Origin of the sequence: Pseudomonas entomophila L48 (assembly GCF_000026105.1) — a bacterium.
Classification (GTDB): Bacteria; Pseudomonadota; Gammaproteobacteria; order Pseudomonadales; family Pseudomonadaceae; genus Aquipseudomonas; species Aquipseudomonas entomophila.
Map to the genome: position 1 here is coordinate 403,421 of NC_008027.1, position 84,080 is coordinate 487,500.

Annotated in this window: 77 protein-coding genes and 1 tRNA gene (2 of these 78 running past the window's edge); 32 read left to right on the forward strand and 46 right to left on the reverse strand. The window is 63.2% G+C overall.

What is annotated here, in order from left to right:
- Positions 1-1,064 carry the 5' portion of a 2,3-bisphosphoglycerate-independent phosphoglycerate mutase gene (gene gpmI / locus PSEEN_RS01755; RefSeq protein ID WP_011531800.1) on the reverse strand. Its footprint begins 472 nt before the window's first position, so only the first 1,064 of its 1,536 coding nucleotides appear in the window; the start codon lies at positions 1,062-1,064; its stop codon lies off the left edge, out of view.
- A 206-nt stretch (positions 1,065-1,270) separates the two neighbouring features.
- Here gpmI and PSEEN_RS01760 point away from each other — a divergent pair, with 206 nt between their 5' ends.
- The 3 genes from PSEEN_RS01760 to secB are packed head-to-tail and all read left to right on the forward strand — an operon-like array spanning position 1,271 to position 2,462.
- Complete coding sequence (locus tag PSEEN_RS01760; protein ID WP_011531801.1) at positions 1,271-1,684, forward strand: rhodanese-like domain-containing protein; 414 nt, start codon at positions 1,271-1,273, stop codon at positions 1,682-1,684.
- Between the two features lies 1 nt (position 1,685).
- Positions 1,686-1,940, forward strand: a complete 255-nt coding sequence (gene grxC / locus PSEEN_RS01765) for a glutaredoxin 3 (protein ID WP_003249204.1) — start codon at positions 1,686-1,688, stop codon at positions 1,938-1,940.
- A 39-nt stretch (positions 1,941-1,979) separates the two neighbouring features.
- Complete coding sequence (gene secB / locus PSEEN_RS01770; RefSeq protein WP_011531802.1) at positions 1,980-2,462, forward strand: protein-export chaperone SecB; 483 nt, start codon at positions 1,980-1,982, stop codon at positions 2,460-2,462.
- Positions 2,463-2,578: 116 nt separating this feature from the next.
- On the opposite strand, the gene trmL is transcribed toward secB, so the two are convergent.
- Entirely contained in the window at positions 2,579-3,040 is a 462-nt protein-coding gene (trmL, locus tag PSEEN_RS01775; protein WP_011531803.1) for a tRNA (uridine(34)/cytosine(34)/5-carboxymethylaminomethyluridine(34)-2'-O)-methyltransferase TrmL, read from the reverse strand.
- On the opposite strand from trmL, the gene PSEEN_RS01780 reads away from it, so the two are divergent.
- Positions 3,039-3,476, forward strand: a complete 438-nt coding sequence (locus PSEEN_RS01780) for a hypothetical protein (RefSeq protein WP_011531804.1) — start codon at positions 3,039-3,041, stop codon at positions 3,474-3,476. The genes trmL and PSEEN_RS01780 overlap by 2 nt on opposite strands.
- A 377-nt stretch (positions 3,477-3,853) precedes the next feature.
- Here the strand turns inward: PSEEN_RS01780 and ntrC are convergent, their stop codons facing one another.
- The 4 genes from ntrC to glnA form a co-directional block, all read right to left on the reverse strand.
- Positions 3,854-5,290 carry a nitrogen regulation protein NR(I) gene (gene ntrC / locus PSEEN_RS01785; RefSeq protein WP_011531805.1) on the reverse strand — a complete coding sequence of 479 codons (1,437 nt, stop codon included), beginning with the start codon at positions 5,288-5,290 and terminating at the stop codon, positions 3,854-3,856.
- Positions 5,287-6,372, reverse strand: coding sequence for a nitrogen regulation protein NR(II) (gene glnL / locus PSEEN_RS01790; protein ID WP_011531806.1), 1,086 nt, complete (start codon positions 6,370-6,372; stop codon positions 5,287-5,289). Before glnL ends, ntrC begins: the two co-directional genes overlap by 4 nt.
- Positions 6,373-6,625: 253 nt before the next feature.
- Positions 6,626-7,165, reverse strand: coding sequence for a gamma subclass chorismate mutase AroQ (gene aroQ, locus PSEEN_RS01795; protein WP_011531807.1), 540 nt, complete (start codon positions 7,163-7,165; stop codon positions 6,626-6,628).
- Between the two features lie 152 nt (positions 7,166-7,317).
- Entirely contained in the window at positions 7,318-8,724 is a 1,407-nt protein-coding gene (gene glnA, locus PSEEN_RS01800) for a glutamate--ammonia ligase (protein ID WP_011531808.1), read from the reverse strand.
- Between the two features lie 516 nt (positions 8,725-9,240).
- Here glnA and thiI point away from each other — a divergent pair.
- Both thiI and typA read left to right on the forward strand, forming a co-directional pair.
- Positions 9,241-10,695, forward strand: coding sequence for a tRNA uracil 4-sulfurtransferase ThiI (gene thiI / locus PSEEN_RS01805; RefSeq protein WP_011531809.1), 1,455 nt, complete (start codon positions 9,241-9,243; stop codon positions 10,693-10,695).
- Between the two features lie 128 nt (positions 10,696-10,823).
- On the forward strand, positions 10,824-12,644 hold the full coding sequence (gene typA, locus PSEEN_RS01810; RefSeq protein WP_011531810.1) for a translational GTPase TypA: 1,821 nt from the start codon (positions 10,824-10,826) through the stop codon (positions 12,642-12,644).
- Positions 12,645-12,889: 245 nt separating this feature from the next.
- Here typA and PSEEN_RS01815 read toward each other — a convergent pair whose 3' ends face one another.
- The 10 genes from PSEEN_RS01815 to PSEEN_RS01855 all read right to left on the reverse strand — a co-directional run bounded on the left by PSEEN_RS01815 (position 12,890) and on the right by PSEEN_RS01855 (position 23,533).
- The gene (locus PSEEN_RS01815) at positions 12,890-14,698 is read right to left on the reverse strand and encodes a S9 family peptidase (RefSeq protein ID WP_011531811.1); all 1,809 of its coding nucleotides are present in this window, start codon (positions 14,696-14,698) and stop codon (positions 12,890-12,892) included.
- A complete protein-coding gene (gene pqqE, locus PSEEN_RS01820) occupies positions 14,679-15,827 on the reverse strand; it encodes a pyrroloquinoline quinone biosynthesis protein PqqE (RefSeq protein WP_044487562.1) in 1,149 nt (382 codons plus the stop codon). Before pqqE ends, PSEEN_RS01815 begins: the two co-directional genes overlap by 20 nt.
- The gene (pqqD, locus tag PSEEN_RS01825; RefSeq protein ID WP_011531813.1) at positions 15,799-16,074 is read right to left on the reverse strand and encodes a pyrroloquinoline quinone biosynthesis peptide chaperone PqqD; all 276 of its coding nucleotides are present in this window, start codon (positions 16,072-16,074) and stop codon (positions 15,799-15,801) included. The genes pqqE and pqqD overlap by 29 nt, the downstream gene beginning before the upstream one ends.
- Complete coding sequence (pqqC, locus tag PSEEN_RS01830) at positions 16,071-16,826, reverse strand: pyrroloquinoline-quinone synthase PqqC (protein ID WP_011531814.1); 756 nt, start codon at positions 16,824-16,826, stop codon at positions 16,071-16,073. The genes pqqD and pqqC overlap by 4 nt, the downstream gene beginning before the upstream one ends.
- A gap of 24 nt (positions 16,827-16,850) precedes the next feature.
- Positions 16,851-17,762 (reverse strand): pyrroloquinoline quinone biosynthesis protein PqqB, encoded by a 912-nt coding sequence (gene pqqB, locus PSEEN_RS01835; RefSeq protein ID WP_011531815.1) that lies wholly within the window; start codon positions 17,760-17,762, stop codon positions 16,851-16,853.
- 73 nt (positions 17,763-17,835) lie between these two features.
- Positions 17,836-17,907, reverse strand: coding sequence for a pyrroloquinoline quinone precursor peptide PqqA (pqqA, locus tag PSEEN_RS25905; protein ID WP_003243383.1), 72 nt, complete (start codon positions 17,905-17,907; stop codon positions 17,836-17,838).
- A 146-nt stretch (positions 17,908-18,053) separates the two neighbouring features.
- On the reverse strand, positions 18,054-20,390 hold the full coding sequence (pqqF, locus tag PSEEN_RS01840; RefSeq protein WP_011531816.1) for a pyrroloquinoline quinone biosynthesis protein PqqF: 2,337 nt from the start codon (positions 20,388-20,390) through the stop codon (positions 18,054-18,056).
- Positions 20,391-20,562: 172 nt separating this feature from the next.
- Positions 20,563-21,357 carry a carbon-nitrogen hydrolase family protein gene (locus tag PSEEN_RS01845; protein ID WP_011531817.1) on the reverse strand — a complete coding sequence of 265 codons (795 nt, stop codon included), beginning with the start codon at positions 21,355-21,357 and terminating at the stop codon, positions 20,563-20,565.
- 16 nt (positions 21,358-21,373) lie between these two features.
- Positions 21,374-23,056 (reverse strand): flavin monoamine oxidase family protein, encoded by a 1,683-nt coding sequence (locus PSEEN_RS01850; RefSeq protein WP_011531818.1) that lies wholly within the window; start codon positions 23,054-23,056, stop codon positions 21,374-21,376.
- A 162-nt stretch (positions 23,057-23,218) separates the two neighbouring features.
- On the reverse strand, positions 23,219-23,533 hold the full coding sequence (locus PSEEN_RS01855; RefSeq protein WP_011531819.1) for a helix-turn-helix domain-containing protein: 315 nt from the start codon (positions 23,531-23,533) through the stop codon (positions 23,219-23,221).
- 542 nt (positions 23,534-24,075) lie between these two features.
- On the opposite strand from PSEEN_RS01855, the gene PSEEN_RS01860 reads away from it, so the two are divergent.
- Positions 24,076-24,366, forward strand: a complete 291-nt coding sequence (locus PSEEN_RS01860) for a DUF3077 domain-containing protein (RefSeq protein WP_011531820.1) — start codon at positions 24,076-24,078, stop codon at positions 24,364-24,366.
- An 18-nt stretch (positions 24,367-24,384) separates the two neighbouring features.
- Here PSEEN_RS01860 and PSEEN_RS01865 read toward each other — a convergent pair whose 3' ends face one another.
- Positions 24,385-24,846: an Lrp/AsnC family transcriptional regulator gene (locus tag PSEEN_RS01865; protein WP_011531821.1), complete on the reverse strand. Its 462-nt coding sequence runs from the start codon at positions 24,844-24,846 to the stop codon at positions 24,385-24,387.
- Between the two features lie 207 nt (positions 24,847-25,053).
- On the opposite strand from PSEEN_RS01865, the gene PSEEN_RS01870 reads away from it, so the two are divergent.
- The 3 genes from PSEEN_RS01870 (at position 25,054) to prfH (ending at position 28,010) form a co-directional block, all read left to right on the forward strand.
- Entirely contained in the window at positions 25,054-25,701 is a 648-nt protein-coding gene (locus PSEEN_RS01870; RefSeq protein WP_044487563.1) for a glycosyltransferase family 25 protein, read from the forward strand.
- Positions 25,702-26,253: 552 nt separating this feature from the next.
- A complete protein-coding gene (locus PSEEN_RS01875) occupies positions 26,254-27,390 on the forward strand; it encodes an RNA ligase RtcB family protein (protein WP_011531823.1) in 1,137 nt (378 codons plus the stop codon).
- Complete coding sequence (gene prfH / locus PSEEN_RS01880) at positions 27,390-28,010, forward strand: peptide chain release factor H (RefSeq protein ID WP_011531824.1); 621 nt, start codon at positions 27,390-27,392, stop codon at positions 28,008-28,010. Before PSEEN_RS01875 ends, prfH begins: the two co-directional genes overlap by 1 nt.
- Before the next feature lie 182 nt (positions 28,011-28,192).
- On the opposite strand, the gene PSEEN_RS01885 is transcribed toward prfH, so the two are convergent.
- The 5 genes from PSEEN_RS01885 to rpsU all read right to left on the reverse strand — a co-directional run bounded on the left by PSEEN_RS01885 (position 28,193) and on the right by rpsU (position 36,545).
- Positions 28,193-28,269: transfer RNA gene (locus PSEEN_RS01885), tRNA-Ile, on the reverse strand.
- A gap of 17 nt (positions 28,270-28,286) precedes the next feature.
- Complete coding sequence (locus PSEEN_RS01890) at positions 28,287-32,030, reverse strand: bifunctional diguanylate cyclase/phosphodiesterase (protein ID WP_011531825.1); 3,744 nt, start codon at positions 32,028-32,030, stop codon at positions 28,287-28,289.
- Between the two features lie 119 nt (positions 32,031-32,149).
- Positions 32,150-34,000 carry an RNA polymerase sigma factor RpoD gene (gene rpoD / locus PSEEN_RS01895; RefSeq protein ID WP_011531826.1) on the reverse strand — a complete coding sequence of 617 codons (1,851 nt, stop codon included), beginning with the start codon at positions 33,998-34,000 and terminating at the stop codon, positions 32,150-32,152.
- Positions 34,001-34,067: 67 nt separating this feature from the next.
- Positions 34,068-36,050, reverse strand: coding sequence for a DNA primase (gene dnaG, locus PSEEN_RS01900; protein ID WP_011531827.1), 1,983 nt, complete (start codon positions 36,048-36,050; stop codon positions 34,068-34,070).
- 279 nt (positions 36,051-36,329) lie between these two features.
- Complete coding sequence (gene rpsU / locus PSEEN_RS01905) at positions 36,330-36,545, reverse strand: 30S ribosomal protein S21 (protein ID WP_003255575.1); 216 nt, start codon at positions 36,543-36,545, stop codon at positions 36,330-36,332.
- Positions 36,546-36,750: 205 nt separating this feature from the next.
- On the opposite strand from rpsU, the gene tsaD reads away from it, so the two are divergent.
- Complete coding sequence (gene tsaD, locus PSEEN_RS01910; RefSeq protein WP_011531828.1) at positions 36,751-37,776, forward strand: tRNA (adenosine(37)-N6)-threonylcarbamoyltransferase complex transferase subunit TsaD; 1,026 nt, start codon at positions 36,751-36,753, stop codon at positions 37,774-37,776.
- A gap of 20 nt (positions 37,777-37,796) precedes the next feature.
- Here tsaD and plsY read toward each other — a convergent pair whose 3' ends face one another.
- The gene (plsY, locus tag PSEEN_RS01915) at positions 37,797-38,366 is read right to left on the reverse strand and encodes a glycerol-3-phosphate 1-O-acyltransferase PlsY (RefSeq protein WP_011531829.1); all 570 of its coding nucleotides are present in this window, start codon (positions 38,364-38,366) and stop codon (positions 37,797-37,799) included.
- A 74-nt stretch (positions 38,367-38,440) separates the two neighbouring features.
- Here plsY and folB point away from each other — a divergent pair, with 74 nt between their 5' ends.
- Together folB and folK are read left to right on the forward strand one after the other, a co-directional pair.
- A complete protein-coding gene (gene folB / locus PSEEN_RS01920) occupies positions 38,441-38,797 on the forward strand; it encodes a dihydroneopterin aldolase (RefSeq protein ID WP_011531830.1) in 357 nt (118 codons plus the stop codon).
- A complete protein-coding gene (folK, locus tag PSEEN_RS01925; protein ID WP_011531831.1) occupies positions 38,788-39,297 on the forward strand; it encodes a 2-amino-4-hydroxy-6-hydroxymethyldihydropteridine diphosphokinase in 510 nt (169 codons plus the stop codon). The genes folB and folK overlap by 10 nt, the downstream gene beginning before the upstream one ends.
- Before the next feature lie 68 nt (positions 39,298-39,365).
- On the opposite strand, the gene PSEEN_RS01930 is transcribed toward folK, so the two are convergent.
- The 11 genes from PSEEN_RS01930 to PSEEN_RS01980 form a co-directional block, all read right to left on the reverse strand.
- Complete coding sequence (locus PSEEN_RS01930) at positions 39,366-40,493, reverse strand: multifunctional CCA addition/repair protein (RefSeq protein WP_011531832.1); 1,128 nt, start codon at positions 40,491-40,493, stop codon at positions 39,366-39,368.
- 54 nt (positions 40,494-40,547) lie between these two features.
- Positions 40,548-42,116 carry a SpoVR family protein gene (locus PSEEN_RS01935; RefSeq protein WP_011531833.1) on the reverse strand — a complete coding sequence of 523 codons (1,569 nt, stop codon included), beginning with the start codon at positions 42,114-42,116 and terminating at the stop codon, positions 40,548-40,550.
- On the reverse strand, positions 42,113-43,384 hold the full coding sequence (locus PSEEN_RS01940; RefSeq protein ID WP_011531834.1) for a YeaH/YhbH family protein: 1,272 nt from the start codon (positions 43,382-43,384) through the stop codon (positions 42,113-42,115). The genes PSEEN_RS01935 and PSEEN_RS01940 overlap by 4 nt, the downstream gene beginning before the upstream one ends.
- Before the next feature lie 119 nt (positions 43,385-43,503).
- Positions 43,504-45,426, reverse strand: a complete 1,923-nt coding sequence (locus PSEEN_RS01945) for a PrkA family serine protein kinase (protein ID WP_011531835.1) — start codon at positions 45,424-45,426, stop codon at positions 43,504-43,506.
- A gap of 285 nt (positions 45,427-45,711) precedes the next feature.
- Positions 45,712-46,041 carry a thiosulfate sulfurtransferase GlpE gene (glpE, locus tag PSEEN_RS01950; protein WP_011531836.1) on the reverse strand — a complete coding sequence of 110 codons (330 nt, stop codon included), beginning with the start codon at positions 46,039-46,041 and terminating at the stop codon, positions 45,712-45,714.
- 13 nt (positions 46,042-46,054) lie between these two features.
- On the reverse strand, positions 46,055-46,912 hold the full coding sequence (locus tag PSEEN_RS01955) for a symmetrical bis(5'-nucleosyl)-tetraphosphatase (protein ID WP_011531837.1): 858 nt from the start codon (positions 46,910-46,912) through the stop codon (positions 46,055-46,057).
- Positions 46,912-47,292: a Co2+/Mg2+ efflux protein ApaG gene (gene apaG, locus PSEEN_RS01960; protein ID WP_011531838.1), complete on the reverse strand. Its 381-nt coding sequence runs from the start codon at positions 47,290-47,292 to the stop codon at positions 46,912-46,914. The genes PSEEN_RS01955 and apaG overlap by 1 nt, the downstream gene beginning before the upstream one ends.
- Before the next feature lie 138 nt (positions 47,293-47,430).
- Positions 47,431-48,231, reverse strand: a complete 801-nt coding sequence (rsmA, locus tag PSEEN_RS01965) for a 16S rRNA (adenine(1518)-N(6)/adenine(1519)-N(6))-dimethyltransferase RsmA (protein WP_011531839.1) — start codon at positions 48,229-48,231, stop codon at positions 47,431-47,433.
- Positions 48,228-49,238 carry a 4-hydroxythreonine-4-phosphate dehydrogenase PdxA gene (gene pdxA, locus PSEEN_RS01970; protein WP_011531840.1) on the reverse strand — a complete coding sequence of 337 codons (1,011 nt, stop codon included), beginning with the start codon at positions 49,236-49,238 and terminating at the stop codon, positions 48,228-48,230. The genes rsmA and pdxA overlap by 4 nt, the downstream gene beginning before the upstream one ends.
- The gene (surA, locus tag PSEEN_RS01975; protein ID WP_011531841.1) at positions 49,235-50,554 is read right to left on the reverse strand and encodes a peptidylprolyl isomerase SurA; all 1,320 of its coding nucleotides are present in this window, start codon (positions 50,552-50,554) and stop codon (positions 49,235-49,237) included. Before surA ends, pdxA begins: the two co-directional genes overlap by 4 nt.
- Entirely contained in the window at positions 50,535-53,369 is a 2,835-nt protein-coding gene (locus PSEEN_RS01980) for an LPS-assembly protein LptD (RefSeq protein ID WP_011531842.1), read from the reverse strand. The genes surA and PSEEN_RS01980 overlap by 20 nt, the downstream gene beginning before the upstream one ends.
- A 132-nt stretch (positions 53,370-53,501) precedes the next feature.
- Between PSEEN_RS01980 and PSEEN_RS01985 the strand changes: the two genes are divergently transcribed.
- The 3 genes from PSEEN_RS01985 to PSEEN_RS01995 are packed head-to-tail and all read left to right on the forward strand — an operon-like array spanning position 53,502 to position 55,955.
- The gene (locus PSEEN_RS01985; protein ID WP_011531843.1) at positions 53,502-54,521 is read left to right on the forward strand and encodes an aminoglycoside phosphotransferase family protein; all 1,020 of its coding nucleotides are present in this window, start codon (positions 53,502-53,504) and stop codon (positions 54,519-54,521) included.
- The gene (murU, locus tag PSEEN_RS01990) at positions 54,518-55,189 is read left to right on the forward strand and encodes an N-acetylmuramate alpha-1-phosphate uridylyltransferase MurU (RefSeq protein ID WP_011531844.1); all 672 of its coding nucleotides are present in this window, start codon (positions 54,518-54,520) and stop codon (positions 55,187-55,189) included. The genes PSEEN_RS01985 and murU overlap by 4 nt, the downstream gene beginning before the upstream one ends.
- Before the next feature lies 1 nt (position 55,190).
- On the forward strand, positions 55,191-55,955 hold the full coding sequence (locus tag PSEEN_RS01995; protein ID WP_011531845.1) for a TerB family tellurite resistance protein: 765 nt from the start codon (positions 55,191-55,193) through the stop codon (positions 55,953-55,955).
- Positions 55,956-56,139: 184 nt separating this feature from the next.
- Here the strand turns inward: PSEEN_RS01995 and PSEEN_RS02000 are convergent, their stop codons facing one another.
- Complete coding sequence (locus PSEEN_RS02000) at positions 56,140-57,138, reverse strand: alpha/beta hydrolase family protein (RefSeq protein WP_011531846.1); 999 nt, start codon at positions 57,136-57,138, stop codon at positions 56,140-56,142.
- A 95-nt stretch (positions 57,139-57,233) separates the two neighbouring features.
- Between PSEEN_RS02000 and PSEEN_RS02005 the strand changes: the two genes are divergently transcribed.
- From PSEEN_RS02005 to trpE, 9 genes are all read left to right on the forward strand, one after another.
- Positions 57,234-59,621, forward strand: coding sequence for a PAS domain-containing sensor histidine kinase (locus tag PSEEN_RS02005; RefSeq protein WP_011531847.1), 2,388 nt, complete (start codon positions 57,234-57,236; stop codon positions 59,619-59,621).
- 9 nt (positions 59,622-59,630) lie between these two features.
- Positions 59,631-60,263 (forward strand): response regulator, encoded by a 633-nt coding sequence (locus PSEEN_RS02010; RefSeq protein ID WP_193383919.1) that lies wholly within the window; start codon positions 59,631-59,633, stop codon positions 60,261-60,263.
- Between the two features lie 280 nt (positions 60,264-60,543).
- The gene (locus PSEEN_RS02015) at positions 60,544-61,665 is read left to right on the forward strand and encodes an ABC transporter ATP-binding protein (RefSeq protein ID WP_011531849.1); all 1,122 of its coding nucleotides are present in this window, start codon (positions 60,544-60,546) and stop codon (positions 61,663-61,665) included.
- A 40-nt stretch (positions 61,666-61,705) separates the two neighbouring features.
- Positions 61,706-62,740 carry an ABC transporter substrate-binding protein gene (locus tag PSEEN_RS02020; RefSeq protein ID WP_011531850.1) on the forward strand — a complete coding sequence of 345 codons (1,035 nt, stop codon included), beginning with the start codon at positions 61,706-61,708 and terminating at the stop codon, positions 62,738-62,740.
- 94 nt (positions 62,741-62,834) lie between these two features.
- Entirely contained in the window at positions 62,835-64,082 is a 1,248-nt protein-coding gene (locus PSEEN_RS02025; RefSeq protein ID WP_011531851.1) for an ABC transporter permease, read from the forward strand.
- An 11-nt stretch (positions 64,083-64,093) separates the two neighbouring features.
- Positions 64,094-64,921: an ABC transporter permease gene (locus PSEEN_RS02030; RefSeq protein ID WP_011531852.1), complete on the forward strand. Its 828-nt coding sequence runs from the start codon at positions 64,094-64,096 to the stop codon at positions 64,919-64,921.
- 190 nt (positions 64,922-65,111) lie between these two features.
- Positions 65,112-65,786 carry a ribulose-phosphate 3-epimerase gene (gene rpe, locus PSEEN_RS02035; RefSeq protein WP_011531853.1) on the forward strand — a complete coding sequence of 225 codons (675 nt, stop codon included), beginning with the start codon at positions 65,112-65,114 and terminating at the stop codon, positions 65,784-65,786.
- A complete protein-coding gene (locus PSEEN_RS02040; protein ID WP_011531854.1) occupies positions 65,783-66,601 on the forward strand; it encodes a phosphoglycolate phosphatase in 819 nt (272 codons plus the stop codon). The genes rpe and PSEEN_RS02040 overlap by 4 nt, the downstream gene beginning before the upstream one ends.
- A gap of 70 nt (positions 66,602-66,671) precedes the next feature.
- The gene (gene trpE / locus PSEEN_RS02045) at positions 66,672-68,150 is read left to right on the forward strand and encodes an anthranilate synthase component I (RefSeq protein ID WP_011531855.1); all 1,479 of its coding nucleotides are present in this window, start codon (positions 66,672-66,674) and stop codon (positions 68,148-68,150) included.
- 183 nt (positions 68,151-68,333) lie between these two features.
- Here the strand turns inward: trpE and estP are convergent, their stop codons facing one another.
- On the reverse strand, positions 68,334-70,235 hold the full coding sequence (gene estP, locus PSEEN_RS02050) for an esterase EstP (RefSeq protein WP_011531856.1): 1,902 nt from the start codon (positions 70,233-70,235) through the stop codon (positions 68,334-68,336).
- 377 nt (positions 70,236-70,612) lie between these two features.
- Between estP and PSEEN_RS02055 the strand changes: the two genes are divergently transcribed.
- The 4 genes from PSEEN_RS02055 (at position 70,613) to PSEEN_RS02070 (ending at position 73,968) form a co-directional block, all read left to right on the forward strand.
- Positions 70,613-71,206 (forward strand): aminodeoxychorismate/anthranilate synthase component II, encoded by a 594-nt coding sequence (locus PSEEN_RS02055; RefSeq protein ID WP_011531858.1) that lies wholly within the window; start codon positions 70,613-70,615, stop codon positions 71,204-71,206.
- A 9-nt stretch (positions 71,207-71,215) separates the two neighbouring features.
- A complete protein-coding gene (gene trpD, locus PSEEN_RS02060; RefSeq protein ID WP_011531859.1) occupies positions 71,216-72,265 on the forward strand; it encodes an anthranilate phosphoribosyltransferase in 1,050 nt (349 codons plus the stop codon).
- Positions 72,262-73,098: an indole-3-glycerol phosphate synthase TrpC gene (trpC, locus tag PSEEN_RS02065; RefSeq protein WP_011531860.1), complete on the forward strand. Its 837-nt coding sequence runs from the start codon at positions 72,262-72,264 to the stop codon at positions 73,096-73,098. The genes trpD and trpC overlap by 4 nt, the downstream gene beginning before the upstream one ends.
- Before the next feature lie 165 nt (positions 73,099-73,263).
- Positions 73,264-73,968, forward strand: coding sequence for a lipoate--protein ligase family protein (locus tag PSEEN_RS02070; protein ID WP_011531861.1), 705 nt, complete (start codon positions 73,264-73,266; stop codon positions 73,966-73,968).
- On the opposite strand, the gene crp is transcribed toward PSEEN_RS02070, so the two are convergent.
- Positions 73,965-74,609: a cAMP-activated global transcriptional regulator CRP gene (crp, locus tag PSEEN_RS02075; RefSeq protein ID WP_011531862.1), complete on the reverse strand. Its 645-nt coding sequence runs from the start codon at positions 74,607-74,609 to the stop codon at positions 73,965-73,967. The genes PSEEN_RS02070 and crp overlap by 4 nt on opposite strands.
- A 189-nt stretch (positions 74,610-74,798) precedes the next feature.
- Between crp and PSEEN_RS02080 the strand changes: the two genes are divergently transcribed.
- Positions 74,799-75,221: an OsmC family protein gene (locus PSEEN_RS02080; protein WP_011531863.1), complete on the forward strand. Its 423-nt coding sequence runs from the start codon at positions 74,799-74,801 to the stop codon at positions 75,219-75,221.
- 20 nt (positions 75,222-75,241) lie between these two features.
- On the opposite strand, the gene PSEEN_RS02085 is transcribed toward PSEEN_RS02080, so the two are convergent.
- From PSEEN_RS02085 to hemJ, 7 genes are all read right to left on the reverse strand, one after another.
- Entirely contained in the window at positions 75,242-75,661 is a 420-nt protein-coding gene (locus PSEEN_RS02085) for a hypothetical protein (RefSeq protein ID WP_011531864.1), read from the reverse strand.
- Between the two features lie 8 nt (positions 75,662-75,669).
- A complete protein-coding gene (locus PSEEN_RS02090) occupies positions 75,670-76,707 on the reverse strand; it encodes a hypothetical protein (protein WP_011531865.1) in 1,038 nt (345 codons plus the stop codon).
- A 10-nt stretch (positions 76,708-76,717) separates the two neighbouring features.
- Positions 76,718-77,365, reverse strand: a complete 648-nt coding sequence (gene coq7, locus PSEEN_RS02095; RefSeq protein ID WP_011531866.1) for a 2-polyprenyl-3-methyl-6-methoxy-1,4-benzoquinone monooxygenase — start codon at positions 77,363-77,365, stop codon at positions 76,718-76,720.
- 65 nt (positions 77,366-77,430) lie between these two features.
- Positions 77,431-77,769, reverse strand: a complete 339-nt coding sequence (locus PSEEN_RS02100; protein ID WP_011531867.1) for a histidine triad nucleotide-binding protein — start codon at positions 77,767-77,769, stop codon at positions 77,431-77,433.
- A gap of 64 nt (positions 77,770-77,833) precedes the next feature.
- On the reverse strand, positions 77,834-78,607 hold the full coding sequence (locus tag PSEEN_RS02105; RefSeq protein WP_011531868.1) for an SDR family NAD(P)-dependent oxidoreductase: 774 nt from the start codon (positions 78,605-78,607) through the stop codon (positions 77,834-77,836).
- A 51-nt stretch (positions 78,608-78,658) separates the two neighbouring features.
- Complete coding sequence (locus PSEEN_RS02110; protein WP_011531869.1) at positions 78,659-79,615, reverse strand: NAD(P)H-dependent flavin oxidoreductase; 957 nt, start codon at positions 79,613-79,615, stop codon at positions 78,659-78,661.
- A gap of 30 nt (positions 79,616-79,645) precedes the next feature.
- The gene (hemJ, locus tag PSEEN_RS02115; protein ID WP_044487566.1) at positions 79,646-80,071 is read right to left on the reverse strand and encodes a protoporphyrinogen oxidase HemJ; all 426 of its coding nucleotides are present in this window, start codon (positions 80,069-80,071) and stop codon (positions 79,646-79,648) included.
- Between the two features lie 140 nt (positions 80,072-80,211).
- Between hemJ and argC the strand changes: the two genes are divergently transcribed.
- The gene (gene argC / locus PSEEN_RS02120) at positions 80,212-81,246 is read left to right on the forward strand and encodes an N-acetyl-gamma-glutamyl-phosphate reductase (RefSeq protein WP_011531871.1); all 1,035 of its coding nucleotides are present in this window, start codon (positions 80,212-80,214) and stop codon (positions 81,244-81,246) included.
- Between the two features lie 145 nt (positions 81,247-81,391).
- Positions 81,392-81,742: an iron-sulfur cluster insertion protein ErpA gene (erpA, locus tag PSEEN_RS02125; protein WP_011531872.1), complete on the forward strand. Its 351-nt coding sequence runs from the start codon at positions 81,392-81,394 to the stop codon at positions 81,740-81,742.
- A gap of 60 nt (positions 81,743-81,802) precedes the next feature.
- On the opposite strand, the gene PSEEN_RS02130 is transcribed toward erpA, so the two are convergent.
- Positions 81,803-82,894, reverse strand: coding sequence for an anhydro-N-acetylmuramic acid kinase (locus PSEEN_RS02130; RefSeq protein WP_011531873.1), 1,092 nt, complete (start codon positions 82,892-82,894; stop codon positions 81,803-81,805).
- A gap of 4 nt (positions 82,895-82,898) precedes the next feature.
- On the reverse strand, positions 82,899-84,080 hold the 3' portion of the coding sequence (locus PSEEN_RS02135) for a peptidoglycan DD-metalloendopeptidase family protein (protein ID WP_044487569.1). The gene runs 234 nt beyond the window's last position; 1,182 of the gene's 1,416 nt are visible here — the last part of the coding sequence; its start codon lies off the right edge, out of view; it ends in the stop codon at positions 82,899-82,901.

The following is an 84,080-nucleotide window of genomic DNA, read 5'->3' on the forward strand; positions in this document are numbered from 1 at the left end:
ATGCGCTCTTCGCCTTCGAACGGTTCTTCGCGGCCACCGGAGAAGAAGAATGTGACATGCGCGTACTTTTCGGTTTCGGCGATGCGCAGCTGGGTCTTGCCGTTCTTCGCCAGGTATTCGCCCAGGACGTTGTCCAGGCTGGACGGGGCAAACGCGGCGGGTGCCGGAATTTTCGCCGAGTACTGGGTCAGGCCGATGTACGCCGCCAGCTTGGGCAGGCGTGCGCGTGGGAATTCGTTGAAGTCCGGCTCGACGAATGCGCGCGACAGCTCGCGGGCGCGGTCGGCGCGGAAGTTCATGAAGATGACCGCGTCGCCATCCTCGACCTTGACCGCTTCGCCAATGCGCGTGGCCTTGACGAACTCGTCGTTCTCCTCGCGGGCGTAGGCCGCTTGCAGGCCGGCAAGGGCGCTGTCGGCGGTGTATTCGGCGGCGCTGTCGACGATCAGGTTGTAGGCGGCGCTGACGCGGTCCCAGCGGTTGTCGCGGTCCATGGCGTAGTAGCGGCCGATCAGGCTGGCGATGCGGCCCTTGCCCAGCTTGGCGAAGGTGGCGTCGAGCAGTTCGATGGACGACTGCGCGCTGCGTGGCGGGGTGTCGCGGCCGTCGAGGAAGGCGTGCAGGTAGATCTTCTCGGCGCCGCGCTGCGCGGCCAGCTCGGCCATGGCGATCAGGTGGTCCTGGTGGCTGTGCACGCCGCCGTCGGAGAGCAGGCCAAGGATGTGCACGGCCTTGCCGGCGCTGGCCGCCTTGTCCACCGCGCCGGTGAGTACCGGGTTTTCAAAGAACTCGCCGTCGCGGATCGCCTTGGTCACCCGGGTGAAGTCCTGGTACACCACGCGGCCGGCGCCGAGGTTCATGTGACCGACTTCGGAGTTGCCCATCTGCCCGTCGGGCAGGCCCACGTCCATGCCGGAACCGGAGATCAAACCGTGCGGCTGGGTGGCGCGCAGGCGGTCGTAGACCGGTGTGTTGGCGGCGAAGATGGCGTTGTATTCGGGGCTTTCGCTGTGACCGAAGCCATCCAGGATGATCAGGACCAGGGGTTTAGGCGTACTCGTCATCAATCAAACTCACGGTTGTTCAAAGATGATAAAGACACGCATTTTAGGGCAAATCCGCCAGCGGCGGCGAATATTCCTCCCCTTGCCCGACCAGCGCGGTCGGATATGCAACATGAAGGCGCTTTTCCGGCCGGCCCGGTGGGCTTTGGCGGTCATGGGGGGCTGTGTATACTGGCCGCCATTTTCAATCGCCTGGAACACCGCTGATGGTTGCTCACCTGATTCAATTCGCGACAGATCACTTCATCCTGGTGGCGATCTTCGTCGTCCTGCTGATCCTGCTGCTGATCAACGAAGTCCGCCGTGGCGGCCAGAGCCTGAGCAACGGCCAGCTGACCGCCCTGGTCAATGCCGAAAAGGCCGTGGTGATCGATATCCGCCCAGCCAAGGAGTACTCGGCCGGGCATATCGTCGGTGCGCTGAGCATTCCGCAGGACAAAGTGGCCGGCCGCATGAGCGAGCTGGAAAAGCACAAAGACAAGACCCTGATCGTCGTCGACGCGATGGGCCAGCAGTCCGGCACCCTGTGCCGCGAGCTGCTCAAGGCTGGTTTCACCGCCGCCAAGCTCAGCGGTGGCGTTTCCAGCTGGAAAGCCGATAACCTGCCCCTGGTGAAGTGATATGAAGCCCGTCATCGTCTATTCCAGCGACTACTGCCCCTACTGCATGCGCGCCAAGTACCTGCTCGAGAGCAAGGGCGTGGCGTTCGAGGAGATCAAGGTCGACGGCAAACCCCAGGTTCGCGCCGAAATGAGCCAGAAGGCCGGGCGCACCTCGGTGCCGCAGATCTGGATCGGCAGCACGCACGTCGGTGGATGCGATGACCTCTATGCCCTGGAGCGCGCCGGCAAGCTCGACGCGCTGCTGGCGGCCTGATTCGCACTGCATTCAAGAACATTAGGAAAAGGATCTGCCATGACCGAGCAACAGACCAACGGCGCCACTGACGCCAACGCCCCACAATTCTCCCTGCAGCGCATCTACGTGCGCGATCTGTCGTTCGAGGCCCCGAAAAGCCCGCAGATCTTCCGCCAGCAGTGGGAACCGAGCGTTTCGCTGGACCTGAACACCCGCCAGAAAGCCCTGGAAGGCGACTTCCACGAAGTGGTGCTGACCCTGTCGGTAACCGTCAAGAACGGTGACGAAGTGGCCTTCATCGCCGAAGTGCAGCAGGCCGGCATCTTCCTGATCGCCAACCTCGACGCCGCTTCCATGAGCCACACCCTCGGCGCCTTCTGCCCGAACATCCTGTTCCCGTACGCCCGTGAAACCCTGGACAGCCTGGTGACCCGCGGTTCGTTCCCGGCACTGATGCTGTCGCCGGTCAACTTCGACGCCCTGTACGCGCAAGAGATGCAGCGCATGCAGGAAGCCGGTGAAGTGCCGACCGTGCAGTAAGGCTGCAAGCCATGAAAAAGCGCCTCGAGGGGCGCTTTTTTCTTGCCTGTCGGGACTGTTCGCCGGCAAGCCGGCTCCTACAGGTGACGTAGGAGCCGGCTTGCCGGCGAACCCGCTCAGCTCCCGGCAAAGCCCTGCTGGCGCCACGCCTCGTAAACCGTCACCGCCACGGTGTTGGACAGGTTCAGGCTGCGGCAGCCAGGCCGCATCGGCAGGCGCAGGCGCTGCTCCGCCGGCAGGCTGTCCAGCACCTCCGCCGGCAGGCCACGGCTCTCAGGGCCGAACAGGAAGGCGTCACCAGGCTGGTAGGCGACCTCGTGGAAGGGGTGCGAACCCTTGGTGGTAAAGGCGAACAGCCGCGGGTTGCCTAGGCTTTCCAGGCATCCGGCCAGGCTCTCGTGGCGCTTGAGCGTGGCATACTCGTGGTAATCCAGCCCTGCCCGGCGCAGGCGCTTGTCGTCCAGTTCGAAGCTGATGGGCTCGATCAGGTGCAGGGCGCAACCGCTGTTGGCGCAGAGGCGGATGATGTTGCCGGTGTTCGGCGGAATTTCTGGTTGAAAAAGGATGACGTGAAACATGCACGGCTCCAGGCGTGAAGATGACGAGCATTCTACCCTCGAACCGGACCTGCGTTCGAAGGCCTTCCCGCGGGTGATCCTGTCCCTGGCGATTGTCGGGCTGATGGTCGGCCTGATGATCGGCCGCCTGACCACGCCCGAGGAGCGTGTGCTGGAGCAGGTAACGGTGGTGCAGGACGGCCTCGACCTGTGGTTCAACGAGGAGCCCAAGCTGCACGGTGAGAATGTCGAAGGCACCGTGGCGGTGGTGTTCGAGGCCCAGGGCAAGGCCCAGCGTGGCCAGTTGACGATGCAGGGCAAGCCGGTGGGCTGGCGCCTGCAGAAAAGCGAAGAAGGGCTGGTGCTGAGCGTGGTGGCCGCCCGTCCCCTGCACGGTGAGTGGTCCGGTGCAGAGGACGATGGGCGCTGGCGGGTGCAGGTGAGGCTGCACGAATAAAAGAGGGGATGTCCCGGCCTGCCTGTACCAGGGTCCCCGAAACTTGCGCGATGGCGAAGTAAAGAGGGGGTATCCCGGCCTGCCTGTACCGAGGCCCCCGAAACTGGAGATACAGTGTCTATTGCAGGGGGCGTGCCAGGTTTTCCTTGCCCGTAAATGCTGGCGTTGAGGGCTGTTTAGCCAGGTTTTGATGGGATTTGTGCCTTCACACGGTGCAAGGGGCACAGGATCGGTGCATGGGGCCTGGAAACGACTGGGGCCGCCTTGCGGCCCTTCGCCGGCAAGCCGGCTCCTACAAGAATGGCGTCACACCTGTAGGAGCCGGCTTGCCGGCGAAGGGCTGCGCAGCAGCCCCAGGCTGAATACTTCCGCTCAACTCAGTGATCTTCACCCTCGTCATCATCCCCACCATCGACCTTCATCCCCAACTCCTTGATCTTGCGCGTCAGGGTATTGCGCCCCCAGCCCAGCAGCACCGCCGCGTCACGGCGGCGCCCTGCGGTGTGCTTGAGCGCGGTCTCGATCATGATCCGCTCGAAGCTGGGCACGGCGCTGTCGAGCAGGCTCGACTGGCCACGGGCCAGGGCCTGGTCGGCCCACTGGCGCAGAGCCTGCTCCCAGTTGGTCACCGGCGCGGCGTCCTGGGGCAGGTTGAGCAGTTCCGGGGGCAGGTCGCCGACCAGCACTTCGCGGCTGGACGCCATCACGGTGATCCAGCGGCAGGTGTTCTCCAGCTGGCGCACGTTGCCCGGCCACGGCAGGTTGCGGATGAATTCCTCGGTTTCCGGCTTGAGCAGCTTGGGCTCGACCGCCAGCTCCTGGGCGGCGCGGCCGAGGAAGTGACGGGCCAAGGCCGGGATGTCTTCGCGCCGGTCAGCCAGGCGTGGGATATGGATGCGGATCACATTGAGGCGGTGGAACAGGTCTTCCCGGAACTTGCCGGCCTGCACCAGCGACTCGAGGTTCTGGTGGGTGGCGGCGATGATGCGCACGTCCACCTTCACCGGCACATGGCCGCCGACCCGGTAGAACTCGCCATCGGCCAGCACCCGCAGCAGGCGGGTCTGGGTGTCGGCGGGCATGTCGCCGATCTCGTCGAGGAACAGCGTGCCGCCGTCGGCCTGCTCGAAGCGGCCACGGCGCAGGTTGGCGGCGCCGGTGAAGGCGCCTTTCTCATGGCCGAACAGCTCGGATTCCATCAGGTCCTTGGGGATCGCCGCCATGTTCAGGGCGATGAACGGCGACGCCGCACGCGGGCTGTGGCGGTGCAGGGCGTGGGCCACCAGTTCTTTACCGGTACCGGATTCGCCATTGATCAGCACGGTGATGTTGGAGTGGCTGAGGCGCCCGATGGCGCGGAACACCTCCTGCATCGCCGGCGCCTCGCCAATGATCTCGGGGGTGCGGGCCAGGGCTTGCGGCACGTCCAGCGCCTGTTGCTCCTGGGCGTGCTGGTTGGCGCGCTTGACCAGCGACACCGCCTCGTCGACGTCGAACGGCTTGGGCAGATACTCGAAGGCGCCACCCTGGTACGACGCCACGGCGCTGTCCAGGTCGGAGTGGGCGGTCATGATGATCACCGGCAGGCGCGGGTGCTGCTCGCGGATCTGCGCCAGCAAATCAAGGCCGCTGGCCCCCGGCATGCGGATATCGGAAATGATCACGTCCGGTTGCTGGCGGGCCAGGCGGCCCATGACACCGTCGGCACTGTCGAAGCTCTGGGTGGTCATGCCCTCCTGCTGCAGGGCCTTTTCCAGGACCCAGCGGATGGAGCGATCATCATCGACGATCCAGACGGTTTCACTTCGGCTCATGGGGCGGTGGCTCCTTGTTCCAGGGGCAGGTAGATCGAGAACGCGGTATGGCCGGGGTGGCTTTCACACTCGATCAGGCCCTGGTGCTGGCTGATGATGTTCTGGGTGATGGCCAGGCCCAGCCCGGTACCGTCCGGGCGGCCGCTGACCATGGGGTAGAAGAGGGTGTCCTGCAGCTCCGGGGGAATGCCCGGGCCGTTGTCGACGATCTCGACCCGGGCCACCAGGCGGTGGCGCACATGGCCGATGGTGAACTGGCGCACCGCGCGGCTGCGCAGCGCAATACGCCCCAGGCGCAGCTCGTTCTGGCTGCCGATGGCCTGCATGGCGTTGCGCACGATGTTGAGTACGGCCTGGATCATCTGTTCACGGTCGATCAGCACGTCAGGAAGGCTCGGGTCGTAGTCGCGCACCAACGTGATGCAACCCTGGCTTTCGGCTTCGACCAGGCTGCACACCCGCTCCAGCACTTCGTGGATATTGGTCATGGCCAGCGACGGCAGCTTGTTCGAACCGAGCATGCGGTCGACCAGGTTCCGCAGGCGGTCGGCTTCCTCGATGATCACGTTGGTGTAGTCGCGCAGGCCGTCCTCGGGCAGTTCCCGGGCCAGCAACTGTGCCGCGCCGCGGATGCCGCCCAGCGGGTTCTTGATCTCGTGGGCCAGGCCGCGCACCAGCATCTTGGTGGTTTCCTGCTTGCTCAGCTGGGCTTCTTCCTTGGTGATGCGCAGCAGGCGATCACGTGGGTGCACTTCGAGCAGCAGCAGGGTCTGGCCCTGGTGCAGGATGGGGGTGACGGCATAGTCGACGGTGATGGTCTGGCCAGTCAGCGAGGTCAGCTGGGCTTCGCGCTTGGTGAACGGGTGCGCCTGCTCGACCGCCTGGCGCAGCGAGTTGAGCGCCTCGGTCGATTCGGTGAACAGCTCGCTGATGAACTGCCCATGGCTGCGTTGGCCGCTGACGGCTAGGAGCATTTCCGCGGCCGGGTTCATGTACTCAAGGCGCAGCTCGGCGTTGAGCAGGAGCGTGGCCGTGGTCAGGTTGTCCAGGAGCAGACGGTGCTGTGCATCACTGATGGTCATAAGGCGTCGTTGACCTCTTTTGGCACATGGGCGCCCCGAGGCTGGCCAGGGGCGCGCACGGATAACGTGCTGGATGCTGTGAAAATGCAAGAACCAAACCAAGGCTCCGAAAAGAAGCGGAATATCCGGATAAAGCCCTGGTTATGCGCAAATACAGACCAGAAAGCCCTGGTTTATCGATTCTTGTGACCCATATTGGGGTGCATGATGGGGCGCTCGATCTGTTTGTGCACCAATATGGAGCATAGAGCGGTCACGGCGTTTTGCACAGCTGGCCGCTGGCGCGGACCAAGGCAAGGTGGCGAGCCGGGTTGTGCGTGCGCTGTTGCAGGGCGTCGGCCAGCTGAGTGGCGCAATCGCCTGGCATCGCCTGGTCGAAGCGGGCAAGGGCGGCGAGCAGTTGCTCTTGCAGCCGGTCCAGTTCGGGGCGCACCTCCTTGCCAAGGTCCCGTTGGGCGAGGCTGGGCGCTTTCCGTGCGAGGTGCCAGCTGTCGAGCAACTGATACTGCAGCAGTTTATTGGCCTCCATCTGGTCGGCGAAGAACGCTGCAGCGCGCGCCGGATCAAGCTGATGGGCAGGTGCAGCCTGGCGTGCACTGGCCAGCACTTGTTCTTCGCGGGCGCTGGCTTGAACCGCCTGGCGCTGGTCCCACTTGTGCAGGGCGACTGTCTCGGCGAGGTCCAGGCGCCGATCGATGGTGTCGAGCAGGTGGCCAAGTGCAGGGGAGGGAGGTGGTGGGGTGGCGCAGCCGGACAAGGCAATGCAGCAGGTCAGGGCAAGGGGGATACGCATGGCGGTCTCCTGAGATAGATGGAGACTGAAGTCTCTGTATAGGTTCGAAGGCGGCAATAGGTTTAGTCCTGTCTTGCCGTTGTGCAAATAGAAACGGCCTCCCGAGGGAGGCCGTTTCAGATCGATGTCGGCGACGCCAGGCGTCGGCTACATCAAACGCTGTAGTACAGGTCGTATTCCAGCGGGTGAACGAAGGTACGGACCTTGATCTCTTCTTCCGACTTCAGCTCGATGTAGGCATCGATGAAGTCGTCGGAGAACACGCCGCCCTTGGTCAGGAACGCACGGCCCTTGTCCAGCTCTTCCAGGGCTTCTTTCAGGCTGCCGCAAACCTGTGGGATCTCTTTGGCCTCTTCAGGCGGCAGGTCGTACAGGTTCTTGTCGGCGGCATCGCCTGGGTGGATCTTGTTCTGGATACCGTCCAGGCCGGCCATCAGCAGGGCGGCGAAGCACAGGTACGGGTTGGCGGCCGGGTCCGGGAAGCGCGCCTCGATGCGGCGGGCTTTCGGGCTGGAAACGTACGGGATACGGATCGAGGCCGAACGGTTGCGGGCCGAGTAGGCCAGCATCACCGGAGCTTCGAAGCCAGGTACCAGGCGCTTGTACGAGTTGGTGGCCGGGTTGGTGAAGCCGTTCAGGGCCTTACCGTGCTTGATGATACCGCCGATGAAGTACAGGGCGGTGTCGGACAGGCCGGCATAGCCTTCGCCCGAGAAGGTGTTCTTGCCATCCTTGGAGATCGACATGTGCACGTGCATGCCCGAACCGTTGTCGCCGTACAGCGGCTTCGGCATGAAGGTGGCGGTCTTGCCGTAGGCGTCGGCCACGTTGTGCACGCAGTACTTCAGGGTCTGGACTTCGTCAGCCTTGGTGACCAGGGTGTTGAACTTCACACCGATCTCGTTCTGGCCGGCAGTCGCCACTTCGTGGTGGTGAACTTCGATGACCAGGCCCATCTCTTCCATGGCGTTGCACATGGCGGTACGAATTTCGTGGTCGTGGTCGCACGGCGGAACCGGGAAGTAGCCACCTTTGACGGCTGGGCGGTGGCCCTTGTTGCCGCCCTCGACGTCCTGGTCGGTCATCCAGGAGCCTTGCTCGGAGTAGATCTTGAACATCGAGCCGGAGATGTCCGACTTGAACTTGACCTGGTCGAAGATGAAGAACTCGGGCTCCGGGCCGACGAAGACGGTGTCACCGATACCGGTGGTCTTCAGGTACTCTTCGGCACGCTTGGCGATGGCGCGTGGGTCGCGGTCGTAGCCTTGCATGGTGGACGGCTCGATCACGTCGCAGACCAGGATCAGGGTCGGCTCTTCGGTGAACGGGTCCAGCACGGCGGAGGCGTCATCCGGCAGCAGGATCATGTCGGAGGCTTCGATGCCTTTCCAGCCTTCGATCGACGAGCCGTCGAACATCTTGCCGATTTCGAAGAAGTCGTCTTCCAGCGCATCGCGAGCCGGCATGGTGACGTGGTGCTGCTTGCCTTTGGTGTCCGTGAAACGCAGATCAATCCACTTGACGTCATGATCTTTGATGAGTTGAACCGACTTCGACATGTTGTCCTCCGGATGGTCTAGGGCGCGGTTGGCCGCTGCCCTGGAAAAAGGGTGTCGCTGGGCGCGGATAGTCGGCCAAGCTTACCTGCCTCACAAGGGAGCAAATTGCATGCCAGTGCCCAAAAATGGCGAGGCCGGGATAAAACCCGGCGTTGACGGGCACTTAGCGTAGCTGCAGGAAGGAATCGTGCACGCATTAAGGGCGCAAGCAGGATCGTATGCACCATATTGGTGCGGTGCGGGTTTGACGACGACTTCCCCCTGTAGGAGCCGGCTTTGCCGGCGAAAGCGGCCGCATGGGCAGCCCAAGACCTAACGCCCCACATCGATCCTGGCAATCGCCCTGTAGCGCCTGGGCCGGCCTATTCGCCGGCAAAGCCGGCTCCTACAGGTGTGGCGCTTGGCTTGAGCTTGGTAAATCCAACCTTCTGTACAAAAGTTGCTCAAACCTTGAGCAATTTCCGCTATAATTCGCGCCCCTCATTTTCGGCAGGCCCTGCGCGCGCTGTTAAACCAATGAAACTTATCGTCAAAGTCTTCCCAGAGATCACCATCAAGAGCCGGCCGGTGCGCAAGCGCTTCATCCGCCAGCTCGCCAAGAACATCCGCAACGTGCTTAAGGACCTGGATCCCGAGCTCGCGGTTGATGGTGTCTGGGACAACCTCGAGGTGGTCACCCGCGTCGAGGACGAGAAAGTCCAGCGCGAAATGATCGAGCGCCTCACCTGCACCCCGGGTATCACCCACTTCCTGCAGGTCGAGGAGTACCCGTTGGGCGACTTCGACGACATCGTCGCCAAGTGCAAGCACCACTTCGGCCACCAACTGGCCGGCAAGCACTTCGCCGTGCGCTGCAAGCGCGGTGGCCACCACGACTTCACCTCGATGGACGTCGACCGCTACGTCGGCAGCCAGCTGCGCCAGCAGTGCGGCGCCGCCGGTATCGAGCTGAAGAAGCCCGAAGTGCTGGTGCGCATCGAGATCCGCGACCAGCGCCTGTACGTGATCCACAACCAGCACAACGGCATCGGCGGCTACCCGCTGGGCGCCCTTGAGCAAACGCTGGTGCTGATGTCCGGTGGCTTCGACTCCACCGTGGCGGCCTACCAGATGATGCGCCGCGGCCTGATGACCCACTTCTGCTTCTTCAACCTCGGTGGCCGTGCCCACGAACTGGGCGTGATGGAAGTGGCCCACTTCCTGTGGAAGAAGTACGGCAGCAGCCAGCGCGTGCTGTTCATCAGCGTGCCGTTCGAGGAAGTGGTCGGCGAGATTCTCAACAAGGTCGACAACAGCTACATGGGCGTCACGCTCAAGCGCATGATGCTGCGCGCCGCCGCGCGCATGGCCGACCGCCTGGAGATCGATGCCCTGGTCACCGGCGAGGCGATCTCTCAGGTCTCCAGCCAGACCCTGCCCAACCTGTCGATCATCGACTCGGCCACCGAGAAACTGGTGCTGCGCCCGCTTTTGGCCAGCCACAAGCAGGACATCATCGACCAGGCCACCGAAATCGGCACCGCCGACTTCGCCAAGCACATGCCTGAGTACTGCGGCGTGATCTCGGTGAACCCGACCACCCATGCCAAGCGTCACCGCATGGAGCATGAAGAAAAGCAATTCGACATGGCCGTGCTCGAGCGCGCCCTGGAGCGCGCCAAGTTCATCTCCATCGACCACGTGATCGACGAGCTGGGCAAGGACATCGAGATCGAGGAAGTGACTGAGGCACTGCCCGGCCAGATCGTCATCGACATTCGTCACCCCGATGCCCAGGAAGACGAACCCCTGGTGCTCGAAGGCGTCGAAGTCCAGGCACTGCCGTTCTACGCGATCAACAGCAAGTTCAAGCATCTCGATGAGACCCGCCAGTACCTGCTGTATTGCGACAAGGGTGTGATGAGCCGTCTGCACGCACACCACCTGCTCAGTGAGGGACATGCCAATGTGCGTGTTTATCGTCCGACATAAGACGCCAGGGCTGTATGGCGGCAGCATCCGCCATCGCCCTCCCGACCACCGGGCCCGCTGAGCCTCAAACCGTACATATTGGCCACCTACACTGGGTGGCAACCGAATCCTCTGATCGAGATACAGTTGTGATCGAAAATCTGCGTAACATCGCCATCATCGCCCACGTTGACCATGGTAAAACCACCCTGGTCGACAAACTCCTGCGCCAGTCCGGCACCCTGGAGCGTAACGAGCTCAACGACGAGCGCGTCATGGACTCCAACGACCAGGAAAAAGAGCGCGGCATTACCATCCTGGCGAAAAACACCGCCATCAACTGGAACGGCTACCACATCAACATCGTCGACACCCCCGGCCACGCCGACTTCGGTGGCGAGGTTGAGCGTGTAATGTCGATGGTCGACTCCGTGCTGCTGCTGGTCGACGCCCAGGACGGCCCGATGCCGCAAACCCGCTTCGTTACTAAGAAAGCCTTCGAAGCTGGCCTGAAGCCGATCGTCGTGATCAACAAGGTCGACCGTCCGGGCGCGCGTCCTGACTGGGTTCTGGACCAGATCTTCGACCTGTTCGACAACCTCGGCGCCACCGACGACCAGCTGGACTTCCAGGTTGTCTACGCCTCGGCCCTGAACGGCATCGCCGGTCTTGACCACACCGCCATGGCCGAAGACATGACCCCGCTGTACCAGTCGATCGTCGACAACGTGCCAGCGCCAAGCGTTGACGTCGATGGCCCGTTCCAGATGCAGATCTCCGCACTGGACTACAACAGCTTCCTCGGTGTTATCGGTGTTGGCCGCATCGCCCGTGGTCGTATCAAGCCGAACACTCCGGTTGTCGCCATCGATGTCGACGGCAAGAAGCGTAACGGCCGTATCCTGAAGCTGATGGGCCACCACGGCCTGCACCGCATCGACGTCGAAGAAGCCCAGGCTGGCGACATCGTCTGCATCAGCGGTTTCGACGAGCTGTTCATTTCCGACACCCTGTGCGACATGAACAACGTCGAGGCGATGAAGCCCCTGACCGTCGACGAGCCGACCGTTTCGATGACCTTCCAGGTCAACGACTCGCCGTTCTGCGGCAAGGAAGGCAAGTTCGTGACCTCCCGTAACATCAAGGAGCGTCTGGACAAAGAGCTGCTGTACAACGTTGCACTGCGCGTTGAAGAAGGCGACTCGGCTGACAAGTTCAAGGTTTCCGGCCGTGGTGAGCTGCACCTGTCGGTACTGATCGAAACCATGCGTCGCGAAGGCTTCGAGATGGCCGTGGGCCGTCCTGAAGTGATCATCCGTGAAGTGAACGGCGTCAAGCAGGAGCCGTTCGAGAACGTCACCATCGACATCCCTGAAGAATCCCAGGGCAAGGTCATGGAAGAGATGGGCCTGCGTAAGGGCGACCTGACCAACATGGCGCCGGATGGCAAGGGCCGTGTGCGTCTGGAGTACAACGTACCGGCTCGCGGTCTGATCGGTTTCCGTAACCAGTTCCTGACCCTGACCAACGGTGCTGGCATCCTGACCTCGATCTTCGATCGCTACGACACCATGAAGCCAGGCACCATGTCCGGCCGCCTGAACGGCGTTCTGGTTTCGATCGAGACCGGCAAGGCGCTGACCTACTCGCTGGAAACCCTGCAGGCGCGCGGCAAGCTGTTCATCGAGCACGGCCAGGACATCTACAACGGTCAGATCATCGGCCTGAACAGCCGTGACAACGACCTGGGCGTGAACCCGACCAAAGGCAAGAAGCTCGACAACATGCGTGCTTCGGGCAAGGACGAAGTCATCGCCCTGGTCCCGCCGGTTCGCCACACCCTCGAGCAGGCCCTGGAATTCATCCAGGACGACGAGCTGTGCGAAGTCACGCCTAAGTCGATCCGTCTGCGCAAGAAGATCCTCGACGAAGGCGAGCGTACCCGCGCTGCCAAGAAAGCCAAGAACTGATTAGTTTCAGGCTGAAATGAAAACGCCCCCGGTCGAAAGGCCGGGGGCGTTTTTGTTTGCCTGCCGCCCAGACGAACTCCCGTAGGAGCCGGCAAGCCGGCGAACACCGGCAAGGCCGGTGCCATGCATCGCGTCGCCTGGTTCGCCGGCAAGCCGGCTCCTACAGGTGCGCGAACGCTTCTGCAGCAAACGCATTCCGTAGGAGCCAGCCTTGCTGGCGATGCCCGGCAAAGCCGGGCTGGTGTTTACCGACCAAGTACCCGGCAATAGAACTTCCACTCTTCTTCCAGCGCATGCGCCAGGTTCTCTGCCTGACGGAACCCATGCCGCTCACCCGCATAGAAATGCCCCTCGGCCTCGATGCCATTGGCCTTCAGCGCTTCCAGCATGCTGCGCGTCTGCTCCGGCACCACCACCGCATCCAGTTCGCCCTGGAAGAAGATCACCGGCACTTGAATCCGTTCGGCATGCAGCAATGGCGTGCGCCGGCGATAGCGTTCGGCATCCCGCTCCGGGTCGCCGATCAGCCAGTCAAGGTAGTCACCCTCGAACTTGTGGGTCGCCCGCCCCAGCGCCAGCGGGTCACTCACGCCATACAGGCTGGCACCCGCGCGGAACACATCATGGAAAGCCAGGGCGCACAGCGTGGTGTAGCCACCGGCGCTGCCGCCACGAATGAACGCCTGGCCGGGGTCGACCAGCCCCTGCTCGGCAAGATGAGCGACCGCGGCGCAGGCATCTTCCACGTCACTTTCACCCCAGCGCAGGTGCAAGGCCTGCCGGTAGGCCCGGCCATAGCAGCTGCTGCCCCGGTAATTGAGGTCGGCGACGGCAAAGCCACGCTGGGTCCAGTATTGGATACGGGTATCCAGCACCGGGTAGCAGGCCGAGGTAGGCCCGCCGTGGATGAACACCACCAGCGGTGGTGGGGTGCTGCTGTCGATGGCGGGGTAGAAGAAGCCGTGGGCCTGGCCATCGCCGCTGTTGTAACGGATGGGCTGGGGAAGGCTGATCGCCCCACTGGGCAGGACTTGCGCGCCGCCGGCCAGGACCTGTACCTCGTGGTTGCCACGGTCGATGGCAATGACCGCAGCCGGGCTGATCGGCGATGCCGCGATGGCATAGATGTGCCCATTGTCCATCGCTAGGCTGCGGAACCGGGTATAGGCGCTGGCGAAGCGTTCCATTTCACCGTCGAAGTTGCGCAGGCCCAGCTGCCCGAAGCCATCTTCGAACCAGCTGGCCAGGTATTGACCGGGGCCGAAGGGTAGCCAGGTACTGGCGCCCATTTGCCAGGGGGCACCAGCATGGTCGGCAGGTGCGGCGGGCAGGGCTTGCCAGTGCCCCGCCACTTCACCCCAGGGTTGCCAGAATCCGTCTCGGTCAGAGAGGCAGTACAAGTGGCCATCGGCATCGAAACGAGGTTGCTGCAGCGATTCGTCGAGCCCGGCGATACAGCGCGCCACGCCCCAGACGCCACTGGCCTCTCGCTCACGACACATCAAGCGGGTCACCGTCCAGGGCTGTGCCGGGCGGTCCCACTCGACCCAGGCCAGGCGTCGACCATCGTTGCTCAGTGTGGGGGACGCGTAGAAGTCCGCACCTTCGGCAAGGACCGTACGCCGCCCCTCCTCGAAGGCAACCAGACGATGCTCGACGCGTTCAGCGTGGCGTTCCTCGACAGCCAGCAGCACCCCGTCATGCCATTGCACATCGCCGTAACGGCACTGCTCGTCATGGGTCAATGCACGGGGTGCAGTGCCGTCCAGCGCCTGGCGGTAGACCTGCTGATCCCTCTCATTGACGAACACTACTGCGTCGCCCGCGAGGCAGAAGCTGCCGCCGCCATATTCGTAGACCCGGCTGCGCACACTGAACCCGTCGGGGGTCAGGCAGCGCGCCTGCTGATCGTGCCAGTGCCAGATCCGGCAGGCGCCATCGGCGGGGCGGAACTCGTTCCAGAACAAGCCTTGCTCGTTGACCTTGAGCTCGGCGAAGTCGGTGCCAGCGGCCACCGCCTGGGCGGCGCTGAACTCAGCCGCGGGCGATGACATGGGAATTGCGCTCGTTGCGGAAGGTCATCTGTTCGATCTCCAGTGTCGCCTGTTCGGCCTCCTCGCGTGCCTTGAGGATGATGCCGTGGTCGGGTGACTTGCCGCACACCGGGTCGGCCTTGCTGGCGTCGCCGGTGAGCATGAAGGCCTGACAGCGGCAGCCGCCGAAGTCCTTCTCCTTCTCGTCGCACGAGCGGCATGGCTCGGGCATCCATTCATAGCCACGGAAGCGGTTGAAGCCGAACGAGTCGTACCAGATGTGCCGCAGGTCGTGGTCGCGCACATTCGGAAACTGTACCGGCAGCTGACGCGCACCATGACAGGGCAGTGCCGTGCCGTCCGGGGTAATGGTCAGGAACAGGCTGCCCCAGCCATTCATGCAGGCCTTGGGGCGCTCTTCGTAGTAGTCCGGGGTGACGAAGATCAGCTTGCAGGGGCTACCCTCTGCCTTGAGCTTGGCGCGGTACTCATTGGTGATGCGCTCGGCCCGCTCCAGCTGCGCGCGGGTCGGCAGCAGGCCCAGGCGATTGAGGTGCGCCCAGCCGTAGAACTGGCAGGTGGCGAGCTCGACGAAGTCGGCTTCCAGTGCGATGCACAGCTCGATGATGCGGTCGATCTTGTCGATATTGTGCCGGTGGGTGACGAAGTTCAGCACCATCGGGTAGCCATGGGCTTTCACCGCCCGGGCCATTTCCAGCTTCTGCGCGAAGGCCTTCTTCGACCCGGCCAGCAGGTTGTTCACCTGTTCGTCGCTGGCCTGGAAGCTGATCTGGATATGGTCCAGCCCGGCCTGCTTGAACGCGGCGATCTTCTGCTCGGTCAGGCCGATGCCCGAGGTGATCAGGTTGGTGTAGTAACCCAGGCGCCGGGCTTCGCCGATCAGCTCGGCGAGGTCCTGGCGCACCAGCGGTTCACCGCCGGAGAAGCCAATCTGCGCGGCACCCATTTCGCGGGCCTCGGCCATCACCTTGAACCACTGCGCGGTGCTCAGCTCCTTGCCCTGCTCGGCGAAATCCAGCGGGTTGGAGCAGTATGGGCACTGCAACGGGCAGCGGTAGGTGAGCTCGGCCAGCAGCCACAAAGGCAGGCCGACCGGCACCTCAGGCGAGGGTGATCCAGTGTTCGGCACGGGCCACCTCCATGAACTGCTCGATGTCGTCGGCGACTTCGGGCACACCGGGGAATTGCTGCTGCAGCTCATCGATGATGGCTGCGACGCTGCGTTGGCCGTCGATCAGCCCGCCGATCAGGCCAGCGCTGTCGTTGAGCTTGATCATGCCTTCGGGGTACAGCAGCACATGGCCTTTCTGCGCCGGCTCATACTGGAAGCGGTAGCCGGGGCGCCATGCAGGCACCTGTTGACGGTCGAAACTCATAAGGCGATTCCCTTGTGCCAGACCCGCTCGCTTGTGACGCTGTGATAGGGCGGGCGGTTCAATTCGTAGGCCATGCTCATGGCATCGAGCATGCTCCAGAGGATATCCAGCTTGAACTGCAGGATCTCCAGCATGCGCGCCTGGCCCTCGCGGGTGGTGTAGTGCGCCAGGGTGATCGCCAGGCCATGCTCGACATCACGGCGGGCCTGGCCCAGGCGGGTGCGGAAGTATTCGTAGCCGGCCGGGTCGATCCACGGGTAGTGCTGCGGCCAGCTGTCCAGGCGCGACTGGTGGATCTGCGGGGCGAACAGCTCGGTCAGCGAGCTGCTGGCGGCCTCCTGCCAGCTGGCGCGGCGGGCGAAGTTGACGTAGGCGTCGACGGCGAAGCGCACGCCGGGCAGCACCAGCTCCTGGCTGCGCAGTTGGTCCGGGTCCAGGCCCACGGCCTGGCCGAGACGCAGCCAGGCTTCGATGCCGCCGTCCTCGCCCGGCGCGCCGTCATGGTCGAGCAGGCGCTGGACCCACTCGCGGCGCACCTCGCGGTCCGGGCAGTTGGCCAGGATCGCGGCATCCTTCATGGGGATGTTCACCTGGTAGTAGAAGCGGTTGGCCACCCAGCCCTGGATCTGCTCGCGGGTGGCGCGGCCTTCATACATCGCCACGTGGTAGGGGTGGTGGATGTGGTAGAAGGCGCCCTTGGCGCGCAGGGCCTGCTCGAACTCGGCAGGTGACATCGGTGCGGCGTCATTCATCAAGCGGACTCCTGGGGGCGGCACTCACAGCTTGAGGCTCATGCCATCGAAGGCGACTTCCACCCCGCGGCGAACCACTTCGGCGCGTTCGGGGGAGTCCTCATCGAGAATCGGGTTGGTGTTGTTGATATGGATGAGCACCTTGCGCTGGCGCGGGAAACCATCCAGCACCTCGAGCATGCCACCCGGCCCGTTCTGCGCCAGATGGCCCATCTCGCGGCCGGTACGGGTGCCGACACCGCGGCGTTGCATTTCATCATCCTCCCACAGGGTGCCGTCGACCAGCAGGCAGTCGGCGCCGCCCATCATCTGCAGCAGCTTGTCGTCGACCTGGCCCAGGCCCGGGGCATAGAACAGTTTGCCGCCGGTGCGGGTGTCTTCCACCAGCAGCCCGAGGTTGTCGCCTGGGTGTGGGTCGAAGCGGTGCGGCGAGTAGGGCGGAGCGGCGCTGCGCAGGGGGAAGGGGGTGAACCTGAGGTTCGGGCAGGCCTCGATGACAAAGCTGCCTTCCAGCTCGATGCGGTTCCACACGAGGCCACCGTTCCAGTGGCTGAGCATGTTGAACAGCGGGAAGCCCGTGGTCAGATCCTGGTGAACCATGTCGGTGCACCACACCTGGTGCGGGCAGCCTTCGCGCAGGCTGAGCAGGCCGGTGGTGTGGTCGATCTGGCTGTCGAGCAGGACGATGGCGTTGATGCCAGTGTCGCGCAGGGCGCGGGCCGGTTGCATCGGCGCGAATGCCTGCAACTGGGCGCGGATGTCCGGTGAGGCGTTGCACAGGATCCAGTGCTCGCCGTCGTCGGACAGGGCGATGGACGACTGGGTGCGCGCGCTGGCGCGCAAGGTGCCGTCGCGATAACCCTTGCAGTTGACGCAGTTGCAGTTCCACTGGGGGAATCCGCCACCGGCGGCGGAACCGAGAATCTGGATGTACATGGCGACCCTTTTCAAACCGTATCCGAAAAACGACAACGCCCCGGCAGGCCGAGGCGTCTAACCGCGCTACTGTTTAGCGGTTGGCGAAGTACATGGTCACTTCGAAGCCGATACGCAGGTCGGTGTATGCAGGTTTGGTCCACATGGGATGACTCCTTCCGGATGGGTTTGGGTTGAACGGTGACGGCCGGATATCGCCTGTATTTGGCGATTCCATTGACCGAGATTGCGCTATCTTACAAGAAAAATTTGTACCGAAAGGTTAATTCTTCGAAAAGCGCCCTTGCATTCTCAGTAACAATCCAATTCTGTTGCCTGCCACTGGTCGTCCGGCGCTTTGGCATTGGCCAGGCACAGCCAACCGTGTTCGGCGGCAAGCAACTGCTGTAACAAGGCATCCAGTTGCGGCTGCTCGACAGAGAGAATAGACCGCTTCATTTCGGATAGATCCGGATTTTGTGTCGCCATATGTGCTTGCCAGGCCCATTCGGCGACTTCCGGGTTCGGCATGGCGGACTCGTCGAATTGCTCGGCAAGCCGTTGGCGGGCGTCGATGTCGAGACGCACGCCATCGTTCAACAGCGTGAGCAGGTGCCCGAGAATCTGCGCGTGGCTGGCGTGCGGTGATTGCACGCCGAACAGCAGACCGGCGTGGCCCTCGACCTGGCGAAACGCGCTGAACACTGCATACCCCAATTGCAGCTCGACCCGCAGGCGCTGGTAGACCGGGCCCTGCAGCAAATGTGCAAGCAGGCGGCCACAGGCTTGCAGTGCTGCTGGCAGCGGGCAGAACAGCAGCAGGGCGGGTTCGCTGCCTTGGGTGGGGACCTGGCGCCATTGGCGTGCTTGGATGCCTGCTGGAGGTAGTGTTTCGCCGGGCAACCCCATGACACCCGCCAAGGCCGCGCCCAGGGCGCCGAGCTGCGTATCGTTGAAACCTACCGCCAGGCCGCGCCAGCGGGCCTGTTGCCAGAGTGCGTCGAGCAGTGGGGAATCGAGGAGGCAAGATGGCTGTGCTTGCGCCTCACCTGGCAGCAACGCATCCGGGAGCACTTTGAGCAGAGCGCGTATTGGGATCAATGCCGGTTGCACGGTTGCTGGCGCCTGCCAGTACTGTGCGGCCGGGGCTCGCATGAGTCCGAGGGCTTCCTCGACGCACCGGATCACTGCCATGGGTTGTCCGGCGACACGCAACTGCCAGCACTCGCCGCTGGCGCTGAACGTGAATTGCAACGAGACCCGCTCGGCGCGCTCCTGTAGCGGTTGCAGGGCACGCTCAAGGATGGCCTGAAAGCGTCGGCGCAAGGGTGAGGGGATGTGCCAGCGCAGGTACAAGGCGGCGAACTGTCGCGTGGATGGCAGGGTGTTGTCGATGCACAGGCCAAGGGGCGGATGGGCGATGCCCACTGGCAGCGAAGCATCCAGCAGTGCTTCTGCGGGCGGCAGCCGCCAGCGGCCCGAACGCTGGTGTGGCAGGGCGTCCAGGAGTTTGTCGAGCGCCACCAGGCCTTGTTCGTCGAGCCCTTGGAGTGGCCAGCCGGTGCTATCGCGTCGGACAAGGTCGAGGGCACTTCCAGCCTGTTCGCGGCGTTGCTGCAGGTGGCTGTAGGCATTGTTCAGCTGTTGCGGCGCCTGCTGCCGGATGAAGTCCAGCCAGCCAAGCAGAAGCGTCTTTGCGGCGCTTGGGGAAGCGTTGGAGGACAGCTGCAGCTGGATATGCCAAAGCATCTGCCCCGAGAAGGCATGCAACACCTGTGTTCGGCACCCTTGCAGCCAACCGCGTTGACGCAGCCCGGCCAGCCAGCCACCGGGGCGACTGTCATTCAGCAGGGCCAGCAGCAGATCCAGCGCCTGCTCCGCAGCAGGCGGCAGGCCCTCATGGGCGAACAGCAGGTCGTGGCGTGATCCGCTGGCCACGGGCAGCCGCAGGGGCCCGTCGAGCAAGGCCGGTGGCGCTTGCCGCTCGCATCGAGCGCCCGCCGCAAACAGCCCGCCGAATTGCCGGCCGAGTTGCTCCAGCGCGTCCAGTGATTGTGGCCCGGCCAGGCTCAGGGTGATCTGCCCGCCCTGATAGAAACACTGGTGAAACTGTTCGAGTGCTCGTTGGAAGGCGCCGTTCTGCAACGGCAGGCTGTGTCGGTTGCCGGCGTGGAAACCACTGAGGGGGTGGCGCGGCGACACTGACTGGAGCAGGGCGAACTGGTGCTGGGCTTCGGGGTTGCGCGACCAGGCGATGAACTCGGCATGGATCACCTCGCGCTCGCGGTGCTGGCGGTCCAGGCCGAGGTCGGGCTCGGCTAGCATCTGGCACAGGCGCTCGAGGGCACCGGCCATGGCATTGGGCGGCACTTCGAAGAAGAAGTCGGTGGTGCGTTCGCGAGTACTGGCGTTGACTTGCCCGCCCAGGTTCTGGATATGACGCATCAGCCCGTCTTCCAGTGGAAAGCGCGCCGTACCGAGGAAGAACAGGTGTTCGAGGAAGTGGGCCAGGCCAGGCCATTGCGCCGGGGCGTCATGGCTGCCGGCGTGCACGCGCAGTGCCGCGGCCGCACGCTTGAGGCGCGGGGCGTGGCGCAGGGTCAGTTGCAGGCCGTTGGCGAGGGTAAGGTGGCGGAGGGTGTCGGGCATGACGCCATGCTAGCGCGCCGATGCGAGGTTGTCTGTGTTCGCCGGCAAACCCATCCCATTGATCTGACGTGACCCCTGTAGGAGCGGCTTTAGCCGCGATCACCCGCGCCGCGGGTGCCAGACATCGCGGTGCCTGCATCGCGGCTAAAGCCGCTCCTACGTGCTGTGGGGCTCAGCCCCGGCGCCCGTGCAGCTCCTGGCGCAAATCGGTCAGATATGGAAACGCTTCACGCCCGCTCAGCACACGTTCACGCTCCAGATCCGCCAGCAACTGGCATTCCTCATGCCCCGCCATTGCCAGCACATCACCTTCCGGCCCGACGATGCTGCTCTGCCCGCAATACCGAATCTCGCCTTCACTGCCGCAATAGTTGGCATACGCCAGGTAGCACTGGTTCTCCTGCGCCCGCGATCGCACGGTCACTTGGCAGACGAAGTCATAAGGCGCCATGTTCGCCGTAGGCACCAGAATCAGCTCAGCGCCGTCTAGCGCCAGGCGCCGGGCGTTTTCCGGGAACTCGATGTCGTAGCAGATCAGCATCCCGACTTTCCAGCCGTTCAGCTCGACCACCGGGAAATGGTTGGCGCCAGGGCTGAACATCGAACGATCAAGTTCGCCGAACAGATGGGTCTTGCGGTAGTTGCACAGGCTGCTACCGTGGCCATCGATCAGCTGCACGCTGTTATAGATCGCACCGTCCTCGCCCCGCTCCGGATAGCCATAGACAATGGCGATCCGGTACGTCTGGGCGATCTCCACAACGGTCATCGCCGACGGCCCATCGACGGCCTCGGCCAGGCGCTCCACCTGGTCCAGGCCGATGTTGTAGCCGCTGAGGAACATCTCCGGGCACACCAGCAGCTGCGCGCCCTGGGCGGCAGCCTGCTGGGCCTGGTGTTGCAGGCGATCGAGGTTGCCGGGCACGTCCAGCGGGGCGGGCGTGCCCTGGAACAGGGCGATGCGCATGGCGCTACTCCTTCGCTCAGTCGGCCAGGGCGATCGGACCGATTTCGTGGAACACATCGCCCGGGCCGGGGTTGTCCGGGTGGGTCTGGCCACCGAAGTGGTTCATGATACCCCACACGGCATTGAGCGAAGTCTGCACCGCGCCTTCCACCCAGGCCGGGGTCCACGACACGTCGTCGCCGGCGATGAAGATGCCGCGCTGTTCAGCAGGCATGTCCTGCTGCATGAAGTGTGCGTACATGCGCTGGTTGTAGCGGTAGTGGCCCGGCAGAGCACCCTTGAAGGCGCCGAGGAAGTGCGGATCGGCCTCCCACGAGATGGTGATCGGGTCGCCGATGATATGCCCGGCGATATCGGTCTTCGGGTAGATTTTCTTCAGCGCGTCGAGGGCCAGTTGCACGCGCTTTTCAGTCGGATGCGGCAGCATCTTCAGCGCGTCGCTCATCCAGGCGTAGGACAGGCAGATCACCCCCGGCTTGTCGTCGCCGTTGTCGAACAGGTAGGTGCCGCGGGTCAGCCGGTCGGTGAGGGTCATGCTCATCAGGTCGCGGCCGGTTTCCGGGTCCTTGTCCTTCCAGAACGGCCGGTCGACCATCACGAAAGTCTTCGACGATTGCATGTAGCGGGTGCGGTCCAGGGCCATCCACATTTTCTGCGAGAACAGCGATTCCTCGCAGTCGATCTGGGTGGTCAGCAGCCAGCTCTGGCAGGTGGTGAGCACCGCCGCATAGTGGCGGGTGTCGCCATAGTTGTCGGTGACTGCCAGGCGGCCATCGGCGGCGCGGGCGATGCGCTTGACCCCGGCGCGCGGCGCGCCGCTGTGCAGGGTCTTGAGGCTGGTGCCGGCCGGCCAGTGGGCGCAGCGCTCCGGTACATGGCGCCAGATGCCTTGCGGTACCTGCTCGACACCGCCCACCACCAGGTGCTGGTGATCATCGCAGTTGGTCATCACCACGCGGAAGATTTCCAGCATCGAGTTGGGGAAGTCGGAGTCCCAGCCGCCGGTACCGAAGCCCACCTGGCCGAACACTTCGCGGTGCTGGAAGCTCAGCTTGGCGAACGAGCGCGAGGTGGCGACGAAGTCGTAGAAGGTGCGGTCGTCCCACAGCGGCACCAGCTTGTTCCACAGGTCTTTCAGGCGCGGCACGTCGCGGTCGCGGATGGCCTGCTGGATATCGCCGAACTGTGCGCCGCTCTCCAGGGCGTCGGCCCAGGCGTCGGCCACTTCGTGGAACAGCTGCGGCAGGTCGGCGGATTTCTCGGCGTAGTAGGTCTGGCCTTCCAGGTCGATCACCGTGCTGCCCGAGGCCGGGGTGAGCGGGTTGGGGAAGGGCTTGGTCTCAAGGCCCAGCTTGTCGACGTAGTGGTAGAACGCCGTGGACGAGACCGGGAAGCGCATGCCGCCCAGTTCGGCGACGATGCCGTCGGTGCCGTTGAAGGCCTGCGAGCGCAGCCGGCCGCCCAGCTTGGAGGCCTCGTACACCACGGGCTTGAGGCCCAGCTTCATCAGTTCGTAGGCCGCCACCAGCCCGGCGATGCCACCACCGACGATCGCCACTTCCTCGCCATGCCGTTCCTTGGGGATGCTGCCCAGGCCGGCCAGGTGTTCCAGCCAGTCATCGAAGGCGAAAGGGAAGTCCGGGCCGAAGATGGTGATGGGTTTCTTGCCGTCGGCGGGGTGGCGGTTTTTCTTGTTCATTGGGTGACCTTGCCAGGGAGGCTGCGCAGGGGGCGGAGCCTGAGTATAGGAAATGACTGGTGGCCATTTTATGAAGCGGGGCGGTCGTAATTAAGATGCAGAGTGGTGTCGTTATGCAGCTTGTTTCGTCTAAATGACATCATCATTTTCAAGAATGACGAACTATCGCAGCGTAGACAGATGCTCGACGGTTTCCGGGTACTTTTGCACCAGTCGGATAAGGGCCACGGCCTGGGCGTTGGGCTTGGAGCGCCCCTGTTCCCAGTTTTCCAAGGTGCGAACGTTGGTACGCAAGTAAGCGGCGAACACCGCGCGCGACATGTTGAGCTGCTGGCGTAGGTCGGTAAGCTCGTTCGGGGCCAAGGGGGCCAGCTCCTCGAAGGCGACCTTGTGCGAACGCAAGGTCAGCTTGCCGGTACGTTCCTCGGCCAGGGCGTCGAAGCCTTCGGTGAGCTCAGTGAAGATGTTGCGTGGCATGGGTTTTTCCTTGCTCTTAAAAGCAAAGGATATTGCCACCCTATACGTTAAATACGTACAGAATTACTAGGTCAAGATATTGCGCGGACAGCCCATCGGGCTGCGCTGCCATGCAGAGAAAAGCAATCACAAGGGCAGCACAGTTCCTGTAGGAGAGGGCTTGACCCGCGAACACCGGCGGAGCCGGTGCCATACACTGTGGCGTCTGCTTCGTGGGCAAGCCCACTCCCATAGATTCGGTTTGGTCCTACAGAGGTAATTGTTAACAGGACCTATCCTACAGGCCTTGTCGTCTCGGTCCGGCTTCCAAGGTATTTATTCGCAGTTAACTTTTTCCGGTCGCCGCACATTCGGTGACCGGGCGTGAGAACCCGGCGATTTACTTGGAGGCATGCTGTTATGGCAGCTGTGCGCGGGCAGGCTTTGCCTGGCCGGAATGTAGCCTCCAACTTCGCCGGTTCTCACCCCGCGCATGGCTGCCACCCATTCCCGTGAGAAGGTTGTGTGGTGGCCTCCTTGAGCCGGTAATGGAGGCAATACCCATGAAAAAGATCGTCCCTGACCCACCCCTGAAGCTGAACCCCACCACCGAGCAGTCCTTCTGCACCTGCCAGTCCAGCCACCCGCCGATCTTCACCGTGCGCCCCGGCGTCGACGCCGCCGACGCTTTGGTCCATGCCAGCATGCTGGCCCGCGCCATCCAGGAGATCGCCGACAACTACGCCCTGCATCACGCCCCCGAAGCTAACCGGGCGATGATCTGGTCGATCCTGCATTCGGCGGAAACGCTCAGGGCATTGCTGGAGGGATTGCTCGACGCCATGGAGGCCTGACGGCAAGACGCGGGGCAGTCAGCCTGGCTGCCCCCGGTCCACCTTGCTGCTGAGGATGATCGACGTGGTGGTCTTCTCCACCCCGTCGAGGCTGCCGATCTGGTCGAGCAGTTGGTCCAGTTGCTCGGGCGAGTCGCTGTGCAGCCAGGCGACATAGTCGAACTCGCCACTCACCGCACACAGTTGCTGCACCTGCCCCATGGCCGACAGCCGCCGCACCACCTCCTTGCCCGAACGCGGCTGCACCTTGATCCCCACGTAGGCCTGCAAGCCCCCGCCAATCAGGCGCTGGCCCAGGCGCACGCCGTAGCCGGTGATCACCTTGCTCTTTTCCAGCCGCGCCAGGCGCGAGTTCACCGTGGTGCGGGCGATGCCCAGCTGGCGGGCGAGGGTGGCGACGCTTTCCCGGGCGTTGATCTGCAACAGGGCGATCAGTTGGCGGTCGATTTCATCGAGGGCGATGGGGCGGGTGTCTTGCATTCTGAGGTCCTTGCTCGGTGGCAAGCCAGCCTAGCCATGCGGGGCGTGGTTGTGAAGCATGCGGTCAGGATGAATCTGTCGGCTACGCCATCCATTTGACGTGAAATCAGATGGGCAATGGGCTTTATGCGATTGAGAATCGCTGTATTATGCCGCTCGTCAGGTTTCATCCAAATGCGTGCTTTCACTGCTGGGATTTAATGTTTCATGATTCGTTTTGATGTAGATGCCGTTTATTGCATTTCTCTCGATGCACGGAGTGATCGGCGTGAATTGTTCAGGGAAAGCATCGCCGCTGTGCTCGACAATCCGGTCATTTTCCACATCGTGGAAAAGCAGAGTGACCCGAAGCGTGGCTGCTATGAGTCCCACCAGGCGCTTGCGCAGTTGGCGCTTGATCAAGGCCTTGAGCGAATCCTGATCTTTGAGGATGACGTGAAGCCTTATCCGTTGAAGGCCTCGCGTATCCGCTGGATCAATCGTTTCATGCGCACGCACCGATTCGAAGCCCTGCATCTGGGCTACAGCATGGGACGTACCTGGCTGACCTGGTTCCCTTTCATTGCCCGGGGCAAGGTCGTGGCACTCCACGCTTATGTGCTCTCACGGGAGGGTTGCAAGATCCTGGCGCAGACGCCTTACGATGGCACGCCGGTGGATGTGATGTTCAAGCGCAGGATTCGGCAACATTGTGTGTTTCCCATGATGTTCCGCCAGCACGCGGCCGCTGTTACCGGCAGCGACCTGGAGCTGGTCGTGCGTAATGAGGATGAGTGGTGGGAGCGAAACTGGCGCAAGCACTGGCGCTCGCCGCTCAAGAACCTGTGGCGTACCGTGCTACGGCTGAATTTCTGAGCGGTAATGCACGCAGTGTGGCGATCAGGTGACGTCGTTCCTGTTCGCCACAAACACGAAAGCCGCGCAATGCGCGGCTTTTTCATGTCTGGTGGGCCCACACGGACTCGAACCGTGGACCAAAGGATCATGAGTTGCCTGGAGACGCTGCAAACCCAGTGAAACCGTGCGTAGCTTAGCGTAGGCATAGTTAGCTGGAAGTAGCGTGGTTACTGGTGTTTAGCGCAATTTGGCGAAATGGGTGGAAGCTGGGCACTGTACCGCCAGCGTATTGTTCTCTTTACTGTGGAGCGGTCAGGTTTTTCGGCCATGACGTTGTTCTCCTGGTAAAAATGTGATCAAGTTTGTTGCAAGGTGGCAATTACACTCCTAAGATGCCCGCCTTCTCTCACCCGACAGCAAAGGAGGTACATCATGCAACAGTTGATCACCCTTTGCAGGTCGCGCCTGGCTTGAACGCATTCGCCGCTACTCGTTAGCGGTACCGCAACGCCCGGCCTCTGGCCTGCCAATCCGAACATCTTTTTTGTTTCAACCCATCAGGATTGGACTATGGGCACTTGCATTCGCAATTTGTCCGACGGCGCCGTATTGGTCGCCGCGGACGACACCTGGATCGAAGGAAAAGCGATCCAACAACTCGAAACCACCGCTCGCCTAGGGGGCATGCATCGGGTGGCCGGCATGCCGGACCTGCATCCGGGGCGTGGCTATCCGGTCGGCGCGGCATTCTTTTCCGTGGGGCGTTTGTACCCGGCGCTGGTCGGTAATGACATCGGCTGTGGCATGGCGCTGTGGCGCACGGACATCCCGACCGCCAAGCTGCATCTGGACAAGCTGGAGAAACGCCTTGGCAACCTCGACCTGCCGCTCGACGAGACGTGGCAGGAGGCCGTCGCCAGCTTCGGTTTGCCTGCCACGGGGCACGAGCGTTCTCTAGGCACCATTGGTGGTGGTAACCACTTCGCCGAGCTGCAGCAACTCGATGAAAACTACGACGATGCGGCCCTGGCAGCCTTGGGCATCGAGCGCAAACACCTGCTGTTGCTGGTGCATAGCGGCTCGCGTGGTTTGGGCGAGGCGATCTTGCGTGAGCAGGTCGACCTGTTTGGTCATCACGGACTGGAGGCGGGCAGCGAGGCCAGCACTCATTACCTGGGCCGGCACGACGGCGCGCTGCGTTTTGCCGAAGCCAACCGTCAGTTGATTGCCCGGCGCATGCTCGACCGCTTGCGTGCCGATGGCGATGTACTGCTCGACATCAACCACAACCTGGTGTCGCCAGCGCAAGTCGACGGGCTCGATGGTTGGCTGCATCGCAAAGGCGCCACACCGTCGGATCAGGGGGCGGTGGTGATCCCTGGTTCGCGCGGCGACTACAGCTACTTGGTACAGCCGATCGCCGACGAGCGCAGCCTGTTGTCCCTGGCCCATGGCGCCGGACGCAAATGGATGCGCAGCGAGTGCAAGGACCGCCTCGCCTCGCGCTACAGCGTCGAGCAACTGAGTCGTACGGCACTAGGCAGCCGCGTGATCTGCGCCGACCGGGCGCTGATCTACGAGGAAGCGCCGGAGGCCTACAAGGCTATCGACTCGGTGGTGGGTGCCTTGCGTGAAGCGGGGTTGGTTCGCGTGCTGGCACGACTGAAACCGGTGCTCACCTACAAGACGCGCGGAGGGTGCTGCTGATGATCCTACTGCAACTCTCGGCGGCTCAGGGGCCGGACGAATGTGCCCTGGCAGTGGCCAAGGCATTGCTCAGGCTGCAGGCCGAAGCGGATGCCCAGGCCGTGGCGGTACGGATACTCGAAGAAGAGCCGGGGCCGCGGCGCGGTACCTTGCGCTCGGTGTTGCTGGCACTGGATGGCGAGCAGGCCGAGCGCCTGGCGGATCACTGGACGGGCTCGCTGCAATGGACGTGCAGCAGTCCGTACCGGCCGGGGCATGCGCGCAAGAACTGGTTCTTTGGGGGCGCACGGTTTGCGCCACCGGCACCGGAATTGGCGAGCGAGATCCACTTCGAGACCTTGCGTTCGTCCGGGCCGGGTGGTCAGCATGTCAACACCACCGACTCGGCAGTGCGCGCCACGCACCTGGCCAGCGGCGTCAGCGTCAAGGTACAGAGCGAGCGTAGCCAGCACGCCAACAAACGCTTGGCGCTGCTGCTCATCGGTCAACGCCTGGCGCAACAGGCAGAGCAGGTCGACAGCGAACTGCGCGCGGAGCGGCGGTTGTTCCATCACCGCATCGAGCGTGGCAATCCACGTCGGGTGTTTCGTGGCGAGCGCTTCGAGCCGGCTGACGAGTAGATTGTGTGCGAATAGTCGTCGAGCAAAAGTCAGGCCGGGCGGCGTAGGCGATGCCGGCCCCACCAAAACGGATGAGGAAAGGGCCCGGCTCGCACTCGGGTTTACGAGTTGTAAATGAGCATTCCGTATCTGAGGCGATCCCGCCAAAAACGCAAAAGCCGCGCAATGCGCGGCTTCGAAGATGGTGGGCCCACACGGACTCGAACCGTGGACCAAAGGATTATGAGTCCTCTGCTCTAACCGACTGAGCTATAGGCCCTCAGCAGGTGCGCCGGATTATAACGAGGGTTTCGATACCGTGCCATCCGAAAGATCCGATAGTGCTATGCGAAGGAAGGTAGCGGCGAACTCCTCGGGTGGCAGCGGCAGGCTGACGATGTACCCCTGGATCTGTTCGCAACCCTCGGCGGCGAGGAAGCGCTGCTGGGCCTGGTTCTCCACGCCTTCGGCGATGATCGTCAGCTGCATGCTGCGCCCCAGGGCAATGATGGCGCGGGCGATGGCGGCATCGTGGGGGTCGTCCGGCAGGCCGCGAATGAACGACTGGTCGATCTTGAGGATGTCCAGCGGCAGGCGCTTGAGGTAGCTGAGCGAGGAGTAACCGGTGCCAAAATCGTCGATGGCCAGCTGTACGCCCAGTTGCTTGAGTTGGTGGAGCACGCTCAAGGCTTCTTCGGCCTGGCTCATGATGAAGTTTTCGGTGATCTCCAGTTGCAGGTCGCCCGCCTTGAGCTGGTAGCTCTTGAGCAATTGCTCGATGCGCTTGGCCAGGCTGGGCTGGCGCAATTGTGCGCCGGCAAGGTTGATCGAGAGGGGGCCGAAAGCCTGGTAGGCCTTCTTCCAGACGTGCATCTGCCGGCAAGCCTGCTCCAGTACCCAGTCTCCCAGCTGGAGGATGGTGCCGTTCTCCTCCGCGAGATGGATGAACTGCTCGGGCGGCACTTCGCCAAAGGTGGGGTGGGTCCAGCGGATAAGGGCTTCCGCGCCGACCAGGCTCTGGGTCTTGAGGCTGAACTTGGGCTGGTAGTACAGGCTCAGTTCGTTGCGCTCGATGGCGCGACGCAGTTCGTGCTCGAGGGCGATGCGTTCGCTGGCCTGGGCGGTGAGGTCGCGGGTGTAGGTTTCGACGCGGTTGCGCCCTTTGGCCTTGGAGCGGTACATGGCGGCGTCGGCGTTGCGGATCAGCGTGGCGACATCGCTGCCGTCCTGTGGATATAGGCTGATGCCGATGCTGGCGCTGGTGAAGAACTCGTGCTCGCCGGCCTGGAACGGGGCGTGGAAGCAGGCCAGCAGTTTGTTGGCGATGGCGCTGGCGTCACTGGGCTTGTGCAGGCCGGGCAGGAGGATGATGAATTCGTCGCCGCCCAGGCGGGCCACGGTGTCGACATCCCGCACCTGTTCCTTCAGGCGCTGGGCGATGCCCTTGAGCAGCAGGTCGCCGACCGGGTGGCCGAGGCTGTCGTTGATGTGCTTGAAGCGGTCCAGGTCGAGGAACAGCACGGCGCCCTGGCGGTTGGAGACTTGCGCACAGGTAAGGGCCGACAGCAGGCGGTTTTCGAACAGCGCGCGGTTGGGCAGGCCGGTCAACGGGTCGTGGTGGGCCTGGTAGTCGAGCTTGGCCTGGGCATGCTTGAGGCTGGAGATATCGGCGAACACGGCAACGAAGTGAGTGGTTTCGCGCTCGCTGTTGCGCACGGCGCTGATGGTCAGCCAGCCGGGGTAAAGCTCGCCGTTCTTGCGTTTGTTGTAGATCTCACCTTGCCAGTGGCCCTCGGCGGTCAGCTGATGCCACATGGCGGCGTAGAAGGCGCTGTCATGCTGGCCGGAAGCGAGCAGGCGCGGGGTCTGGCCGAGGGCTTCGATCTCGCTGTAGCCGGTGATCTCGCTGAAGGCCCGGTTGACCGCGCTGATGCGCTGGTCGGTGTCGGTGATCAACACGCCTTCGGCGGTGTTCTCGAACACGGTGGCGGCCAGTTGCAGTTTTTCCTGCATCAGGTGGCGTTCGGTGATGTCGCGGGCAATGGTCAGCATGCAGTCGACGCCGCCGATCGGCAGGGGCCGGGCAGACAGCTCGCACAGACGGATCTGCCCGTCGCTGCGGCGGATATGGCAGCTGAAGTCGCGGACGAACCCGTCGCGGTTGAGCTGCTCGACCAGGCGCTGGCGCTCGTTGAGGTCGACCCAGATGCCCAGGTCGAGGGAGGTCTGGTCGACGGTCGTGCTGATGTCGTAGCCGGTCAGGCGGCAGAAGCCTTCGTTGACCTCCAGCAGCAGGCCATCTTCCTGGCGTGACAGCAGCAGCCCGTCAGGCGAGGCGTGGAAGGCCTTGGCGAACTTCTCTTCGGAGATCTGCAGCTGTTGCTGCGTTTCCTTGAGCTGGTTGATGTCGCGAACCGCCACCACCAGGGCCTTGGTGCCATCCAGCTCGAAGGTTTCGGCGGAGACCAGGCCGGTGAACAGCTGGCCGTTGCTGCGTCGGAAGGTCATTTCCAGGTTGCGGATACCGCCCTGGTGCAGACGTTCGAGCAACAGTGGGCCGGTGCCGGCCACGCCCCACAAGCCAAGTTCGGTGGCCGTGCGGCCAAGCACTTGCGCCGGGCCCAGGCCGATCTGCTCCTCGAATGCTTCGTTGACCTCCATCAGGCAGCCGTCGCTGTGGCGGGCGATAAGCAGGATGTCCGGGCACTGCTGGAACACCGAGGCGAACTTCTGTTCCGACAGGCGCAGGGCGTCCTCGGTGTGCTTGGTTTCGCTGATGTCGATCATCAGGCCGCGCATCAATGGTTTGTGGCCGTGCTCGATCATGCTGACGATGTTGCGCACCCACAGGGAATGGCCATCGGCGCGGATCACCCGGTAGTCGAGGCTGTGGTCGCGCCCGGCCGCGGTTTCGCTGTCGCAGTAGGCCTGGGCCCAGAGCGCGTCCTCCGGGTGCAGGATGCTGCGCCAGAAACCGGGCTGGAGCCATTCGCCCAGGGGGTAGCCGAGCAGGTCCTCGGCGTGGGGCGAGACGTAGCTGTAGGTGAAATCATTGGCGTCGGCCTCCCAGGCGATCGCCGACAGGCTCTCGACCAGACCGCGGTAGTGGTACTCACTGCTGCGCAGCTCCTGCTCCAGGGCGATGCGCCGGGAGATCTCCGAACTGAGCCGGCGGTTGATGCGGATCACCACGGCGAGGATGGCCACCAGCAACAGGACGCCCGGCAGGCCGTAGAGCAGCATGTCATGCCAGAAGGTGCGTTGGTCGATGACGTTGCCCACCCAACGCTGTTGGATATGGCTGACCTCGCTGCTGCTCATGTCGGCCATCACCTTGTCGAGGATGCCGATGAAAATCTTCTGTTCCTGTGGTGCGGCCATTGCCAGCTGGTAGCGATAAGGGGTCTCGCCACTGACGTAGAGGCCGTCGAGCTTGAGTTGGCGCAGGCTCCAGATACTCGAGGCGAGGTCGCCAACCACTGCGTCCACTGCATCCGTGGCCAGGGCCTGGAGGGTGGAGCTGACGTTAGGCATGGCCACCAGGTTAAGGTCCGGGTGGTGGGTACGCAGCAGTTCGTGGGGGGCGTAGTTTTCCACCACGGCGATCTTCAAACCATAGAGATCCTGCAGGTTGCGCGGTTGGGCGCCGCCTTTGTGGGCGAGAATGACGATCGGGAAGTCCAGGTAGGGGCGGGTGAAGGCCAGGTAGGCCTGGCGTTCCGGGGTGGACATGATGCCGGGCAACAGGTCGATGCGGCCCTTGCGGGCCTGCGCGAGCACCTCGGTCCAGCTGCTGGGCTCGATGGGTTGGAGCTTGATACCAAGGCGGTCCTGGATCAAGGCGATGTAATCGGCGGCCAATCCCTGGTAGCGGCCTTCCTGGTCGCGAAATTCGAACGGCGGCCATGAAGCGTCGACGCCCAGACGCAGCTGCGGGTGAGCGCTGAGCCAGGCTTGTTCCTCGTCAGTCAGGGTGAGGGCGCCGGCCGTTGTGTTCCAGGCGAGCAGGAGCAGCAACAGAAGGGCCGGCATCAAGGGCATAGCGGCCTCTCGATCAGGGGGTCTGAATCGAGTGTAGACGGGCATCCGGCCAGCGGCGCGGCGCCGTCCACGACCATTTGTCACATAAGAAAAACCCCGGCCTGGGCCGGGGTTCGTCTTTACTCGTCGAGGAAGGAGCGCAGATGCTCGCTTCGCGTCGGGTGGCGCAGCTTGCGCAGCGCCTTGGCTTCGATCTGGCGGATCCGCTCGCGGGTCACGTCGAACTGCTTGCCGACTTCCTCAAGCGTGTGGTCGGTGTTCATGTCGATGCCGAAACGCATGCGCAGCACCTTGGCTTCGCGTGCGGTCAGGCCCGAGAGCACGTCGCGGGTCGCTTCCTTGAGGCTTTCGACCGTGGCCACGTCGATCGGGGACTGCATGGTGGAGTCCTCGATGAAATCGCCCAGGTGCGAGTCTTCGTCGTCACCGATCGGCGTTTCCATGGAGATTGGCTCCTTGGCGATCTTCAGGACCTTGCGGATCTTGTCCTCAGGCATCTCCATGCGCTCGCCGAGCTCTTCCGGGGTCGGTTCACGGCCCATTTCCTGCAGCATCTGGCGGGAAATACGGTTGAGCTTGTTGATCGTCTCGATCATGTGCACCGGAATACGGATGGTGCGCGCCTGGTCGGCGATCGAACGGGTGATCGCCTGGCGGATCCACCAGGTGGCGTAGGTCGAGAACTTGTAGCCGCGACGGTACTCGAACTTGTCCACCGCCTTCATCAGGCCGATGTTGCCTTCCTGGATCAGGTCGAGGAACTGCAGGCCGCGGTTGGTGTACTTCTTCGCAATGGAGATCACCAGACGCAGGTTCGCCTCGACCATTTCCTTCTTGGCGCGGCGGGCCTTGGCCTCGCCGATGGACATGCGACGGTTGATTTCCTTGATTTCGGCGACGGTCAGGCCGGTCTCGGTCTCGAGGTCGATCAGTTTCTGCTGGCAGGCGACGATCGCGGCGTCTTTCTCACCCAGGGCAGCCGCCCACTTGGTGTTGCGCTTGGCCAGGTCGCCGGACCAGGTCTGGTCGGTCTCGTTGCTCGGGAACAGGCGCAGGAAGTCGGCGCGCGGCATGCGGGCGTCACGCACGCACAGCTGCATGATGGCGCGTTCCTGCTGGCGCAGGCGGTCAAGGGCGCTACGTACGCGCTCGACCAGTGCGTCGAACTGCTTGGGCACCAGCTTGATCGGCATGAACAAGTCAGCCAGGGCCTGCATGGCGCCAATGCTTTCGGCGTGAGTGCGGCCGTGCTTCTTCAGCACCTTGAGGGTGATGACCAGCTGATCGTTGACGGCACCGAAACGCTGCGCAGCAACGACTGGGTCCGGACCGCTTTCGGCCTCTTCCTCGTCGTCACTGCTTTCGGCGTTTTCGTCGTCTTCGTCTTCTTCTTCCTTCGCGGCAGCGGCCTTGGCACCTGGAATCGGTACTTCCTCGGTCGGCGCGGCGATGTTGTCGTCAGGGTCGATGTAACCGCTGAGGACGTCGGACAGGCGGCCGCCTTCGGCGGTGACGCGGTCGTATTCGCTGATGATGTAGTCGACGGTGCCCGGGAAGTGAGCGATGGCGCCCATGACTTCGCGGATGCCTTCCTCGATACGCTTGGCGATTTCGATCTCGCCTTCGCGGGTCAGCAGCTCGACGGTACCCATTTCACGCATGTACATGCGCACCGGGTCGGTCGTGCGGCCGATATCGGTCTCAACGGCCGCCAACGCGGCGGCGGCCTCTTCGGCTGCGGCTTCGTCGGTGTCGGCTTCCGCCAACAACAGGGCATCCGCATCCGGAGCACTCTCGAATACGTTGATCCCCATGTCGTTGATCATGCGGATGATGTCTTCCACCTGCTCCGGATCTGAAATATCCTCTGGCAGGTGGTCGTTGACCTCCGCGTAAGTCAGGTAGCCCTGCTCACGACCGCGGGTGATCAACTCTTTGATACGAGATTGCTGTTGCGCTTTTCCGGACATAACACCCTATCCACTGAAGGTCTTGGCGGGCAAAAAACAAGCCGAGGATTATACCCGAGCATGGACCTCACGCGCCAGATGAGGTCGGGTTTTGTGCGGGAACAGTGCGGCGGAGCAAGTCAAGCAGCTTGGCATTTTCGTCCTCGTCCAGCTTCGTTAGACGGGATTTACTGATCAAACGTTCCAGGCCGCGCTCCCGCTGAGTGGCTGATAATCTGTTAATGGTGTCGAAAAACTGCTGTTCAAGGTTCTGGTCCTCGATTAGCCATTCTTTCTCGGCCATTGATCGTAACATCGCGCCGTACTGAGTTCCGTGACAGCGGGCCATCAGCTCCATGGAGCTTAGCTCAGGTTTTTTCTGCACGGACTGGACCACCGAGATCAGCAGTTGGCCGTCTTCAGACTTCTCGTCGGCGAAGTTGCTGGCGTCCTCGACTTTCAAGGCGAGGGCAGGGCGGTGCAAGACCGTGCGGATGGCGATCCTTATTGGTGGCTCGACTGCCACGGGTACCCACTGCGGCGGTTCGCGCCGCCATTCGCCATCTTTCCAGTTCTTGCCGCCTTTCCAAGACTTGCCATCGCGTGGCTTCTTGCTACTTCCCTTGCTGGGTGTCCATTCCTGGTAGCCGTGCGCATCCGCCGAATAGTCGGGTGGTGCGGGGTCGCCATAATGGCCGTAGTCGATTTCGCTCGGGTAGTTGTAATCAGGGGCGAGATTGTGGCTGGGCAGGCTGGGTGGCGGTGTGTCCTTTCTCAGTCGCTCGGTTTGCTGTGCATCGAGCCCGGTAATTTCCTTCAGGCGGTTGCGCATCAACTGACGCAGGTTCGCACCGGGCACCTGCTCGATCAGTGGCGTGGCCAGCGCGGCCATGTGCGCCTTGCCTTCCAGCGAGCGGGGGTCGGCCTCGTTGCTCAACTGCTCGAAGAAGTAGTCGGCCAGCGACTGGGCATGCTGGTTGATGCGCGCCTGGAAGGCGTCGGTGCCCTCGGCGCGGACCAGGCTGTCCGGGTCTTCGCCTTCGGGCAGGAACAGGAAGCGCGCGCGGCGACCGTCCTGCAGGCTCGACAGGGTCGACTCCAGGGCGCGCCAGGCGGCCTTGCGGCCCGCTTGGTCGCCGTCAAAGCAGAAGAGTACGCTGGGCACCACGCGGAACAGGCGCTTGAGGTGTTCCTCGCTGGTGGCTGTGCCAAGCGTGGCCACGGCGTTGCGCAGGCCTTGTTGAGCGAGGGCGATCACGTCCATGTAGCCCTCGACCACGATGATCTCGTCGAGGTTGCGGTTGTGCTTGCGCGCCTCGTACAGGCCGTACAGCTCCTGACCCTTGTGGAAGACCGGGGTTTCCGGGGAGTTCAGGTACTTGGGCTTGTCGTCGCCCAGCACGCGTCCGCCGAAGGCAATGACCCGGCCGCGGCTGTCGCGGATGGGGAACATCACCCGGTCGCGGAAGCGGTCATAGCGTTTGCCGCTTTCAGCGTTCTCGATCAGCAAGCCGGCGTCGATCATCACTTTCTGTTGAAGTGTGTCGGCGCCGAGGTGTTTGAGCAGGTTGTCCCAGCCCGGAGGGGCGAAGCCCAGACCGAAGTCCCGGGCGATCTCGCCGGACAAGCCGCGACCCTTCAGGTACTCCACTGCCGCCTTGCGGGTGGGGTGGTTGCGCAGGGCCTGGCGATAGAACTCTGCGGCGGCCTCGAGCAGCGGGTACAGCGGCGAATCGGTCGGCTGGCGCGGTTTCTGCCCGCGGCGGCCTTCCTCGCGTGGTACCTCCATGCCCGCCGCGCGTGCCAGTTCCTCGACCGCCTGGGGGAAATCCAGGTTGTCGTGGTCCATGACAAAGCCAAGCGCGTTACCGCCGGCGCCACAGCCGAAGCAGTAGTAGAACTGCTTGTCGGGGCTGACGGTGAAGGAGGGGCTCTTTTCCTTGTGAAACGGGCAGCAGGCGGAGAGATTCTTGCCGGTCTTCTTCAGCTGGACACGTGAACTCACCACATCGACGATGTCGGTGCGGTTGAGAAGGTCGTCGATGAAGCTCTGGGGAATCAGCCCGGCCATGGCAGTCTCGTCATCTGGCAACTGGCAAGTCTAAACGCTTGTGCGCGGGTTTGGCGTGGGGTATCGCAGAAGAGGTGTTGTGCTCGTCACCAGCCCGATGAAGGGCTCGTCAGAGAGGACGTGCACGCCTGGCCAAAGACCAGTTCTGACGTGTTGATGCAGGTTGCCCGTGGCTTTTGCCGGGGCGCCCAAGGCGCATGGCCAAGGGTTTGAAACGACCGCTGCCATCAGCCCGGCACGAGGCCGGGCGGGGCAGAAGCTTTGCGTAGAACGTCTGTATTAGTACAGACGAACGGCGCGGCGCTGTTCGCGCTGGACCTTCTTGGCGTGACGCTTAACAGCGGCAGCGGCTTTGCGCTTACGCTCTGCGGTCGGCTTCTCGTAAAACTCGCGGCTACGAACTTCAGCCAGTACACCGGCTTTTTCGCAGGAGCGCTTGAAACGACGCAGAGCTACGTCGAAGGGTTCGTTCTCTTTAACTTTGACGGCTGGCATCCAGGGCTACCTTAATTCATTACCGGGGTAGACGTGCTCCTGGCAAAACATAAGGTGTGCTGGAGAACGTCGGTTTTCAAGGGTTGCGGATGTTAACCCTTAGCTGGCCGGAATGCAAAGCCTCTGATCGAAAACCGCTGGTCGGCACAAGGTGCGGGGACTATCATGCGCGCCTTCGAATTCAGCCTCCACAAGGCACGGACCCATGCTAGTACTGGGATTGGAAACATCCTGCGACGAAACTGGCGTCGCATTATACGACAGTGAACGCGGCCTGCTGGCCGACGCGCTGTTCAGCCAGATCGACCTGCACCGCGTCTATGGCGGCGTGGTGCCCGAGCTCGCCTCGCGCGACCACGTCAAGCGCATGCTGCCGCTGATCCGCCAGGTGCTGCAAGAGGCCGGCTGCGTCGCCACCGAGATCGACGCCATCGCCTACACCGCGGGTCCTGGCCTGGTCGGCGCACTGCTGGTGGGTGCGTCTTGCGCCCAGGCGCTGGCGTTCGCCTGGGATATCCCTGCGATCGGTGTGCACCATATGGAAGGCCATCTGCTGGCGCCGATGCTCGAGGAGCAACCACCGGAATTTCCGTTCGTCGCTTTGTTGGTCTCGGGTGGCCATACGCAGTTGGTTCGGGTAGATGGTATCGGCCAATACGAGCTGCTGGGCGAGAGCCTGGATGACGCCGCTGGCGAGGCCTTCGACAAGACTGCCAAGCTGATTGGCCTCAACTACCCAGGTGGCCCGGAGATCGCGCGCCTGGCCGAGCAGGGCACGCCGGGGCGCTTCGTATTCCCGCGGCCGATGACCGATAGGCCTGGCCTGCAATTCAGCTTCAGTGGCCTGAAGACCTTCGCCCTGAACACCTGGCAGCAATGCCGCGATGCCGGGGACGACAATGAGCAAACCCGTTGCGACGTGTCCCTGGCGTTCCAGCAGGCGGTGGTGGAGACTCTGACCATCAAGTGCAAGCGTGCCCTCAAGCAGACCGGCCTCAAGCGCCTGGTCATCGCCGGTGGCGTGAGCGCCAACAAGGCCCTGCGCGCGTCCCTCGAGGACATGCTGGCCAGCATCAAGGGCAACGTCTATTACGCGCGCCCGCGCTTCTGTACCGACAATGGCGCGATGATCGCCTACGCTGGCTGCCAGCGTTTGCTGGCCGGTCAGCAGCAGGACCTGGCGATCAGTGTTCAGGCACGCTGGCCGATGGAACAGTTGCCACCCGTGTGAGAGGGGCCAAGGGGCGGGCGTCAGAAGTGGCGTTCGCGCCCGGCAAACAGGTCGCGCAGGTTGCTGCGGTGTCGCCATACGATCATCAGGGTGAGCACCGTCATTGGCAGCAATGCCTCGGGCTCACGCCAAGCCAGCAGTGGCAGGGTGAGTGGTGTGGCGATCAGGGCAGCCAGCGAGCTGGTGCGGGTGAGGTAGAAGGTCAGCACCCAGGCGCCGATGGCCAGCAACGCGGCCGGGAAATACAAGGCCATCAGCATGCCAGCTGCCGTGGCGACGCCCTTGCCGCCCTGAAAGCGGAAGTAGACTGGGAACAGATGGCCGAGTACCGCGCAGATGCCCACCCAGGCTTGCTCCTGCGGGTCGAGGCCAACCTGGCGTGCCAACAACACGGGCAACATGCCCTTGCACAGGTCGCCCAGCAGCGTCAGGATCGCCAGCTTGCGGCCTGCCAGGCGTAGCATGTTGGTTGCGCCGGCATTGCCCGAGCCACTGGAACGCGGGTCCGGGCTGCCCGTGAGGCGGCTGAGGACGATGGCGAAGGACAGAGAGCCAAGCAGGTAGGCAAGCAGCGCCAGTGACCAAAACATGCTAACTATTCCGGGCGAGGACGCCCTGATTCTAACGGCGCCCGTCGCCCTTGTCGTGCTGTGGAGAGAAGTGCTTGGACAGAGTGTTCATCGAAGGCCTGGAAGTCGATACCGTCATCGGTGCCTATGACTGGGAGCGGGATATTCGCCAGTGCCTGCGCCTGGACCTGAGTTTTGCCTGGGATAACCGCCCGGCCGCAGCGGGTGACGACCTTTCGCTGGCACTCGACTATGCCAGTGTGTCGGCGCGTATCCAGGCCTTTGCCGAGCAGGCGCGCTTCGAACTGGTCGAGACCTTCGCCGAACGCCTGGTGGCGGTGCTGATGGACGAATTCAAGATCCCTTGGGTGCGCCTGAAGCTGACCAAGCCAGGCGCGGTGCCCGCAGCCCGTGGTGGCGTTGGCGTGGAGATCGAGCGCGGATGTCTCTGAGCACGGTTTACCTGGGGGTGGGCAGTAACATCGACCGCGAACGGCATTTGTGCGCGGGGCTCGATGCGCTGGCGGGCATTCTCAGTGACATGCACTGTTCAGCGGTGTTCGAAAGCCAGGCCGTGGGCATCAAGAGCGGGCCCTTCTACAACCTGGTGGTGCGTGGACAGACTGATCTGCCGCTGCTGGAGCTTGATCGTCGGCTCAAGTTCATCGAGGCGGACAATGGCCGTTATGCACCGGACCGCAAGGGCCTGCCGCTGGATATCGATGTGTTGATGTACGACGACCTGCATGGCACGTTCAACGGGCTTGTGCTGCCACGGGCGGAGATCCTGAAGAACGCCTTTGTGCTGTGGCCACTGTCACTGTTGGCGCCGGAGCTGGTGCACCCAGGCGCGGGCAAGCCCATGGGGCAGTTGTGGAATGAGGCGAGCATCGAGCAGGTGCTGGCGCCGGTGCCGTTCGAATGGCGGGGGTTGCAGCTGACCCGGATCTAATCCGAAGCGGTTCGTCGGCAAGCCGGCTCCTACACGATCAGGTAGGAGACGGCTTGCCGGCGAACCAGTCAGCGGGCTTTGTAAGCCTGTAGCGCGCTGAGCCGCGCGGCCTTGAGCGCCCCGCCCAGTGCCTGGCCCGTTAACCCGCTTTCCATCAGCGGCTTCACATCCACCGCCCTGGCTGTCGCTGCCGCACCCCGCAAGTACTCGCTCTGTGGGTAGTCCCTGCCCCCAAGCAAGGCATCCATCCTGCACGCCTCGATGAATTCCTCGAAGCGTTGCGGGCGTCGATATACGTCAAATTTCTGCAGCAGATCCAGCAGCATTTCGGGGGCCAGCTCCATGGCTCGGTGCCCTTGCTCATGGAACTCACCCACCAATATCGCCAGTTCCTGGCACTCGCGGGGCGCCTTGAAGCGTTGGTTGACCGTCTTGATCTGCTTTCCCCCGAGGGCAAGCAGCAGGCAGGCCCAGCGTACAGCCAGGGGCTGCTGTTGCGCTGCGGCCTGTTGCAGCACATCGAGCGCGTGACTGCCCTGACTGACCTCGCCATGGAACAGGGCGTCAACCTCCGGCATCAGCTCCTTGAGAGCACCGCAAGCACGCAGCACTTCGATGAATACCTGGGGCTGGTCCTCCATCAGCGCGCGCTCGATTTCCTTCCAGCTGCGCTCTGCGGTCAGCGCCAGCAGTTCGCCCGAAGCACTGATCTGGCGCATCAGCTCCAGTGTTTCATCGGCTACGCGGAACCCCATTGGCGCATAACGGGCGGCGAAACGTGCCACGCGCAGGACGCGTAGCGGATCTTCGGCGAACGCGAGGGAAACGTGACGCAGGATGCGCTGATCAAGGTCTGTTTTACCGTGGTAGGGATCGTGCAGGTCGCCGTGCTCGTCCTCGGCCATGGCATTGATGGTCAGGTCACGGCGTATCAGGTCCTCTTCGAGGGTCACGTCGGGGCTGGCGTGGAAGGTGAAACCGCCGTAACCGCGGCCGCTCTTGCGCTCGGTGCGGGCCAGGGCGTATTCCTCACCGGTTTTGGGGTGAAGGAAAACCGGAAAGTCGGCACCCACCGGGCGAAAGCCCTGGGCCTGCATCTGTTCGACCGTGGCGCCGACCACCAGCCAATCGACGTCGCTGACCGGACGGCCGAGCAAGCGGTCGCGCACGGCGCCGCCAACCTTGTAGATCTGCATATGTAACCTCCATGAGTGCCGACAGGATACCGTGTCGGCACGCATGGGGGAGGGTCAGAGGTGATGAACCACGGCCAGGTCCATGCGCCCGTATTCACCGGCCTCGCCATGCTCGCTGCGGGGCGGCATGTGATGGGTCTTCATGACCTGGTCGCCTTGCACGGTTTCCAGGTGGATGTCGAAGCCCCACAGGCGGTGCAGGTGCTTGAGCACTTCGTCGGTGGAGTCGCCCAGTGGTTTGCGGTTGTGTTGCTGGTGGCGCAGGGTCAGGGAGCGGTCGCCACGACGGTCGATGCTCCAGATCTGCACGTTGGGCTCGCGGTTGCCCAGGTTGTACTGGGCGGCCAGTTGCTCGCGGATAGTCCGGTAGCCGTCTTCGTCGTGGATCGCCGGTACCAGCAGGTCGTCACGCTGGTCGTCGTCGAGGATGCTGAACAACTTGAGGTCGCGGATCACCTTGGGTGAGAGGTACTGCAGGATGAAACTCTCGTCCTTGAAGCTGCTCATGGCGAACTTGATGGTGGACAACCAGTCGCTGCCAGCGATCTCCGGGAACCAGCGGCGATCCTCCTCGGTGGGGTGCTCGCACATGCGACGGATGTCGGTGTACATCGCGAAGCCCAAGGCATAGGGGTTGATACCGCTGTAGTACGGGCTGTCGAAGCCAGGCTGGAATACCACGCTGGTATGCGACTGGAGGAACTCCATCATGAAGCCTTCGGTGATCAACCCCTCGTCGTAGAGGTCGTTCATCAGCGTGTAGTGCCAGAAGGTCGCCCAGCCTTCGTTCATCACCTGGGTCTGGCGCTGCGGGTAGAAATACTGGGCGATCTTGCGCACGATGCGCACGACTTCACGCTGCCAGGGTTCGAGCAACGGGGCGTGTTTCTCGATGAAGTAAAGGATGTTTTCCTGCGGCTCGGCCGGGAAGCGCGCGTCATCCTTTTCGCTGCCTTTCTCCGCGCCTTTGGGGATGGTGCGCCAAAGATCGTTGATCTGCCGTTGCAGGTGCTCCTCGCGTTCTTTCTGGCGGCGGCGCTCCTCTTCCGCAGAGATGGGGTAGGGGCGCTTGTAGCGGTCCACGCCGTAATTCATCAGGGCGTGGCAGGAGTCGATCAGGTCTTCCACGGCGTCGATACCGTGGCGCTCCTCGCATTGAGCGATGTACTGCTTGGCGAACACCAGGTAATCGATGATCGAGCTGGCATCGGTCCAGGTGCGGAACAGGTAGTTGCCCTTGAAGAAGCTGTTGTGGCCATAGCAGGCATGGGCGATCACCAGTGCCTGCATGCACATGGTGTTCTCTTCCATCAGGTAGGCGATGCACGGGTCGGAATTGATCACGATCTCGTAGGCCAGGCCCATCTGCCCGCGGCTGTAGGATTTCTCGGTGCTGAGGAACTGCTTGCCGTACGACCAGTGGTGATAGCCCAGGGGCATGCCCACGGAGGCATAGGCATCCATCATCTGTTCGGCGGTGATGACTTCGATCTGGTTCGGGTAGGTGTCCAGCGCGTAGCGCGCGGCCAGGCGACTGATTTCGCGGTCGTAGGTCTGGATCAGCTCGAACGTCCACTCCGAGCCGACGGATATGGGTTGGCGTCTCTGTTCTCTGGCGCTCATGTGGCTAACCTGCGCTGGAAGAGTTCACGGAAGACCGGGTAGATGTCGCCGGCCGATACCAACTGCTGCTGGGCGAAGGTGTCCGGGTAGGCTTCGCCTATGCGCTCATATTCGTACCACAGCGCCTGGTGTTCGCGTGGGGTGATCTCGACGTAAGTGTAGTACTGCACGTGCGGCATGATCTGGTTGGCGAGGATGTCGCGGCAGATCGGCGAGTCGTCGTTCCAGTTGTCGCCGTCCGAGGCCTGGGCAGCGTAGATGTTCCAGTCACTGGCCGGGTAACGATCGGCCATGATCTCCTGCATCATTTTCAGCGCGCTGGAGACGATGGTGCCGCCAGTCTCCCGGGAGTAGAAGAATTCTTCCTCGTCCACCTCGCGGGCGCTGGTGTGGTGGCGGATGAACACCACCTCGATGCGGTCGTAGTTCCGCTTGAGGAACAGGTACAACAGGATGAAGAAGCGCTTGGCGATATCCTTGGTGGCCTGGGTCATCGAGCCGGAGACGTCCATCAGGCAGAACATCACCGCCTTGGAGCTGGGGTTGGGTTGCTTGATCAACAGGTTGTACTTGAGGTCGAAGGTGTCGAGGAACGGCAGGCGATTGATGCGCGCCTTGAGGCGTTCGATCTCGATTTCGGTTTCCCGGATATCGGTGAAGTTGTCTGGCTCCTCGACTTTCAGTCGCTCCAGTTCTTTCTGTGCCTCGCGCAGCAGCGCACGGCTGCTGCCGGTCAGGGCGATGCGCCGGGCATGGGCCGAGCGCAATGTACGCACGATATTGATGCGCGAGGGGTTGCCTTCGTTGGCGATGCCGGCGCGCACGGTCTTGAAGGTGTCGGTACCGGTCAGGTGGCGTTTGACCAGGTTGGGCAGTTCGAGGTCCTCGAACATGAACTCGAGGAACTCCTCCTGGGTGATCTGGAAGACGAAGTCGTCCATGCCCTCGCCGGAGTTGCCAGCCTTGCCGCGCCCGCCACCGCCGCCACCACCCTGAGGGCGGGCAATGTGTTCGCCGGCGGTGAATTCCTTGTTGCCGGGGTGGACGATGGTCTGTTTGCCGCCACGACCGTGGTGCAGCACCGGTTCATCGATATCGCGACCCGGGATGCTGATCTGTTCGCCATGCTCCATATCCATGATGGAGCGGCGGCTCACGGCCTCTTCGACGGCTTTCTTGATGTGCTCACGGTACCGCCGCAGAAAACGCTGGCGGTTGACCGTGCTCTTGTTCTTGCCGTTCAGGCGTCGGTCGATTACGTAGCTCATGGGCCCTCCGGTAGCGGGATACAGCTGCAAGCTTCAAGCTACGAGCTGCAAGTAAAAGCAGTCGCCGCCGCCACGGGCGGTGCGCGGGAGCCCGACGCACCGCCTGTGACTTGCCGCCTTTACTGCGATTTCCTGACCCGCAGGTACCATTCCGACAGCAGGCGCACCTGTTTGTCGGTGTAGCCACGCTCCACCATCCGGGTGACGAAGTCGTTGTGCTTCTGTTGATCCTCTTTGCTGGCCTTGGCGTTGAAGCTGATGACGGGCAGCAGGTCCTCGGTGTTGGAGAACATTTTTTTCTCGATCACCACCCGCAGCTTCTCGTAGCTGAGCCAGCTGGGGTTCTTGCCGTTGTTGTTGGCCCGGGCACGCAGCACGAAGTTGACGATCTCGTTGCGGAAGTCTTTCGGATTGCTGATGCCGGCCGGCTTCTCGATCTTCTCCAGCTCTTCGTTGAGGGCGATGCGGTTGAGGATTTCGCCGGTTTCCGGGTCACGGTACTCCTGGTCCTGGATCCAGAAGTCGGCGTACAGCACGTAGCGGTCGAAAATGTTCTGGCCGTATTCGCTGTAGGACTCAAGGTAGGCGGTCTGGATCTCCTTGCCGATGAACTCGATGTAGCGCGGTGCCAGGTACTCCTTCAGGTAACGCAGGTAGCGTTCACGCACCTCGGCAGGGAACTGTTCCTGCTCGATCTGCTGTTCCAGCACATACAGCAGGTGCACTGGATTGGCCGCAATTTCGTGCGGATCGAAGTTGAACACCTTGGACAGGATCTTGAACGCAAAACGCGTCGAAAGGCCGTTCATGCCCTCGTCGACACCGGCTGAGTCGCGGTATTCCTGGATCGACTTGGCCTTGGGGTCGGTGTCTTTCAGGTTTTCGCCATCGTAGACACGCATTTTCGAGTAGATGTTGGAGTTTTCCGGCTCTTTCAGGCGCGAGAGCACGGTGAACTGGGCCAGCATCTTGAGGGTGTCGGGCGCGCAATGGGCCTTGGCCAGCGAGCTGTTGACCAGCAGCTTGTCGTAGATCTTGATCTCGTCGCTGACTCGCAGGCAATACGGGACCTTGACGATGTAGATCCGGTCGATGAACGCTTCGTTGTTCTTGTTGTTGCGGAAGGTGTGCCACTCCGATTCGTTGGAGTGGGCCAGCAGGATGCCGGTATAAGGGATGGCTCCCAGGCCCTCGGTACTGTTGTAGTTGCCCTCCTGCGTGGCAGTGAGCAGCGGGTGCAGGACCTTGATCGGTGCCTTGAACATCTCGACGAATTCCATCAGGCCCTGGTTGGCCCGGCACAGCGCGCCCGAATAGCTGTAGGCGTCGGCATCGTTCTGTGGGAATTCCTCGAGCTTGCGGATATCCACCTTGCCCACCAGGGCTGAAATATCCTGGTTGTTCTCGTCGCCCGGTTCGGTTTTGGCGATGGCGATCTGGTTGAGGATCGAGGGGTAGAGCTTGACCACCCTGAACTGGCTGATATCACCGCCGAACTCCGCCAGGCGCTTGGTGGCCCAGGGCGACATGATGGTGTTCAGGTAGCGTCGGGGTATCCCGTAGTCCTCTTCCAGGATGGCGCCGTCTTCCGTGGCGTTGAAAAGCCCCAGGGGCGATTCGAACACCGGCGAACCCTTGATGGCGTAGAACGGTACCCTTTCCATCAACTGCTTGAGCTTTTCGGCCAGCGACGATTTACCGCCGCCCACCGGGCCCAGCAGGTAGAGGATCTGTTTCTTTTCTTCCAGGCCCTGGGCGGCATGACGGAAGTAGGAGACGATCTGGTCGATGCATTCTTCCATCCCGTGGAAGTCGGCAAAGGTCGGATATCGACGGATCACCTTGTTGGAGAAGATCCGCGACAGCCTGGAGTTGCTGGAGGTGTCGATCAGCTCGGGTTCACCGATGGCCATCAACAGCCGCTCGGCCGCCGAGGCATAGGCGCTGCGATCTTGCTTGCACAGGTCGAGGTACTCCTGCAGGGTGAGTTCTTCCTGCCGGGTAGACTCGAAACGTTGTTGGAAGTGGCTAAAAATGCTCATGACGTCACCTCGCTCGATACGTGGAGACGACGCCGGATCAGTCAGCTGATGCTGGCATGCAACCGGGCTTGCCGATTGCTGTATACCCCCCAGAACACCTTGAAACGCTACCGATGACCCGCACGCCGGTGTACCGGCTCTCCCCTTTTTTTGGATGGCCTGGGCTTAAGGATAGTTGGTTATACGCAAGGTCAAGGGCGGGGAGCCAAGAAGACGCCTACGACCGTTCGTCAGGTCTGGCGCGAGCCCGCACGGAGCGCGGGCTGCAGGAAAAATGAAAAAAAGTTATTCGGCGTTGCCCTGGGCCGTCTCGCCTGGGTAGGTGCTGCGCCACAGCTCGAAGCCACCATCGATGCTGTAGACGTTGGAGAAGCCCTGGCCGACCAGGTAGGCGGCGGCGCTCTGGCTGGAGTTGCCGTGGTAGCAGACGACCAGTGTAGGCGCGTCGAGGTCGGCGTTGCGGATGAAGTCGGCCACCGAGTGGTTATCCAGATGAGTGGCGCCGGTGATGTGGCCGGCGGCGTAGGCCTGTGGGTCGCGGATGTCGACCACGACTGCACCTTCGGCACGCAAGGCGAGGGCTTGTTCGGGGCTGATGCGCTTGAATTCGCTCATGGGTGCGGTTCCTTCAGGGCTGATCGTTGTTGAGTGCCGCGGGGCGAGGAGTGCCCTCGCGGGTGCAGTCGCAGCGGTGGTATTCACCGCTGTCGACGTTGTACAGGGTCATCGCGCCGCCCCAGACGCAACCGGTGTCCAGGGCAATTACGCCCGGCACGTCGACGCGGCCTTCGAGGGCGGCCCAGTGGCCGAAGATGATCTTCACGTGCCGCGAGCGGCGGTCCGGGTGGTCGAACCAGGGTTTGTAGCCCTTGGGGGCGCTCTCCAGCCCTTCCTTGCTCTTGAGGTCGAGCTTTCCTGTTGCGGTGCAGAAGCGCATGCGGGTGAAGTAGTTGGTGATCACTCGCAGGCGTTCGACGCCGGCCAGGTCCTTGCTCCACTTGTTGGGTTCGTTGCCGTACATGCCGTCCAGGTACAGCTTGAGCCGGCCATCGTCACGCAGTACTTCCTCGACTTCGGCGGCCAGTTCCAGCGCCTTGCCCAGCGTCCACTGCGGTGGGATGCCAGCATGGACCATGGCAATGCCGCGTGGCTCGTCGTAGTGCAGCAGCTTCTGCCGACGCAGCCAGTCAAACAGTTGGTCGGCGTCCGGGGCCTCTATGATTTCGCGCAGGGTGTCGCTTTTCTTCAGGCGTTCGACATTGTGCCAGGCGGCCAGCAGGTGCAGGTCGTGATTGCCCAGCACGCAGACCAGCGAATCGCGAATCGAATAGAGGTAGCGCAGGGTCTCGAGCGACTCCGGGCCGCGGTTGACCAGGTCGCCCACCAGCCACAGCCGGTCCACGGCGGGGTTGAAGTGCGCGCGTTCGAGCAGGCACTTGAGTGGTTGCAGGCAACCTTGCAGGTCACCGACCGCGTAGGTGGCCATCAGTGCAGCGCTCCGGGCACCGCCAGGCGGAACGGCGCGATCGTCGCATCGAAGCGTTTACCGTCCTCGGCGAACATCTGGTAGCTGCCCTGCATGGTGCCGACGCGGGTGCTGATCACCGCACCGCTGCTGTAGGTGTGGCTCTGGCCGGGCTCGATCAGCGGTTGCTGGCCGATCACGCCCGCGCCCCGGACTTCCTCGACTTCGCCATCGCCGTTGGTGATCAGCCAGTGCCGGGACATCAGCTTGGCTTTCACCGTGCCGTTGTTCTGCACGGTGATGGTGTAGGCGAAGGCGAAACGGTCGTTTTCGGGGTCGGATTGATCTTTGAGATAGCGGGTCACGACGCTGACGTCGATCTGGTAGCGAGGGTCGGACATGCAAGGGCCTTGGGCGAACTGACGCAATAACGCAGTCTAGGCCATTGGCGGGGGGGAGGGCCAGCGGTGCAGGGGCTACGGGCCCTGTTCGCCGGCAAGCCGGCTCCTACAGGCTAATGTAGGCGCCGGCTAAGGCGATCAGCCCTGCTGTTCGGCCAGCTTGTCGGCCAGGCGCACGAATGCGGCCAGGTCCAACTGCTCGGGGCGCAGGCTGCCATCGACGCCGGCAGCCTCGATGGCCTGGCTGTCGAGCAGGCCCTTGAGGGTATTGCGCAGGGTCTTGCGGCGCTGGTTGAAGGCTTCGCGTACCACGCGCTCGAGCAGCAGCGGGTCCTTGGCCGGGTGCGGCAGCACCTCGTGGGGTACCAGGCGCACAATGGCCGAATCCACTTTCGGCGGTGGGTTGAACGCGCCTGGGCCGACATTGAACAGGTGCTCCACGCGGCAGTGGTACTGGACCATGATCGACAGGCGACCCCAGTCCCCACCACCCGGGCCTGCGGCCATGCGCTCGACCACTTCCTTCTGCAGCATGAAGTGCATGTCGCGGATCAGGTTGGCGTGGGCCAGCAGGTGGAAGATCAGCGGTGTCGAGATGTTGTAGGGCAGGTTGCCCACCACCTTGAGGCTGCGCTCCGGCACGCCCAGCTGATTGAAGTCGAACTTCAGGGCGTCGCCTTGATGCAGGCGGAAATTGCCGCGCCCGGCGAACTTGTGTTGCAGGATCGGCACCAGGTCCTTGTCCAGCTCCACCACGTCCAGCTGTGCGCCGCTGCCCAGCAGGCCTTCGGTGAGGGCGCCCTGGCCAGGGCCGATTTCCAGCAGGTGTTCGCCGGCCTTGGCGTTGATCGCCCGCAGGATGCGGTCGATGATTCCGGCGTCATGCAGGAAGTTCTGGCCGAAGCGCTTGCGCGCCCGGTGTTGGTAGTGCTCGTTCATGGTCGGTTCTCGGCCATCTGGTAGGCGGTTTCCAGGGCAACGCGCAGGCTGCCGGTGTCGATCCGGCCGCTGCCGGCCAGGTCCAGGGCGGTGCCGGCCAGGTCCAGGGCGGTGCCGTGGTCGACCGACGTGCGGATGATCGGCAGGCCCAGCGTCACGTTGACCGCGGCGCCGAAGCCCTTGTACTTGAGTACGGGCAGGCCCTGGTCGTGGTACATCGCCAGCACCGCGTCGCAGTGCTCCAGATATTTGGGGGTAAACAGGGTATCGGCCGGCAGTGGTCCGCGCAGGTCCATGCCTTCCTGGCGCAGGCGCTCCAGGGCGGGCTCGATGATGTCGATTTCTTCGCGGCCCAGGTGGCCGCCTTCCCCGGCGTGCGGATTGAGCCCGCAGACCAGGATACGTGGGTTGTCGATGCCGAACTTGTCGCGCATGTCCGCATGCAGGATGCGGGTGACGCGCTCGAGGCGTTCGGGGGTGATGGCATCGGCGATGTCGCGCAGGGGCAGGTGAGTGGTCACCAATGCCACGCGCAGGCCTCGTGTCGCCAGCATCATGACCACTTGCGCGGTATGGGTGAGGTCGGCGAGGAACTCGGTGTGCCCGGAGAAGGCAATGCCGCTCTCGTTGATCACGCCCTTGTGCACGGGGGCGGTGATCATGCCGGCGAATTCACCGTCGAGGCAGCCTTGGCCGGCGCGGGTGAGGGTCTCCAGGACGAAGGCGGCGTTGGCCTTGTCCAGTTGTCCGGCTACTACTGGCTTGGCCAGGGGGGTGTCCCAGACGTACAGGCTCCCGGCGGGGGCTGGGTGTTCCGGAAAGCTGCCAGGCGTGACCGGGCGCAGGTCGACGGCCAGCCCCAGCTGCGTGGCCCGCTCGGCGAGCAGGTCACGGCTGGTGATGGCGATCAGGGGGTGGGGCTGGGCCTCGGCGGCGAGCAGCAGGCACAGGTCGGGGCCTATGCCGGCTGGCTCACCGGGTGTAACGGCGAAGCGCAGGGGCTTCACTGGCCGGCCTGGTCGGCGCCAGGCAGCTTGATTTCAACGTAGGCTTCGTCGCGGATCTGGCGCAGCCAGGTCTGCAGCTCTTCGTCGTACTTGCGGTTGCGCAGGACGTTCATGGCCTGCTGCTCGCGTGCCTGGGCGGTGCTGTCGGTGGCGCGGCGGCCCATCACTTCAAGCACGTGCCAGCCGTACTGGGTGCGGAACGGGCGGGTGACTTCGCCTTGCTGGGCGTTGGCCATCTGCTCGCGGAACTCCGGCACCAGGCTGTTCGGGTCGACCCAGTTGAGGTCGCCACCGTTGAGCGCCGAACCCGGGTCTTCCGAGAAGCTCTTCGCCAGTTCACTGAAGTCTTCACCGTTCTTGATCCGGTCGTACAGGCGCTCGGCCAATTGTTCGGTGGCCTTGTCGCTGCGGATCTCGCTGGGCTTGATCAGGATGTGGCGTACGTGCACTTCGTCGCGCAGCACACTGCTTTCGCCACCACGCTTCTCCTCGAGCTTGAGGATGATGAAGCCGTTGGGGATGCGGATTGGCTGGGTGACATCACCGGTAGCCATGCTGCTGAGCATCTTGGCGAAGTCAGGTGGCAGCTGGCCGGCCTTGCGCCAGCCCATCTCGCCGCCTTCCAGGGCGTTCTCGCTAGCCGAGCGCGCGATGGCCAGGCGTGCGAAGTCGGCACCTTGCTTGAGCTGCTGGTAGACGTCGCCCGCTTGGCGGGCTGCCGCCTGGATCGCGTCGGAATTGGCGCTTTCCGGGGTCGGGATGAGGATGTTGGCCAGGCGGTACTCTTCCGAGAGCTGCATCTTGCCCAGGTCCGAGTTGAGGAAGTTCTTCACTTCCTGCTCGGAGACCTGGATGCGTTCGGCGACCCGACGCTGACGCACGCGGCTGATGATCATCTCGCGCTTGATCTGCTCGCGGGCGTCGTCGTACGACAGGCCGTCGTGGGCCAGGGCGGCGCGGAACTGCTCCAGCGACATGCCATTGCGCTGGGCAATGGTGCCGACGGCCTGGTTCAGTTCCTCGTCGGTGATGCGGATGCCCGAGCGTTCGCCGATCTGCAGTTGCAGGTTCTCGACGATCAGGCGCTCCAATACCTGCTGCTCCAGCGCACCGGCCGGTGGCACCCCACCGCCACGTTTGGCGATGGTTTGCTGCACTTCGTGCACACGCTGGTCCAGTTGGCTCTGCATGACCACGTCGTTGTCGACGATGGCCACCACGCGGTCGATGGGTTGCACCGCGGCATGCACCGCGCCACTCAGCAATACGGCGCCCAGCATCAGCGGGCGCAGACGATCAATAAGCTTGCTCTTCACGGGTACGGTAACCTTGAATGCCTTGGTCCAGGAACGATTCGACCTTGTTGCCCACTACACCGCCGAGGCCCTTGAGCACGACTTGCAGGAAGACGCCATGGTCACCCTTCTCGTTGGTTGGGGTTGCCTGGCTGAAATCGTCGTAATCCAACCAGTAACGGTTGATCAGGCGCAGCTTCCAGCAGCAGCTGTCATATTCGAAACCACCCATGGCCTCGAGCGTCCGGTTGCGGTTGTAATCGTGTTGCCAGCGAGCAATGACGCTCCATTGCGGCACGATAGGCCAGATGACCGAGAAGTCGTGTTGCTGGATCTTGTAGTAGTCCTTGATGTAGTTCGCGTCACCCGGCGAGCCGTAGTCACCGCCCCCCACTTTCCAGGCACCGGTCAGGGAGTCGTAGGTGATCGTGTCATTGCGGTAGCGATAACCGAGGTTGACGATCTTGTTCGGGTTGTCCTCAGGCTGGTAGTGGAACATCGCGCTGCCCGAGCGGGTGCTGCGGCTGTCCGGATCCCAGTTGAAGTCCGAGTTGAAGCGCCAATCCCGGTTGAAGGCGTACTCGTATTCGAGTGCGTACGGAGAGACATCCGACTGGCTGTCCTTGCGGGTGCGGTAGTCGATGCCTGGCAACTGGACCTTGCGATCCTTGAAGTAATAAGCCTGGCCAATGCTGAAGCGCTGGCGTTGGAAGCCATTGTCTTCAATCCAGCGGTTGGTCACGCCGAGCGACAATTTGTTCTCGTCGCCGATACGGTCGGTGCCGGCGAAGCGGTTATCGCGGAACAACGAGGCGTAGTTAAACAGTGTCTCGCCGGTGTCGAACAGTGGGATGTCTCTCTGGTCCTTGTACGGGACATAGAGGTAGAACAGACGCGGCTCGAGGGTCTGGCGGTAGTTGGTGCCGAACAGCTGGGTGTTGCGGTCGAAATAGAGGCCGCTGTCGACGCTGAAGATCGGGACGTTACGGTTGATCGCGCTGTTGTAAGTGCCGTATGCAGGATTGGCGGAGTCTTGTGCGGCTTGCGCCTGGCCCCGGCTGTTCAGGTCCAGGTCGTAATGGGTGTAGACGTATTTCAGCTTGGGCGTGAGGAAGCCATAGCTGGCTTCCATCGGCAGGCTGATCGACGGCGCCGCGTTCAGGCGCGTGCCGTTGGCACGGGCAATACCGCGGAGGCTCTCGTCGATTCGACGGCCACCGATGACTTCGCCATTCGCATCCTTGACAACACCAATGGACTCGTCAGGCTTGCCGTCTTTGTCGAACACCAGATCGTTCTTCAGGTCGCGCTCGAAGCGAACTGCTTCGGTCTCATAACCGAAGTCCAGGCCGGACGGATGGAACGGCAGCGTGCCGTTGAAGGTGACCTGCGGCAGCTTGTCGTAAGGGGTGATTTGCGAAATTGTCGCCATTTCGTAGGCATGCACGTTCAACCGAGCGGTGTAGTTATCGCCGCGGTAATTAAGTGCGCCCTGCTGGTTGACGAAGTCCCTTTTTTCAACACCGATCTGATCAGTTTCCAGGTCCTGGAAATAGAACGGGTCGCTGATGTCGGTGTAATCCACCTCGGTCATCAGACGCTCGTCCAGGCCACCTTTGTGCTGCCAGTTGACCATCCAGCGTTCTTTTTTGTAGTCCGTCTGCAGCTTGCGGTCATCGCTCTCGTCATTGAGATACGCGCCGCCAAACTGGCCTTCACTGGACTTGGTGAGGTAGCGGAACTCGCCTTCCATCAGCATGCCGCGCTTGGCCATGTAGCGCGGGTACAACGTGGCATCGTAGTTCGGTGCCAGGTTGAAGTAGTACGGGGTGACCAGCATGAAGCCGGTGTCGCTGCTGGTGCTGAACGACGGCGGCAGGAAGCCGGACTGGCGACGGTCGTCGATCGGGAAATAGATGTACGGTGTGTAGAGTACCGGGAAATCCTTGACCCGCAGCGTCACGTTGGTCGCGGTACCGAAACCGGTGGCCGGGTTCAGGGTGATGTTGTTGCCCTTGAGCTGCCATGCGTTGCTGCCCGGCTCACAGGTGGTATAGGTACCGTCCTTGAGGCGGATGATGGCGTTTTCTGCACGCTTGGCGTAAAGGGCGTTGCCGCGGATGTGCGACTTGTGCATTACGTATTCGGCGTTGTCGACCCGGGCTTCGCCGGTGTCGAGCTGGATCTGCGCCTCGTCGCCGACTACCAGCGAGCCGTTGTCGCGGATCTTGACGTTGCCCTTGAGCTCGCCACGGTTCTCGGCCTGGTACAGGTTGGCTTCGTCGGCCTCGGCCTGCATGCTGCCCTGGCGCATGACCACGTCACCGGCGAGCGTGGCGATCTGCTGCTCTTGCTGGTACTTGGAGACCTTGGCGTTGATGTAGGTGGGCGACTCGTCCTTGGGCGTGGTGTCGTTCATGCCCGGGCGGGTTGGCTCGATGTAAGCGCCGCCGCAGTACGGGCCGGTCTCGGCCAGCTGCGCGGCGGTGAGCTTCTCGCGCGGTACCCAGTCCAGATGGCTGTAGTCTTCGCTGCGCGACTTCAGGCCGCGGCCTTTCGACTCGGTGACCAGCATCGGCTTTTCGGCTTGCGCCTCGCCGACCTCGCCGGGCGCTTCGGCACCCGAGCTCGCGGCGGCAGCGCCAGGGTGCACCGGGCGTGGAGGCAGGTTGCCTGTGGCCTTGGGCTTGCAGTCCCAGCCGCCGGCGGCGGACACTTGGCAGTCGAACTGCTCGGCCGCCACCACAAACGAGGTGGCCAGGGGTTGCAGTGCCAGCAGACCGCCAGTCACCAGCAACGGAAACTTTCTACGAAACGCGGGGGATTTCAATGCCATCTTATTAGTCCGGGCTTCCTGCGTGCCATCTGCCCGCGTGTGGGGGCCGCACGCCTCTCGATGGTCTGAAAAAGATGCTGGATAATAAAGCATGACCCGCTTGACGGCTAGGGCCGTCGGAGAACCCTTGTAATGCCCGATCACGATGTACGCCTGCAACAACTGACCGCCTGGCTTGCCGGGCAGCTCGAGCCCCTGTTCCGCCACAACGCCTGGGGCGAAGTGCCCGAAGGCAGCCTGACTGCCGCCAGCAGCGATGCGAGCTTCCGCCGCTACTTCCGTTGGGAGGGCGCTGGGCATAGTTTCGTGATCATGGATGCCCCGCCTCCCCAGGAAAACTGCCGGCCATTCGTCGATATCGACCATCTGCTGGCCAGTGCCGGGGTGAACGTTCCGGTGATCCACGGCCAGGACCTGGAACGTGGTTTCCTGCTGCTGAGCGACCTGGGCCGGCAGACTTACCTGGACATCATCGACCAGGGCAACGCCGACGCCTTGTTTGCCGATGCCATCGAGGCCTTGCTGGCCCTCCAGCGCCTGCCTATGGACGCACCGCTGCCCAGCTACGACGTTGCCCTGCTGCGTCGTGAGCTGGAACTGTTCCCCGAGTGGTACGTCGGTCGCGCCCTTGGTATGCAACTGAGCGAGGCCCAGCAGGCCAGCTGGCAACGGGTGAGCCAGCAACTGATTGACAGCGCCCTGGCCCAGCCCAAGGTACTGGTGCACCGCGACTACATGCCGCGCAACCTGATGCACAGCGCACCCAACCCCGGCGTGCTGGACTTCCAGGATGCGGTCTACGGCCCGGTCACCTACGACATCACCTGCCTGTTCAAGGATGCCTTCCTCAGCTGGCCCCAGGCGCGTGTCGAAGGCTGGTTGCGCAGCTACTGGGACAAGGCGCGGGCTGCTGGCATCCCGGTCCAGGACGACTTCGAGGCATTCCACCGTGCCAGCGACCTGATGGGTGTGCAGCGCCACCTCAAGGTGATCGGTATCTTCGCGCGCATCTGCCACCGTGACGGCAAGCCACGCTATCTCACCGACGTGCCACGGTTCTTCACCTATATAGATGAAGTGATTGCCCGGCGCCCCGAACTGGACGAGCTGGGGCAGCTGATTGCCGAGCTCAAGGGCGAGGCGCGCCCATGAAGGCGATGATTCTCGCAGCGGGCAAGGGCGAGCGCATGCGCCCGTTGACCCTGCATACCCCCAAGCCGCTGGTCCCTGCCGCCGGCAAGCCACTGATCGAGTACCACCTCGAGGCGCTGGCCCGGGCCGGTATCACCGATGTCGTCATCAACCACGCCTGGCTGGGCCAGCAGATCGAGGATCATCTCGGGGATGGCGGCCGCTTCGGGCTGAGTATCCGCTATTCGCCGGAAGGCGAGCCGCTGGAAACCGGGGGTGGGATCTTCAAGGCCCTGCCCTTGCTGGGTGATGACCCGTTCCTGCTGGTCAACGGCGATATCTGGACGGATTACGATTTCCGGTCGTTGAATGCGCCATTGCAAGGCCTTGCGCACCTGGTGCTGGTCGACAATCCCGGGCATCACGGTCGCGGTGACTTCCGCTTGCAGGAAGGGCAGGTGGTCGACGGCGACGATAGCCCGGGCACGCTGACCTTCAGTGGCATTTCCGTGCTCGACCCCGCGCTGTTCGACGGCTGTCAGACGGGCGCCTTCAAACTGGCGCCCTTGCTGCGCAAGGCCATGGCCGAGGGGCAGGTGAGCGGCGAGCATTTCAGCGGGCGGTGGGTTGATGTCGGCACCCTCGAGCGCCTGGCCGATGTCGAGCGCCTGATCGGAGCGGATGCCTGAAATGTGGTGGCCAAGCACAGTGATTGGTGCCGGGGCCGGTTTCGCCGTGGCCAGCATCCCCGGGGCATTGCTCGGGGCGTTGCTGGGCCAGGCCATGGATCGGCGCCTGCGTCTTCAAGGATGGGACGATATGCGCGAGCGCCTGGGCGGCCGCCCGGCGCTGCGTGATGACGAACTGCTGTTCGTGCTGCTGGGGCGCCTGGCCAAGAGCGATGGCCGGGTGGCCGAGGGGCATATCCAGCAGGCCCGCCAGGAGATGACCCGTCTCGACCTGGCGGAGCCTGCGCGGCGGCGCGCCATCGCTGCGTTCAACCGCGGCAAGGCGGGCAAGGATCGGTTGGGGCATCACCTGCGCCGGATCAAGCTGCAGCCTAACGCTGCGGAAGGCACTTTGCGCGCCTGCTGGCGGATGGTCTGGGCCGATGGCAAGGCGGGGCGGCATGAGCGTGACCTGTTGCTGGGCTGGGGTGAGCAGTTGGGGCTCAGCCGCGGCCAGGTACAGGCATTGTCGCTGGAGTATGAGCCGCGCAAGGCGTCGCTCGACGGCGGCACGATGACCTACGCGGCAGCCTTGCGTCTGTTGGGCGTGGAAGCGGAGACCGACACCGACCAGGTGAAGCAGGCCTATCGCCGGCTGCTCAGCCGCCATCACCCGGACAAGCTGGTGGGCAGTGGCGCCAGCGAGGCGAAGGTGCGCGAGGCGACCGAACTGACACGCGAGCTGCACCAGGCCTTTGCCCTGGTCCGCAAACGGCGGGGTATCTAGCCAGCGCCAAGGTCAAACCTGGCACGATCCCTGTAGGAGCGGCCTTGAGCCGCGAAAGGGCTGCGTAGCGGCCCCAGGATTTCAGTACTGAGCAAAGATCGCCAGGGCCGCCTTGCGGCCCTATCGCGGCTCAAGGCCGCTCCTACAGGTGCAGGCGTGAGTTCCGAATACCCCGCAAGGTGCTTCACTCTTCCTTGGGCGTCAGCCACCCACGCACCCGGCGCAGCAGTTGTTCCTGCTCTGCCGCCTTGTTGCCCGGCATGGCCATCAGCGAGACCTGGCGATACTGACTGTCCTTCTGCCGCTTGCTCGCCTGCAGGCGCAGCTGGGCGGCCTGGCTGTCCTGGGGGCGGCCGGCGAAATAGATATCTGCGGTCGGCACTTTCAGGTTCGAGGTCAGGCTTTGCAGGTCCTGCTCGACCCGCGCTGGCGTCTGCGCGCTGACCATGACCAGCTTCTGTACTTGTGGCGGCTGCTTCTCGCTGAGGTAGCGCGCGGCCCAGTAGGCGCCGCTGCCGTTGCCAAGCAGGACGATGCTGCGTGCCTTCTGCTGTTGTGCGTAGGCCACGGCGGCATCGAGGCGGGCGAAGATCCGCTCGGCATCGGCTTGGTCGCTGTGTTCGTCAGCTTCGGCCGCGTCGGTGCTCTCTGCGGCTTCCACCTCGGGGGCAGTGGCCTGGGCGACGTTGGCGTTGGCGTCCGCAGGCGTGTCCTTGGCCGGTGCCGATTCGCCCTCAGGCTTTTGTGTTGCGACAGCCTGCTTGGCCTCGACCCTTGCCTGCGGGCGTTCGGCCAGCAGATCCGGCAGGCTCAGGCTTAGGGTGTGCCAGCCCACGTCCGGGAAGCCTCGACGCAACGGGCCGACGGTGTTCGGCCAGTCGGCCGTTTCACCCGCGCCCGGGACGATGATCACCGCGCCTTTCGGGTCGCTGTCGTTGGCGGGCTTCCAAAGTGCAAGGAAATTCTCGCCATTGGCCTGCAAGGTCTGCTGCTCGGCCTTGGGCGCCTGGCGTTCCAGGGCCAGGGCATCATCCTGGCTGCGCTCGGCCAGTGCTGGGCGTGGCGCAGGTGCGGCAGCCTCGGTGGCGGCCTCTGTTTTTTCGGTGTCGGCGGCTTGAGCGCCGAAGGGCAGGAGCGAGGCGAGGCAGAACATTGCCAGCGTCGTGCGATAAAGTGTGAACATGAATCAACCCAAGGCCAGAATGATACCGGCAGCCTAATAGTATTTGCCCGCGACGGCCACGCCAGGTGGCCATCCTTGCCAAGACGAGCGTATAGATGAAGCGAGTGCGTTGCCTGTGGGTTATCGGCTGGTTGTGTCTACCCTTGATCGCGCTGGCGAGGCCGGAGGCGCCTCCCATGGTTGCCCTGGAGCCTGCACAGCAGCAATGGCTGGACGCGCACCGCGGCTTGCGTGTCGGTTTCGTGCTGCAAGCACCCTATGCGCAGTTCGATCGCCGTCTCCAGCAGTACTACGGCGCGAATGTCGATTTGGTGGATGAGTTGGCCCAGGCGCTCAGGCTCGACCTGACCTGGCGCGGTTTCGCTGACGATGCGGCCTTGGAGCATGCCTTGCAGGCGGGCGAGATCGATTTTGCCCCAGGGCTTGCCCAGACCCCGGCCAGCCTGCGCAACTGGCTGTTCAGCGACCCGTACATGCGTGTGCCGCAGTTGGTGGTGGGGCTGCGCAGTGGCGCGGTGGCGGTGGAACTGGAGAAGTTGACCGCCAATGACCGAGTCGCGGTACGCATGCCCTCCCGCTTGGCTGATTACCTGCGTGGCAACTACACCAACCTCAACCTTCAAGGCGTGCCCAGCGAACGTGAGGCATTGCAGCTGGTACTGGGCGGCCAGGCCGGTTTCGCCGTGCTCGATGAAGCGCAACTCAGCCGTCTTTCCCGCGAAAGCGAATTCAGTGAGCTGGCCGTTGTGGGCGACATCGGCTTGCCCCAGCTGCTGCGGATCGGTTCGCGACGAGACTGGCCGATACTCGCCGACATCCTGGAGCGCGGCCTGCAGGCAATGCCGGCCAAGCGCCTGGAGCAACTGCATCAACGCTGGTTGCAACCCAAGTACCCACGCTTTTCCGAGTCAGCCGGCTTCTGGCAGAACCTCGCACTTCTGTTCGGCCTGTTGCTGCTCTGCGCCCTGGCCACGCTGGTGTGGCAGCGACGCCAGCAGCGGGGGGTGGAGCGGGCCTTGCTGGCGACCCGCGAGACACTGGTCGAGCGCCAGGTGCGCGAAGAGGCGCTGCGCCTGAGCCAGTTCTCCATCGACCAGAGCACGGTCGGCATCTTCTGGGTCAACTGGGACAGCCACGTCCGTTACGCCAATCATGCGGCCGAGCGCATGCTCGGGTTCGCCGAGGGCGCTCTGATCGAGCGGCCGCTGAGCGACATCGAGCCCAGCCTCAGCATGGATCGCTGGCTGGCACTGTGGAAGCGGGCGCGCAGCGGCGAGGGCGCAGAACTGCAGTTCGAGAGCCAATGTGTGCGTGCCGACGGTAGCCAGTTGCCGGTGGACCTGTCGCTGTCATTCCTGCGTTTTCGCGATGCCGAGTACCTGGTGGTGTTCCTCTCCGATGTCACCGAACGCCGCCGGGCCCTGGCCGAACTGCGCGAAAGCGAAGCGCGCCTCAAGGGTATCGCCGGCAATGTGCCAGGGCTGGTGTTCCGCCTCGAGCGCGATCCGGCCGAAGGCGACCCTGAGTTTCCCTACATCAGCGAGGGTAGCGAGGCCCTCGTCGGCTATACCCCGGCGGCGATCCAGCACCCGCAGATGGGGCTGCGCAACCTGGTCCACCCCGAGGATCGCGGCGACTACCACCGGGTTCAGGATCTGGCTTTGGCGACTGACCAGGACTGGTCGTGGCAAGGCCGGATCCTGACGCGCGAGGGGGAACAGCGCTGGGCCGACATCAAGGCCACCACCCGCCGCCTTGCCGATGGGCGCATGGTCTGGGACGGGGTGGTCTGGGACATCACCCAGGGCAAGCAGGCGGAACTTGCGTTGGCCAGTTCCCAGGAGCAGCTTCGCGAGTTGTCGGCGCACCTGGAGAGCGTGCGCGAAGAAGAAAAAGCACGCATCGCCCGCGAAGTGCACGACGAACTGGGGCAGATGCTCACGGTGCTCAAGCTGGAAGTGTCGATGTGCGAGTTGGCCTACGGTGAGCTGGACACCGGGCTCAACGAGCGGCTGGCCAGCATGAAGCGCCTGATTGCCCAGTTGTTCCAGCTGGTGCGCGATGTGGCCACCGCCTTGCGCCCGCCGATCCTCGACGCTGGCATCGCCTCGGCCATCGAGTGGCAGGCCCGGCGTTTCGAGGCCCGCACGCAGATTCCCTGTCTGGTGCAGGTCCCGGACAATCTGCCACCCTTGAGTGATGCGAAGGCCACTGGCCTGTTCCGTATCCTGCAGGAGGCGCTGACCAATGTGATGCGTCACGCTCAGGCGCACACGGTGCAGATCGAGCTCGTGCGCGAGGGTGGGCAATTGCGCTTGACGGTCATCGACGATGGTAAAGGCTTCACCCCGGGCGAGGCGCGGCCGACTTCGTTCGGCCTGGTGGGGGTGCGTGAGCGTGTGCTGATGCTGGGCGGCAGCATGAGCCTGGACAGCGAGCCAGGCGAGGGCACCAGCCTGAGCGTGGCGATTCCCTTGGCGTAGGAGAAAACGATCGTGATTCGAGTGTTGGTGGCGGAAGACCACACCATCGTCCGGGAAGGCATCAAGCAGTTGATCGGCCTGGCCCGGGACATGCAGGTGGCGGGCGAGGCGGGCAACGGCGAGCAGTTGCTGGAAGCGCTGCGCCAGACGCCCTGTGATGTGGTGCTGCTGGACATCTCCATGCCGGGGGTGAACGGCCTGGAAGCGATCCCGCGGATCCGCGCGCTGAACAACCCGCCCGCAATCCTGATGCTGTCGATGCACGACGAGGCGCAGATGGCGGCCCGGGCGCTGAAGGCCGGCGCCGCGGGCTATGCCACCAAGGACAGCGACCCGGCGCTGTTGCTCACCGCCATTCGCCGGGTGGCCGGGGGCGGACGCTACATCGACCCGGCCCTGGCCGACCGCATGGTGTTCGAGGTGGGGCTGACCGAGACCCGACCGCTGCATACGCTGCTGTCGGAGCGTGAGTTTTCGGTGTTCGAGCGCCTGGCCCAGGGTGCCAACGTCAACGACATCGCCCAGCAGCTGGCGTTGTCGAGCAAGACCATCAGCACCCACAAGGCGCGCTTGATGCAGAAACTCAAGGTCAATTCGCTGGCGGAACTGGTGAAGTACGCCATGGAGCACAAGCTGGTGTGAGTGTTCTGGTTGCGACCATGGCTATTACGCGATCACACCGTAGGAGCGGCTTTAACCGCGATGCAGGCAACGCGGTGCCAGGCACCCGCTTCGCGGGTGATCGCGGCTAAAGCCGCTCCTACAGGGTTCGATTTGCCTGAAAGCGCCACCCTTGTAGGGCGATCCCTACAGCAAGTCTTCCATCCGGATGATGGCATTCTCTCAGTGCCCCCGATTTTCGGGGCCTCGCGCCTCTTCTACGCTTCTGGTCACGCAGTCATTCCAACAAGAAGGTACAGGCATGAGCGAGGCGAATTCGAACGCGGCCAGCGAGACACTGGTCAGCTTCCGGGGCGTGCAGAAGAGCTACGACGGCGAATCGCTGATCGTCAAGGACCTCAACCTCGATATCCGCAAGGGCGAGTTCCTCACCCTGCTCGGGCCGTCCGGCTCGGGCAAGACCACCAGCCTGATGATGCTGGCCGGCTTCGAAACCCCCACCGCCGGCGAGATCCAGCTGGCCGGGCGTTCGATCAACAACGTGCCGCCGCACAAACGCGACATCGGCATGGTGTTCCAGAACTACGCGTTGTTCCCGCACATGACCGTGGCCGAGAACCTGGCCTTCCCGCTGAGTGTGCGCAACCTGAGCAAGACCGACATCAGCGAGCGGGTCAAGCGCGTGCTCAATATGGTTCAGCTCGATGCCTTCGCCAAGCGCTACCCCGGCCAGCTGTCCGGTGGCCAGCAGCAGCGCGTGGCGTTGGCCCGGGCCCTGGTGTTCGAGCCGCAGCTGGTGCTGATGGACGAACCGCTCGGCGCGCTGGACAAGCAACTGCGCGAGCACATGCAGATGGAGATCAAGCACATCCACCAGCGCCTGGGTGTGACCGTGGTGTACGTGACCCACGACCAGGGCGAGGCGTTGACCATGTCCGACCGGGTAGCGGTGTTCCACCAGGGCGAGATCCAGCAGATCGCCGACCCGCGCACCCTCTACGAAGAACCCTGCAACACCTTCGTCGCCAACTTCATCGGCGAGAACAATCGTATCAACGGCACCCTGCTGGCCAGCGACGGCAAGCGCTGCCAGGTACAGCTGGCCCGGGGCGAGCGGGTCGAGGCGCTGGCGGTGAACGTCGGCCAGGCCGGTGAGCCGGTCACCCTGTCGGTTCGCCCCGAGCGCGTGCGCCTCAATGGCCATAGCGAAAGCTGCGTCAACCGTTTCTCTGGCCGCGTGGCCGAATTCATCTACCTGGGCGACCACGTGCGGGTGCGCCTGGAGGTCTGCGGCAAGGCCGACTTCTTCGTGAAGCAGCCGATCGCCGAGCTCGACCCGGCCCTGGCCGTGGGCGATGTGGTACCGCTGGGCTGGGAGGTGGAGCACGCCCGCGCGCTCGATCCGATTGCCGAAGCCCATTGATGGTTTGCTTCACCAACCCTGTACTGTGGAGAAAATAATAATGCGCAAGCAGTTGAAACTGACCGCCCTGGCCCTGGGGCTGTTCGCCGCCGGCCAGGTGCTGGCCGCGGACCTGACCGTGGTGTCGTTCGGTGGTGCGAACAAGGCGGCCCAGGTCAAGGCGTTCTACGAGCCATGGGAGAAGGCCGGCAAGGGCAAGATCGTCGCCGGTGAGTACAACGGCGAGATGGCCAAGGTCAAAGCCATGGTCGACACCAACAGCGTGTCGTGGAACCTGGTCGAGGTGGAGTCGCCGGAGCTGGCACGCGGCTGTGACGAGGGCATGTTCGAGGAGCTTGACCCGGCCCTGTTCGGTAATGAAAGCGACTACGTCAAAGGTGCCATCCAGCCCTGCGGCGTGGGCTTCTTCGTCTGGTCCACCGTGTTGGCCTACAACGCCGACAAGCTCAAGAGCGCACCCACCAGCTGGGCCGATTTCTGGGATACGAAGAAATTCCCGGGCAAGCGCGGCCTGCGCAAGGGGGCCAAGTACACCCTCGAGTTCGCCCTGATGGCGGATGGTGTCGCGCCGAAGGACGTCTACTCAGTGCTGGCCACCAAGGAAGGCCAGGACCGCGCCTTCAAGAAGCTCGATGAACTCAAGCCAAGCATCCAGTGGTGGGAAGCCGGCGCCCAGCCGCCGCAATACCTGGCCTCGGGCGACGTGGTCATGAGCTCGGCCTACAACGGTCGCATCGCCGCGGTGCAGAAAGAGAGCAACCTCAAGGTGGTGTGGAACGGCGGTATCTACGACTTCGACGCCTGGGCCATTCCGAAAGGCGCCAAGGATGTGGAAGAGGCGAAGAAGTTCATCGCCTACACCGTACAGCCTGAACAACAGAAGACCTACTCCGAGAACATCGCCTACGGCCCGGCCAACTCCAAGGCCGTCCCGCTGCTGGCGGACGCTGTGAAGAAAGACATGCCGACCACGCCTGAGAACATTGCCAACCAGGTGCAGATCGACGTGGCCTTCTGGGCCGACAACAGCGAACAGCTGGAGCAACGCTTCAACGCCTGGGCGGCGAAGAAGTAACCAGCCCGTTCGCCGGCAAGCCGGCTCCTGCTTGGATTCCCTGTAGGAGCCGGCTTGCCGGCGAACGCCCCACCCCTGTATTCCGGAGTTCGCCATGGCCATTGCAGTGCCCCTCAACGAAGGCGCAGGTCCAAGCCTCAAGCAGCGCCTCAAGCATGCCGAGCGGGTCAACCGCTGGAAGGCCCAGGCGTTGATTGCGCCGCTGGCGCTGTTTCTCCTGCTGGTGTTCCTGGTGCCCATCGCCGCGCTGCTGTACAAGAGCGTCGGCAACCCCGAGGTGGTCGGCGGCCTGCCGCGCACCGTCGAAGCGGTGGCGCAATGGGATGGCAAGAGCTTGCCTGGCGAGGAGGTCTACAAGGCCCTGAGCCAGGACCTGGCCGAGTCGCGCAAGAACCAGACCCTGGGCGATCTTTCCAAGCGCCTGAACATGGAGCTGGCCGGCTACCGCAGCCTGCTGGCCAAGACCGCACGGGCACTGCCGTTCAAGGAAGAGCCCGGCTCTTATAAAGAAGCCTTGCAGACGCTCGACGAGCGCTGGGGCGACCCTGCCTACTGGCAGGCGATCCGTCGCAACACCAGCAGTGTCACGCCGTTCTACCTGCTGGCCGCGCTGGACCACCGTATCGACGATCTGGGCGAGTTGGCCAAGGCCACCCCCGACCAGGCCATCTACCTCGATATCTTCGCCCGCACCCTGTGGATGGGCGTGGTGATCACCGTGATCTGCCTGGTGCTGGCCTACCCCCTGGCCTACCTGCTGGCCAACCTGCCGACCCGGCAGAGCAACCTCCTGATGATCCTGGTGCTGCTGCCATTCTGGACTTCGATCCTGGTGCGGGTGGCAGCGTGGATCGTGCTGCTGCAGTCGGGTGGCTTGATCAACAGCGCGCTGATGGCGATGGGCATCATCGACCAGCCACTGGAGCTGGTGTTCAACCGCACTGGTGTGTACATCTCGATGGTGCACATCCTGCTGCCGTTCATGATCCTGCCGCTGTACAGCGTGATGAAGGGCATCTCGCCCAGCTACATGCGCGCGGCGATCTCCCTTGGTTGCCATCCGTTCGCCAGCTTCTGGCGGGTGTACTTCCCGCAGACCTACGCCGGTGTAGGCGCCGGGTGCCTGCTGGTGTTCATCCTGGCCATCGGCTACTACATCACCCCGGCGCTGCTGGGCAGCCCGAACGACCAGATGGTCAGCTACTTCGTCGCCTTCTATACCAACACCAGCATCAACTGGGGCATGGCCACCGCGCTGGGTGGGCTGTTGCTGCTGGCGACCGTGCTGCTGTACCTGATCTATAGCTGGCTGGTCGGCGCCAGCCGCCTGCGCCTGAGCTGAGGAGCCTTGTCATGCTGAGCCCCTACATGTCGCCCGTGGAACGGGTGTGGTTCTACAGCCTGCGCATCCTGTGCGGCCTGATCCTGCTGTTCCTGGTGCTGCCGGTGCTGGTCATCGTGCCGCTGTCATTCAACAGCGGCAGCTTCCTGGTCTATCCGCTGCAGGGCTTCTCGCTGCACTGGTACCAGGACTTCTTCGGCTCAGCCGAATGGATGCGCGCTCTGAAGAACAGCATCATCGTCGCCCCGGCGGCCACGGTGCTGGCCATGGTGTTCGGCACCCTGGCCTCGATTGGCCTGACCCGGGGCGACTTCCCCGGCAAGTCGCTGGTGATGGCGCTGGTGATCTCGCCGATGGTGGTGCCGGTGGTGATCATTGGTGTGGCCAGCTACCTGTTCTTCGCGCCGCTGGGCATGGGCAACAGTTTTGCCTCGTTGATCCTGGTGCATGCGGTGCTGGGTGTGCCGTTCGTGATCATCACCGTGTCGGCCACGCTGCAGGGTTTCAACTACAACCTGGTGCGCGCGGCGGCCAGCCTCGGGGCCTCGCCATTGCTGACCTTCCGTCGGGTGACATTGCCGCTGATTGCGCCGGGCGTGATTTCCGGGGCGCTGTTCGCCTTCGCCACTTCGTTCGACGAAGTGGTGGTAACCCTGTTCCTCGCCGGGCCGGAGCAGGCGACCCTGCCACGGCAGATGTTCAGCGGCATTCGCGAGAACCTGAGCCCGACCATCGCGGCGGCGGCCACCTTGCTGATCGCGTTCTCGGTGATCTTGCTGCTGACCTTGGAGTGGTTGCGTGGGCGTAGCGAGAAGCTGAGAACCCAGCAACCTGCCTGATGGCAGTGCGGTTGTAGGAGCCGGCCTTGCCGGCGAACCAGGCGACGCGATGGTTGCCACCGGCTTTGCCGGTGTTCGCCGGCAAGGCCGGCTCCTACAGGGTTGCGGCGCATCCTTGATACCAATCAGCCCCGATCCGCTTCCCTGGGTTACAATGCGCGCCACCGTGATTTCCGCCTACAGGTGCGCCATGCAGCCCTACGCTATTGCCCCCTCCATTCTTTCCGCCGATTTCGCCCGTCTGGGCGAGGACGTCGACAAGGTTCTGGCCGCCGGGGCCGACATCGTCCACTTCGATGTCATGGACAACCACTATGTCCCCAACCTGACCATCGGCCCGATGGTCTGCAGCGCGCTGCGCAAATACGGCGTGACCGCGCCGATCGACGTGCACCTGATGGTCAGCCCGGTCGACCGCATCATCGGCGACTTCATCGAGGCCGGCGCCACCTACATCACCTTCCACCCGGAAGCCTCGCAGCACATCGACCGCTCGCTGCAGCTGATCCGCGACGGCGGCTGCAAGGCCGGCCTGGTGTTCAACCCGGCAACCGGCCTGGACGCTTTGAAGTACGTGATGGACAAGGTCGACATGGTCCTGCTGATGAGCGTCAACCCTGGCTTCGGTGGGCAGAAGTTCATCCCCGGCACCCTCGACAAGCTGCGCGAAGCCCGCGCGCTGATCGACGCCAGCGGCCGCGACATTCGCCTGGAGATCGATGGCGGCGTCAACGTCAACAACATCCGCGAGATCACCGCCGCCGGCGCTGACACCTTCGTGGCCGGTTCGGCGATCTTCAACGCCCCGGACTACAAGGAAGTCATCGACAAGATGCGTGCCGAAATGGCGCTGGCCCGCGCATGAGCGGCTTCGAGCAGCTGTTCCCGGGGACGCTGCCCAGGCTGGTGATGTTCGATCTGGATGGTACCCTGATCGACTCGGTCCCCGACCTGGCCGCAGCCGTCGACCGCATGCTGCTCGAACTCGGGCGCCCGCCTGCCGGGCTCGATGCCGTGCGCCACTGGGTGGGCAACGGTGCCCAGGTGCTGGTGCGCCGGGCGCTGGCCGGCAACATCGAACACGACACCGTGGACGACGAACTGGCCGACCGTGCCCTGGCCCTGTTCATGGAGGCCTACGCCGAGAGCCATGAGCTGACCGTCGTCTACCCTGGTGTGCGCGACACCCTGCGTTGGCTGAGCAAGCAGGGCGTGGAAATGGCCCTGATCACCAACAAGCCGGAGCGTTTCGTCGCGCCTTTGCTTGACCAGATGAAGATCGGCCGTTATTTCCGCTGGATCATTGGTGGCGACACCCTGCCACAGAAGAAGCCCGACCCTGCGGCCTTGCTGTTTGTCATGAAGATGGCCGGCGTTGCCCCGGAGCAGTCGCTGTTCATCGGCGATTCGCGCAGTGACGTGTTGGCAGCCAAGGCAGCCGGGGTCAAGTGTGTTGGCCTTAGCTATGGTTACAACCACGGCCGCCCCATCGACGATGAATCCCCCAGCCTGGTGATCGACGACCTGCGCCGCCTGCTGCCCGGTTGCGTAGTCACCGACACTGGGATAACGTTGGCGGACCTTCAAGCCCCGCAAAGCAGAGACAACAACGTGGTGGTCACTGGCAAATTCTGGATGAAAGTCATCAAGGCCCTGGCCCGCTGGCGCTGGCGCGCCTGACTCCCCCTCGCCGGCACCTGCCGGCCCGTCCGCTTGCCCGACCCCATTGCTGCTTGCCACGAGGCTACACATGACCCGCGAAGAATTCCTGCGCCTGGCTGCTGCCGGCTACAACCGCATTCCCCTGGCCTGCGAAACCCTGGCCGACTTCGACACGCCGCTGTCGATCTACCTGAAGCTTGCCGACCAACCCAACTCCTACCTGCTCGAGTCCGTGCAGGGCGGTGAGAAATGGGGCCGTTACTCGATGATCGGCCTGCCGTCGCGCACCGTGATGCGCGTGCATGGCTATCACGTCAGCATCCTGCAGGACGGCGTCGAAGTGGAAAGTCACGACGTCGAGGACCCGTTGGCTTTCGTCGAGGCGTTCAAGGACCGCTACAAGGTCGCCGACATTCCCGGCCTGCCGCGCTTCAACGGTGGCCTGGTGGGTTACTTCGGCTATGACTGTGTGCGCTATGTCGAGAAACGCCTGGGCGCCAGCCCCAACCCGGACCCGCTTGGGGTGCCGGATATCCTGCTGATGGTGTCCGATGCCGTGGTGGTATTCGACAACCTGGCGGGCAAGATGCACGCGATTGTCCTGGTCGACCCGGCCGAGGAGCAGGCGTTCGAGAACGGCAAGGCACGCCTGGAAGGGTTGCTGGCAACGCTGCGCCAGCCGATCACTCCGCGTCGTGGCCTCGACCTCAGCGGGCCCATGGCCGCCGAGCCTGAGTTCCGCTCCAGCTACACCCGCGCCGACTATGAAAACGCGGTGGGCCGCATCAAGGAGTACATCCTTGCCGGTGACTGCATGCAGGTAGTGCCGTCGCAGCGCATGTCCATCGACTTCAAGGCCGCGCCCATCGACCTGTACCGCGCGCTGCGCTGCTTCAACCCGACGCCGTACATGTACTTCTTCAACTTCGGTGACTTCCATGTCGTAGGCAGTTCCCCTGAAGTGCTGGTGCGTGTCGAGGACAACCTGGTCACCGTGCGGCCCATCGCCGGCACCCGCCCACGTGGTGCCACCGAAGAAGCCGACCGCGCCCTGGAAGACGACCTGCTGTCGGATGACAAGGAGATCGCCGAGCACCTGATGCTGATCGACCTGGGACGCAACGATGTTGGCCGGGTGTCCGCCACTGGCAGCGTGCGCCTGACCGAGAAGATGGTGATCGAGCGCTATTCCAACGTCATGCACATCGTCTCCAACGTCACCGGCCAACTGCGTGAGGGGCTGACGGCGATGGATGCACTGCGGGCGATCCTGCCGGCGGGCACCTTGTCCGGTGCGCCGAAGATCCGCGCCATGGAGATCATCGACGAGCTGGAGCCGGTCAAGCGTGGTGTCTATGGTGGTGCCGTGGGCTACTTCGCCTGGAACGGCAACATGGATACCGCAATCGCCATTCGTACCGCGGTGATCAAGGATGGTGAATTGCATGTGCAGGCAGGTGGCGGCATTGTCGCCGACTCGGTGCCGGCACTGGAGTGGGAAGAGACCATCAACAAACGCCGGGCGATGTTCCGTGCCGTGGCGTTGGCTGAGCAGACCTCGAAATAAGCATTGGGCTGCTGTCGCGCAAGGAACAGAGCCCACTGTAGGAGCGGCTTTAGCCGCGATTCAGGCAACGCGGTGTCGGATCTCCGCTTTGCGTGTGATCGCGGCTAAAGCCGCTCCTACAGAGGTCGTGCCAAATCGGTTACGGTTTTATCCATGAAGGCCGACTTGCCGGCGAACCTCCACTTAGAAGTCGACGCTAACCGCCAGGCTCACCCCCTGCTGCCTTAGCTCGTCACTCTTGCGCCAGTTGTAGTTCCCCCGCAGGTTCACCCCCGGCGCCAGTTCATGAGTCACTCCCAGGCTGGCGCGGGTCAGGTTGCTGTGTGGTGTGTAGCCGGTCAGGGTGAAGTCATTGGCCGGTAGCGTGGTCAGGTGCATGCTCAGGTCCTGTTGGTCATCCTCGAACTCATGCTCCCGGGCGACCTCGGCGAACAGCTTCGTGCCCTGCAACACCTGCACGCTACCCAACATCCCGACGCCCAGGCGCCGTGACGTGCGCTCCTGGTCATCGAAGCCGAGCGCCGTCGAGCGTCCGCTCTTCTCGTCATAGCCATCCACCTTGACCCGTGCATAGTCGGCGCTGACGAACGGTGCCAGCTGCCAGTCGCTGCCCTCGGCCGCCAGGTTGTAGCCCAGCCGGCCGGTGACGGCCCAGGCCTCGCCGTCGGTGTCGCCTTTCTCACTGCGGTCGTTCACGCCCAGGGCGAAAGTGCGCTTGAGATCCCGGTAGTCCAGGTGCCCGGCAGTCAGCGCCGCGTCGGCCCACCAGCGGCCCTGGCGGTACTGGGCGAAGGCGCTGGCAAGGTAGCTGTCGAGCTTGTAGTCCGAGTCCTGCTGGCCCACTTCGAGCTTCTGCCGGTACACGCCCGCAGCCAGGCCCAGCCGCCAGGCATCATCGAGGCGGTAGCTGCCACCCAGGGTCAGGTTGTAGCCCCGGCCATCACCGCTGGCGGCGCTGCGTTGGCTGCCGAAATCCAGGTCCTGTGCGCCGGTGGCCACAAAGGCTTGCCACTGCCCGACCGCTTGCCAGGGTGTTTGCCACTGGTTGCGCAGCTCGTCCTGGTGGGCGCGGACACTGGCGTGGGCAATTTCGGGCAGGAGGGTCAGTTCCCACGGTGCGGCGAGGATCGAATAGCCGTAGTCGGCGATTAGCTGCTGGCCGGCGATGGTCGGGTGCACGGAGTCATTGAACAACAGCTTGGTCGGGTCGGGTGTTGTGCCGTTGGCGCCATAGACAGGGTTGCCCACGCAGTTACCGCCGCTGTAGCAGGTACCGACCAGGTTCTGACCGGTGGCCAGGCCGAACTGTGCGGGGCTGGCCAGGGCTTCCTGGAGCAGCACCGGTATGTTCAGGGGAATGATCTCGGCGTCGATGCCAGCAAGCTGGCTGACCAGCGACTGATTGAACACGCTGGACAGTTGCGACAGCGGGCCCTGTTGTGGCGTGCCACTGAAGCTTGGTGTCTGGCCCAGGTCGGGCAGCAGCCACACCATGATGTAGCGTGCACCTGCCTGTTGTAGCGCCTCGGCACTGGCGGCCAGGCGGGCTCCAGCGGCAGCGGCGGTGGCCGGGCTGGTGACCAGGCCCTGGAGGAAGTCGTTGCCGCCGCCGGTCAGGTAGTACAGGGCATTCGGGTCGGCGCCCAGGCCGTTGGCCAGGTAGCCGGGCCGTTGGCGCAGCACCGTACCGGAGCCGGGTTGCCCTGGCGGGATGACCGCTTTCGAGGTAGTGGTGATCGAGTCGAGGATCTGCTGCGTGGTGTAGCCGCCGACCGCCCAGTTGTTGCCGTCCGGTATGCCGCGCAGCTGGTTGGTCAATGACGTCGAGGGACCGAGCGAGCCGTCGCTGAGGCCTAACCTGCCGCCGAGGATCATGGGCGACACCGGCGCATAGTTGCCGTTGGCGTCACGGTTGGTGAAGCGCATGCCTGCGGTGCCACCGGTCAGGTCGGGAAACTGCCCGGCGTCGCTCAGGCTGTCGCCGAAGACGATCAGGGAGCTATAGGGGGAGGGCGCGGCGATGGCTTGGCTGCAGGCGAACACGAGGGTTGCGAGTGAAGTGCGCAGGAAGGGAGCCTTGAGCATGCAGGGATATCCTTTTCATTGTTTTTATCGGGACAAGCCGAATGACCTTAGCAAATTCCCGGTCTTTGCCTACCGTTCCATTCGTTTCCCCGTGTTTACGGGCATATTGCGCCCGTCGCCACGGTAGGCTACTGTGCCGGAACGTATGAACGAGACCTACCCTGTGTTGATCGTCAGCAAACTCTTGATGCACGTGATCAAGGCCATCGCCCGTTGGCGTTGGCGCGCCTGACTTTATCTCTTGCCGGTTGACCCGGCCCGCCCCCGTTTGCCTTCCGTTCGTTTCACCTGCCGCCTTGTTGCGCACCTGTTCGCGCACCTGTGATCGGCAGTGGAAGGCTCGAATCAAAAGTCAGTATTCAAGAGGTTCGTTCCAGATGTTACTGATGATCGACAACTACGACTCCTTCACCTACAACGTCGTGCAATACCTTGGCGAGCTGGGTGCCGAGGTCAAGGTCATTCGCAACGACGAAATGACCATCGCCCAGATCGAAGCCCTCAACCCCGAGCGCATTGTCGTATCCCCCGGCCCTTGCACGCCCAGCGAGGCGGGTGTGTCCATCGAGGCCATCCTGCATTTCGCCGGCAAGCTGCCCATCCTGGGCGTCTGCCTCGGCCACCAGTCCATCGGCCAGGCCTTCGGTGGTGACGTAGTGCGCGCACGCCAGGTAATGCACGGCAAGACCAGCCCGGTGTTCCACCGTGACCTGGGCGTGTTCGCCGGTTTGAACAACCCGCTCACCGTCACCCGCTACCACTCGCTGGTGGTCAAGCGCGAAACACTGCCTGACTGCCTGGAAGTCACCGCCTGGACCGCCCACGAAGACGGCTCGGTCGACGAGATCATGGGCCTGCGTCATAAAACGCTGAATGTGGAAGGGGTACAGTTCCACCCCGAGTCCATCCTCACCGAGCAGGGCCATGAACTGTTCGCCAACTTCCTCAAGCAGACCGGCGGCCGCCGTTAAGGATCGATCATGGATATCAAGAGTGCTTTGAGCCGTATCGTCGGCCACCTGGACCTGTCCACCGAGGAAATGCGTGACGTCATGCGCCAGATCATGACCGGCCAGTGCAGCGAGGCGCAGATCGGCGCCTTCCTCATGGGGATGCGCATGAAAAGCGAAAGCATCGACGAGATCGTCGGCGCGGTGTCGGTGATGCGTGAGCTGGCCGACAAGGTCGAGCTCAAGAGCCTCGACGGCGTGGTCGACATCGTCGGCACCGGCGGCGATGGCGCCAACATCTTCAACGTGTCCACCGCGTCGGCCTTCGTTATCGCGGCGGCCGGTTGCACCGTGGCCAAGCATGGCAACCGCGCGGTTTCCGGCAAGAGCGGCAGCGCCGACCTGCTGGAGGCCGCCGGCATCTACCTGAACCTGACGCCGGTCCAGGTGGCGCGTTGCATCGACAGCCTGGGCATCGGCTTCATGTTCGCCCAGACCCACCACAGCGCCATGAAGCACGCAGCTGGGCCGCGCCGTGACCTGGGCCTGCGTACCCTGTTCAACATGCTCGGCCCGCTTACGAATCCGGCCGGCGTGAAACACCAGGTGGTCGGGGTCTTCACGCAGGCCCTGTGCCGTCCATTGGCCGAAGTGCTGCAGCGCCTGGGCAGCAAGCATGTGCTGGTGGTGCATTCGAAGGACGGCCTGGACGAGTTCAGCCTGGCCGCGCCGACCTTCGTCGCCGAACTGAAGAATGACCAGATCACCGAGTACTGGGTCGAACCGGAAGATCTCGGCATGAAGAGCCAGAGCCTGCACGGTCTGGCCGTCGAAGGCCCGCAAGCGTCGCTGGAACTGATCCGTGACGCGCTGGGCCGGCGCAAGACCGAGAACGGGCAGAAAGCCGCCGAGATGATCGTACTCAATGCCGGCGCCGCCCTGTATGCCGCCGACCATGCAATGACCCTGGCGCAAGGTGTGGAACTGGCCCACGACGTGCTGCACACCGGGCTGGCCTGGGAAAAACTGCAGGAGCTGGGTGCGTTTACCGCGGTATTCAAGGTGGAGAACGAAGCATGAGTGTCCCGACGGTGCTGGAAAGGATCATCGCCCGCAAGTTCCAGGAAGTGGCCGAGCGTAGCGCACGCGTCAGCCTCGCCGAGCTCGAGGCCATGGCCAAGTCGGCCGATGCGCCGCGTGGCTTTGCCAAGGCCCTGATCGAGCAGGCCAAGCGCAAGAAGCCGGCGGTGATTGCCGAGATCAAGAAGGCCTCGCCCAGCAAGGGCGTGATCCGCGAAAACTTCGTGCCAGCAGACATCGCCGTCAGCTACGAGAAGGGCGGTGCGACCTGCCTCTCCGTGCTGACCGACGTGGACTACTTCCAAGGTGCCGACGTCTATCTGCAACAGGCCCGCGCTGCGGTTTCGTTGCCGGTGATCCGCAAGGACTTCATGGTCGATCCGTACCAGATCGTCGAAGCCCGTGCCCTGGGTGCCGACTGTGTGCTGCTGATTGTTTCGGCGCTCGACGATGTAAAAATGGCCGAGTTGGCCGCCACGGCCAAGGATGTCGGCCTCGATGTGCTGGTGGAAGTGCACGACGGTGATGAGCTGGAGCGTGCGTTGAAGACCCTGGACACGCCACTGGTCGGGGTCAACAACCGCAACCTGCACACCTTCGACGTCAGCCTCGAGACCACCCTTGACCTGCTGCCGCGCATTCCGCGCGATCGCCTGGCCATCACCGAGAGCGGCATCCTCAACCGTGCCGATGTCGAGCTGATGGAAATCAACGAAGTGTATTCGTTCCTGGTCGGTGAAGCCTTCATGCGCGCCGAGCAGCCGGGAGTGGAACTGCAGCGGCTGTTTTTCCCTGACCAAGTGAAGAAAGCAGTGGTTCAGCCTCTGGACTGATCGAATCGAAGCCGGCGTTTGCCGGCTTTTTTGTTTGTATGCCATGGCCCCTTCGCGGGTAAACCCGCTCCTACAGGTTCCCCACTGCTTTCAGGGTTGTATGGCACCTGTGGGAGCGGGTTTACCCGCGAAGGGGGCCGAGAGAACAACATCAAAGGTGGATCAATGACCGATCAACCCCTGGCCCTGACCGTCGAGCAAGGCCTGCACGCCGAGCAGGACCTGCTGGCTGCCGTGTGCCGTGGTGAACGCGAGTCCGGTGTGCTGTTCTGGCGCCCGACCGACCACGCCCTGGTGATGCCGCGGCGCATGAGCCGCCTGGACAATTTCGAGGCCGCCTGTGCCGAGCTGGCGATCGCCAGCTGGCCTGTGTTGCTGCGTGAAACCGGTGGCGAGCCGGTACCGCAGTCCCACGCCACGGTGAACATAGCGCTGGTCTACGTGGCGCCGCGCAGCGAAGGTGACCATGGGCGGATCGAGAGCGCCTACGAGCGCCTGTGCCTGCCGTTATGTGATGTGTTGCGCGAATGGGGCGGGGTAGCTTCGGTCGGTGAAATCGACGGCGCATTCTGTGACGGCCGCTACAACGTCAACCTCAATGGCCGCAAACTGGTCGGCACCGCCCAGCGCTGGCGCCAGGGCCTGGGTGGCAAGCGCCCGGTGGTGCTGGTGCATGGGGCGTTGTTGCTGGATAACGAGCGCGAATCGATGGTGGCGGCAGTGAACCGCTTCAACGAGTGCTGTGAACTTGAGCAACGCTGCCGTGCCGACAGCCACATCGCCCTGCATGAAGTGGTGCCCGAGGTACCTTGGTTCGAGCGCCTCAACCAGGCTTATGCCGATGTGATCGGGGCATTGCCGAGGGATTAACGGGTACCGTAGACCACCATGGTCTTGCCCTTGACCTGCACCAGGCTGCGTTCCTCGAGGTCCTTGAGCACGCGGCCGACCATTTCACGGGAGCAACCGACGATCCGGCCAATCTCCTGGCGGGTGATCTTGATCTGCATGCCGTCGGGGTGGGTCATGGCGTCGGGTTGCTTGCACAGTTCGAGCAGGCAGCGGGCAACCCGACCGGTCACATCGAAGAAGGCCAGGTCACCCACCTTGCGTGTGGTATTGCGCAGGCGCTGGGCCATCTGGCTGCCGAGCGCATAAAGGATTTCCGGGTCCTGGCGGGCCAGTTCGCGAAACTTGTCATAGCTGATCTCGGCTACTTCGCATTCGGTCTTGGCGCGCACCCAGGCACTGCGCTGGTGCTCCTGGCCAACCGGCTCGAACAGGCCCAGCTCGCCAAAGAAATCGCCGTTGTTGAGGTAGGCGATGATCATTTCGTGGCCTTCGTCATCCTCGATGAGGATGGTCACCGAACCCTTGACGATGAACGACAGCGTTTCGGCCCGGTCGCCCGCGCAGATGATGTTGCTCTTGGCCGCATAACGGCGGCGCTGGCAGTGCCCGAGCAGCTTGTCGATGTTCTTGATCTTGGCGGGAAGGGCTGAGGAGACCATCACGAAATCCTGTTCGATGCGACGCATTGGCTTTTATAGAGTTGGCCTGGTGCGATGCGCCAGGCATTTGGCGCCAGCTTATCAGACACTTTCGCTTGTATCGGCATAAAAGCGACGTGTCTTGAGCTTTTCCGACAGCGCCACAAGGACTAAGCTGGCACCCTTTTACGAAATTGGGAGTCCGGATAGATGAAGGCACGCATCCAGTGGGCCGGTGAAGCGATGTTCCTCGGCGAGTCGGGGAGCGGCCATGTCGTCGTGATGGACGGCCCACCCGAAGCCGGTGGCCGCAACCTGGGCGTGCGCCCGATGGAGATGCTGCTGTTGGGCCTCGGTGGCTGCAGTAGCTTCGACGTGGTCAGTATCCTGAAGAAGTCGCGCCAGGCCGTGGAAAGCTGCGAAGCCTTCCTGGAGGCCGAACGTGCCACTGAAGACCCTAAGGTGTTCACCAAGATCCATCTCAACTTCGTGGTCAAGGGGCGCGGGTTGAAGGAGGCGCAGGTCAAGCGTGCGGTGGAGCTGTCGGCCGAGAAGTATTGCTCTGCCTCGATCATGCTGGACCGCGCGGGCGTCGAGATCACCCACGGTTACGAAATCGTCGAACTCGCGTGACGTGCAGGAGCGCCTGAGGCTCAGGCGCTCCGTTTGCGGAGTCGCTCAACGCCAAGCAGCAGTGCGAGCCCAGGGATGAGGGCGAGCAACAACCAATGCCCGTTCACGCCCAGCAACATGACCAGTTCCAGGTCGCTCCAGGTGCTGCCGTAGCTTTCGGCAAAGTTCACGCACTGCAACTGCGCAACGATGATCGCAAGCAACACAAAAACGCCGATGAGCGTTCGACGGCTGTGGATAAAGCAGCCGAGTAGAAGGAACATCAGTTGCACCGGGGCGGTGAAGAGCAGCAGTTCGAGCGCGCTGTTGCTATTGGGCTCGACGAGATAAGGCCGCTCCAGGCTGAACCCGGTTTGCCTGAGGCTAGCGGTCATCAGGCAAACGAAGAGGTAGGCAACCAGAATCAGCCCCAGGCCTTGCAACAGGCGGGCGATGAACATTCGAACGCTCAACGGCGCAACGCTGGGAGCAGGTGCAAAAGGCTGGCAGGCACTTTTGCTCGCAGGTGTGCGCTCAATGCTTCCCGCCGCTTCTGGTAGAGCACGCCCAGCCCGATAACCGCGAGGCCGATCAGGGTCAGTACTACAGGGAACAGCAGGGAGTCGGCGAATACTTCGTAGGAAAGGTACCCAAGGTAAGCCGCCACCCCCATCGCTCCGAACACCATGAACACCGGCCTGCGCAAAAGCACAGCCAGGCCCATCAGGCCCAGATTGATCAGGCAGTACACGAACTTGCCCCATTCGCTGCCGCTATCCATCAGCGTCAGCCCGCCCCAGAATGCCGCCAGCCCGGCGAGGTACCCCCAGAAGGCGTAATCGCGCTCGGTACGCCCGTCCACCACGAGAAACACCAGCAGCATGCCAAGGCCGAACCATAACGAAACGGTACGGCGTTGCTCCCAGTCGAAGACATCGCCGTAAAACCATTCGGTGAGGTCCATCGACATGAACCATAGCGCCACGGCAATCGGCATGACAATGAAAGGGAAGGGCACCAGGCGCAGCATCAGCAGGCCGGCGAGTACGGTTGCCGCCTCCATGAACAGCCAACCGCCCTGCACATAGGTGTAGTACTGGTGATAGTCGACCTGGGCATCATCCATTGGCCACCAACCGAGCAAACGCTCGATGGCGAACACCGCCAGCGGCACGATGCTGACCGCCACCGCCGCCAGTACTCCTGCGGCGATGGGTTGGCCTCGGCGTTGCAGTGACAGGGCGAACAGGGTGATCGCGGCAATGTAGAGCAGCGCCATGGCCAGCAGCGCAGAGTCGCCGATGCGCATCCAGGCTTCGGTGAGCAACCAGCCCATGGCACCCATGATCAGCAGGGCGCCGAAATAGAACGCAACGTGAGCCAACTGGAAGCTGCCGGAGGTCTGTGGCTGCTGGCGCAGGAAGTCCAGCAATGCCCGGTCCTGGCCGGGCTGCAGTATCCCGGCGCTCACGGCGCGTGCCAGGTCCTTGGCGTCGAAGCGTTCCATTCGGGTTACCTCAGATGCGGTAGGTGCTCTTGGTCATGACCTTGGCCAGCAGGCTCATGCCGAAGCGGACCGGTGCCGGGAAGCGGTAGCCGCCGGCTTCCAGGGCGGATTCTGCATGATGCTCTTCATCGACGCGCATCTGCTCGAGGATTGCGCGGGACTTGCCGTCGTTCTCGGGGATCTGCTCCAGGTGCTCGTCCAGGTGCTTGCATACCTGATGTTCGGTAGCCGCGACGAAACCCAGGCTGACCTTGTCGCTGACCAGGCCGGCGAGGGCGCCGATGCCGAAGGACATGCCATAGAACAATGGATTGAGCACGCTGGGGTGGCTGTTGAGTTGGCGAATACGCTGCTCGCACCAGGCCAGGTGGTCGATTTCTTCTTCGGCCGCATGCTCCATCGCCTTGCGCACCTGGGGTAGCTTGGCGGTCAGGGCCTGGCCCTGATAGAGCGCCTGGGCGCAGACTTCACCAGTGTGGTTGATGCGCATCAGGCCGGCGATGTGGCGGGTCTGCTGCTCGTCGAGTTCAGCGTCTGGCTGGATGATCGCTGGAGAGGGGCGGGCAGGTTGGCCGCTGAAGGGCAGCAAGGTGCGCATGGCGGTATCGGCCTGCAGCAACAAGCGGTCGAGCGGCGAATAGTGACGTTCGGTAGCCATCGGGCACCTCCGCAAGAGTGTGCCCGACAGTTTACCGCAATCGGTTGAACCGAGCTTGCCTTGGATCAGCCCGGTGGCCAGTGCATCTGGCGCTGGCCGAGCACATGCATGTGGATGTGGTAGACGGTCTGGCCGCCTTTCGGGTTGCAGTTCATGACCACCCGGAAACCTTCCTCGCAGCCCTGCTCGACGGCCAGGCGCTGGGCGGTGAACAGGATGTGGCCGGCCAGGGCCTTGTCCTCTTCGGTCAGGTCGTTGAGGGTGCGGATGTGTTTCTTCGGTATGACCAGGAAATGTACCGGCGCCGCGGGGGCGATATCCTTGAAGGCCAGAATCTGGTCATCTTCGTAGATGATATCCGCCGGGATTTCCCGGTTGATGATTTTGAGGAATAGATCGTCCACAGCACTTGCTCCATGGTGAGTGTCCGGGCCGAGTGTACTGAGCCCGATGCCGCTCGCCCAGTGGTTATTCCATGCCGACCGGGCAGTAGCGTCGATGGATCACCCCGGCCAGTTTGCGTGCCAGCCAGCGGGGTAGCAGGCGCGGGGCGAAGGCCAGCCAGCGGTTGCGTCGGCCTGGCATGATCAGTGCGCGGTTCTTGTCCAGGGCGCGGACGGTATACAGGGCAATTTCCTCGGGGCTAGGGCTGCCATCGAGCCTCGGGATGCTGCGCCGTGACGAGTGTACAGGCCCAGGGCACAATACCGAGACCTTGATCCCAGTACGCCGAAGTTCCTCGCGCAACGCTTCGGAAAAGCTCAGCACATAGGCCTTGCTGGCGGCATAAGCGGCCATCCAGGGGCCGGGTGCGACGCCGGCAAGCCCCGCGACATTGAGAATCTGCCCGCCACCCTGTATGGCCATCAGGTTACCAATGGCATGGCACAAGCGGCTCAGGGCGAGGATGTTGACCTCGAGCAGGTCCTGCTCGTCAGCCCATTCATGGGCGAGAAACGGCCCGTAGGTGCGCTGCCCCGCGCAGTTCACCAGCAGATCGATACGCCGCTCGCCTTCCTCCAGTTCAAGTACGAAGCCCGACAGGCGCAAGGGCTGGCTGAGATCGCAGGCACGGAACAGCACTTCGACCCCGAATCGTTGGGTGAGCTCGATGGCCACCGGTTCCAGCGTCTCGCGCTGGCGTGCCACCAGGATCAGGTTGCGCCCGCGCCGCGCCAGTGCCTCCGCCAGGGCAAGGCCCAGGCCGCTGGAAGCTCCAGTGATCATGGCGTAACGGGTCATGCAAGGCTCCTGGGGCGTGAGGGGCGCCTAGTGTACAGCCTGGCCGATTTGCTACAAGGCGTTGCCGCGTAGCTGCTGGCTACGATCAAGGGCCGCCTGGTATTCGTCGCGCAGACGCTCGATCAGCTCGGCGACACCAGGCAGGTCGTGGATCTCGCCAACGCCCTGGCCGGCGGACCAGACGGTTTTCCACGCCTTTGCCTCGTCGTCCAGTGGCTTGAGCTTGCCTGTCTCATGGTTGCTCTTCAGGGTGCCGAGATCGTACCCGGCCTGCTCCAGGCTCTGGCGCAGGAAGCTGGCCGGGATACCGGAGACTGCCGGGGTATGCACGATGTCGGCTGCGCCTGCACCCAGGATCATCTGTTTGTAGGCCTCCTGGGCCTGGCTCTCCCGGGTGGCGATAAAGCGCGTGCCCATGTAGCCCAGGTCGGCTCCCAGTATCTGAGCAGCCAGCAATTGGTTGCCGTGATTGAGGCAACCCGCCAGCAGGATAGTCTTGTCGAAGAACTGGCGGATTTCCGCAACCAGCGCGAACGGGCTCCAGGTCCCGGCATGGCCGCCGGCCCCCGCAGCCACGGCAATCAGCCCATCAACACCGGCTTCGGCGGCTTTCTCGGCGTGGCGACGTGTGGTCACGTCGTGAAACACCAGGCCGCCATAGCTGTGTACTGCATCCACCACCTCTTTTACCGCCCCCAGGCTGGTGATGACGATCGGCACGCGATGCTCGACGCACAGTGCCAGGTCGGCCTGCAGGCGCGGGTTGCTCTGGTGCACGATCAGGTTCACCGCAAAGGGCGCTGGTGCCTGCAGTTGCGCCAGCCCAGCCTCGATCTGTTCCAGCCAGTCCTTGAAGCCCGCACTGTCACGCTGGTTGAGCGCGGGAAAGCTGCCCACTACACCATTTGCGCAGCACGCCAGCACCAACTGCGGGTTGGAAATCAGGAACATCGGTGCGGCCACCAGCGGCAAGCGCAGGCGTTGTTCGAGCGAAGCGGGCAGGGACATGGCGAAACTCCTGTAGGCGGTGGTTTACCGTCAGAACGGTTTGACCACCACGAGAATTACGATACCCAGCAAGATGAGGACGGGCACTTCGTTGAACCAACGGTAGTAGACATGGCCGCGGGTGTTGCTGCCCGCGGCGAAGCGTTTGCGCTGGGCGCCGCACATGTGATGGTAGACGGTAAGCAGGGCGACCAGTGTCAGCTTGGCGTGCAGCCAGCCCTGGCTCAGCCAGCCGGGGTTGAGGTACAGCATCCAGCCGCCGAACACGTAGGTGGCGATCATCGCCGGGTTCATGATGCCCCGGTATAGCTTGCGTTCCATGGTGACGAAGCGGTCCAGGCTGATGCTGTCCTGGCTCTGGGCGTGGTACACGAACAGGCGTGGCAGGTAGAACAGACCGGCGAACCAGCAGACCACGCTGACGATATGCAGCGCCTTGATCCATAGATAGAGCATGGGGAGTTCCTTCAGGTTTTCACGGTCGTCAGATAGTAGAGTCCCAGCGCCCGAAGGGACATCCCAAGAGTTGTTACAGGCCTTTCGCGCCCCTATTATCGTGCGCTTTCCAGTCGGTTCGTTGATAAGGGGCAAGCGTTATGATCAAGGTCGGTATCGTTGGCGGCACGGGCTACACCGGTGTCGAACTGCTTCGTCTGCTGGCGCAGCACCCACAGGCCGAAGTGGCGGTGATCACTTCGCGTTCCGAGGCGGGCGTGGCGGTTGCCGACATGTACCCGAACCTGCGCGGCCATTACGACGGGCTGACCTTCAGCGTGCCCGACAGCAAGACCCTCGGCGCCTGCGACGTGGTGTTCTTCGCCACCCCGCACGGGGTCGCCCACGCCCTGGCCGGTGAATTGCTGGCGGCGGGGACCAAGGTCATCGACCTGTCCGCCGACTTCCGCCTGCAGGACGCCGCTGAATGGGGCAAGTGGTACGGCCAGCCACATGGCGCACCCGAACTGCTCAAGGATGCGGTCTATGGCCTACCCGAAGTGAACCGCGAGAAGATCCGTCAGGCCCGCCTGATCGCCGTGCCCGGCTGCTACCCGACCGCCACCCAACTGGGCTTCCTGCCGCTGCTGGAAGCTGGCCTGGCCGACCCAGCGCGCCTGATCGCCGACTGCAAGTCGGGTGTGAGTGGTGCCGGCCGTGGCGCAGCGGTGGGCTCATTGTTCTGTGAGGCAGGCGAAAGCATGAAGGCCTATGCAGTCAAAGGTCATCGTCACCTGCCGGAAATCAGCCAGGGCCTTCGCCTGGCGGCGGGCAAGGATGTCGGCTTGACCTTCGTGCCGCACCTGACTCCGATGATCCGCGGCATTCACGCCACCCTGTACGCCACGGTCGCCGACACCTCCGTGGACCTGCAGGCGCTTTTCGAGAAGCGCTATGCCAACGAACCGTTCGTCGACGTGATGCCGGCCGGCAGCCATCCGGAAACCCGTAGCGTGCGCGGCGCCAACGTCTGCCGCATCGCCGTGCATCGGCCGCAGGGAGGAGATCTCGTGGTGGTGTTGTCGGTGATCGACAACCTGGTCAAGGGCGCTTCCGGACAGGCGGTACAGAACCTGAACATTCTGTTCGGCCTGGACGAGCGCATGGGGCTGGCCCACGCAGGCCTGTTGCCGTAAGCAGCCGCCGAGCATCAAGGCCCGCCCTGCGCGGGCCTTTTTCATGGGCGCGACTAAAGCCGCACAATTCTTGACCGATTTTCTCGGAGAAGCGGATAATGCGCGACATCGAGTTTTATGGCGGCACTGCGCCGGGAGAATCAACATGAGCGTCGAATCCTTCACCCCCACGGCTTTGGAGTTCACCCCAGGGGCTGCGCACAAGGTGAAGACTCTGGTAAGCGAAGAGGGCAATGACCGTCTGAAGCTGCGGGTATTCGTGACCGGCGGTGGTTGCTCGGGCTTCCAGTACGGCTTCACCTTCGATGAGGACGTGGCCGAGGACGACACCATCGTCGAGCGTGAGGGTGTCGCACTGGTGGTCGATCCGATGAGCTTCCAGTACCTCGCTGGCGCCGAAGTGGACTACCAGGAAGGCCTGGAAGGCTCGCGCTTCGTGATCAAGAACCCGAATGCCACCACTACTTGTGGTTGCGGTTCGTCGTTCTCGATCTGATTGTCGTGCTGCAATGAAAGCGCCGCGCAATTGCGCGGCGTTTTGCATTCTGCAAGGTGGCTATGCCGGGTAGATGGCGCCTAGGATGCGCAAGCCTTTGGCGGCGGTCACGCTGGGGCGGTTGGCAGGGATGCCCTCCAGGCAGCAGTGGGCCAGCCAGGCGAAGGCCATGGCTTCTACCCAGTCAGGGTCCACACCATGTGCCGCAGTGCTGGCAACCTGCGCCGAGGGCATCAATGCGGACAGGCGGGCCATCAGCGCTCCATTGCGTGCGCCCCCGCCGCACACCAGCAACGACTCGGTAGCGTCCTGGGCCTGGCGCAGCGAATCGATGATGCTGGCAGCAGTCAGTTCCAGTAGGGTGGCCTGGACATCTTCGTCTCTGTAAGCAGGCAGGCGCGCAAGATGCGTATCCAGCCAGGGCAGGTTGAACACTTCGCGGCCAGTACTCTTCGGGCCGCTCCCGGCAAAGAATGGATCACTCAGCAGCGCCTCAAGCAGGGCAGGCTGGACTGCACCACTGGCCGCCCAGCTGCCATTGGCATCAAAAGCCAGGCCCTGCTTGCGTTCGACCCAGGCGTCCAGCAGTACGTTGCCAGGCCCGCAGTCGAAGCCATGCACCGGTTTGTTCTGCTCGATCAAGCTCAGGTTGCTAAAGCCGCCCACATTCAAGATGGCGACTCGCTGGCCGAGATGCCCAAACAGGGCCTCGTGAAAGGCCGGTACCAGCGGCGCACCCTGGCCTCCTGCTGCCACGTCCCGTCGGCGAAAATCACCCACCACGCAGATGCCGGTCAGTTCGGCGAGCAATGCCGGGTTGCCGATCTGCACGGTAAAACCGCGAGCGGGTTCATGGCGGATGGTCTGACCATGGCTGCCGATGGCGCGAATAGCATCAGGCTTCAAGCCTTGAGTGGCCAGCAGGTGGTTGATGCCGTGGGCAGCAAGGCTGGCCCAGCGATTCTCCGCCAGGGCTGCACGCGCAATCTCGTCCGGTCCGCTGGCGCAAAGGCCGAGCAAATCCTGGCGGAGATCGGCGGGCATGGGGATGTAGTGGGTGGCGAGCAGCTTTGGCTGCTCGTGTTGTTCGATCAGGGCGATGTCCAGCCCATCGAGGCTGGTGCCGGACATCACTCCCAGGTAGAGCGCCATGCCGTCAGCGCTTGTTGGCAGCGAGCAGGGTGGCCTTTTCCTGATCCATGCGGGCGATCAGGGGTTGGCTCTGCTGATTGAAGCGTGCGCGTTCGGCCTTGGCGATTGGGTCAGCCATCGGCACCTTCTGGCTCAGCGGGTCGACGTGCACGCCATTGACCTGGAACTCGTAGTGCAGGTGTGGGCCGGTCGACAAGCCGGTGGTGCCGATGTAGCCGATGATCTGGCCTTGCTTCACGCTGCCACCGGTCTTGATGCCCTTGGCGAAGCCCTGCATATGACCGTAGAGCGTCTTGTAGGAGTTGCCGTGGGCAATGATCACGGTATTGCCATAGCCACCGCGGCGGCCTGCGAGTTCGATGCGGCCATCGCCGGCGGCCTTGATTGGGGTCCCGCGGGGGGCGGCGTAGTCCACGCCTTTGTGGGCGCGGATCTTGTTGAGGATTGGGTGCTTGCGGCCAGCGGAGAAACGCGAACTGATGCGGGCGAAGTCCACCGGGGTGCGGATGAACGCCTTGCGCAGGCTATTGCCGTCGGCGGTGTAGTAGTTGGTGTTGCCCTGCTTGTTGGTGTAGCGCACGGCGGTGTAGGTCTTGCCGCGGTTGGTGAAGCGGGCGGAGAGGATGCTGCCGGTGCCGACCACCTTGCCATCCATCATCTTCTGCTCGTAGACCACGTCGAATTCGTCGCCTGGGCGGATGTCCTGGGCGAAGTCGATGTCGTAGCCGAGGATCTTGGCCATGTCCATGGTCATGCTATGGGACAGCCCTGCGCGCTGGGCCGAGGCTGACAACGAGCTCTTGATCACGCCGTGCGCGTAGGCGGTACGCACCACCGGCTTGCTGACTTCGCGATCGAAGGTGAAGCCCTTGTCGGTGCGGGTCAGGCGAATGGTTTCGAGATTGCTGACCTTGCTGTGCAGGCTGGTCAACTGGCCATCTTTGTCCAGTTCGAACTGCAGCACCTGGCCATGCTTGAGCTGGCTGAACTGCTTGGCCTGCTTGTTACTGGCGAGGATGTCGTGGACGGCGTTGGCAGGCAGGCCGACCTTGTTGAACAGGGTGGAAAGCGTATCGCCACGGGAGACGACCACTTCACGATGGCCTGGTGCCTTCTCTTCTTGCTTGGCGACAGGCGTGGGTTCGCTTTTGGTCTGGGCAGTGTCCGCCTCATCGCCTTCGATCTG

Excerpts from the sequence above, each read along its gene's own strand:
- PSEEN_RS01760 (WP_011531801.1), top strand. The coding sequence starts at position 1,271 with ATGGTTGCTCACCTGATTCAATTCGCGACAGATCACTTCATCCTGGTG.
- grxC (WP_003249204.1), top strand. The coding sequence starts at position 1,686 with ATGAAGCCCGTCATCGTCTATTCCAGCGACTACTGCCCCTACTGCATG.
- secB (WP_011531802.1), top strand. The coding sequence starts at position 1,980 with ATGACCGAGCAACAGACCAACGGCGCCACTGACGCCAACGCCCCACAA.
- PSEEN_RS01780 (WP_011531804.1), top strand. The coding sequence starts at position 3,039 with ATGCACGGCTCCAGGCGTGAAGATGACGAGCATTCTACCCTCGAACCG.
- trmL (WP_011531803.1), bottom strand. The coding sequence starts at position 3,040 with ATGTTTCACGTCATCCTTTTTCAACCAGAAATTCCGCCGAACACCGGC.
- ntrC (WP_011531805.1), bottom strand. The coding sequence starts at position 5,290 with ATGAGCCGAAGTGAAACCGTCTGGATCGTCGATGATGATCGCTCCATC.
- glnL (WP_011531806.1), bottom strand. The coding sequence starts at position 6,372 with ATGACCATCAGTGATGCACAGCACCGTCTGCTCCTGGACAACCTGACC.
- aroQ (WP_011531807.1), bottom strand. The coding sequence starts at position 7,165 with ATGCGTATCCCCCTTGCCCTGACCTGCTGCATTGCCTTGTCCGGCTGC.
- glnA (WP_011531808.1), bottom strand. The coding sequence starts at position 8,724 with ATGTCGAAGTCGGTTCAACTCATCAAAGATCATGACGTCAAGTGGATT.
- thiI (WP_011531809.1), top strand. The coding sequence starts at position 9,241 with ATGAAACTTATCGTCAAAGTCTTCCCAGAGATCACCATCAAGAGCCGG.
- PSEEN_RS01815 (WP_011531811.1), bottom strand. The coding sequence starts at position 14,698 with ATGTCATCGCCCGCGGCTGAGTTCAGCGCCGCCCAGGCGGTGGCCGCT.
- pqqD (WP_011531813.1), bottom strand. The coding sequence starts at position 16,074 with ATGAGTTTCGACCGTCAACAGGTGCCTGCATGGCGCCCCGGCTACCGC.
- pqqC (WP_011531814.1), bottom strand. The coding sequence starts at position 16,826 with ATGAATGACGCCGCACCGATGTCACCTGCCGAGTTCGAGCAGGCCCTG.
- pqqB (WP_011531815.1), bottom strand. The coding sequence starts at position 17,762 with ATGTACATCCAGATTCTCGGTTCCGCCGCCGGTGGCGGATTCCCCCAG.
- pqqF (WP_011531816.1), bottom strand. The coding sequence starts at position 20,390 with ATGCCCGACACCCTCCGCCACCTTACCCTCGCCAACGGCCTGCAACTG.
- PSEEN_RS01845 (WP_011531817.1), bottom strand. The coding sequence starts at position 21,357 with ATGCGCATCGCCCTGTTCCAGGGCACGCCCGCCCCGCTGGACGTGCCC.
- PSEEN_RS01850 (WP_011531818.1), bottom strand. The coding sequence starts at position 23,056 with ATGAACAAGAAAAACCGCCACCCCGCCGACGGCAAGAAACCCATCACC.
- PSEEN_RS01855 (WP_011531819.1), bottom strand. The coding sequence starts at position 23,533 with ATGCCACGCAACATCTTCACTGAGCTCACCGAAGGCTTCGACGCCCTG.
- PSEEN_RS01860 (WP_011531820.1), top strand. The coding sequence starts at position 24,076 with ATGAAAAAGATCGTCCCTGACCCACCCCTGAAGCTGAACCCCACCACC.
- PSEEN_RS01865 (WP_011531821.1), bottom strand. The coding sequence starts at position 24,846 with ATGCAAGACACCCGCCCCATCGCCCTCGATGAAATCGACCGCCAACTG.
- PSEEN_RS01870 (WP_044487563.1), top strand. The coding sequence starts at position 25,054 with ATGATTCGTTTTGATGTAGATGCCGTTTATTGCATTTCTCTCGATGCA.
- PSEEN_RS01875 (WP_011531823.1), top strand. The coding sequence starts at position 26,254 with ATGGGCACTTGCATTCGCAATTTGTCCGACGGCGCCGTATTGGTCGCC.
- prfH (WP_011531824.1), top strand. The coding sequence starts at position 27,390 with ATGATCCTACTGCAACTCTCGGCGGCTCAGGGGCCGGACGAATGTGCC.
- PSEEN_RS01890 (WP_011531825.1), bottom strand. The coding sequence starts at position 32,030 with ATGCCCTTGATGCCGGCCCTTCTGTTGCTGCTCCTGCTCGCCTGGAAC.
- rpoD (WP_011531826.1), bottom strand. The coding sequence starts at position 34,000 with ATGTCCGGAAAAGCGCAACAGCAATCTCGTATCAAAGAGTTGATCACC.
- dnaG (WP_011531827.1), bottom strand. The coding sequence starts at position 36,050 with ATGGCCGGGCTGATTCCCCAGAGCTTCATCGACGACCTTCTCAACCGC.
- rpsU (WP_003255575.1), bottom strand. The coding sequence starts at position 36,545 with ATGCCAGCCGTCAAAGTTAAAGAGAACGAACCCTTCGACGTAGCTCTG.
- tsaD (WP_011531828.1), top strand. The coding sequence starts at position 36,751 with ATGCTAGTACTGGGATTGGAAACATCCTGCGACGAAACTGGCGTCGCA.
- plsY (WP_011531829.1), bottom strand. The coding sequence starts at position 38,366 with ATGTTTTGGTCACTGGCGCTGCTTGCCTACCTGCTTGGCTCTCTGTCC.
- folK (WP_011531831.1), top strand. The coding sequence starts at position 38,788 with ATGTCTCTGAGCACGGTTTACCTGGGGGTGGGCAGTAACATCGACCGC.
- PSEEN_RS01930 (WP_011531832.1), bottom strand. The coding sequence starts at position 40,493 with ATGCAGATCTACAAGGTTGGCGGCGCCGTGCGCGACCGCTTGCTCGGC.
- PSEEN_RS01935 (WP_011531833.1), bottom strand. The coding sequence starts at position 42,116 with ATGAGCGCCAGAGAACAGAGACGCCAACCCATATCCGTCGGCTCGGAG.
- PSEEN_RS01940 (WP_011531834.1), bottom strand. The coding sequence starts at position 43,384 with ATGAGCTACGTAATCGACCGACGCCTGAACGGCAAGAACAAGAGCACG.
- PSEEN_RS01945 (WP_011531835.1), bottom strand. The coding sequence starts at position 45,426 with ATGAGCATTTTTAGCCACTTCCAACAACGTTTCGAGTCTACCCGGCAG.
- glpE (WP_011531836.1), bottom strand. The coding sequence starts at position 46,041 with ATGAGCGAATTCAAGCGCATCAGCCCCGAACAAGCCCTCGCCTTGCGT.
- PSEEN_RS01955 (WP_011531837.1), bottom strand. The coding sequence starts at position 46,912 with ATGGCCACCTACGCGGTCGGTGACCTGCAAGGTTGCCTGCAACCACTC.
- apaG (WP_011531838.1), bottom strand. The coding sequence starts at position 47,292 with ATGTCCGACCCTCGCTACCAGATCGACGTCAGCGTCGTGACCCGCTAT.
- rsmA (WP_011531839.1), bottom strand. The coding sequence starts at position 48,231 with ATGAACGAGCACTACCAACACCGGGCGCGCAAGCGCTTCGGCCAGAAC.
- PSEEN_RS01980 (WP_011531842.1), bottom strand. The coding sequence starts at position 53,369 with ATGGCATTGAAATCCCCCGCGTTTCGTAGAAAGTTTCCGTTGCTGGTG.
- PSEEN_RS01985 (WP_011531843.1), top strand. The coding sequence starts at position 53,502 with ATGCCCGATCACGATGTACGCCTGCAACAACTGACCGCCTGGCTTGCC.
- murU (WP_011531844.1), top strand. The coding sequence starts at position 54,518 with ATGAAGGCGATGATTCTCGCAGCGGGCAAGGGCGAGCGCATGCGCCCG.
- PSEEN_RS01995 (WP_011531845.1), top strand. The coding sequence starts at position 55,191 with ATGTGGTGGCCAAGCACAGTGATTGGTGCCGGGGCCGGTTTCGCCGTG.
- PSEEN_RS02000 (WP_011531846.1), bottom strand. The coding sequence starts at position 57,138 with ATGTTCACACTTTATCGCACGACGCTGGCAATGTTCTGCCTCGCCTCG.
- PSEEN_RS02005 (WP_011531847.1), top strand. The coding sequence starts at position 57,234 with ATGAAGCGAGTGCGTTGCCTGTGGGTTATCGGCTGGTTGTGTCTACCC.
- PSEEN_RS02015 (WP_011531849.1), top strand. The coding sequence starts at position 60,544 with ATGAGCGAGGCGAATTCGAACGCGGCCAGCGAGACACTGGTCAGCTTC.
- PSEEN_RS02020 (WP_011531850.1), top strand. The coding sequence starts at position 61,706 with ATGCGCAAGCAGTTGAAACTGACCGCCCTGGCCCTGGGGCTGTTCGCC.
- PSEEN_RS02025 (WP_011531851.1), top strand. The coding sequence starts at position 62,835 with ATGGCCATTGCAGTGCCCCTCAACGAAGGCGCAGGTCCAAGCCTCAAG.
- PSEEN_RS02030 (WP_011531852.1), top strand. The coding sequence starts at position 64,094 with ATGCTGAGCCCCTACATGTCGCCCGTGGAACGGGTGTGGTTCTACAGC.
- rpe (WP_011531853.1), top strand. The coding sequence starts at position 65,112 with ATGCAGCCCTACGCTATTGCCCCCTCCATTCTTTCCGCCGATTTCGCC.
- PSEEN_RS02040 (WP_011531854.1), top strand. The coding sequence starts at position 65,783 with ATGAGCGGCTTCGAGCAGCTGTTCCCGGGGACGCTGCCCAGGCTGGTG.
- trpE (WP_011531855.1), top strand. The coding sequence starts at position 66,672 with ATGACCCGCGAAGAATTCCTGCGCCTGGCTGCTGCCGGCTACAACCGC.
- estP (WP_011531856.1), bottom strand. The coding sequence starts at position 70,235 with ATGCTCAAGGCTCCCTTCCTGCGCACTTCACTCGCAACCCTCGTGTTC.
- PSEEN_RS02055 (WP_011531858.1), top strand. The coding sequence starts at position 70,613 with ATGTTACTGATGATCGACAACTACGACTCCTTCACCTACAACGTCGTG.
- trpD (WP_011531859.1), top strand. The coding sequence starts at position 71,216 with ATGGATATCAAGAGTGCTTTGAGCCGTATCGTCGGCCACCTGGACCTG.
- trpC (WP_011531860.1), top strand. The coding sequence starts at position 72,262 with ATGAGTGTCCCGACGGTGCTGGAAAGGATCATCGCCCGCAAGTTCCAG.
- PSEEN_RS02070 (WP_011531861.1), top strand. The coding sequence starts at position 73,264 with ATGACCGATCAACCCCTGGCCCTGACCGTCGAGCAAGGCCTGCACGCC.
- crp (WP_011531862.1), bottom strand. The coding sequence starts at position 74,609 with ATGGTCTCCTCAGCCCTTCCCGCCAAGATCAAGAACATCGACAAGCTG.
- PSEEN_RS02080 (WP_011531863.1), top strand. The coding sequence starts at position 74,799 with ATGAAGGCACGCATCCAGTGGGCCGGTGAAGCGATGTTCCTCGGCGAG.
- PSEEN_RS02085 (WP_011531864.1), bottom strand. The coding sequence starts at position 75,661 with ATGTTCATCGCCCGCCTGTTGCAAGGCCTGGGGCTGATTCTGGTTGCC.
- PSEEN_RS02090 (WP_011531865.1), bottom strand. The coding sequence starts at position 76,707 with ATGGAACGCTTCGACGCCAAGGACCTGGCACGCGCCGTGAGCGCCGGG.
- coq7 (WP_011531866.1), bottom strand. The coding sequence starts at position 77,365 with ATGGCTACCGAACGTCACTATTCGCCGCTCGACCGCTTGTTGCTGCAG.
- PSEEN_RS02105 (WP_011531868.1), bottom strand. The coding sequence starts at position 78,607 with ATGACCCGTTACGCCATGATCACTGGAGCTTCCAGCGGCCTGGGCCTT.
- PSEEN_RS02110 (WP_011531869.1), bottom strand. The coding sequence starts at position 79,615 with ATGTCCCTGCCCGCTTCGCTCGAACAACGCCTGCGCTTGCCGCTGGTG.
- hemJ (WP_044487566.1), bottom strand. The coding sequence starts at position 80,071 with ATGCTCTATCTATGGATCAAGGCGCTGCATATCGTCAGCGTGGTCTGC.
- argC (WP_011531871.1), top strand. The coding sequence starts at position 80,212 with ATGATCAAGGTCGGTATCGTTGGCGGCACGGGCTACACCGGTGTCGAA.
- erpA (WP_011531872.1), top strand. The coding sequence starts at position 81,392 with ATGAGCGTCGAATCCTTCACCCCCACGGCTTTGGAGTTCACCCCAGGG.
- PSEEN_RS02130 (WP_011531873.1), bottom strand. The coding sequence starts at position 82,894 with ATGGCGCTCTACCTGGGAGTGATGTCCGGCACCAGCCTCGATGGGCTG.